The sequence below is a fragment of the Nonomuraea montanisoli genome (assembly GCF_013363975.1).
In the GTDB taxonomy this organism is placed as follows: domain Bacteria; phylum Actinomycetota; class Actinomycetes; order Streptosporangiales; family Streptosporangiaceae; genus Nonomuraea; species Nonomuraea montanisoli.
In genome coordinates this window covers 1-112,715 of sequence record NZ_JABWGN010000018.1, presented here as the reverse complement: position 1 = coordinate 112,715, position 112,715 = coordinate 1, and the positions used below count along the sequence as shown (strand labels likewise).

The 112,715-nt window shown below is 71.0% G+C and carries 106 protein-coding genes, 1 tRNA gene and 2 pseudogenes (1 of these 109 running past the window's edge); 44 read left to right on the top strand and 65 right to left on the bottom strand.

Going from position 1 to position 112,715, the window contains the following annotated elements:
- The 5 genes in view from HTZ77_RS37460 to HTZ77_RS37440 are tightly spaced (at most 54 nt apart) and all read right to left on the bottom strand, a layout consistent with a single transcriptional unit that may run on beyond the window.
- Positions 1–71, bottom strand: partial view of an RNA polymerase sigma factor gene (locus HTZ77_RS37460; RefSeq protein ID WP_175594500.1) — the 5' end (the start) only. The gene continues 490 nt to the left of window position 1, outside the view; the window shows 71 of its 561 coding nt (coding positions 1–71); the start codon lies at positions 69–71; its stop codon lies beyond the left edge, outside the window.
- 54 nt (positions 72–125) lie between these two features.
- Positions 126–1,349 (bottom strand): cytochrome P450, encoded by a 1,224-nt coding sequence (locus HTZ77_RS37455; protein WP_328808999.1) that lies wholly within the window; start codon positions 1,347–1,349, stop codon positions 126–128.
- 31 nt (positions 1,350–1,380) lie between these two features.
- The gene (locus tag HTZ77_RS37450) at positions 1,381–2,256 is read right to left on the bottom strand and encodes a DUF72 domain-containing protein (RefSeq protein WP_175594499.1); all 876 of its coding nucleotides are present in this window, start codon (positions 2,254–2,256) and stop codon (positions 1,381–1,383) included.
- A 10-nt stretch (positions 2,257–2,266) separates the two neighbouring features.
- Positions 2,267–2,956, bottom strand: coding sequence for a DUF4291 domain-containing protein (locus tag HTZ77_RS37445; RefSeq protein ID WP_175594498.1), 690 nt, complete (start codon positions 2,954–2,956; stop codon positions 2,267–2,269).
- A gap of 54 nt (positions 2,957–3,010) precedes the next feature.
- Complete coding sequence (locus HTZ77_RS37440; RefSeq protein WP_205304456.1) at positions 3,011–4,156, bottom strand: FAD-dependent oxidoreductase; 1,146 nt, start codon at positions 4,154–4,156, stop codon at positions 3,011–3,013.
- A gap of 113 nt (positions 4,157–4,269) precedes the next feature.
- Here HTZ77_RS37440 and HTZ77_RS37435 point away from each other — a divergent pair, with 113 nt between their 5' ends.
- On the top strand, positions 4,270–5,010 hold the full coding sequence (locus HTZ77_RS37435) for a TetR/AcrR family transcriptional regulator (protein WP_175594497.1): 741 nt from the start codon (positions 4,270–4,272) through the stop codon (positions 5,008–5,010).
- A 9-nt stretch (positions 5,011–5,019) separates the two neighbouring features.
- Here HTZ77_RS37435 and HTZ77_RS46975 read toward each other — a convergent pair whose 3' ends face one another.
- From HTZ77_RS46975 to HTZ77_RS37425, 3 genes and pseudogenes are all read right to left on the bottom strand, one after another.
- Positions 5,020–7,356, bottom strand: a complete 2,337-nt coding sequence (locus HTZ77_RS46975) for an AAA domain-containing protein (RefSeq protein WP_175594496.1) — start codon at positions 7,354–7,356, stop codon at positions 5,020–5,022.
- A 124-nt stretch (positions 7,357–7,480) separates the two neighbouring features.
- Positions 7,481–7,681 (bottom strand): annotated as a pseudogene (locus HTZ77_RS48530) (AAA domain-containing protein); the annotation flags it as partial.
- A gap of 455 nt (positions 7,682–8,136) precedes the next feature.
- Positions 8,137–9,051 (bottom strand): hypothetical protein, encoded by a 915-nt coding sequence (locus HTZ77_RS37425; RefSeq protein ID WP_175594495.1) that lies wholly within the window; start codon positions 9,049–9,051, stop codon positions 8,137–8,139.
- Between the two features lie 90 nt (positions 9,052–9,141).
- On the opposite strand from HTZ77_RS37425, the gene HTZ77_RS37420 reads away from it, so the two are divergent.
- Positions 9,142–9,459, top strand: a complete 318-nt coding sequence (locus HTZ77_RS37420) for a hypothetical protein (protein WP_175594494.1) — start codon at positions 9,142–9,144, stop codon at positions 9,457–9,459.
- 4 nt (positions 9,460–9,463) lie between these two features.
- On the opposite strand, the gene HTZ77_RS37415 is transcribed toward HTZ77_RS37420, so the two are convergent.
- Positions 9,464–9,808 carry a hypothetical protein gene (locus HTZ77_RS37415; protein ID WP_175594493.1) on the bottom strand — a complete coding sequence of 115 codons (345 nt, stop codon included), beginning with the start codon at positions 9,806–9,808 and terminating at the stop codon, positions 9,464–9,466.
- A gap of 404 nt (positions 9,809–10,212) precedes the next feature.
- On the opposite strand from HTZ77_RS37415, the gene HTZ77_RS46960 reads away from it, so the two are divergent.
- Positions 10,213–11,079 carry a helix-turn-helix domain-containing protein gene (locus HTZ77_RS46960; protein WP_175594492.1) on the top strand — a complete coding sequence of 289 codons (867 nt, stop codon included), beginning with the start codon at positions 10,213–10,215 and terminating at the stop codon, positions 11,077–11,079.
- A gap of 97 nt (positions 11,080–11,176) precedes the next feature.
- Positions 11,177–11,413, top strand: coding sequence for a DUF397 domain-containing protein (locus HTZ77_RS37405; RefSeq protein ID WP_175594491.1), 237 nt, complete (start codon positions 11,177–11,179; stop codon positions 11,411–11,413).
- 114 nt (positions 11,414–11,527) lie between these two features.
- On the opposite strand, the gene HTZ77_RS37400 is transcribed toward HTZ77_RS37405, so the two are convergent.
- Both HTZ77_RS37400 and HTZ77_RS37395 read right to left on the bottom strand, forming a co-directional pair.
- Positions 11,528–11,947: a hypothetical protein gene (locus HTZ77_RS37400; RefSeq protein WP_175594490.1), complete on the bottom strand. Its 420-nt coding sequence runs from the start codon at positions 11,945–11,947 to the stop codon at positions 11,528–11,530.
- Between the two features lie 34 nt (positions 11,948–11,981).
- Complete coding sequence (locus HTZ77_RS37395; protein WP_175594489.1) at positions 11,982–12,647, bottom strand: HNH endonuclease family protein; 666 nt, start codon at positions 12,645–12,647, stop codon at positions 11,982–11,984.
- 467 nt (positions 12,648–13,114) lie between these two features.
- On the opposite strand from HTZ77_RS37395, the gene HTZ77_RS37390 reads away from it, so the two are divergent.
- The 4 genes from HTZ77_RS37390 (at position 13,115) to HTZ77_RS37375 (ending at position 16,747) form a co-directional block, all read left to right on the top strand.
- Positions 13,115–13,963 carry a M23 family metallopeptidase gene (locus tag HTZ77_RS37390; protein ID WP_205304455.1) on the top strand — a complete coding sequence of 283 codons (849 nt, stop codon included), beginning with the start codon at positions 13,115–13,117 and terminating at the stop codon, positions 13,961–13,963.
- A 179-nt stretch (positions 13,964–14,142) separates the two neighbouring features.
- Positions 14,143–14,652, top strand: a complete 510-nt coding sequence (locus tag HTZ77_RS37385; protein ID WP_175594487.1) for an RNA polymerase sigma factor — start codon at positions 14,143–14,145, stop codon at positions 14,650–14,652.
- Positions 14,645–15,784, top strand: a complete 1,140-nt coding sequence (locus tag HTZ77_RS37380) for a CU044_5270 family protein (protein WP_175594486.1) — start codon at positions 14,645–14,647, stop codon at positions 15,782–15,784. Before HTZ77_RS37385 ends, HTZ77_RS37380 begins: the two co-directional genes overlap by 8 nt.
- Before the next feature lie 123 nt (positions 15,785–15,907).
- On the top strand, positions 15,908–16,747 hold the full coding sequence (locus HTZ77_RS37375) for a hypothetical protein (RefSeq protein WP_175594485.1): 840 nt from the start codon (positions 15,908–15,910) through the stop codon (positions 16,745–16,747).
- 7 nt (positions 16,748–16,754) lie between these two features.
- On the opposite strand, the gene HTZ77_RS37370 is transcribed toward HTZ77_RS37375, so the two are convergent.
- Together HTZ77_RS37370 and HTZ77_RS37365 are read right to left on the bottom strand one after the other, a co-directional pair.
- Positions 16,755–17,786, bottom strand: a complete 1,032-nt coding sequence (locus HTZ77_RS37370; RefSeq protein ID WP_175594484.1) for a hypothetical protein — start codon at positions 17,784–17,786, stop codon at positions 16,755–16,757.
- Positions 17,787–17,863: 77 nt separating this feature from the next.
- Positions 17,864–19,078, bottom strand: a complete 1,215-nt coding sequence (locus HTZ77_RS37365; RefSeq protein ID WP_175594483.1) for a cytochrome P450 — start codon at positions 19,076–19,078, stop codon at positions 17,864–17,866.
- Positions 19,079–19,304: 226 nt separating this feature from the next.
- Here HTZ77_RS37365 and HTZ77_RS37360 point away from each other — a divergent pair, with 226 nt between their 5' ends.
- A complete protein-coding gene (locus HTZ77_RS37360) occupies positions 19,305–20,543 on the top strand; it encodes a sensor histidine kinase (RefSeq protein ID WP_175594482.1) in 1,239 nt (412 codons plus the stop codon).
- Positions 20,528–21,193, top strand: a complete 666-nt coding sequence (locus tag HTZ77_RS37355) for a response regulator transcription factor (RefSeq protein WP_175594481.1) — start codon at positions 20,528–20,530, stop codon at positions 21,191–21,193. The genes HTZ77_RS37360 and HTZ77_RS37355 overlap by 16 nt, the downstream gene beginning before the upstream one ends.
- 17 nt (positions 21,194–21,210) lie before the next feature.
- On the opposite strand, the gene HTZ77_RS37350 is transcribed toward HTZ77_RS37355, so the two are convergent.
- The 4 genes from HTZ77_RS37350 to HTZ77_RS37335 are packed head-to-tail and all read right to left on the bottom strand — an operon-like array spanning position 21,211 to position 25,172.
- Positions 21,211–21,810, bottom strand: a complete 600-nt coding sequence (locus tag HTZ77_RS37350) for a GTP-binding protein (protein WP_175594480.1) — start codon at positions 21,808–21,810, stop codon at positions 21,211–21,213.
- Complete coding sequence (locus tag HTZ77_RS37345) at positions 21,791–22,189, bottom strand: DUF742 domain-containing protein (protein WP_175594479.1); 399 nt, start codon at positions 22,187–22,189, stop codon at positions 21,791–21,793. The genes HTZ77_RS37350 and HTZ77_RS37345 overlap by 20 nt, the downstream gene beginning before the upstream one ends.
- Complete coding sequence (locus tag HTZ77_RS37340) at positions 22,186–22,620, bottom strand: roadblock/LC7 domain-containing protein (RefSeq protein WP_376768125.1); 435 nt, start codon at positions 22,618–22,620, stop codon at positions 22,186–22,188. Before HTZ77_RS37340 ends, HTZ77_RS37345 begins: the two co-directional genes overlap by 4 nt.
- The gene (locus HTZ77_RS37335) at positions 22,617–25,172 is read right to left on the bottom strand and encodes a sensor histidine kinase (RefSeq protein WP_328808998.1); all 2,556 of its coding nucleotides are present in this window, start codon (positions 25,170–25,172) and stop codon (positions 22,617–22,619) included. Before HTZ77_RS37335 ends, HTZ77_RS37340 begins: the two co-directional genes overlap by 4 nt.
- A gap of 154 nt (positions 25,173–25,326) precedes the next feature.
- Between HTZ77_RS37335 and HTZ77_RS37330 the strand changes: the two genes are divergently transcribed.
- Positions 25,327–26,319, top strand: a complete 993-nt coding sequence (locus HTZ77_RS37330; RefSeq protein ID WP_205304454.1) for a S66 family peptidase — start codon at positions 25,327–25,329, stop codon at positions 26,317–26,319.
- Positions 26,320–26,337: 18 nt separating this feature from the next.
- On the opposite strand, the gene HTZ77_RS37325 is transcribed toward HTZ77_RS37330, so the two are convergent.
- Positions 26,338–28,383: a hypothetical protein gene (locus HTZ77_RS37325; RefSeq protein ID WP_175594478.1), complete on the bottom strand. Its 2,046-nt coding sequence runs from the start codon at positions 28,381–28,383 to the stop codon at positions 26,338–26,340.
- Between the two features lie 879 nt (positions 28,384–29,262).
- Here HTZ77_RS37325 and HTZ77_RS37320 point away from each other — a divergent pair.
- The 4 genes from HTZ77_RS37320 to HTZ77_RS37305 all read left to right on the top strand — a co-directional run bounded on the left by HTZ77_RS37320 (position 29,263) and on the right by HTZ77_RS37305 (position 33,116).
- Positions 29,263–29,829 (top strand): RNA polymerase sigma factor, encoded by a 567-nt coding sequence (locus tag HTZ77_RS37320; RefSeq protein ID WP_175594477.1) that lies wholly within the window; start codon positions 29,263–29,265, stop codon positions 29,827–29,829.
- Positions 29,822–30,901 carry a CU044_5270 family protein gene (locus tag HTZ77_RS37315; protein WP_175594476.1) on the top strand — a complete coding sequence of 360 codons (1,080 nt, stop codon included), beginning with the start codon at positions 29,822–29,824 and terminating at the stop codon, positions 30,899–30,901. The genes HTZ77_RS37320 and HTZ77_RS37315 overlap by 8 nt, the downstream gene beginning before the upstream one ends.
- Positions 30,902–30,975: 74 nt before the next feature.
- Positions 30,976–31,818: a hypothetical protein gene (locus HTZ77_RS37310; protein ID WP_175594475.1), complete on the top strand. Its 843-nt coding sequence runs from the start codon at positions 30,976–30,978 to the stop codon at positions 31,816–31,818.
- Between the two features lie 95 nt (positions 31,819–31,913).
- Positions 31,914–33,116 (top strand): erythromycin esterase family protein, encoded by a 1,203-nt coding sequence (locus HTZ77_RS37305; RefSeq protein WP_175594474.1) that lies wholly within the window; start codon positions 31,914–31,916, stop codon positions 33,114–33,116.
- Here HTZ77_RS37305 and HTZ77_RS37300 read toward each other — a convergent pair.
- Entirely contained in the window at positions 33,094–33,399 is a 306-nt protein-coding gene (locus HTZ77_RS37300) for a hypothetical protein (RefSeq protein ID WP_175594473.1), read from the bottom strand. The two genes, HTZ77_RS37305 and HTZ77_RS37300, sit on opposite strands and share 23 nt — an antisense overlap.
- Before the next feature lie 113 nt (positions 33,400–33,512).
- Between HTZ77_RS37300 and HTZ77_RS37295 the strand changes: the two genes are divergently transcribed.
- The gene (locus tag HTZ77_RS37295; protein ID WP_175594472.1) at positions 33,513–34,097 is read left to right on the top strand and encodes a TetR family transcriptional regulator; all 585 of its coding nucleotides are present in this window, start codon (positions 33,513–33,515) and stop codon (positions 34,095–34,097) included.
- A 52-nt stretch (positions 34,098–34,149) separates the two neighbouring features.
- Here HTZ77_RS37295 and lanL read toward each other — a convergent pair whose 3' ends face one another.
- The 3 genes from lanL to HTZ77_RS37285 form a co-directional block, all read right to left on the bottom strand.
- Positions 34,150–36,693: a class IV lanthionine synthetase LanL gene (gene lanL / locus HTZ77_RS37290; RefSeq protein WP_205304453.1), complete on the bottom strand. Its 2,544-nt coding sequence runs from the start codon at positions 36,691–36,693 to the stop codon at positions 34,150–34,152.
- 60 nt (positions 36,694–36,753) lie between these two features.
- Complete coding sequence (locus tag HTZ77_RS47830; RefSeq protein ID WP_268960220.1) at positions 36,754–36,879, bottom strand: hypothetical protein; 126 nt, start codon at positions 36,877–36,879, stop codon at positions 36,754–36,756.
- Between the two features lie 213 nt (positions 36,880–37,092).
- Positions 37,093–37,986 carry a LysR family transcriptional regulator gene (locus tag HTZ77_RS37285; protein WP_175594470.1) on the bottom strand — a complete coding sequence of 298 codons (894 nt, stop codon included), beginning with the start codon at positions 37,984–37,986 and terminating at the stop codon, positions 37,093–37,095.
- 72 nt (positions 37,987–38,058) lie between these two features.
- Between HTZ77_RS37285 and HTZ77_RS37280 the strand changes: the two genes are divergently transcribed.
- A complete protein-coding gene (locus HTZ77_RS37280; protein ID WP_175594469.1) occupies positions 38,059–39,336 on the top strand; it encodes an MFS transporter in 1,278 nt (425 codons plus the stop codon).
- A gap of 32 nt (positions 39,337–39,368) precedes the next feature.
- The gene (locus HTZ77_RS37275) at positions 39,369–40,097 is read left to right on the top strand and encodes a DUF6348 family protein (RefSeq protein WP_175594468.1); all 729 of its coding nucleotides are present in this window, start codon (positions 39,369–39,371) and stop codon (positions 40,095–40,097) included.
- 10 nt (positions 40,098–40,107) lie between these two features.
- Here HTZ77_RS37275 and HTZ77_RS37270 read toward each other — a convergent pair whose 3' ends face one another.
- The 6 genes from HTZ77_RS37270 to HTZ77_RS37245 form a co-directional block, all read right to left on the bottom strand.
- Entirely contained in the window at positions 40,108–41,109 is a 1,002-nt protein-coding gene (locus HTZ77_RS37270) for an ABC transporter permease (protein WP_175594467.1), read from the bottom strand.
- Positions 41,106–42,593: a sugar ABC transporter ATP-binding protein gene (locus HTZ77_RS37265; protein ID WP_175594466.1), complete on the bottom strand. Its 1,488-nt coding sequence runs from the start codon at positions 42,591–42,593 to the stop codon at positions 41,106–41,108. Before HTZ77_RS37265 ends, HTZ77_RS37270 begins: the two co-directional genes overlap by 4 nt.
- The gene (locus tag HTZ77_RS37260; protein ID WP_175594465.1) at positions 42,590–43,558 is read right to left on the bottom strand and encodes a sugar ABC transporter substrate-binding protein; all 969 of its coding nucleotides are present in this window, start codon (positions 43,556–43,558) and stop codon (positions 42,590–42,592) included. Before HTZ77_RS37260 ends, HTZ77_RS37265 begins: the two co-directional genes overlap by 4 nt.
- Positions 43,559–43,570: 12 nt before the next feature.
- Entirely contained in the window at positions 43,571–43,951 is a 381-nt protein-coding gene (gene rbsD / locus HTZ77_RS37255) for a D-ribose pyranase (protein ID WP_175594464.1), read from the bottom strand.
- A complete protein-coding gene (locus HTZ77_RS37250) occupies positions 43,941–44,867 on the bottom strand; it encodes a ribokinase (RefSeq protein WP_175594463.1) in 927 nt (308 codons plus the stop codon). Before HTZ77_RS37250 ends, rbsD begins: the two co-directional genes overlap by 11 nt.
- 97 nt (positions 44,868–44,964) lie before the next feature.
- Positions 44,965–45,990, bottom strand: a complete 1,026-nt coding sequence (locus HTZ77_RS37245) for a LacI family DNA-binding transcriptional regulator (protein WP_205304452.1) — start codon at positions 45,988–45,990, stop codon at positions 44,965–44,967.
- Between the two features lie 537 nt (positions 45,991–46,527).
- Between HTZ77_RS37245 and HTZ77_RS37240 the strand changes: the two genes are divergently transcribed.
- The 3 genes from HTZ77_RS37240 to HTZ77_RS37230 all read left to right on the top strand — a co-directional run bounded on the left by HTZ77_RS37240 (position 46,528) and on the right by HTZ77_RS37230 (position 49,360).
- Positions 46,528–48,015, top strand: coding sequence for a chymotrypsin family serine protease (locus HTZ77_RS37240; RefSeq protein WP_175594461.1), 1,488 nt, complete (start codon positions 46,528–46,530; stop codon positions 48,013–48,015).
- A gap of 77 nt (positions 48,016–48,092) precedes the next feature.
- Positions 48,093–48,587 carry a hypothetical protein gene (locus HTZ77_RS37235; protein WP_175594460.1) on the top strand — a complete coding sequence of 165 codons (495 nt, stop codon included), beginning with the start codon at positions 48,093–48,095 and terminating at the stop codon, positions 48,585–48,587.
- A gap of 98 nt (positions 48,588–48,685) precedes the next feature.
- Positions 48,686–49,360 carry a class I SAM-dependent DNA methyltransferase gene (locus tag HTZ77_RS37230; RefSeq protein WP_175594459.1) on the top strand — a complete coding sequence of 225 codons (675 nt, stop codon included), beginning with the start codon at positions 48,686–48,688 and terminating at the stop codon, positions 49,358–49,360.
- On the opposite strand, the gene HTZ77_RS37225 is transcribed toward HTZ77_RS37230, so the two are convergent.
- Entirely contained in the window at positions 49,331–49,849 is a 519-nt protein-coding gene (locus tag HTZ77_RS37225; RefSeq protein WP_175594458.1) for a flavoprotein, read from the bottom strand. The genes HTZ77_RS37230 and HTZ77_RS37225 overlap by 30 nt on opposite strands.
- Before the next feature lie 18 nt (positions 49,850–49,867).
- Entirely contained in the window at positions 49,868–50,671 is an 804-nt protein-coding gene (locus tag HTZ77_RS37220) for a L,D-transpeptidase (protein WP_328808997.1), read from the bottom strand.
- 228 nt (positions 50,672–50,899) lie between these two features.
- On the opposite strand from HTZ77_RS37220, the gene HTZ77_RS37215 reads away from it, so the two are divergent.
- Complete coding sequence (locus tag HTZ77_RS37215) at positions 50,900–51,697, top strand: hypothetical protein (RefSeq protein WP_175594456.1); 798 nt, start codon at positions 50,900–50,902, stop codon at positions 51,695–51,697.
- Positions 51,698–51,805: 108 nt separating this feature from the next.
- Here HTZ77_RS37215 and HTZ77_RS37210 read toward each other — a convergent pair whose 3' ends face one another.
- Together HTZ77_RS37210 and HTZ77_RS37205 are read right to left on the bottom strand one after the other, a co-directional pair.
- Entirely contained in the window at positions 51,806–52,423 is a 618-nt protein-coding gene (locus HTZ77_RS37210) for a GNAT family N-acetyltransferase (protein ID WP_328808996.1), read from the bottom strand.
- Positions 52,424–52,496: 73 nt separating this feature from the next.
- Positions 52,497–53,042 (bottom strand): suppressor of fused domain protein, encoded by a 546-nt coding sequence (locus tag HTZ77_RS37205; protein ID WP_175594455.1) that lies wholly within the window; start codon positions 53,040–53,042, stop codon positions 52,497–52,499.
- A 78-nt stretch (positions 53,043–53,120) separates the two neighbouring features.
- Between HTZ77_RS37205 and HTZ77_RS37200 the strand changes: the two genes are divergently transcribed.
- Positions 53,121–54,071 (top strand): ADP-ribosylglycohydrolase family protein, encoded by a 951-nt coding sequence (locus tag HTZ77_RS37200; RefSeq protein WP_175594454.1) that lies wholly within the window; start codon positions 53,121–53,123, stop codon positions 54,069–54,071.
- A gap of 574 nt (positions 54,072–54,645) precedes the next feature.
- On the opposite strand, the gene HTZ77_RS37190 is transcribed toward HTZ77_RS37200, so the two are convergent.
- Positions 54,646–55,638 carry a PhzF family phenazine biosynthesis protein gene (locus tag HTZ77_RS37190; protein ID WP_175594453.1) on the bottom strand — a complete coding sequence of 331 codons (993 nt, stop codon included), beginning with the start codon at positions 55,636–55,638 and terminating at the stop codon, positions 54,646–54,648.
- Between the two features lie 71 nt (positions 55,639–55,709).
- Between HTZ77_RS37190 and HTZ77_RS37185 the strand changes: the two genes are divergently transcribed.
- Positions 55,710–56,696 carry a LysR family transcriptional regulator gene (locus HTZ77_RS37185; protein ID WP_175594452.1) on the top strand — a complete coding sequence of 329 codons (987 nt, stop codon included), beginning with the start codon at positions 55,710–55,712 and terminating at the stop codon, positions 56,694–56,696.
- Positions 56,697–56,878: 182 nt separating this feature from the next.
- On the top strand, positions 56,879–57,463 hold the full coding sequence (locus tag HTZ77_RS37180) for a hypothetical protein (RefSeq protein ID WP_175594451.1): 585 nt from the start codon (positions 56,879–56,881) through the stop codon (positions 57,461–57,463).
- A gap of 153 nt (positions 57,464–57,616) precedes the next feature.
- On the opposite strand, the gene HTZ77_RS37175 is transcribed toward HTZ77_RS37180, so the two are convergent.
- Complete coding sequence (locus HTZ77_RS37175; protein ID WP_175594450.1) at positions 57,617–57,946, bottom strand: hypothetical protein; 330 nt, start codon at positions 57,944–57,946, stop codon at positions 57,617–57,619.
- A gap of 573 nt (positions 57,947–58,519) precedes the next feature.
- Positions 58,520–58,969 (bottom strand): NUDIX domain-containing protein, encoded by a 450-nt coding sequence (locus HTZ77_RS37170; protein WP_175594449.1) that lies wholly within the window; start codon positions 58,967–58,969, stop codon positions 58,520–58,522.
- A 290-nt stretch (positions 58,970–59,259) separates the two neighbouring features.
- Here HTZ77_RS37170 and HTZ77_RS37165 point away from each other — a divergent pair, with 290 nt between their 5' ends.
- The gene (locus HTZ77_RS37165; protein WP_175594448.1) at positions 59,260–60,765 is read left to right on the top strand and encodes a hypothetical protein; all 1,506 of its coding nucleotides are present in this window, start codon (positions 59,260–59,262) and stop codon (positions 60,763–60,765) included.
- Between the two features lies 1 nt (position 60,766).
- Complete coding sequence (locus tag HTZ77_RS37160; protein WP_175594447.1) at positions 60,767–61,033, top strand: hypothetical protein; 267 nt, start codon at positions 60,767–60,769, stop codon at positions 61,031–61,033.
- A 301-nt stretch (positions 61,034–61,334) separates the two neighbouring features.
- Here the strand turns inward: HTZ77_RS37160 and HTZ77_RS37155 are convergent, their stop codons facing one another.
- From HTZ77_RS37155 to HTZ77_RS45595, 5 genes are all read right to left on the bottom strand, one after another.
- Entirely contained in the window at positions 61,335–61,691 is a 357-nt protein-coding gene (locus HTZ77_RS37155; protein ID WP_175594446.1) for a hypothetical protein, read from the bottom strand.
- Positions 61,692–62,414: 723 nt separating this feature from the next.
- A complete protein-coding gene (locus HTZ77_RS37150) occupies positions 62,415–62,732 on the bottom strand; it encodes a helix-turn-helix domain-containing protein (protein WP_175594445.1) in 318 nt (105 codons plus the stop codon).
- Positions 62,729–62,893: a type II toxin-antitoxin system RelE/ParE family toxin gene (locus HTZ77_RS48525; RefSeq protein ID WP_328808995.1), complete on the bottom strand. Its 165-nt coding sequence runs from the start codon at positions 62,891–62,893 to the stop codon at positions 62,729–62,731. The genes HTZ77_RS37150 and HTZ77_RS48525 overlap by 4 nt, the downstream gene beginning before the upstream one ends.
- A 982-nt stretch (positions 62,894–63,875) precedes the next feature.
- Complete coding sequence (locus HTZ77_RS37140) at positions 63,876–64,064, bottom strand: hypothetical protein (RefSeq protein ID WP_175594444.1); 189 nt, start codon at positions 64,062–64,064, stop codon at positions 63,876–63,878.
- A gap of 16 nt (positions 64,065–64,080) precedes the next feature.
- Positions 64,081–67,266, bottom strand: coding sequence for an RHS repeat-associated core domain-containing protein (locus HTZ77_RS45595; RefSeq protein ID WP_205304450.1), 3,186 nt, complete (start codon positions 67,264–67,266; stop codon positions 64,081–64,083).
- A gap of 22 nt (positions 67,267–67,288) precedes the next feature.
- Between HTZ77_RS45595 and HTZ77_RS37130 the strand changes: the two genes are divergently transcribed.
- From HTZ77_RS37130 to HTZ77_RS37120, 3 genes are read left to right on the top strand one after another with little or no spacing between them, the layout of a single operon-like run.
- On the top strand, positions 67,289–67,804 hold the full coding sequence (locus HTZ77_RS37130) for a replication initiator (RefSeq protein WP_175594443.1): 516 nt from the start codon (positions 67,289–67,291) through the stop codon (positions 67,802–67,804).
- Entirely contained in the window at positions 67,794–67,976 is a 183-nt protein-coding gene (locus tag HTZ77_RS37125) for a helix-turn-helix domain-containing protein (RefSeq protein WP_175594442.1), read from the top strand. Before HTZ77_RS37130 ends, HTZ77_RS37125 begins: the two co-directional genes overlap by 11 nt.
- Positions 67,976–69,256, top strand: a complete 1,281-nt coding sequence (locus HTZ77_RS37120) for a site-specific integrase (protein ID WP_175594441.1) — start codon at positions 67,976–67,978, stop codon at positions 69,254–69,256. The genes HTZ77_RS37125 and HTZ77_RS37120 overlap by 1 nt, the downstream gene beginning before the upstream one ends.
- Positions 69,257–69,353: 97 nt before the next feature.
- Here HTZ77_RS37120 and HTZ77_RS45590 read toward each other — a convergent pair whose 3' ends face one another.
- The 6 genes from HTZ77_RS45590 to HTZ77_RS37095 all read right to left on the bottom strand — a co-directional run bounded on the left by HTZ77_RS45590 (position 69,354) and on the right by HTZ77_RS37095 (position 73,442).
- Entirely contained in the window at positions 69,354–70,136 is a 783-nt protein-coding gene (locus HTZ77_RS45590) for a phospholipase D-like domain-containing protein (protein ID WP_205304449.1), read from the bottom strand.
- A gap of 285 nt (positions 70,137–70,421) precedes the next feature.
- Positions 70,422–70,494: transfer RNA gene (locus tag HTZ77_RS37110), tRNA-Ala, on the bottom strand.
- 14 nt (positions 70,495–70,508) lie between these two features.
- Positions 70,509–71,237 carry an HAD-IA family hydrolase gene (locus HTZ77_RS37105; protein ID WP_175594440.1) on the bottom strand — a complete coding sequence of 243 codons (729 nt, stop codon included), beginning with the start codon at positions 71,235–71,237 and terminating at the stop codon, positions 70,509–70,511.
- Between the two features lie 16 nt (positions 71,238–71,253).
- On the bottom strand, positions 71,254–71,373 hold the full coding sequence (locus tag HTZ77_RS46950; protein ID WP_013130296.1) for a DLW-39 family protein: 120 nt from the start codon (positions 71,371–71,373) through the stop codon (positions 71,254–71,256).
- A gap of 275 nt (positions 71,374–71,648) precedes the next feature.
- A complete protein-coding gene (locus HTZ77_RS37100; RefSeq protein ID WP_175594439.1) occupies positions 71,649–72,866 on the bottom strand; it encodes an MFS transporter in 1,218 nt (405 codons plus the stop codon).
- Between the two features lie 126 nt (positions 72,867–72,992).
- Positions 72,993–73,442 carry a carboxymuconolactone decarboxylase family protein gene (locus HTZ77_RS37095; protein WP_175594438.1) on the bottom strand — a complete coding sequence of 150 codons (450 nt, stop codon included), beginning with the start codon at positions 73,440–73,442 and terminating at the stop codon, positions 72,993–72,995.
- 92 nt (positions 73,443–73,534) lie between these two features.
- Between HTZ77_RS37095 and pdxR the strand changes: the two genes are divergently transcribed.
- Positions 73,535–74,938: a MocR-like pyridoxine biosynthesis transcription factor PdxR gene (pdxR, locus tag HTZ77_RS37090; RefSeq protein WP_175594437.1), complete on the top strand. Its 1,404-nt coding sequence runs from the start codon at positions 73,535–73,537 to the stop codon at positions 74,936–74,938.
- On the opposite strand, the gene HTZ77_RS37085 is transcribed toward pdxR, so the two are convergent.
- Positions 74,935–75,483, bottom strand: a complete 549-nt coding sequence (locus HTZ77_RS37085) for a universal stress protein (RefSeq protein ID WP_175594436.1) — start codon at positions 75,481–75,483, stop codon at positions 74,935–74,937. The two genes, pdxR and HTZ77_RS37085, sit on opposite strands and share 4 nt — an antisense overlap.
- Positions 75,484–75,566: 83 nt before the next feature.
- Between HTZ77_RS37085 and HTZ77_RS48520 the strand changes: the two genes are divergently transcribed.
- From HTZ77_RS48520 to HTZ77_RS37070, 3 genes are read left to right on the top strand one after another with little or no spacing between them, the layout of a single operon-like run.
- Positions 75,567–78,809 (top strand): BTAD domain-containing putative transcriptional regulator, encoded by a 3,243-nt coding sequence (locus tag HTZ77_RS48520; protein WP_175594435.1) that lies wholly within the window; start codon positions 75,567–75,569, stop codon positions 78,807–78,809.
- A gap of 55 nt (positions 78,810–78,864) precedes the next feature.
- Positions 78,865–79,026: a hypothetical protein gene (locus tag HTZ77_RS37075; RefSeq protein ID WP_175594434.1), complete on the top strand. Its 162-nt coding sequence runs from the start codon at positions 78,865–78,867 to the stop codon at positions 79,024–79,026.
- Between the two features lie 48 nt (positions 79,027–79,074).
- Positions 79,075–81,717, top strand: a complete 2,643-nt coding sequence (locus HTZ77_RS37070) for a LuxR C-terminal-related transcriptional regulator (protein ID WP_175594433.1) — start codon at positions 79,075–79,077, stop codon at positions 81,715–81,717.
- An 18-nt stretch (positions 81,718–81,735) separates the two neighbouring features.
- On the opposite strand, the gene HTZ77_RS37065 is transcribed toward HTZ77_RS37070, so the two are convergent.
- Positions 81,736–82,437 carry a hypothetical protein gene (locus tag HTZ77_RS37065; RefSeq protein WP_175594432.1) on the bottom strand — a complete coding sequence of 234 codons (702 nt, stop codon included), beginning with the start codon at positions 82,435–82,437 and terminating at the stop codon, positions 81,736–81,738.
- A gap of 149 nt (positions 82,438–82,586) precedes the next feature.
- Between HTZ77_RS37065 and HTZ77_RS37060 the strand changes: the two genes are divergently transcribed.
- Together HTZ77_RS37060 and HTZ77_RS37055 are read left to right on the top strand one after the other, a co-directional pair.
- Positions 82,587–83,147: an MFS transporter gene (locus tag HTZ77_RS37060; protein ID WP_175594431.1), complete on the top strand. Its 561-nt coding sequence runs from the start codon at positions 82,587–82,589 to the stop codon at positions 83,145–83,147.
- An 82-nt stretch (positions 83,148–83,229) separates the two neighbouring features.
- On the top strand, positions 83,230–83,775 hold the full coding sequence (locus tag HTZ77_RS37055) for a copper chaperone PCu(A)C (RefSeq protein WP_175594430.1): 546 nt from the start codon (positions 83,230–83,232) through the stop codon (positions 83,773–83,775).
- 35 nt (positions 83,776–83,810) lie between these two features.
- Here HTZ77_RS37055 and HTZ77_RS37050 read toward each other — a convergent pair whose 3' ends face one another.
- Entirely contained in the window at positions 83,811–84,602 is a 792-nt protein-coding gene (locus HTZ77_RS37050; RefSeq protein ID WP_328808994.1) for an RNA-guided endonuclease InsQ/TnpB family protein, read from the bottom strand.
- 176 nt (positions 84,603–84,778) lie between these two features.
- On the opposite strand from HTZ77_RS37050, the gene HTZ77_RS37045 reads away from it, so the two are divergent.
- The gene (locus HTZ77_RS37045) at positions 84,779–85,957 is read left to right on the top strand and encodes a Dyp-type peroxidase (protein WP_175594429.1); all 1,179 of its coding nucleotides are present in this window, start codon (positions 84,779–84,781) and stop codon (positions 85,955–85,957) included.
- A gap of 49 nt (positions 85,958–86,006) precedes the next feature.
- Entirely contained in the window at positions 86,007–86,756 is a 750-nt protein-coding gene (locus HTZ77_RS37040) for a phosphodiesterase (RefSeq protein ID WP_175594428.1), read from the top strand.
- A gap of 15 nt (positions 86,757–86,771) precedes the next feature.
- Here the strand turns inward: HTZ77_RS37040 and HTZ77_RS37035 are convergent, their stop codons facing one another.
- On the bottom strand, positions 86,772–87,245 hold the full coding sequence (locus HTZ77_RS37035) for a VOC family protein (protein WP_175594427.1): 474 nt from the start codon (positions 87,243–87,245) through the stop codon (positions 86,772–86,774).
- Between the two features lie 50 nt (positions 87,246–87,295).
- On the opposite strand from HTZ77_RS37035, the gene HTZ77_RS37030 reads away from it, so the two are divergent.
- On the top strand, positions 87,296–87,994 hold the full coding sequence (locus tag HTZ77_RS37030; protein ID WP_175594426.1) for a TetR/AcrR family transcriptional regulator: 699 nt from the start codon (positions 87,296–87,298) through the stop codon (positions 87,992–87,994).
- Here HTZ77_RS37030 and HTZ77_RS37025 read toward each other — a convergent pair.
- The 7 genes from HTZ77_RS37025 to HTZ77_RS36995 form a co-directional block, all read right to left on the bottom strand.
- On the bottom strand, positions 87,934–88,428 hold the full coding sequence (locus tag HTZ77_RS37025) for an MSMEG_6728 family protein (protein ID WP_175594425.1): 495 nt from the start codon (positions 88,426–88,428) through the stop codon (positions 87,934–87,936). The two genes, HTZ77_RS37030 and HTZ77_RS37025, sit on opposite strands and share 61 nt — an antisense overlap.
- A gap of 25 nt (positions 88,429–88,453) precedes the next feature.
- The gene (locus tag HTZ77_RS37020) at positions 88,454–91,276 is read right to left on the bottom strand and encodes a DUF5682 family protein (RefSeq protein WP_175594424.1); all 2,823 of its coding nucleotides are present in this window, start codon (positions 91,274–91,276) and stop codon (positions 88,454–88,456) included.
- The gene (locus tag HTZ77_RS37015; RefSeq protein WP_175594423.1) at positions 91,273–92,388 is read right to left on the bottom strand and encodes an ATP-binding protein; all 1,116 of its coding nucleotides are present in this window, start codon (positions 92,386–92,388) and stop codon (positions 91,273–91,275) included. The genes HTZ77_RS37020 and HTZ77_RS37015 overlap by 4 nt, the downstream gene beginning before the upstream one ends.
- Positions 92,389–92,402: 14 nt before the next feature.
- Positions 92,403–93,836: a VWA domain-containing protein gene (locus HTZ77_RS37010; RefSeq protein WP_175594422.1), complete on the bottom strand. Its 1,434-nt coding sequence runs from the start codon at positions 93,834–93,836 to the stop codon at positions 92,403–92,405.
- Positions 93,833–95,242: a hypothetical protein gene (locus tag HTZ77_RS37005; protein ID WP_175594421.1), complete on the bottom strand. Its 1,410-nt coding sequence runs from the start codon at positions 95,240–95,242 to the stop codon at positions 93,833–93,835. The genes HTZ77_RS37010 and HTZ77_RS37005 overlap by 4 nt, the downstream gene beginning before the upstream one ends.
- Positions 95,242–95,733, bottom strand: coding sequence for a hypothetical protein (locus HTZ77_RS37000; protein WP_328808993.1), 492 nt, complete (start codon positions 95,731–95,733; stop codon positions 95,242–95,244). Before HTZ77_RS37000 ends, HTZ77_RS37005 begins: the two co-directional genes overlap by 1 nt.
- A 176-nt stretch (positions 95,734–95,909) precedes the next feature.
- On the bottom strand, positions 95,910–98,072 hold the full coding sequence (locus tag HTZ77_RS36995) for a S9 family peptidase (protein ID WP_175594420.1): 2,163 nt from the start codon (positions 98,070–98,072) through the stop codon (positions 95,910–95,912).
- A gap of 322 nt (positions 98,073–98,394) precedes the next feature.
- On the opposite strand from HTZ77_RS36995, the gene HTZ77_RS36990 reads away from it, so the two are divergent.
- From HTZ77_RS36990 to HTZ77_RS36980, 3 genes are read left to right on the top strand one after another with little or no spacing between them, the layout of a single operon-like run.
- The gene (locus HTZ77_RS36990; RefSeq protein WP_175594419.1) at positions 98,395–98,694 is read left to right on the top strand and encodes a hypothetical protein; all 300 of its coding nucleotides are present in this window, start codon (positions 98,395–98,397) and stop codon (positions 98,692–98,694) included.
- Positions 98,694–99,809: a bifunctional WXG100 family type VII secretion target/C40 family peptidase gene (locus HTZ77_RS36985; protein WP_175594418.1), complete on the top strand. Its 1,116-nt coding sequence runs from the start codon at positions 98,694–98,696 to the stop codon at positions 99,807–99,809. The genes HTZ77_RS36990 and HTZ77_RS36985 overlap by 1 nt, the downstream gene beginning before the upstream one ends.
- A 40-nt stretch (positions 99,810–99,849) precedes the next feature.
- Entirely contained in the window at positions 99,850–101,520 is a 1,671-nt protein-coding gene (locus HTZ77_RS36980; RefSeq protein ID WP_175594417.1) for a RecQ family ATP-dependent DNA helicase, read from the top strand.
- Here the strand turns inward: HTZ77_RS36980 and HTZ77_RS36975 are convergent.
- From HTZ77_RS36975 to HTZ77_RS36960, 4 genes are all read right to left on the bottom strand, one after another.
- A complete protein-coding gene (locus HTZ77_RS36975) occupies positions 101,517–103,550 on the bottom strand; it encodes a S9 family peptidase (RefSeq protein ID WP_175594416.1) in 2,034 nt (677 codons plus the stop codon). The two genes, HTZ77_RS36980 and HTZ77_RS36975, sit on opposite strands and share 4 nt — an antisense overlap.
- The gene (locus HTZ77_RS36970) at positions 103,550–105,349 is read right to left on the bottom strand and encodes an N-acetylglutaminylglutamine amidotransferase (protein ID WP_328808992.1); all 1,800 of its coding nucleotides are present in this window, start codon (positions 105,347–105,349) and stop codon (positions 103,550–103,552) included. The genes HTZ77_RS36975 and HTZ77_RS36970 overlap by 1 nt, the downstream gene beginning before the upstream one ends.
- Before the next feature lie 35 nt (positions 105,350–105,384).
- Entirely contained in the window at positions 105,385–106,524 is a 1,140-nt protein-coding gene (locus HTZ77_RS36965; RefSeq protein WP_328808991.1) for a carboxylate-amine ligase, read from the bottom strand.
- A gap of 113 nt (positions 106,525–106,637) precedes the next feature.
- Entirely contained in the window at positions 106,638–107,393 is a 756-nt protein-coding gene (locus HTZ77_RS36960) for a ZIP family metal transporter (protein ID WP_175594415.1), read from the bottom strand.
- A 92-nt stretch (positions 107,394–107,485) separates the two neighbouring features.
- Here HTZ77_RS36960 and HTZ77_RS36955 point away from each other — a divergent pair, with 92 nt between their 5' ends.
- The gene (locus HTZ77_RS36955) at positions 107,486–108,229 is read left to right on the top strand and encodes a methyltransferase domain-containing protein (RefSeq protein ID WP_235995697.1); all 744 of its coding nucleotides are present in this window, start codon (positions 107,486–107,488) and stop codon (positions 108,227–108,229) included.
- 47 nt (positions 108,230–108,276) lie between these two features.
- Here the strand turns inward: HTZ77_RS36955 and HTZ77_RS36950 are convergent, their stop codons facing one another.
- The 3 genes from HTZ77_RS36950 to HTZ77_RS36940 all read right to left on the bottom strand — a co-directional run bounded on the left by HTZ77_RS36950 (position 108,277) and on the right by HTZ77_RS36940 (position 111,887).
- Entirely contained in the window at positions 108,277–108,627 is a 351-nt protein-coding gene (locus HTZ77_RS36950) for an Imm8 family immunity protein (protein WP_175594413.1), read from the bottom strand.
- Positions 108,628–108,732: 105 nt separating this feature from the next.
- Positions 108,733–111,156, bottom strand: coding sequence for an FtsX-like permease family protein (locus tag HTZ77_RS36945; RefSeq protein WP_175594590.1), 2,424 nt, complete (start codon positions 111,154–111,156; stop codon positions 108,733–108,735).
- On the bottom strand, positions 111,156–111,887 hold the full coding sequence (locus tag HTZ77_RS36940) for an ABC transporter ATP-binding protein (protein ID WP_175594412.1): 732 nt from the start codon (positions 111,885–111,887) through the stop codon (positions 111,156–111,158). Before HTZ77_RS36940 ends, HTZ77_RS36945 begins: the two co-directional genes overlap by 1 nt.
- Positions 111,888–111,978: 91 nt before the next feature.
- Here HTZ77_RS36940 and HTZ77_RS36935 point away from each other — a divergent pair, with 91 nt between their 5' ends.
- Positions 111,979–112,587: a response regulator transcription factor gene (locus HTZ77_RS36935; RefSeq protein WP_328808990.1), complete on the top strand. Its 609-nt coding sequence runs from the start codon at positions 111,979–111,981 to the stop codon at positions 112,585–112,587.
- Here HTZ77_RS36935 and HTZ77_RS36930 read toward each other — a convergent pair.
- Positions 112,584–112,715: pseudogene (locus HTZ77_RS36930) on the bottom strand (integrase core domain-containing protein); the annotation flags it as partial. The gene HTZ77_RS36935 and the pseudogene HTZ77_RS36930 overlap by 4 nt on opposite strands.

Below are 112,715 nucleotides of genomic sequence, written 5' to 3'. Positions count from 1 at the left end.
AACGCGTAGCCGAGCACGCTCCGGTGATGGCGGTCGTAGAGGCCGGTGAATCGTTCTTGGGGATCGTCCACACCCAGTAGTCCCTCGGCGGCGCGCCCGATTACCGCCCGGCCCCGGAATTCATGTCACCAGGCGAGGTGCAGCTCCTCCGGGGAGCGGTGGATCAGGGTGGGGGCCATGGCGACGTCCTGGCGCTCCAGGCGCAGGCCCGGCAGCTCGCGGATGAGGATCTCCAGCGTGATCCGCACCTGCTCCTTGGCGAGCTGCGAGCCCGGGCAGCCGTGCGGGCCGTGGCCGAAGGACAGGTGGCGCGCGGCGGGCCGGGTGATGTCGAAGGCGTCCGGGCGGGTGGTCGGGTCGGCGTCGCGGCCGGCCGAGGCGTACGAGACGAACACCACGTCGTCCCGGCGCAGCCGCGTGCCGCCGAGTGTCACGTCCTCGGTGACCGTGCGGCGGAAGCCCTGGATCGGGGCGTCGAACCTGACCGCCTCCTCGACGGCCGCCGGGACGAGCTCCGGCCGCGCGCACAGCAGCTCCCACTGGCTCCGGTCGCGCAGCAGGTTGAGCACGACCGAGCCGAGCAGGGCGGTGGCGGTGAGGTGGCCGGCCAGCAGCAGGTTCTGGACGTTGGAGACGATCTCCCTGCGCTGGTCGTGCGTGAGCTCGCCGGAGCCGGGGGCGAGGCCGCGGACCATCTCCGTGATCAGGTCGTCGCGGGGCTCGGCCCTGCGCGCGCGGGCGTACCGGTCGAGGAGGTGGTGCAGGGCCACGATCTCCTGGGCGGCCTCGACCTGCTCGTCCTCCGTCAGCGGGGCGAACAGCAGCGCCTCGGCCTGGTGCCCGCCGTGGATCGCGCCGGGGGTGTCGGCCGGGTCCAGGCCCAGGAGGTGGCCGATCACCTCCGCGGGCAGCGGCCTGGCGTAGGCGTCCATCCACTCGACCCGTCCGTCGCCGGCGAACCCGCCGACGAGCGCCTCGGCCCGTTCGGTGACGAACGGCAGGGCGGCGGCCACCCGCATCGGGGACAGCCCCCGGGTGAGCGGCCTGCGCAGGCGCCGGTGCGCCTCACCGTCGGCCGAGAGCACGGCCTGCGCCCCGCCGTACCCCTTGACCAGCTCGGACAGGGCGCGCCTGCCGGGCAGGACGTCCGGCCGCAGCGCGCCCGCCGACGAGAACCGGTCGGGGTGGCTCAGCACCTCGCGGACGTCCTCACGGCGGCTGACCAGCCAGGCGTCGAGCTCCGGCACGAACGTCAGGCCGCGCGTGTGACGGGCCTCGGCGTACACCGGGTACGGATCGCGGTAGAACCGGTGCAGCCGCTGCAAGCGCTCTAAGGCGTCAGAGGTCACCCGCCCATCGTGACAGAGGGCGCGCGGTATGTCAGAAAAGCGTCAGCGGCTCGTCGTCGGAAACCTGGCCGTCGGACGGCGACACGGGCTCCGGCAGCGGCTCCAGCCCGGGCAGCAGGGCGCGCACGTCCTCGTGGAAGCGCCGGGCCAGCGGCAGGGCCTCGGCGTTGTCCGGGGTGTGGATGAACACCGTCGGCGAGCGGCCCTCACGCAGCCACCCGGCGACCGTGGCGACCCACGGCCGCCAGCCCTCGACCGTGCGGGTGACGTCGTCCCGGCCGAGGTAGCGGACGATCGGGCGGTCGGTGAGCGCGGTGGCGCGGCGGGGCACGCGCGGCTTCTTCATCCACGCGTCGCGCTCGGCGTCGCTGGTGGGCGGGGTGTCGAAGAACGCGGTGGTGTCGAACGGGATCCACTCGGCTCCGGCCCGGCCGAGGACCCGCTCCAGCAGGCCCGTGGCGCGCGCGTCGGCGAAGAAGGCGCGGTGGCGCACCTCGACGGCGTACCGGTGGTGCGGGGGCAGCCGGTGGAGGAACGCGGCGAGCGCGCCGACGTCGTTCGGCCCGAACGAGCCCGGAAGCTGGATCCACAGGGCGTGGGCGCGCGGCCCGAGCGGCTCGACCGCGTCGAGGAACGCGCGCAGTTCCTCGTCGGCGCCGGTGAGGCGGCGCTCGTGCGTGATCGGCTTGGGCAGCTTGACCACGAACCGGAAGCCGGGGCCGGTCTGCTCCGCCCACGTCTCCACCGTGCTCCGCGACGGGGTCGCGTAGAACGTGGTGTTGCCCTCGACCGCGTCGCACCAGGTGGCGTAGGCCCGCAGGCGCTCGGACGGGGGAAGGGGATGCGGCAGGAAGCGCCCCTGCCACGGGGTGTGGGTCCACATGGCGCATCCGACGTGAAGCCGCATGCCGACGACGCTACACGCCCTCTTCTGCCGGGCCTTCTGACGGGTCTTCTGCCGGGCCTCCTGCCGGGCCTCCTGCCGGGCCTCCTGCCGGGCCTCCTGCTGGGCGCGGAGCGTCCGGGGTGGCGCCGACGGTCCGGGCCAGGTCGGCGGGCAGCGGGTACGGGCGCTCGCGGGGCAGCAGGTCCGTGACGTCCCGGCCGGCGCGCAGGGCCCGGTGGACGTCGTGGACCATGCCGGTCACGTCGGTGATCCCCGTGATCCACTCGTCGAGGTAGCGGGTCACGGCCTCGCCGGACAGGCCCACCTGGATCGACCGGTACGGCAGGGCGTGGTGGCGCGGGTCGCGCTCGGGATCCCACTGGACGCGCACCGGGCTGGCCCGCAGCCGCCGCTTCCACTCGGCCGCGTCGGCCCCGGGCTCGGGATGGCTCAGGCAGGCGTGCTCCAGCGCCCACGAGAACCCGGCGCGCGTGATGTCGACGGCCAGGACCCTCGTCTGCCCGGGCTTCGTGGCCCAGCCGCAGCGGTACATCATCCACAGGAACGACGGCTTGATCCAGGTCATCCGCTCGCGCTTGAACGGCGGCACGAAGCGCCGCGCGGCGACGGCCGGCTCCGCGATGGCGGGGTCGTACGCCTGGTAGACGGTGATGGTGGTGTCGGTGTAGACGGCACGGATCTGCCGATAGGGGACGTTCATCCTGGTGAGGATGCGGAACCCGCGCCCCCTCCCGCAACCGGATTACCGCGGCGGTCAGTCCCCCAGCCCGTGTCCCTGGAAGAAGCGGAGAATGCGCTGGGCGCCGTCCGGGGCCATCATGACCTCCGTGACCCGGACGCACCGCGCGGCGACGGGGGCGGTGCGCTCGAACATCTCCTTCTCGTAGCGCGCGACGGCCGCCGCCGGGTCGCCGGGGTCGGCGACGAGGGCCAGGGCGAGTTCGAGGGCGTCGAGCATGGCCATGTTGACGCCCTCGCCGGCCGGCGGCATCAGGTGGGCGGCGTCGCCGATCAGCGTGACACCGGGCGTGGTCGGCCAGGTCAGGCCGACCGGCAGCATGGTGAGCGGGCGCGTGATGACGGAGTCGTCGCAGGCCCGGATCAGGGCGGTCACGTCCGGCGCCCAGCCGGCGAACAGCTCCGCCAGCGCGGCCCGGGCGCGTGCCGGGTCGTCGAAGGGGACGCCGCAGGTGGCGAACCAGTCCTCCGGCGTGTAGAAGCCGAGGTAGACGCGGACGCGGCCGTCGCCGTTGCGCTGCGCGGACAGGGACTGGCCGGGGCCCATGACCCAGTAGTTGCCGCGTCCCAGGACGGCGGCCAGATCCGGGTGCGTGCGGTCGATGTCGGGGATGCCGATCTCGACGTAGTTGACGCCGAAGTGGAACGGCCGGACGTCGGTCACCAGCGGGCGTACCCGCGAGGAGGCGCCGTCCGCGCCGACCAGCAGGTCGCAGACGGCCGTGGAGCCGTCGGCGAAGTGCAGCGTGTGGCCGCCCTCCGGCCGGGGGACGGCGTGCCGGAACGCCCGCCCCCACACGACGGCGTCCTCCGGGAGCGAGCCGAGCAGGACGTCGCGCAGGTCGGCGCGGTCGACCTCGGGGCGGAGGAGCGGGGCGTCGTCGGGGGTGTCCTCCTGGAGCAGCAGGGCGCCGGTGTGGTCGAGCAGCCGCTGGTCCTGGCCCTCGCGGCGGGCGACGGCGAGGAACTCCGCCTCCAGCCCGGCCTCGCGCAGGGCGCGCTGGCCGCTGTCCACGTGCAAGTCCAGCATGCCGCCCTGGCCGCGCGCGGCGCGGGACGGTTCGCGCTCGTACACGACGGCGTCCATGCCGTGGAGGCGCAGGAGGCAGGCCAGGGTGAGGCCGCCGGGCCCGCCTCCGACGATGGCGATGCTCAGGTTCACGGGGTTCTCCTTCTCGCGGCTTCGATACGTCGTATCACGTCGATACACTGTATCGCTCGATGTGCCGTATTCTAAGCTCGTACGAACGGCACCGCGCAAGAGGAGGCGGCACGATGGCGGCGCGACGAGAAGCCGGGGAGGGCGAGCCCACGCTGATCTGGGAGCGCCCGGAGCCGCCGAGCAGGCCCGCCCCGAGCCCGCTGAGCAGGGACAGGATCGTGCGCGCCGCGATCGAGCTGGCCGACGCCGACGGGCTGGAGGCGGTGTCGCTGCGCAAGGTCGCCGCCGCGCTCGACGCCGGCCCGATGCGGCTGTACGGCTACCTGTCCACCAAGGAAGAGCTGCTGGACCTCATGGTCGACGCGGTGTACGGCGAGATCCCGCCACCGGTGCGCGCCGGCGACGACTGGCGCGGCGCCCTGCGCGCCCTCGCCCACGGCGTCAGAGACGCCGCCCTGCGGCACGAGTGGCTCACCGACCTGCTCAGCGGCCGGCCGAGCCTCGGCCCCCACGCCCTGGCCCACGGCGAGGCGTCACTGGCCGCGCTGGACGGCGCCCCGGGGTTCGAGCACATCGACACGATCGCGCTCGCCGTCGGCACGGTGAACGTCTACGTGATCGGGGCGCTCCAACGGCAGATCGCCGACCTGCGCGCCGCCCGGACCACCGGCATGGACGAGCGGCAGTGGCAGCACGCCTCCTACCCGTACCTCGCCCGGATGCTGGCCACGGGGCGCTACCCGACGGTGGCCAGGTTCGTCCGCGACGCCAGCCACATGGACGCGGCGGGCACGTTCGAGGCGGGCCTGGACTGCGTCCTCGACGGCATCGCCGCCCGCCTGCCCCGCCTGTGATCCACCGACTCATTCATCCCCTGGTGGGAGCCATTGCCGTACATGGTGTCGTGGAGTCTCGGCCGCGATGTGCCACAGCTTGCCCGCGCCGTACCACCTGTACTCCACACCGGCACTCCGCATCGCGCGTTTGAACTCGTCCTTGCGCTCGTAGGGCACGTAGAGGTACAGACGTCCATCCTTGACGCTGCCCGCCGCGACAGCCGCGCCTTCCGAAGAGGCTGCGGGCTGTCCTCCGCCCCACACGCGCACCGGCCGTTCCATGCGGGCACGCTCGACGATGTGCCGGACCCGGCGACACGACGTCGGGTCGGTGATGCGCATCATCAGGTCCGTGGGCCCGGTGTTCGCCAGGAGGTTGAGGGATCCGTGCCACAGGACCGTCTCGTCGATGATCAACAGCTTCTCGTGCATGCGCTCACGCACGGAGACCTGGCAGCCGGCGGCCTCCATCTCCCGGACGAGGTCCTTTCTTCGTGGATCATCACTCTGGTCGCGTGTGTGCACAGTGACCTGAACACCGTCTCCGATACGCGTAGCGAGGAGTCCCAGCCACTTACGGACAGGGACGGGGTCGAGGAAGGCGCAATGGATCTCGATGGTGCGACGCGCTCGGGCGATGTCCCAGGCGACCGCTCGTGGCACCTCATCGGCAGGGAAGAACGAGGGACGGGCCAACTCCTCCTCCGGCAGGCCCGCGAGGTCGGCCGCGCTGCGGAACGGCACCAGGTCGTCGACCGACAGTCTGCGGGCGCGCCGTTCCAGGAACGTCAACATGCGGGCCGCTTCACTGACGGGATTGAGCCTGCTGCGCAGGAACTCGATGTCGGCGACGACGACAAGATGATCCTGGGCCCGGCTCAGCGCCACGTTGAGCAGCCTGCAGGTGGACGACGACAGGCCCAGGTGGTCATAGAAATACCCGAGCTTCCGGCCCGCGCCGGCCACCGTATCGATGATCACGAGGGGACGCTGGCTTCCCTGGAAGCGATGAACGGTGTCGATCAGGCCCTCGTACGGCTCGCCGAACCGGTAGGCGAGACTTTCGCGCAGCGCCTTCACCTGAGCCTTGTACGGCGCGATCACTGCGAGACGATCGGTCGGCTTCTGCCCCGCCGGAAGGTCGGTCCACTTTCGCGCGGGCAGGACGTCGTCGAACTGCAAGCCTCGGATGAGCTCGTGGACCACGGCCTCGTGGACGGCGTTGGTGGTGTGCGAACTGGAACGTGACGTGGGGTCCGGCAGACGACGGGGCGTCGTGTCCACGAGGACCAGAGGGCTTTCGAGCAGGGCGGACACCGGAAGCCGGCTGAGATCATCGCGACCGGTCCGCAGGGGCGAGTCCGGATAGGCGACGGTGTTGACGATCTCGCAGATCGCGGGACGCATGCGGTATTGCGTGTCGAGGCATACCATGCGGCGATCGCCCCGGCGCGCCGTGCCGGTCGAGTCCACCAACCCCGCCGTGGCGAAGGGGTCGCTGTCCATCCATCGAGCGGCGTGCTGTCTGTCCCCGTCGGAAGCTCGCCGATCACCGCTCGCCTTCGTGACCGCGGGAAGCTGTCGGAAGTCGCCGGCGATGACCACCCTTCGAGCGGCCAGCCCTGCGGCGCACCAGGCCGAGGGCGTGTTGACCATCCCGGCCTCGTCGATGATCACTACGTCGATCGTGTCGAGCAGTTTGCGGGACTGCACTGCTCTGGCAACCGTCGTGCCCATCACCTGGCAGTTGCTCCGCACCACGTCGGCGACCTTCCGCAACTCCTGCTCCAGAGCCGTCGCCTCACGGCGCAACCCGTCGGCCTCCTCCCGCAGGTCCCCGAGGGCTGCGACTCCGCGTAGCCGTTGGCCCAGGACCGCCAGATACTGTTCGAGCGTGCTCACGTCGCCCGCGTGCCGGTGCTGCTCCGTCACGGCCAGGGCGAGACGCCGGTCGAGCAGGATGACCTCGTCACGGCGCTGCCACAGCATGCGATCGAGGGCGTCCAGCTTGGCCTGCTTCCTCTTCGCGAACAGGCCGGACGGGGTGCCGATGCCGCACATCTCCTGTTCGATGTCGCTGACCGCGCCATGCAGCTCTCCCATGTGCCGTTGGAGAACCTTGACCTGACGGACGGCCTCATCACGCCTTGCGCGGGCCTGCCGTAACCGGTCGCCGGCGCTCCTCGCCTCCTCGTGGAGATCGAGGTCTCGCTGCACCATGGCCAGTCGTTCCTGAACGGCGGCGAGCCGGCCGGTGAATGCAGCGGACACGCGCGCCACGATCCGCTCTGTGTCGATCTGCTCGCCGAAACGAGCGGCCAGCCGAGGGAGATCGATGTCGCCGGCACGCTGCACGAGGCCCACGTCGAATCGCTCCTCTTCCGCGAGGAGGGCACAGATGCGCTCCAGTGCCTGGTCGACCGCGACCCTTTGTGGGAGCCACGAAGAGCACCCGGAGCCCCTGGCGGTAGCACCCCTCGACGATGCAGCTGACCACGTCGGTCTTTCCCGTGCCAGGTGGCCCCCAGACGAAGGTGACCTCGCTGCCCAGGGCTTGCTCGATGGCGCGTCGTTGCGCGTCGTTCAGCGCGCGCTCTGCGTAGCCGCGGATGAACCGCTCAGGCGTGGCGCACCGCTCGACGCGTGGCGTCCCCCGGCCGACCGTCCACCCCGCAGCGGTGACATTCATCGGCCCGTCAGGCTCACCCGCCGACTCCAGGCGCTCGATGAGGGCTTCCAGCCCCGCGGTCTCGTCCTGCCGTAGCTGAACATTGCCGGGCCGGTCCCCGAGATCAGCGGACGTGCGTACCTTGACCTTGCCGTCCGGCATGCGGGTCACTTCGGCCCGCCCCCACTCCCCCCGCGATCGGGACGGCCGGATCAGCAGCCTGTCGCCGGCGAAGGCGTCCTTCCACGCCTTGCAGAAGAAGAGATACTCCCGCGCTGCATGGTTGCCGCCGATCCTGCGTCCCTCGGTGAGGGTGAGCTTCTCTCCGTCACCGTCCCCGCGCAGCTCCGCGGCGATCTCGAGGCGCACGGAGCGCACCAGTTCGTCGACGGGAAAAGGTGATCGCGGCGAACTTGTCATCCCACTCCCGGTGTCTTCGAAGGTAGGCGGGCCAGGCACAGCGCATACTCCGCCGGTCACTTCTCGGCGCGGGGTATGACGACGAACTTGTCGGTCTCGGTGAGTTTCCTGGCGGGACAGCCCCCCTGTGAGGGAAGCACCACGAGGGGGGCGTCCATGGTTCCTCCCACGGCCACACCGTCGAAGACCTTTCCACTGCAGGGGTCACCTCCGTTCCCCGGCGTGACGACCTGAACACTCGTTGGGCTTTTCACCTTCATAAGAGCAGGTGGGAGCGTCTGCAACCAGACGAGAGCCAGAAAGCTGACGACAAATGGTAGGCCCGCCAGTCTCATACCTCTCCGCAACCGGTCATATCGCCGCTGCGTTTCGAAGGACGCGGCGGCATCGACAACGGCTTGCACGCGCCTGTCCAGATCGACGATGAGATTGGCTAAAGCGGCGCTATCGTCACGATTGTCTGGATCATACTCTCGGTCACCTATTTGTAGATTTTTGCCGGTTCTAGGAAATGCAGATGCCTTGTAGGCCGCCACACGCTCCATGTTGAGCTGCCAGATCGCATCTCTCGACACCCCCAGCAACTCCGTCCGACGCTCTCGAACCAGGTGGGAGATGAGTGCCGACTTGGGAGGCCCCAGGCGAGGACCAGGAAAGTCACCGTTGTCCGCGCGATCGAGATCAGCCAGCTCACCAATACTGCGGCGTGGAACGGCCAGGACCGCGGCAGCCCCATAGAGCGTCCACACAACAGTGGCCAGAGCGATCAGGACCGCCAGCAACGCCACCGGAACTGCCCATACTCCTACAGCGTCGAGCTCCGCGAAGTCGCGTAGTTGGACGCCCGCCACTAATACGGCGACCACCGAAGCGCTGGCTCCCACGAGCCAGCGCGCGGCGGCCCGCAGATCGGCGGCGTGCGACACATCATTCGCCGTTGATGTGGACGGCTCGCCACCCTGGATGGTCATGACAGATCCTTGTCCGTATCGAGGCGTCGGCTCGCATGGGAAGGGGTACTTGTAGTACAAAGGTAGTACGCTGATTTGCGGGGAACATCCATGACTGTTGACAACTCACTACCAGGTCGAGGGGACGTGCTTATTTACAAGATGCGCGACCTCAACCAGAGAACCGCCGAGGTAATCCAGGAGATAAATGACTCCGGGAGGCCAGCCGTCATCACGCGGCACGGCACGTTCGTGGCCCTCATCACTCCTTTGCTCAACAAAGGGCTCGAGGGGGAGTTGATTGCTCGCTTTCTGGAGCGAGAGGCCGCCGAGAGCGGGCACAAGCCCGCACCGACCGACACGGAAACGGAGGCCGGCGGCCGGTCGACCGAAGAAGTCGCCAGGAGGCTCGGGCTCGAATGGCCCTGACCGGTCACATCCCGGGCCGCAGCAGTTTTTCGGCGGGAAGTACACGCTCGACATGAACGGCCACGTGCCCGCCCCTGGCCGCGCGATACTCGTGGTCCGTCGGCGCGCGGTACACCATGACGTAGTCAGCCGCCTCGTCGTCACAGGAATCCGCGTCCGCTGAGGCCCGAACCGGACGGCACCACGCCAACACGCCCTTCCTGCCGGGGATCCAGCCTTCGCCGGCCCGGCCTTCACGCGGAGGGAAGCAGAGGTTGTCCGCCGCGGCCAAAAGCCTGCGCACGACGTCCGGCTTCCCCGTCTCCTCAAGATCATCGACCGCCGACTCGCCCCATCTGACCCTGGACACGTTCCCTCCCGACTGGCACGACTTCTCCCCTGGCTGCCCAGAGCCGTGTCGGTGCCTAGCGCCGTCCGCCGCAGCGACCTCCTCAGATCTCTGGCTGCTCATCCCGCGACGCGGCCCTGCGCGCCACCGCGATCCCCCTCTGCTCGCACACCCCCACCCAGTGTCACCGCTCATTTGAGACCGCGTGCAACATAGCAAAATGCTATGTTGCACGCATATCCTAGCAGTGCACCCGAACTGCTGAGCGAACCACCAAGCCGCCGCCCCAGGGCGCGTCTACGCTGCCCCTTTGCCGCAGGAGGGGCATGAGGGGCCGTCACGCACATGGAGTACCGTGGGCTCCCCACCGCAGGCCGCCCCTGGACGTGGCGCACCGGCGACTACTAAGGGCGAGGTGAAGTGGAGTGGATCAGCGCGGCCCCGTCATCCAGGGGGCACTCCTCCGGAGGAGGCTCGCCGAGCTTCGCAGACAACGCGATCTCACGCAGGATGAGGTCGCCAAGGCCCTGGGCTGGCACACGTCGAAAGTGATCCGGATAGAAGGCGGCCGGACGGGAGTGACGAAAGTCGATCTCGATGCGCTGCTGCGCCTTTACCGGACAGCTGATTCAGCTGTCGCGGAGGAACTGCACCAGCTCAACAAAGGAGCGCGCACAAAAGCATGGTGGAATGATTTCAAGAATGACGTGAGCGACGCCTACCTGTCGTATGTGGGGTTCGAGGCCGGCGCCTCCGTCATCAGGCAATTCCAGCCTTTGGCCGTCCCTGGCCTGTTGCAGACACGTGCCTACGCGGAAACCATCGCCCACACCAGGACCGACAGAGCGACCCATGAGCGCGTCGTTCAGCTGCGCCTGCTGCGTCAAGAGATGTTGAGACAACGCGAGAACGCACCTCGCGAGATTTTCGTTCTCGACGAGGCGGTCATTCGTCGGCGCGTCGGCATCAGGGTCGACCGGTCCATCATGCCGGACCAGCTCCGCCACATGGTGGCCGTCGCCCAGGAAGGCGAGCACGTCAGCATCCGGGTGGTTCCGTTCGAGGCCGGCTCGCACGTCGGCATGATCCGCGGCTCGTTCACGCTGCTGGAGTTCGGCGACGGGCTCGGTGAGGTGCTGCATCGCGAGAACAGCGACCTTCATGAGACCCTGATCGGCGGCGATTCCCTCATCTCAGAGGTCCGTACCGATTTCGAGGCCATTCTGGAAGAGTCGCTGAGCCCATCGGATTCCCTTTCCCTGATTACCCGGGCCGCCGATGAGATGCGCTGATCCGACGCGTCCGGGAGCTCATCACCACGAGCGTTGACCCTCTGTACGATCTTGACCCGGCGGGCTATTCTCATACCGACACGGGGAGGATGGCTTCATGACTCAGCGGCCTGGCGATCCGCCTGAGCTGATCTGGCGTAAGAGCTCCGCCAGTGTGACCGGTGAGTGCGTCGAGGTTGCGTTCGGTCCGGAATCCGCTTACGTACGGGACTCAAATTCACCGGAAGGGACCGTGCTCGAGTTCAGCCGGTCCGACTGGGTCGCTTTTGTCATCGGTGTACGAAGAGGCGAGTTCGACTGGCCGCGACACCCGACCACAGAACCCTCCGCATGACCGGAATCGTGTGACACCTCCGAATATTTCCGATAATAGAGGCCCTACCTAGCACAAACGCTGGCACGTTGTCGTCCTTTTCCGGATGGACCGCGGAAGCGCGTTCCCGACCGGCTACGGTGCCGGCGTGCCGGCCCAACGGAACGCGGCCATCACCGTGCCGACGAGGGCCGTGACCGCGCCCGAGAGCACGGCCAGCATCCCGACGACCAGTTCGCCGTCCGGGTCCCCGATCCCGGGAGGACGGCTCTCGGCCCAGCTCATCGTGGGCCACCCCTGCGTCATGACGACCAGCCCGAACAGGGTCGTGACGGCCGCCAGGACGTACCCGGGCGGACGGGTCCACGTCCGGGTGGCGACGAGCACGATCCCCGCCACCAGCCCGACCGGGACCGTGATGATCTGCGCCAGCTCCAGGGACGTCAGGAAGTCGAGCCGCGCCCACGCGAGACCGTCGCGCTGATGGCCCATGAACGGGAGCGGCAGCAGACCGCCGCAGAGCAGACTGAACGCCAGAAGCCGGAGTAATGCCACGATCACCATGATCGCGGATGTGGATCTTCGCCGTTCACCCCCGGCAGGTGCGGAGCATGTTGAGCAGGGCCACCCTCTCCCGGCGGGTGACGGAGAGCCGGTAGTGGTGTTTCACGGTGATCCACGAGGTGGCGTAGCGGCACCAGTAGGCGCGGCGCGGCGGACGCCAGCTCTGCGGCCCCTGGCCGCCCTTGGCGATGTTGGCGGAGTGGCTGACCGTGATCAGCTCGGGCCGGGTGAGGTCGTTGGCGAAGGCCCGTCGCCGCGCCTGGCTCCACGTGCGGGCCCCGGAGCGCCAGGCGTACGCCAGCGGCACGACGTGGTCGACGTCCACCTGCTTCTCGCTCTTGAGCCATTTGCCGTCGTACGGGCTGTACCAGAGCCCTTTGACCGGATGGCAGGCGGCGTTCCTGCGCACGCGCCGCCCGTCGCGGGACAGCACCACCTCGCGCGCGTCGCAGGCGCCCTTGTGGTGCGCCCACCTGGGCTGGAACCGCCGGTGACTGTAGCCGCGGAGGGACAGGGGACGGGCGACCTTGAGCTGGACGAGCATGCGCCGGGCCAGCGCCCCGGCCCCCGCCTCGACCTGTGATCGCTTGCGCGGGGTGGCTCCCGCCGGAGGGGCCGCGACGACGGCGGCGATGGGGAGGGCCACGAGGGTGAGTACGGCGACCTGGACCGCCCGCCTCAAGAAGATCATGACTCCACCCTTACCAGGAAGTCAGGAGTGGCGGCAGCGATACTCCGCGCACGAAAGGGTGAGCCAAGGGTCTCCCGCCGTCGCCAGATCAGGACGCCAACCGGCCCTGAGCTGCCCCGAGCCGGGAGGCGGCGGCGCGGGGGAATCGGTCGACGACAAAAGCCGGAAATTTTCCTTCAAAAATTATTGATGAAGAGAACTTTCGGCGATACCTTCACGATCAACCCGTCGTTCCCCCCAGGCGGTGAGATGTCGAGACGTTCCCTGACAGCGGCCCTCCCTTCCCGTCGAGTCCATCATCAGATCATCATGGCCGTCGACGCGTACCCGTCGCCAGAGGGCTCATCGGCATCGAGGAACTGGGCGCCGTATCCCCCCATACGCACCTGTTCAGAGAGGCGAACATGCCCGCACCCAGCCGGCTGACCTGGCCGAAATCCCTCACATTAGCGATCCCCACTCTCCTCGTGACCCTCGCGGCGGCGGTGCTCTCCCAGCCCGCGCCCGCGTCCGCGCACAGCTCCGGTGTCCTCGCCGTGGCCCACAAGAGCCCGTTCAACTGCGGAAAGACCTTCTACGCCAACAACTGGACCGGCGGCCACAACCCCGAGGGCTCCATCGACTGGCAGGACTACGGAGGCGATGACGTCAACGGCGAGACCGTGCGCGCCACCGCCGCCGGCACCGCGTACTTCTACGACGCGGGCAGCACGAGCTACGGCAAGTGGGTGGAGATCCGTCACAGCGACGGCACCAGGACCCGCTACGCCCACATGTCCAGCATGGTGAAGGGGGCCGGCAGCACCCTGTCCGTCAGCCAGGGCACCGCGATCGGGACCGTCGGCTCGACGGGCAACTCCAGCGCGCCGCACCTGCACTACGAGCAGCGGACCTCCGGCGGCGGGATGGACACCAGCCCGACCGTCGAGGGCGTGACCGTGTCCCTGGGCCAGAAGAAGGCCATCACCAGCACCAACGGCTGTGGCGGCGGCGACAACCCGCACACCCCCGAGGGCGTCTGCGGCAGCGGGTACGCGGTCATCGACTCGGCCGCCCTGACCGGCGGTCGCACCTATCTGCTCTACAACTCCGGCAACGGCTACAACTGCGTCGTCACACTGAAGACGTCGAACCTCGGCTCGGCGTCGGCGATGTCTGCCTTCCTGGAGCCGCAGGGCGAGAGCAGGACGACCGACTCCGGCAGCTACGACTACTACGCGGGACCGGTCAGGCGTGACGCGGCCGGGCAGTGCGTCCGCTGGGGCGGCTCGATCGGTAGCAGCTCGTACACCAGCGGCTTCGAACACTGCGACTGAGGTCGTGCCTGACTGACCCCCCTCCTCGATCGCGAAGGCCACCACCCGGCTCCCGGGTGGTGGCCTTCTGACGTACGACGTACCGGCACGCACCGCCCCGGCGGCGTGAAAGCATTTCCGCCCAGCGGGAAAGAACGGGCGTGATAGGCCACAACACGCGCACCAGAGCCGGCTCAGGGATGCCCCCTGACCTCTTCGACGCGCATTTCGCCGAGATCCACCGCTACATCGCGCGGCGACTGTCCGAGGACGTGGCCGACGACCTGGCCGCCGAGGTCTTCGTGGCGGCCCTGCAGAGCGCCTACGACCCGGCGATCGGCGCGGTCCGGCCCTGGCTGTACGGCATCGCCACCCACCTCGTCGCACGGCACCGGCGGGCCGAGATCAGGCGCTGGAAGGCGATCAGCCGGGCGGCCGAGCGCGACAGCGCCGGCCACGAGGACGAGGTGCTCGACCGGGTGACGGCGGCCCGCTTCACCGGCCCGCTCGCGGGGGCGTTGGCCGGGCTGAAGCGGCGCGACCGCGACGTGGTGCTGCTGGTCGCGCTCGGCGGGCTCAGCCACGCCGAGGTGGGCCAGGCTCTCGGCATCCCGCCCGGCACCGTCGGGTCCCGGCTGAGCCGGGCACGCAAGCAGCTTCGCCGGGCGCTCGGCGACGTCAACCCGCTGAAGGAGGACTCCGATGGATGAGCTCGACCTGCTCGACCGCGCGCTGCCCGACGCCCGGCCCCCGTCGGCCGAGGTCGTCGCCCGGGCCCGGGCCCGCCTGACCGGTCCGTCGTATCTCCCGGCGAGGCGCCGCACCTGGATGTGGATGGTGACGGCCGCCGCGGCCACGGCGGCGATCGTGACGCTGGTCTTCTCCCTGGTCGCACACCTGACCACGGCCCCTCCGGCGGCGGTCGCGCCGAAGCCCGGCCAGGCGTTGTACGACCTGGCCGACCGGATCGAGAAGCTGCCGGCGACGAGCGGCGCCTACTGGCGGCAGGTGTGGGTCAACGGGAACTACATGAGGGCCGGCGGCCTCACCTATCTGGTGAGCTCCAGCCATGAGATGTGGCTGCCACGTGACCCCGCCGACCGGGTGCTCACGCTGTCGTGGTCCGAACCGATCGCCTCCCCGGCCACGCCCGCGGACGAGCGCGCCTGGCGGGCCGCCGGGAGCCCGAGCCGTGTCAAGTTCTCCTGCATGGACGGCAGGCGCTGCCCCTACATCTCGGTCACCCGGACGCCGAGGCAGTGCATGTACGCGTGGGACGCCTCCTCGGGAGGCGTCCTGCCCGATCACACCGTCGGCGACCTGACCATGGCCGACCTGGCGGCGTTCCCCACCGACCAGGACCGGCTGCGGGAGAAGCTCCGCGAGTTCCACGAGCTCTGGTACAAGCGCGGATTCAAGCAGTCCTTCGAGAAGTTCCTGCCCACCACCGCGAACCTCCTGAGCCAGCCGCTGCGCCCCGACCAGCGCGCCGCGCTCATCCGCCTGCTGGCCGGGCTGCCGAGCACCAAGGTCGTCGGCACAGTGACGGACCCCCTGGGCCGGTCGGCCCTCTCGGTGGACTTCGGCACGCCCGGAAGCACGCTCGTCTTCGACCGCAAGCCGAGCAGGGAACTGCCGGTCTACCCCAGGACGCTTCTCGACCCCGGCACGGGCGCGACGCTCGCCGACGTCTCCTACGCGACCCGTACGGCCTTCGGGGCGACCAAGGATCAGCCCATGACCTTCATGGCCGCGAGCCCGGGGACGGGCTGGACCGCGAAGCGTCCCGTCATCCCGGTGGGGTGCAAGGAGAACCCACTGTACAAGTCTGCAAAAGGATGAACAAAAAGATGAAATGGGGTGATCGGGCCGCCAATGATGCGGAATGACCCGGTTCGGCTTGACTAGCGATCTTAGATGCACAAGATTGTTCGCGTCTTTCCGACCCGTTCCCAGGGAAACCCCATGAATCGAGCCATCCTCGGCGCCGTCGCGATCGCAGGCGCGGTGCAGCTCACCGCCATGCCCGCGCAGGCCGCATCCACGATCGACCCGGTCAAGGCGCTCAAGGCCGAACTGACCCGCGGCAGGGCCGTCAACGTCCAGGCCACGGCGAAGATGACCTTCACCCCCACCCTGGTCACCACCTCCAGCCTGGAGGGCACCATCGGGTTCGACCAGCGCGGCGCGGCCGCGTCGGACGTGGCGCAGACCGTGCGCTACAGCAAGGACCTGCTGCGCAGCATGATGAGGCTGGACCGCGAGGAGACCGAGGCCCTGCAGGAGGGGCCGGTCCAGATGATCTCGTCGCGGACCGCGAGCTACGTCGCCGGCCCGGTGGTGGACCGGGCGCTGCAGATGCAGAAGGCCGGCTGGGTGCGGTACCGGAACACCGAGCTGCCGCCGAGCAACCTCATCCTCGAGGTCCTGGAGCCGAACACGCTCAAGACGCTCCTGGCCAAGCCCGCGACGGTGCGGGACGGCGTGGTGAAGGGGTCCGTCAAGACGAGCAAGCTGGCGGCGGTGTCCCCCGCCTTCGCCTCGCGCTTCGGGACGCACTCCAAGAAGGGCCGCGACGGCAAGGTCTCCTACACCCTCTGGCTCGGCCCGACCGGCCTGGTGGAAAGGGTGTCGGCCAAGGCCGTCATCCCGTTCTACAACGGCTCCGTCCAGGTCGAGTCGAGCACCCGATTCCAGGACTGGGGACGCCAGGCCACCGTCCTGCTGCCCCTGGAGGGCGACGTGATCGACCAGGGACAGGTCAAGGACTCCGTGCCGCAGGACGTCCCGGGGATCTGGAACTAGCCCCGTCTCACTTGCCGCCGCCCGCGACCAGGCCGGAGTAGGAAGCGATCACCTTGACCTGGTCCGGGTCGGCCTTCTTCGGGGGGATGCGGGCCACCACCTGGAACAGGTCGGTGATGGTCATGTACCTGTAGTACTTGCCGCGCAGGATGCCGCTGTCCTTCTGGAAGACGTAGTTGCGCTCCGGCCCCGGTCGCACGTCGTAGCGGATGGTGCGCTCGATCGTGGTGAAGGTCAGTGCTCCGCCGTCGGCGGTGCGCAGCGTGTACGACGGGTAGCGGGTGGCGGGGCGGGCGGTCACCGTGCTGCTCGCGTACTGGTTCATCCTGATGCGGGTGCTCGCGGCGTTCGTGGTGATCCGGTCGGCGGCGAACAGGCTCTTGTCGGCGGCGCCGCCCTTGCCGGCCAGGTGCGCGGCGTACTTCCCGGCGAAGTCGGCGGGCGACATCAGCAGCCCGGCCGAGTCCGTGGGAGCGACCTCGGTGGCCATGTCCGAGGCGTCCACGGCGATCTTGGGCAGGTCCGCGGCGGTGGTCCCGTCGAAGGTGTCGGGCGAGTACATCTGCCGCCAGCCGTCACCCTGCCGGGCGAAGAGCAGGTACGTCGGCTCCTTGTCGGTGGTCGTCTTGCGCTGCCAGTGCGCCGTGGCCAGGAACCAGGGCTTCTGCCCGGCGGCCGGCACATGGAAGGCGGGCTTGGTGTAGCCGAACGGCTGGTACGTGATGGTCCTGTTCAGGACCCGGCTCGACGCGTACGAGGCCTTGTCGATGGCGAAGCTGGAGCCGCCTTCGTAACCGGCCAGGAGCTCGGCGCTGCGGGCCTTGTTGGCCGCGTTGTTGCGCTTGACGTAGTCCGCGAGGATCGAGGTGGCGTCCTGGTCGGAGACGGCGCGGGCAGCCGCCGGCGCGTCGCTCCTGGCGGGCGTGGCCGTCGTGCTCGCCGGGGGGCTCGCCTTCCCGCCCAGGCCGGGCAGGGCCGAGCACCCCGCGAGCAGGCATCCCGCCATCACGCCGCCGATCGTCCAGCCGTACCGTCGCACTATTCGTACCTCTGACTACTGAGGGACTAAAGTGCCTAAACGTAGCAGCAGTGGCGATGTCGGGCGCCAGGGACGTCTCACCCTCCCTTGACCGGGAGCCGGAGGGGGCGATGAATCAGCCCGTCGCTGCTCCAGCGGAGCGTCGCCAGGTCCTCCTGGGGACGGAGCGTGGGCAGCCGGGTCACCAGGGCGCGGAAGGCCTCCTGCAGCTCCATCCGGGCCAGGTTCGCCCCGAGGCAGTAGTGCGGACCGTGGCCGAAGGCCAGGTGCGGGTTGGCGGCCTTCCCGGCGAACCTGTGGATGTCGAACCGCAGCGCGTCGTCGAAGACCGCCGGGTCGTGGTTGGCGCCCGAGGGGTTGGGCAGCACGACGCTGCCCTTCGGGATCACGCCGCTGGGCAGCTCGACGTCCTCGGTGATCAGCCGGAGCAGGCCGTTGCCGCCGGGACCCTCGCAGCGCAGGATCTCCTCCACCGCCGGCTCCAGGAGCTCCGGCCGGGCCGCCAGCTCCGCGTACTGCTCGGGGTGGCACAGCAGGCGGAACACGCCCCGGATGATGATCGACGCGGTGGTCTCGTGACCGGCCATGATCAGGGTGAAGACCATGTGGGTCAGCTCCGCCTCGCTCAGCCTGTCGCCCTCGTCGCGCGCCTCGATGAGCAGGTCGATGAGGTCGCCGCCGCGCCTGACCCGGTGCTCCGCGATCAGCTCGCCCGCGTACGCCATGAACGCGGCGAATCCCTCTCCCCTGGCCTCGGCGCTCGCCTCGGAGGTGGACAGGAACATCTCGGTCCACCCGCGGAACTGCTCGAAGCGGTCCATCGGGACGCCGAGCATCTCGCAGATCACCCGCGCGGGCAGCCGCAGGGCGAAGTCGGCGACCAGGTCGAACTCCTGGCCGGCCGCCTCGACCAGCTCGCCGGCGATCGCCGCCGCGCGCGGCCGCCACCGCTCGATGTGCCGGGGAGTGAACGTGCCCTGCATGATGCGGCGGTAGCGGGTGTGCTCGGGCGGGTCCTGGTTGATCAGCGCCGAGGGGTCGTCCTCCAGCGCGGTGCCGCTGACCATCCGGGGAAGGCCGGGCGCGCGCAGGTTGCGGCTGCTGGCCGGCGAGGTGAGAACGGCGCGGACGTCCTCGTACCTCACGATCATCGGCACCTGGTCGCCGCTCGGCATCACGGTCGGCTCCAGCGGCGCCTCGGCGAGCCTGCGGAGCAGGTCGGGAGAGGGGGTGCCGAGCGGACCGGGCGGGAGATCCGGCCAGGGTGATGTGGTGCTGGACCGTGCTGTCATGATCGCCTCCTGGCGACGCCGGCCAACGAGTCCCCTGGAACGTACGGAGCGGTCCGTAGCCGGTCAATGACTCACGGGCCACATCAACGGGCCCCGGCGAGCACGCGAAGATGGGGCTGCACGTCCGGGTGGGTGGGGCTGGACCCACTCCAGGGCCGATCCGGCGGGATTCGGGCTCCGAGGGCCGCACAGTGGAGACACCGAGCCGTACCGAAAGGGAAGAACGATGCGACAGTGGGGGGCGAGCGCCTGCGTGGGGTTCGCGCGCGCGTGCGCCGTGGTGGTCGTCGCCATGCTGGTGCCGGCGGTGTGGGCCGTCGCCGTGGCGCTGTGGATGTGGTGGGGTGGCGACCCGTGGACGTGGATCGCGCCGTTCGTGTGGGCGTGCATCGGCACGTTCGCCCTGTCGCGCCCGGTGTGCCGGATGACCCGCTCGCTCGTCGCGAAATGGACGGGGGTCGTCATCCCGCCCGGATACCGGCAGGCCGGGCCGGTGACGCGGATGTCCACCGGCTACTGGTGGAACGGCTTCAGCTACGAGCGCACCAGGCGCGACGCCCTCATGGACCAGCGGATGCGGCTCTGGTGGAAGGATCCCGCCGTCTGGCGCGACCTGCGGTTCACGGCGATCGTGCCGTTCACCGCGGGCGTGGTCGCCGCCGTGCCCCTGGCCGGGCTCGCGGCGGCGGTCCTCGGGTTCGGCACGTCCTCGCCCCTCGTGGGGGTGCTCGGCCTGGTCGTGGCCGTCGCCGCCGCCCGGTACGCCTGGCGGCCCGCCGTACCGGTGGCCGTCCGCCTCCTGCGCCCGTCGCCCGCCATGGCCCTGGCGGACCGGGTGGACGAGCTGACGAGCCAGCGCGCGGACACCACGGTCGCACAGGCCGCCGAGATCCGCCGCATCGAGCGGGACCTGCACGACGGGGCGCAGGCACGCCTGGTCGCGCTCGGGCTCTCCCTGGCGACCGCGGAGAAGCTGATGCGGACCGACCCCGACCGGGCCATGGCACTGCTGCGGGAGGCGCGGGCCGGCGCCGCCACGTCGCTGAACGAGCTGCGCGAGCTGGTCAGGGGCATCAACCCGCCGGTGCTGAACGAGCGCGGGCTCGTCGACGCCGTCCGCGCCTTCGCCCTGGACAGCCCGCTCGAAGCGACCGTCAGCGCCGACGTCCGGCTGCGCCTGGACCCGCCGATCGAGTCCGCCGTGTACTTCGGCGTCGCCGAGCTGATGACCAACGCGGTCAAGCACGCCCACGCGACCCGGGCGCGGATCTCCTTCGCCGGGGACGAGACCGGCATCGTCGTCGACGTCGAGGACGACGGCCGCGGCGGGGCCGGCGTGCGGGCCGGCGGCGGACTCGAAGGGCTGCGGCGCCGCCTCGCGGTCTTCGACGGGACGCTGGAGGTCACCAGTCCGGCGGGCGGTCCGACGCGTGTGAGGATGGTCGTACCATGCGAATCGTTGTAGCCGAAGACCTCTACCTCCTGCGCGACGGGCTGGTCCGCCTCGTCGAGGCGTACGGCCACGAGGTGGTGGCCACGGCGACCACCGGCCCCGAGACGGTCGAGGCGCTGCTGAAGTGGCGGCCCGACGTCGCCGTCATCGACGTCCGCATGCCGCCCACCCAGTCGGACGAGGGCCTGCGCGCGGCCCTGGCCGCCCGCGGCGAGGTGCCCGGTCTGCCGGTCCTGATCCTGTCGCAGCACGTCGAGCAGCTCTACGCCCGCGAGCTCCTGGCCGACGGCGCGGGCGGCGTCGGCTACCTCCTCAAGGAGAGCGTCTTCGACGCCGACCAGTTCATCGACGCCCTGGAACGCGTCGCCGGAGGCGGGACCGCCATGGACCCGGCCGTCATCGCGAAGCTGCTGTCCAGCGGCTCCTCGACCCGGCGGCTCGGTCAACTCACCGAACGCGAGCACTCCGTGCTCGGCCTCATGGCCGAGGGACTGTCCAACCAGGCCATCAGCCGGCGGCTGTTCCTCAGCGAGGGCGCCATCAGCAAGTACACGACCTCACTGTTCGGCAAGCTCGGCATCACCGACGACGACAACAGCAACCGCCGCGTCCTCGCCGTCCTGACCTACCTGAACGCGTCCTCCGCCCCTCAGGAGACCTAGGCGCTCCTCAGGGCGGCCTAGGAGACCGGGTGCGCCGCGGCGCGGGCGTGAGCGGCCATCAGGTGGTCGATGAGCGCCAGCAGGACGTCCCGCCCCGCCGCCCGGTCGCGGGCGTCGCAGAGCACCAGCGGCACCTGCGGGTCGAGGTCGAGCGCCCTGCGGATCTCCTCCTGCGTCCGGTCCCGGACGCCGTGGAAGCAGTTGACGCCGACGACGAAGGGGATGCCGCGGCTCTCGAAGAAGTCGATCGACGCGAAGCTCACCTCCAGCCGGCGGGTGTCGACCAGGACGACCGCGCCCATCGCCCCGTTGACGAGGTCGTTCCACATGAACCAGAAGCGTTCCTGCCCGGGGGTGCCGAACAGGTAGAGCACGAGCTCGCTGTTGATGGTGATGCGCCCGAAGTCCAGCGCCACGGTGGTGGTGGACTTGCCGCTCACGCCTTCGAGGTCGTCCACGCCGATGCTGGCGTGGGTCAGGTACTCCTCGGTGCGGAGCGGGGCGACCTCGCTCACCGAGCCGACCAGGGTGGTCTTCCCGACGCCGAAACCACCGGCGACCAGGATCTTCACTGCCAGGGGAGCGCGAACCCCGGGGTCAGAGCTTGCGAAGCCCATCCCTCACCGCCTCAAGGATTGACATGCCAGGTAATCCGCCCGCCTGCGCGAAGGCGAGCGGCGGCCGGGAGCGCACATGACCGGCCTCGATCAGATCACCGATGAGGATCTTGGTCACCGACACCGGGAGGTTCAGCGCGGAGGCGATCTCGGCGACCGCGAGGGGCTGCTTGCACAGAGCGAGGATGGTGCGGTGCTCCGGTTGCAGCCTTCGCAGGCCGGGCCCGTTGTCCGCGGGCGCCTCGGAGATCACCGTCACCAGGGTGATCAGCGTGAGGTCGTCCCGCTCCGGGGTGGTCCGCCCGCCGGTGATCGTGTAGGGACGGACAAGGGGCTCGTCAGCGTGGTCGTCGTCGAAGCCCTCCGTCCAGTGCTTCATCCGCGTCTCCCCGCCTCGTCGGCCGGCGGGGTACGCGCGTCGGTGCCCAGCTTCTGGCCGACCTGCTGGATCAGGGTGTGCATCGCGACGCTCATCAGCTCGGCGTCGACCTCCTGGGACGCGACCACCGCCAGGTGGGTGCCACGGCCCGCGGCCGTGATGAACAGCCACAGCTCGGCCATCTCGATGATGACCTGGTGAACCGGTCCGCCGCTGAACAACTGCCCGACGCCGCGGGCCAGGCTCTGCTGGCCGGTGGCGATCGCGGCGAGGCGTTCGGCGTCCGAGCGTTCGATGGTCCGGGAGCGGCTGATCACCAGGCCGTCGTCGGACAGCACGATGGCGTGCCTGGTGCCCGCGACCTGATCGACCAGGCCGTCCAGGAGCCAGTCCAGGTCTGTGTCGGTGGCGGTGGTTCGCTGCGTCATCATCGATCTTCCGTCGTAGGGGAAGGGGGCTCGGAGGGTCCGTCCGGCCCCGGCTGGAGGGCGTCGTCGTCACCGGTCCGGCGCCTGCGGGACTGCCTCTGGAAGGCGCCGATCGTGGCGCTGGACCGGGCGGGCTGGTCGCGTACGGACCAGATGTCCTGGTCGGTGCGCTCCGCCCGGTCCGCGGGGACCTTGAGCTCGGTGACCAGGTTGGCCTGGCGCACCCGCTGGGGCAGCGGCCGGCTGCCGGGCGGCGCGGGCGCGTCGCCGCGCTCGGGTGATCCGGCGCCGGGCGCCGTGATGTAGGCCATCGCGCGCCCCCGGGAGCGAGTCGGCAACTGCGTACTGTCGCGCGGCTTCTCGTAGGGCCCCTCGTCGGGCTCCTCGTCGGGCCTCTCGTGGCGGCCCTCGTGCGGCTTTTCGCGGGGCCTTTCGAAGAGGCTGTTGGAGGGCGGCCGCGGGTCGGCCGCGCCTTCCTGCGGGTACGGGTGCGCGTGCGGGCCCGTGGCGTCCTGGGGGACCGCCTCGGGGCGGGCGGCCGGGCCCGGCACCACGCGGGGACGGTCCACCACCAGCGAGTCCGGCAGCAGCACGATGACCCGGGTGCCGCCGAAGGCCGACTGCCGCAGCTCCACCTGCAGGCCCAGGCCCGCGGCGAGCCGGGCGACCACGTACAGGCCGAGCCGCACGTCGTCGGCCTGAGCCATCACGTCGAGCTGCGGCGGCGTCTGCATCAGGGCGTTGGCGGCGGCGTACTGCTCGGGCTCCATGCCGAGGCCACGGTCCTCGATCTCCACGGCGATGCCCCTGCTGACCATGGCGGCCCGCACCTCGACGGGGGTCGGCGGCCTGGAGAAGGCGGTCGCGTTCTCCATGAGCTCCGCCAGGACGTGGACCAGCGCTCCCACCGCGCGCTCGGCCACCCACGGCTCGCCTTCGACGTCGATCGTGATCCGCCGGTAGTCCTGGACCTCGCCCTGCGCGGCGCGCAGGACGTCGAGCAGGCGTACGGGCTTGCGCCAGCGGCGCTGCGGCTGGCCGCCGCCGAGGATCACCAGGTTCTCCTCGTAGCGACGCAGGCGAGCGGTGAGGTGGTCCAGGTCGAACAGCCCCTCCAGCACCTCGGGGTCCTCGTACCTGCGTTCCAGCTCGTCCAGCTTCTTCAACTGGAGGCCGATGAGGATCTGGGTGCGGCGGGCGATGCGCTGGAGCATGCGCTGGAAGCCGCGGTGCTGCTCGGCCTGCCGCACGGCGGTGGAGACGGCGCTGCGGCTCGCCATGTTCAGGGCCTGCCCGAGCTCGCCGAGCTCGTCGGGAGTGGGCTCGACCATGTGTACTTCCGCCTCCACCTCGACGTCCTCGCCGCGCTCCAGCCGGGCGACCACGTCGGGCAGCTGCTCCTGGAGTTCCAGGGCTTCCTGCCGGAGCTGGAGGATGCGCCGCCGGAGAACGGCGGTGAGGCGCCAGCTCGTGACGATCACCAGGACCACGGCGAGCACGCTGACGCCGGTGATGCTGAGGAAGATCACGAAGAGCTGTTTGGCGTGACTGTAGCCGATCTTGGCGACGTTGACGAGCCGGATACTGAGCAGGTCCAGCAGCTGCGGGCTGATCGCGTCGACCGAGGAGCGCCAGGTGGAGGCGACCGGGCGGAGCTTCACCTGGTTGTCGTCGGCGCCGCCTCCGGAGGCGATCAGCCGCTCCTCCAGGTCGACCATGGTCTTCCATGCCTTGCTGGTCGTCAGCGTCCGATAGCGGCTCTCGTTGCCGACGAGACTGGGCACCACCCGGGACCGCATGAGGTGATTGCGGGTGCCGGCGGCGTCGGTGACCAGGGCGTACTCGTCCCTCGTCAGGCGCCCCGCCTCCCAGCCACGGGCCAGGACGGCGTCCTCACGGCCGATCATGTCGACGACCCAGAAGAGGTCGACCAGCGTCTGCGCGCTGCTGCTGACCTCGCCGTGGTCGGTACGGCTGAGGGCGGTCAGCACGCCGAGGTCCGACTCGATGACGCTGTTGAAGTAGTCGTACACGTTCTGGGCGCTGGACCAGCCGGCGTCCACCGCCCGGCGCTGCTGCTCCAGCAGCCCGAGCGCGCGGTCGGTGCGCGCGACGGCGTCCGTGGTGCCCTCCGGCGCCTTGGACGTGTCCAGCTTCACCAGCGGGCGGAAGGCGACCACGGCCTTGTCGGTCTCCCTGCGCTGCTTGGCGAGCTTGTCGGCGGCGGCCTCTCCGGGGGCGGCCTGGACCTCCGCGGTGATCCGTCGTTCCCGGTCGAGGTTGAAGAACAGGTTGGCCGCGGGCCGGCCGACGGAGACGGCGGCCAGCTCAAGCTGGGCCACCTCCGCCTGCCACTGGCTGAAGAGCTGGAACATGCCCGAACCCAGCAGCGGCGCGAAGGCCGCGATCGGGACGACCACGACGATGATCAGCACGGTGCGCAGGCGCAGCCGGCGACGACCGGTCAGCCGCCGCGGCCCGGCTCCGGCGGACTCCGGTAAGCCGTCGCGGTCGGTTCCCGTTCGTCGTCGCCCGACCCTGCCCAAGCCAGCCACGTGCGGGACACTCTCCTCGGTGCGTTCATCACGAATATCGCCAAAGTAGGCGATTGGTGCCCGATAGTAGCCACACCACACATGACCCGAAAGCCCCAGGTTCACCGCCGGCACCGCCGAAGAGCACCGGCGTCGTTCGCGTTACGCTTCGACGGTGACGAACGTGGTCTTCCCTCCCAAGCTGAAGGCAGGCGACGTCGTACGGGTCGTGGCGCCGGCCAGGTCCCGCGCGATGGTCATGGAGCACGATCACACCGGCGTCATCGCGTCGCGGTTCGCCGAGCTCGGCCTGACGCTCACCTACGGCCGCCATGTCGACGAGCGGGACGCGTTCGACTCCTCCAGCGTCGCCTCGCGGGTCGCCGATCTGCACGAAGCCTTCGCCGACCCCTCGGTCGCGGCGATCCTGACCGTCATCGGCGGCTACAACGGCAACGAGCTCCTGCCGTACCTGGACTGGGAGCTGATCCGCGCCAACCCGAAGATCCTGTGCGGGTACTCCGACATCACCGCCCTGCAGAACGCCGTCCTCGCGCGAACCGGGCTGGTCACCTACTCCGGTCCGCACTGGTCGACGTTCGGGATGCGGGACCACTTCGAGCAGACCCTGCGCTGGTTCACGTCGGTCCTGTTCGACACCGCTCCGGTCGCGCTGGCCCCGGCCGCGCACTGGAGCGACGACCTCTGGTTCCTCGACCAGGACAAGCGCGAGCTGATCCCCAACGACGGGTGGTGGCTGATGCGGCCCGGCAGCGCCGAGGGCCGCATCGTCGGCGGCAACCTCTGCACGCTGAACCTGCTGCAGGGCACCCCGTACATGCCGTCGCTCGACGGCGCGCTGCTGATCATCGAGGACGACCTGGAGTCGCACCCGGAGACGTTCGCCCGCGACCTGACCTCGCTGCTGCAGGTTCCCGGCGCCGCGAACATCCGCGGGCTGGCGATCGGCCGGTTCCAGCAGGCCAGCCGCATGTCCCGGCCGCTGCTGGAACAGATCATCGGCAACCAGCCGATATCGGCCCGCATCCCGGTCCTGGCGAACATCGACGTCGGCCACACGTACCCCTTGGCGACCTTCCCGATCGGCGGCCAGGGCCGGCTCGTCGTCACCGACACCGAGACGAGTCTGACCCTGCTGCGCCACTGACCCGCCGGCGTTCGCACGTCAACCACGCGCAGGTGGTGAGGACGTGGCGGGAGGCGCGGTCTGACCGGAGGGCAGCGGGGCGATGACGTTGTTCACCAACGCGGTCGCCGTGGTGGCGGTGGCGGTGGCGATGACGACGGCGGCCAGGGGTGCGGCCAGGGCGCGCAGAGTGCGGACGTCCCTGAGGCGTCCCCATGGCTCAGCGGCCAGCCACATCAGCCGCCACTCCCACCACAGGCCCAGCCCGATGCTGACCACGGCGATGTTGCCGACGGCCACCAGTACGCCGATCCAGGCCTGCTGCGGGGTGGGAAGGTTCTGCTGGTCCAGATGGGGTGTGGTGACGGCGATGACCAGCGTCTGCATGTAGGCCGGCAGCTCGATCAGCAGCGCGGCGACCAGGAGTGCCATGGATTCGGTGACGGGGGTGAGGCCGCGTACCCGCGGATAGAAGTACCCGAAGACCATGCAGAGCACGGGCAGGGACAGCAGCGACAGGGCCGCCAGCAGCACCTGGTCGTCCTCGCTCTGCCCGCTGTCGATCGAGGCGATGATGCGCACGGTGGAGAACGGCAGACTGAGCAGCAGGCCGGCCGCCAGACCGGCCAGCGCGTTCTGCCAGGGCGTGCGTCCGGCGAGCGTGGTCAGCGCGTAGTCGGAGTCGATGGACCGGCTGTGGTCGTCGCCGGCGCGCTCCAGGGCAGCGCGGCGCTCCTCGATCCCGGCGGGCGAGGCGTCGTCCGGCTGGCGGCGGCGCAGCAGCTCCGTCAGGGCGGCGCGGGCATGGCGGCGTCTGATCAGGTCACGCACGAGCAGGCGATGCTCCTCGGCGGTGACCTGCTCGTCCAGGTAGGGGGTCGGTGCGGCCGATGGCCGCAGCAGCCACACCATCCCCGCCCATGCCAGGACGAACGTCACCCCGAAGTACTCCAGGGTCGTCCAGACCTGCACGTGCAGCAGCAGGACGTAGAGCATCGCGGTGTGGAAGGCGACCGGGGAAGTGAGCGCTGCGGGGTCCCGGCCGATGCGCCGCGTCCGGACGACGAGCACGGCCAGGGCCAGCGCGAGCGCGCCGAACGCCGCGAGGGCGGTCACCGTGGGCAGAAGTGGGAACTCGGGCTCGTCCCGTCCCCAGGAGAACAACGTCCTGGACAGCAACACGTAGCCGAGACCGCCGAACGCCACCCACACCCCGCACACCCAGGCGACCGCCACCCGCGGTGACCAGCCGCGGCCGGCCTCCGCGACCCAGCCCAACGCCAGGAGCGACAGTGACAGCAGCGGCAGCACGAGCGCCACGACCGGGTCGATGACGAACCCCAGCGAAACCGCCCGGACCAGGAGGATGAGTCCCGCGGTCAGGGACAGCAGCCCGACGGCGGGCAACGCCCGCCGCCAGCGGGGCACCGCCAGGACCACGCCGGCCACGGCCGGCGCGACGGCGGTCCACCCCAGCGCGGCCGGGTGTCCGGTCACCACCAGCAGCGCCCAGAGGGAAAGGATCATCCCCGCCAACGTCGCCATCACCGAGCCGGCCACGACCAGCAGACCGCCTCCGCCGGGCACGACCCGCATCGCGGAGCGCAACGACAGGAGCGGAACGCCGATCGTCGCCAGGGCGAGAGCGGCCCACGCCCACCAACCCCCTTCGCCGCCCAGCCAGGAGGGCGACGGCACCGTCAGGCAGGTGACCGCCAGCAGAACCGGCAGCACCTGGTTGCGGCGGCGGCGCCACCACGCTCGCCCCAAGGCCCGAAGGGCGGCGTTGAGCAGCAGCAGGATCGCGACGAGCCCGGACACCCACTGCACCACGGTCCAGATGCGCTTGAGCGGTCCGGTATCCGGTTCCAGGGTGTCCCCCTCCGAGGTGGCCTCCTCCTCTTGGCCCTGGTCGTCCTCCTCCTGGGAGTCGGCGCTCGCGACGAGCTGTCCGATGATCGGGTCACCCGTGAGGTACTCCGACACTGACGCGGTGCCGCCGTCGGGTACGAAGGCTGCTCTGATCTCGCGGTCGCCGTGCAGCCGTACCGAACGGCGGTCCTGCTCGACGATGGGGCCGTACACCCCGGCCAGTGTCGATCCCGTGGCCGAGATGCGATGGCTCCAGGTGTGCCGCCACCGCGGCCATGGCGATCACGCTGAGGACCAGCGCCGTCGCGCTCACCCATCGCAGCACGCGATCGCGGGGCCCGGGTCGCGCGCGAGGAGCCTTCGGGGAGGGCTGCTCCGGCAAAGGGGAATGGTCCGGCCTGGCCAGGCGGGGACGCAATCACTTCCGCACAACCCGATCCTTGCCAGGCCCTCCGCTCGGTGGACCAGTTGCCCTCATAGTCCGCGATGGCCTGTCCGGGGCAGGTCGAACGAGTAGTAGAGCACTTCGGGGGACCTTGACGGCGATGGCCACGGACCACTTCTCCGGCGACTGGGTGAATCGCTGGGCCGGTGGTAATAGACGCCGACCGGGACGATGCGCAATGGCTGCCCCTTCTCCCCCAGGATGCGGATCGGCGGGCCGAACTTCAGCGAGTGATCCGGCCACGGCGATACCCTCGACCTGGCCGTCGATGTCGGATTCGGCATCGGCATCGGCATCGGCACGAAGATCCGCGCTCGCCTGGGCCTTCGATCACGTGCCAGGGAGTGGCCGTTCACCTGCGGGGCTGGTGCTTCTCACGCTGTCGCCTCCGCTTCACGGACGGCTTGCGTCTCTGGAAGCCGTCCGAGCGGAGCGAGGCCCGCCAGGGGTCGGGCCTTTGGCCCGACTGGGAGCGACGCCTGAGCCCTTGGCGCGAAGCGCCCCCAGAACGAAGACCTTTGCGCGGGGCGCCCACAAGCGAGCAGCAATATCGGATGGGCGTGAACTCTTCGGCGGAGCAGCGGTAAGTACAGGCGAATCTGCCCGCTTGCCGCACCTCGGCACCGCGCGAAGGAGCTGACCAGTCCATGGCCCGACCGGCGACAGCCGAGGCCACCGACGCCGATCTGATCCGCCGGTCGTTCGAGGAGCCGGAGGCGTTCGCCGCGGTGTTCGACCGGCACGCGCCCGCCCTGCACCGCTACGCGGCCCGCCGGCTCGGGCACGACGCGGCCGAGGACGTGGTGTCCGAGACGTTCCTGGCGGCGTTCGAACACCGGCACCGCTACCAGTTCGGCTGGGACGAAGCCCGGCCCTGGTTGTACGGCATCGCCTCGAACGTGATCGGCAAACGGCGGCGGCGCGAGGTGGCCCGCTATCGCGCGTACGTGCGCGGCGGCGTGGACCCGGCGGAGATCACCGGCGGGCCGGTCGAGGACGGAGTGGGCACGCTCGCGGTCAACAGGCCGCTGGTGGCCGCGCTGGCCGGCTTACGCACCGGCGACCGGGACACGCTGCTGCTGGTGGCGTGGGCGGAGCTGACGTACGAGGAGGTGGCCGAGGCGCTGAACGTCCCGGTCGGGACCGTGCGGTCCCGGCTCAACCGGGCGCGCAAGAAGGTCCGCCAGGCGCTGGAAGGAGCGAACCATGGATGAGATGGCGCAGCTCGCCCGACTGTGGGCCGAGGTCCCCGAGGCGACCGAGGGCGACCTGGCCGGCTCCCGCGCCGCCCTGATGTCCCGGCTCGCCACTCCGCGCCGCACGCGGCGTGCCGCCCCGGCGTCCCCGTCCGGGCGTCCGCGCCGCGGGTGGCGTGCCGCACTGTCGGTCCGGCGCGTCGCCCTGGTCGGGGTGGTCGCGACGACGCTCACCGCCGGCATCCTCGTCGCCCAGGTGGGGCTGGGCGGTTCGGCCCCGCGCACCCCGGGATATCTGATCGGCGCGCCGCCGGCCGACGCCAAGGCGCTGCTCTCCCTGGCCGCTCGGGCCGCCGCCGACCAGCCCGACACGGTGCCGGCCCGCGGCCAGTACGTCCACACCAAGAGGCTGGTCCAGCGCAGCCTCTACGGCGAGGACGAGGCGGGCCGGACGCAGTACACCAAAGTGCTCGTCAACGAGGAGCGCTGGGAGGGCGCGGACGTGGGCAAGCCCTGGCTGAGCCGCGAGCAGCCCCTGTCGGCCGTGGGCCCGGCGCCCCGGACCGTCTGGGACCACGGTACCGAGGACACCGTGTACGAGCCGGCGACCTGTCCCGGCGAGCCCGCGTACACCCGGCTGGGCGCCTGGCCGACGGACCCCGCACAGGTGCGCGCCAAGCTCGTGGCCGAGACGGGCGAGGACCCGCTGCGCGTCTGGTCCTCACTCCAGGGTCTGGTCGCCGAGTCGGTGGTGCGTCCCAGGCTGAGCGCCGCGCTGTACCAGGTGGCCGCCGGGCTGGACGGCATCGTGCTCGTCCCCGACGCCGTGGACGCAGCCGGACGCCCCGGCCTGGCCGTCGCCATGGACGACCGCGACGGCCGCCGGTCCGAGCTGATCTTCGACCGGCAGACCTACCGCTACCTGGGCGAGCGCACGGTGAACCTCAGGGACCGGAAGGTGAAGCTGCCCGCCCGCGAGGTCATCGCCAAGAAGGGCACGGCGAACGGCACGGCCGTGCTCGTGGTCGATCTCGTCCCGGGGCTGCCCGAGGTGTCGCCGGACGCGTCCCGCATGAAGATCCCCTGCTGAGACTTCCCCGGATCCGGCCTTTTCGGCCGGGAGTTCTGTTTCGCATGTCCAGATTCGAACGAAGGAGTACACCCATGTTCATCGCAGCCAAGGCCGTCGCGGTCACCCTGCTCGTCGGCTCGTTCGGCGCCCTCACCTCGCCGGAGACGCAGGCCGCGTACGAGAAGAAGGCCGCCATCGAGGAGACGCGGGTCGCCTGCATGAAGGAGCAGGGCCTGACCTACCTGGCCCAGCCGGTGACCAAGCGCAAGTGGCAGCCCGGGGAGCGGGAACGGCTCACCGGTGGTTACGAGGCGCTGCGCGCGTACCGAGCCAAGTACGGCTTCGGTGTCTGGTCCCCGCTCGTCCATCCGCGCGACACGGTGGTCAACCCGGTGTCCGGGGAGAACCCGAACAACGACAACATGATGGCGATGTCGCAGGAGGAGCTGAAGAAGTGGCGCGCGGCCGACGACCGCTGCTTCGCCAAGGCCGCCGAGCAGCACCTGGGCAAGACCGTCACCTCGTACGACGGCTACCTCACCCAGCTCGACGCGGCGCTGGACGCGTCCCTGGCTCCGCTCGACAAGGACGAGCAGCTCACGCGGCTCGGCCGGCAGTTCGCCACGTGCCTGGGCGTCAGCGAGACCAAGCCCTCGGTCCTCGCCGAACTCGGCAGGACGCAGTACACCAAGCAGGCCTCGGAGGTCGCCAGGAAGACCTGGAAGGGCAAGCTGCCGAAGGCACCCGACGGCCGCACCGTGATCCTGAAGCCGCACCTGAAGCCCGCGGAGGCCAAGCCGTACCTCGACAAGGAGATCACGTCGGCCCTGAAGGACCTGGAGTGCGGGAAGTCCTTCTACGCCGCCTACTCGCCCAAGGCGTGGGCGGCCAAGGAGCGGGTGTACCAGGAGTTCGCCGTGGACTTCGCGCTCTGACCTGAGCACGGAAAGTCCGTTTGAAGGTTTTCCTTCGTGTCGCGGCCGGATCGCGGAAAAGCTTCCACAGACGGTTCAGAGATACCGTCGAAGGCATGGATATCAGCGTCAAGGACGCCGTTCATGCCGTCGACGCCGCCGCCGTCCTGAGGCTGTTCCCGGCCCGGCCGCGACTCCTCGCCCTGGGCGAGCCCACCCACGGCGAGGACGCCCTGCTGGACCTGCGGAACGAGCTCTTCCGGCAGCTCGTCGAGCAGGAGGGCTACCGGACGATCGGGATCGAGAGCGACTGCGTGCTGGGCCTGGTCGTGGACGACCACGTCACCTGGGGCACGGGCACCCTGGACGAGGTCATGGAGCGCGGCTTCAGCCATGGGTGGGGCGCGTCCGCGGCCAACCGGGAGCTCGTGCGCTGGATGCGCGCCTACAACGACGGCCGGCCCCCGTCCGAGCGGGTGCGCTTCGCCGGTTGCGACGGCCCGCTGGAGATCACCCACGCCGCGAGCCCCCGGCAGTCCCTCACCGCCCTCCACGGCTACCTCACGGCCCATCTGGACGCGGACCTGCTCCCCTGCACCGCGGAAACCCTCGACCGGCTGCTCGGCGCGGACGACCCATGGGCCGATCCCGCCGCGATGACGGACCCGTCCCGGTCCGTGGGGCGGTCTGCCGAGGCCAGGGAGCTGCTGCTGGTCGCCGGCGATCTCGTGGCGCTGCTGGACGCGGAGACGCCGCACCTGATCGCGGCGTCCTCGCAGGACGACTGGGACCGGGCACGCCTGTACGGGCGCGCCGCCACCGGCCTGCTGCGCTACCACTTCTGGCTGGCCGACACCTCACCGGGCCGCATGGCGCGGCTGCTGGGCCTGCGGAGCGCGATGATCGCCGCCAACCTCCTGGCCGTCGCCGAGCGGGGACCGGCGCTGGTCCACGCCCACAACCTCCATTTCCAGCGACACAGGAGCGCGATGCGGCTGGGCGACCTGCCGGTGGAGTGGTGGAGCGCCGGCGCGATCGTCCGCGCCCACCTGGGTGAGGAGTTCGCCTTCCTGGCCACGGCCCTCGGCACGATCCGGCACCAGGGAGTGGACGCCCCGCCCCCGGACACCGTCGAAGGGATCCTGTACGCGCTCCCGGGGGAGCGCTGCGTCGTCGACGGCCGCCGGCTGGCCGCCGCCCTGGGTGACGCGCCCCCCGCGCCCCGGGTGTCTTCCTGGTTCGGCTACTTCCCGCTCGACCCGGCCCACCTGGCGGGGAACGACGGAATCGTGTTCGTCAAGGACGTCCGGCGGAGCTAGGCCGCCGCCCCTTCCTCCACATCCTGGCGTGGGCCCGCAGCAGCACCGGCATCAGCAGGTACACCACCGTCGGCACGACGATGCCGGTCACGATCAGCGTCCGCAGCGGCATCGGCAGGGGCGCGAGCACCCCACCGAGCAGCGACTGGACCGCCATGATCATCGAGTAGACCGCCAGCCAGGTGAGCAGCGCCCGGTGGTGCACCGACGGCGGGGCGGGCGCGACGGCGGCGGGCCTCGCGCGGGTGGCGGAGGTGGCATGGGCAGCGTGTGCGACCGGCATGGCGGTCCCCTCTCTGGAACGGGCGAGAGCAACTCCAACTCGCTGGTTGGAGTTTGCCACACGTACGACCCAAACTCCAACCATCCAGTTGGAGAATGTCCTATGCTGAGGTCATGGCATGGGACACCGCCCGAACCAGGCAGCTCCTCCTCGACGCCGCCGTCGAGGAGTTCGCCGAGCACGGCCCGCAGGGCGCCCGCGTCGACCGCGTCGCGGCGAAGGCCGGGGTGAACAAGGAGCGCATCTACCAGTACTTCGGCAACAAGGATCAGCTCTTCGGCGCCGTGCTCACCCAGGAGCTCGAACGGCTGGCCGCCGCCGTCCCCCTGGACGCCGCGCAGGCCGCCGACCTGGGCCAGTACGCCGGCCGGGTCTTCGACTACCACGGCTCCCACCCGCACCTGGTGCGCCTGCTGCACTGGGAGGGCCTGCACGCCGGCGACGCCGAGGTCCCCGCCGAGGCGGCGCGGACCGCCCACTACGCCGGCAAGGTCGCCGCGCTGGCCGCCGCCCAGGAGGAGGGCACCCTCACCGGCGCGCTTCCCCCGGCCGACCTGGTGTACGCGGTGATCGCCCTGGCCGGCTGGTGGTTCTCCACCCCGCAACTCGCGCGCATGATCCGGGCCGGCGCCCCGGACGACAGCCCCGCCGCCCGCCGGGAAGCGCTGGTCCGCCTGGTCCGCGCCCTCGTCGCCTGACTCCCCGAAAGTTTCACCTCGTGGTGGCGATCACCGTCGTCCCCTCGAACGGTTACCTGACGACCGCCAGACAGTCGGGGCCGCCGTACGCCAGCCGGCGGAAGAACGACAGGACGCCGGTCAGTCCCTGCGCCCACGAGAGCGAGCGGGCGGGAGGGTCGTCGGACGCGAAGAAGGTGGGGTGCGTGGGCGAGCCGGCGCTCCGGAGCAGAAGATGGGCGGCCAGGTCGTACGCCGCCTCCCGATAGCGCTCGGACTGTTCCAGATCGGCCAGGTCCAACAGGTGGTTGCCGACGCCGGCCACGCCGCAGCACCGGCCGAGCGCGCTCAGGCGCGACATGCGGGCGACGCAGACGTCGGCTCCCTGACGGGCGAGGTCGGACAGGGACGGGTCGCCCAGCACCTTGCTCGCGTGCAGCAGGGTCGGCCCGATCCCGGGGAGGCCGCGGCACCAGGACATGGTCATCGGCTCCGCCGCCGGGTCCTGCGCCTCGCGGACGAGGACCCGGGTGCGCTCCGACAGGAGGCGCACGCGGTCCGCGGCGGCTTCGAGCACCCACGACTCGCCGGTCTCCTCGGCGAGGGCGAGCAGCAGTTCGGCGGTGCCGGCCAGGCCGTGCGCGCGTCCGGCCGCCAGGTCGGCCTCGCCCGGCCGGGAGGTGCGAGGCGGCGGTGGTTCGGCCGCGACGATCCGGGCGCAGCGCCGCGCCGCCTCCAGGTCGGCCGGGTCGCCGCTGACGCGGTGGAAGTACAGGTGTCCGAGGCCGACACCCGCCTCGCCGTCGGTCAGGTCAGCGGCCTCGGCTCTCCACTCGGGCGGCGGCAGACTCCGGCCCGGCCAGCCCGCCAGGCTGATGCCGCAGTTGCCCGCTTCCTGGAGGAACATGTCCGTCCCGGTCACGCCGGTGAACAGGCCCGGCTGCGGAGTCAGCGGGGCCGTGACGCGTACGGTGAAGGCCACCAGCTCACGCAGCCTCCGCTCCGCGGCCGGCCGATGCCGATGGTGCAGCAACTCCAGACCGATGCCCGCGCTGCCGCTGTAGACGCTCGCGTCGTTGGCGGCCTTCGTGCTGGCCGGAGCCTCAAGGACGCCGTCCACCAGATCGAGCAGGTCGCCCAGGAGGTTGTCGAGCACCTCGGCGGCCACGTCCGCGGTGACCACCGGCGCCGGCGGCGACGACGGGAAGACCGTCCGGCGGCCGTCGCCTGACGCGAGCCGCCGTAGCGCGGCGCGGGCACGCTCCTCGTCGCCGAGCAGGTCCACGACGGCGGACATCGTTCCCGACGGCGTCCGGCCGTGGTACCGCGAGATCGTCTGCAGCGCCCGCGTCCTCGGCAGCTCCGGATCGTCGCCCAGGGTCACCGGGTGGAGGCCCGTCGCCGCGTACACCAAGGTCATGCCGAGCGCGTGGAGGTCGTCGGCGTCGCGCGGCGGCTCGCCGCGCACCTGCCGGGCGGGCGCGTAGCCAGGGGTCATGCCGGACAGGTGCAGGCCGTCGTAGGAGGCGAGTCCGAAGTCGATGAGGCTGGCGCCGTCACCGATCACGACGTTGGCGGCGGACAGGTCCCGCATCATGACGCCGCGTTCGTGCACCGCGGTGAGGATCCGGGCCAGCTCGCCCGCCAGCCGATCGAGGCTCCGCGCGCCCGCGCCGGGCCCCGTCCGGTACGGACCGTTCCGCCGCACGTCCTCGGCCAGGCTCAGAGGGCCGCGGTCGGTCGTGACCAGGAACTCGTCCTCGCCGTACCGGAAGTGGTCGAGAAAGCGCGGCACACCGGCGACTCCGTCGAGAGCTTCCAGGACGCGACGCTCGTTGCGCAGCCGCAGCCGGCCGTCGTTGCCGTCGCCGTGTTCGGCGACGAAGGCGCGCGCCTGCTTGACGACCACCTGGTGGCCGGTCCGCTCGTCGACCGCGCGGTAGACGTTGCCCTGGGCGGCCTCCCGGATCCCGACGACGACGCGGTAGCGTCCGCTGAGCAGGAGGTCGTCGCGGGAGCGGCCCGGGGCGGGGTCGGGGTGAGCTCCGGCGAACGGGTCCTCGACCCACGACGGCTGCCGGTAGCTGAGCCCGGCGGCCTCGTCGAACTCCTCGCCGGCGGGCCCGCGCAGCCGCGTGATCGACTGTCCGCGCACGTCGGTGCTCCGCCGGGTGACGAATCCCCCGTACCGGTAGTACACCGGAGCGTCCGCGGACACTCTCCGGTCGCTGAGGACGCGCGGACCTTCGTGGCCGCGCAGGGTCCGGGCGAGCCGCAGCCCGACTTCACGGACGAGATCCTGGTCCGGATAGACGGTGAACGCCTTGCCGACGCTCTCCGGGACCGTCCGGCCGTCGTTCAGCTCGTGGAGCACCTGTCGCGAACGGGCCAGCTTGAACACACAACCCTCGGCCACCAGGAAGGGGACGAGTTTCTCCACCAGCGCGGGAAAGTTCGAGGCGCGAGAAGATATGTGTAACTTCCATCCGTGGTCCGGTAAAACGGCTCCATCTGGCCTGACAACCAGCCAGACAGAGCCGCCTGTCACCGTGTGGTCAGCGCCGACGCATTGCCTGACGACTTGTTCCACCCATTCCCGGGAACCGTTCTCGCTCATCTTCCGCCAGCCCCCGTCTGGGTGAATTCCGGTACGTCCGGACCGCGTCGACCCCGGTGATCAGCAGATCTTCGAGATACCGGGTCGCGTGACCGGGCAACGGTCCTGGTCGACCTGGCTTTCCCACCGCTGCTCGAACTCGACGACCGGCTCCATCACGTCGGTCCCGGCCACTCGGGGTTCCATCCTCAGAAGTGCCGACATTGTGTGTCCCTTCTGCCCATTACAGCCTGTCCGATATCAGCGCAATGCTAACAGTCGGGGATGTTGTGTCAAGATCTCTTTCTGTGCGTTCGGTCTGACATCAGCCGATGACCGGGCGTGTCGAGGGAACGTTCCAGGCGGCCCTGAATAGGCAATTCCCAAATGCACAAATAGGAGTTCCGTAACGGCGGAAAATCACATCTCCTCGCCGGGCCGGCTCGAATCCGATGCGGGCTCCAGGCCGAGTCGGGCAGCCAGGCCGGCGACGGCGGCCGACAGCTCGGGCGGCACGGGGCGGCGGGTCACCATGAACAGGGTGAGCCGGCCCGGAATCGTCATCGGCGAGATCTCCTCCCCCGGCTCGGCGTAGGAGACGCCCAGCCCGCGGGGCAGGACGATCGGGCAGCCGAGCAGCCGGCCCATCCGCACGGCCGTCTCCGCCGTGGCCGCCCTTCTCGGGCGTCCGCCCAGCTCAGAGATCCGCCGGTGCAGCGTGGCGGTGGAGGTGTCGTAGGTGTACGCGACCACGTCGAGCCCCGCGAACGGCTTGCGTCCCGAGCCGAGGCGCACGCCCTCCGGGAGGAGCACGGCCGGCCGGTCGCGGGCCACGGGCAGCGCCGTCACCGTGGCGGGCAACCGCATCTGGTTGGCGATCGCGACGAACGCCACGTCCAGCGAGCCCTCACCGACCCATTCGACCAGCCGGTCGCCGTGATCGGCGACCTGGTGCACCGTCACCTCGCCCAGCAGATCCCCCAACGCCGGGAACACCCACGAGGCGAGGCTGGCGAACGTGCCGGCGGTGATGCTGCCCCCGCGGGCAGCCGCCCGGGCGCGATCGAAGATCGCCTCCAGGTGCTCCAGCACGTGTGCCGCCTCCACGGCGAGCGCCCGGCCGGCCGGCGTCGGCCGCGCTCCGGTCGTGTCCCGGTCGAAGAGCCGTTCGCCGATCCGCCGCTCCAGCGCGGCCAGCCGGTTGCTCGCGGCGGGCTGGCTGATGAGCAGTTCCCGTCCGGCCGCGCCGAGCGAGCCGTGCCGGGCGAGCGCCTCGACGAGCCGCAGGTCCTCCACCGTGGGCAATGAGCTCATAAGCCAACGTTATGAGCTCACATGGCGATCCACGACCTACCTCGAAATTTCGCCAGATTTCAGGATTGCTTCGTGACTCCTCGCCGTGACATCGCCGCCATGCTCGCGACCACGTTCATCACCTGGATGGGCCAGCGCACCACCGCCGTGGCGCTCCCCCTCGTCGCGCTCGCCGAGACCGGATCCCCCTGGACCACCGGGCTCGTCGGCGGAGCCGTCGGGCTGCCCATGCTCACCTCGGCGTGGTGGGCCCGCGGACTGCGGCAACGGCTGACGACCGGCCGCGCCCTCGCCGGGGTGCTCGCCGTCCAGGTGGCCGGACTGCTCGTCGTCCCGATCGGCGCCGCCCTCGGCGCCGTCGGCCCGATCCACCTGGCCGTCACCGGCTTGATCACCGGCTGCGCGACCGCCGTGGGCGCGCCCGCCCAGCGGGCGCTGCTGGCCGACATCTGCGACCGGCTGGGCGCGGGGGTCGCCGCCCGGATGCTCGCCTGGCAGGACTTCGCCCACCGGAGCACGATGATCCTGGCGCCGCCCCTGGCCGGCTGGGCGGTCACCGCCGGCGGCCCGTTCCACCTGCTCTGGGCGGAGGCGGCGGGCGTCGCTCTCGGCGCGGCCGTCCTGCTGACGGTGAGAGGCGACGCGACGGCGGCGGCCATCCCCGGCGGCGGCGAGGCGTCGGGCGCCCCCGGCGCAGCGGAAACGTCCCCCGCCCCCGGCGGAAGGGAGGCGGACGCGCCGGCGCTGCGGCACGTCCTGGCCCGTCACCCGGAGATACGCCGCGCCGTGACCATGTCGGGCGTCGGCGGTCTCGTCTGGTTCGCCTTCACCCTCGGGCTGGCGATCCTCGGCGCCGAGACCGGCCGGCCCGGGCTGCTCATCTCGGCCGGCATGACCGGTTACGGCGCGGGCTCCCTCGTCGGCGCGCTCCTGGCGCCCGCGGTCGTCCCCCGGCTGCCGGCACTGGCCACCATGGCCACCGGATGGATCATCCTCGGGACGGCCTTCATCGCCCTCCCCGCGGTCACCTCGTCGCTTGCGCTGATCGCCTGCCTGGCCGCCGTCGGCGGCTTCGCCATGCCGCTCGGCATCGGGTCGATGAACCGGCTGATCACCGTCCGCACCGACGGCGCGGAACGGCGGGCCGCCTTCGCCGCCGAGAGCCTGGTGCACGACGGGGCGGTGTCACTCGGCCTGCTCGCCGGAGGGGCGGTCATCGGCCTGGCCGGGGCGGGGCCGACGCTGGTCGTCGCGGGCGCCGCGCAGGTCGCCGTCGCGCTGGTCGCCGGCCCCTGGCTGATCCCCGTACCGGCTCGTGAGCACCTCCATCCGGTACGGTCGGCTCTGTAACGATCATGATGGAACGCGAGAGAAGAGGCCCGATGGACGGGGACCGGCTACCGGACGAGGTCGTCCTGGGCATGATCGCCCGGCGGTTGACCGAAGCCATGAACCAGCCCTGGCAGGTGACGGGAGACTTGGCCAAGGGGCCCGGCAGCCTCGCCGTGGCGCTCGGCGAGGACCACACCGGTCATCCCGGTCATGTCGACATCGATTTCGTGCTCAACGTCGACCGGCCCGAGGACACCACGATCAGCGACTGCGCCACGGGATACGGCACGACTCCCGAGGAGACCGTGGACCGCGCGATCGAGATCTGGCTCGGCACCACCGGCAGCGCCCTGCTCGAACTCCTCGCCCAGGACGGCTCCTTCGCCGGGCACTACGCCGCCGACGACCCCGACGGGTTCCCCGGCTGGCACACCATCCACGGCGGCATCACCGGCTGGGGCATCGGCGACGACTTCCAGGCCGTCCAGCACTGGGCCGCGGACAACCCGCTCGCGCCGCACCTGGCCCCGGCGCTGGGAGGCTCGTTCGAGCGTGACCATCTGATCGGCGTCAAGGCGTTCTTCGGCAGCGGCGGGGACTCCGAGACCGCCGAGATCCGGGTCAACGGCGTCCACCACGAGGCGGCCTCGCAGGCCCTGGCCGGCCTGCCCTGGCCGCGGCCGGCCGACGGCATGTCGTACGCCCGGACGTTCCTCCTCCTCGTGCACGACGAGACGCGCGACGGGGTGGGCGACGAGGTGCGCGACGAGACGGCGTGACGTACGGCGGTCAGGAGGCGACCGTCGCCGGCACGGGCTCCTTCGTCGCGGGCTGGGTGACGGCCAGCTTGCGGGCCAGGCGCAGCCGGTACGCGTCCAGCACCACGGCGACCAGGATCACCAGACCGGTGATGATCTGCCGCTCGAAGTCGGAGACGCCCATGAGCAGCAGCCCGTTGGTGAGCACGCCGAGCAGGCACGCCCCGAGGAACGTGCCGGCCATCGAGCCGCGCCCGCCCATCAGGCTGGCCCCGCCGATGACCACGGCGGCGATCGCGTTGAGCTCGTAGCCCTGGCCCAGGATCGGGCTGGCGATGTTGAGCCGGGCCATGTACAGGACGGCCGCGATGCCCACGGTCAGTCCGGCGATCATGAACGCCGCGATCTTGATGCGGGACGTCTTGTGGCCGGACAGGCGGACCGCTTCCTCGTTGTTTCCGGTGGCGTAGATCAGCCGCCCGAAGACCGTGCGCGACAGCACGAACCAGCCGATGCCCGCCAGCAGCAGCGCGACCCAGAACACCGCGGGGACGCCGAGCAGCGTGATGGTGCCGAAGTCGTTGAGCGCGGCGGGCAGGTTGTAGATGGTGGCCGCGTCGGTGTACCGCTCGGCGGCGCCGCGGGCGACGTTGAGCATGGCCAGGGTGACGATGAACGACGGCACCCGCCATTGTTCCGACACGAACCCGTTGATCCAGCCGACCACGGCGCCGACCAGCACGCTCACCAGGATCGCGCCGACCAGCGTCACGACGGAGCCGGATCCGGCCATCATGGTGCCCGACACGACCGCGCACAGCGCCATCGCCGAGCCGACCGACAGGTCGATGCCGCCGACCAGGATCACGAACGTCATGCCCACGGCGAGCACGGTGTTCAGGGTGATCTGGGTCATGATGTTGCGCAGGTTCTGCTCGGTCGCGAAGTTCGGTGCCGCGATGACGAAGAAGCCCGCGAGCACAACCAGGGCGACGCCGATGCCGGCCTCGCCGAGCACGAGCCTTTTGATCATTGTGTTTCACCGTTCTTGAGGTAGCCCGAGTAGGCGAGCGTGAGGATGTGCTCGGCGTCGAAGTCCGGCCTGGCGACCTCGCCGGCGATCTTGCCGCGGGAGAAGACCAGGATGCGGTCACAGACGCCCATCAGCTCCGGCAGGTCCGAGGAGACGACGATCAGGGCCTTGCCCTGCGCCGCGAGGCCGAGCAGCAGCTCGTGGATCTCGTACTTGGCGCCGACGTCGATGCCGCGGGTGGGCTCGTCCACGATCAGGATGTCCGAGCCGGCGTTGAGCCACTTCGCCAGCACGACCTTCTGCTGGTTGCCGCCCGACAGGGTGCGCACGTGCTGGCCGACGCCCGCGGAGCGCAGGTGCAGGCGCCGCCCGAGGTCCTCGGAGAGGGAGCGTTCCTGGCCGAAGCGCAGCAGCAGCCCGCGCAGCTTGGCGAGGGTGACGTTGGCGCTGATCGGCAGGTCGAGGACCAGGCCCTGCGACTTGCGGTCCTCGGTGAGCAGGCTGATGCCGTGCCGCACCGCGTCCTTGGGGTGCCGGATGCGCACCTTCTCGCCGTAAAGCTCGATATTTCCGGACAAGGCGGGGTCGGCGCCGAAGATCGCGCGCATCGCCTCCGTACGGCCCGAGCCGACCAGCCCGGCCAGACCCACGACCTCGCCCCGCCGCACCGAGAAGGAGAGCGGCCCCTCGAAGCCCGCGACCTTGAGCCCGCGCACCGCGATCGCCACCTCACCCGGCTCGGTCGGCGGCTTGACCGGGTACTCCTGCGCCAGGTCCCGCCCCACCATCAGCCTGACCAGGTCGGGCGCGGTCACACCGGCCATCTCGCGGGTCTCGATGCTGCGCCCGTTGCGCAGCACGGTGACCCGGTCGGCCAGCTCCAGCACCTCCTGGAGGTGATGCGAGATGTACACGATGGCCACGCCGCGCTCGCGCAGCCCGCGCAGGATGCCGAACAGGCGTCCGGCCTCACGCGAGGTGAGCGTGGCGGTCGGCTCGTCCATGATGAGCAGCTTGCAGTCGGTGGAGATCGCCTTGGCGATCTCCACGAGCTGCATCTGCGCGATCCCGAGCCGCTCGACCGGCGTGTCCGGCGCGACGTCCAGACCGACCTCGGCCAGCAGCCGCGCGGCGTCCGCGCGCAGCCGCTTCCGGTCGACGACGCCCGCCGTGCGCGGCAGCCCGCGCAGGAACAGGTTCTCCGCCACGGTGAGGTACGGCAGCAGCGCCAGCTCCTGGTGGACCACCGAGATCCCGGCGGCCAGACCGTCGGCCGCGCCGGCCGGCGTGTACGGCACGCCGTCGAAGGTCATCGTGCCGGCGTCCGGCGCGTGAATCCCGGCCAGGGCCTTGACCAGCGTGGACTTGCCCGCGCCGTTCTCCCCCACCAGGGCGTGGATCTCGCCCGCGCGGATGTCGAGATCGACCCCGTCGAGCGCCACCACACCGGGGAAGCGCTTGACGAGGCCGGTGACCGTCATCATCCGAGGTTGTCCTTGGTGATGAGCTTGATCTCGGTCTTCTGCCAGCCGCCGAAGTTCTCGCCGCCGATCATCTTCATGGCGTAGTCGATGCCGTTGGCGGCCTGCTGCGCGCCGTACTGGTCGAGGGTCGCCACGACGGTGCCGTCCTTGACGTACTGCGCGATGGCCGGGATGTTGTCGAACGAGGCGACCTTGATCTGGCCCTTCTTGCCCTGCTCGTCGATCGCCTTCAGCGCGCCGAGCGCCATGTTGTCGTTGCCGGCGAGCACGCCCTTGATGTCCGGGTGGGCGGTGAGCATGTTGCTGAAGACGGTGTGCGCCTCGTTGGTCTCCCAGTGCGCCGTCTTGGAGTCGACGAGCTTGAGCCCGCCCTCCTTGATCGCGTCCTCGAAACCGGCCTTGCGCTGGGCGGCGTTGGCGGCGCCCGGGTTGCCCTCCAGGATGACCACCTCGGCGTCCTTGCCGACGGCCTTGACCAGCTCCATGCCGGACTGCTTGGCGCCCTCGCGGTTGTCGGGGCCGACGAAGGGCACCTTGTCGCCGATGCCGGCGGCCTTCATCGCGCCCTCTTCGAGCTGGACGTCGATGTTGACCACCTTCACGCCCGCGTCGACGGCCCGCTTGAGCGGCGCCACCAGCGCGCGCGAGTCGGCGGGGGCGATCACGATCGCCTTGGCCTGCTGGGTGACGCACTTCTCGACGGCCGCGACCTGGTTGTCGATGTCCGTCTCGTTCTGGATGCCGACGACGCTGAGCGTGAGGTCGCCGCGCTTGGTCGCGTGCTCCTCCGCGCCCTTCTGCATCTGCTGGAAGAACTCGTTGGCCAGCGACTTCATCACCAGGCAGACGCCCGGCTTCTCACCCGGCTTGGGGGCGGCGGCCGGCTCGGCGGTGGTGCCGCCCTCCTTGCCGCAGGCGGTCAGCGCGAGGGCCAGACCGGCCACGGCGACGATCTTCTTGTTCATCTGGTGTCTCCTTCAGAAGGGAACGCCCGCTTGGAGGACGACGTTCGCGTACGGCGTCGCCTCACCGGTTCGCACGACCGCGCGGGCCCGGCCGGTGAGCTCCTTGAGCCGGGTGTGAGGGATGCGTTGTGTTGTTGCCGGGTTCTTGAGCAGTTCGTCGAGGAAGCCGGGCGGCGACTCCTCGGCGACATAGGCGGTCTCGACGACGAGCTCGCCGAGCACCGCTTCCAGTACGGGGAGGAAGGCGGGCTCGCCCCTGCGCCAGACGAGGTCCACCGTCTCGACGCCGGGCGGTACGGGCAGGCCGGGGTCGGCCACCACGATCAGGTCGGTGTGTCCCGCCGCGGACAGGATCTGCAGCAGACGGGGATGCCAGAGGCCGTCATGACGCACGGGCGAGCAGCCTTTCCACCTGGCCGCCGGTCGGCATGGCGGTCTGGGCGCCGTGGGCGGTGGTCGCCAGCGCGCCGGCCGCGCAGGCCCGCCGTACCGCCTCGGCGAGAGGCAGACCGGCCGCGTGGGCGAGCGCGAGCTGCGCGCAGAACGTGTCACCCGCGCCGACCGCGTCGACCACGGGCACCTGGAACGACGGCGCCTCGCAGCCGCCGCCCGCGTCCCGGCCCCGCGCGCCGCGCCCGCCCAGCGTCACCACGGCGGCGCGCGGCCCGAGCGCGAGCAGCCCGGCGGGGTCGGTGCCGCCGCACAGGGCGTCCGCCTCGCTCTCGTTGACGATCAGCAGGTCCACCAGGGGGAGCAGGTCGTCCAGGCCCTGGGTGTACGGCGCGGCGTTGAGGACCACCGGCACGCCGTGGGCCCTGGCCTGCCGTGCGGCGGCCAGGCAGGCGGCGACCGGGATCTCCAGCTGGAGGAGGAGGGCGTCGGCGGTGGCGAGGTCGAGGCCGGTGGTCATGAGGGCGCTGGAACCCGGAGCGGTGAGGTGGAACAGTCTGTTGGCGCCAGAGGCGACGGTGATCATGTTCTCGCCGCCGTCCTCGACGACGATCATCGCCATGCCCGTGGCGGCGGGCACCTGCCGTACCCCGGAGACGTCCACGCCTTCACCCGCCACGGCGGCGAGCAGCTCGCGGCCCAGCGCGTCGTCGCCGACCTGTCCCACCAGGCGCACCCGCGCGCCCAGCCGGGCGGCGGCCACCGCCTGGTTGGCGCCCTTGCCCCCGGCGACCCGCACCACGGCGGCGCCCGCCACCGTCTCGCCCCTGCCCGGCAGGCGCGTCACGGGGACGGTGAGATCCATGTTGAGGCTGCCGACGACGACCAGCTCCAGCTCACGCGCCGTCCCAGGCGTCATCCGAGGCGTCGTCTCACGCGCCGTCCCAGGCGTCATACGAGACGTCGCCTCACGCACCGTCTCACGCACCGTCTCACGCACCGTCGCAGGCACGATCTCAGGCATCGTCCAGCCCGCCCGCGGGGTCGGGGCAGCCGCAGGAGCCGCGCCTGATCAGCGTCGCCGACAGGACCACGCGCTCGCCGCCCGGCGAGTCACCGATCTGCGCCGCCAGCAGCTCCACCGCGCGCCTGCCCAGCTCCTCGATCGGCTGACGCATGGTGGTGAGCGCGGGCACGGTGTAGGAGGAGGCGGCGATGCCGTCGATCGAGCACAGCGCGACGTCGCCGGGCACGCTCAGCCCCAGCTCGGCCGCGGCGCGCATGACGCCGATCGCCTGCTCGTCGCTGGTCACGAAGAGCGCGGTGGGCCGGTCCTCCTGCGACAGGAGCCGGCGGCCGCTGATGTATCCCTGCCGCCGCCCGTACGGGCCGTGGGCGAGCGGCATCGAGGCCGGGTCGAGACCGCCCTCGGTCAGCGCCCGCGACCAGCCCGCGACACGGTCGACGGTCGGGTGGATGTCCTTCGGCCCCGCCACGCAACCGATGCGCCGCTGCCCGTGCTCCAGCAGGTGGGTGGTCGCCTCGTACGCGCCGCCCTCGTTGTCGAGCAGCAGGTGGCTGGCCGGGGTGTCGTCGAGCTCGCGGTCGAGCACGATGCACGGCACGCCGGAGGCGGCGAGCTGGGACCGCCAGGCGCGCGGGCCGTGGGCGGGAATCAGGATCAGCCCGTCCACCTGGCGGTCGATCAGGGTCCGCACGTAGGCGGCCTCGCGCTCGTCGTCGTCCATCGCGTTGCCGAGCAGCACCGTCAGGCCGTGCTGGAAGGCGACATCCTCGATCTCGCGGGCCAGCTCGGCGAAGAAGGGGTTGGCGTTGTCGGGGACGACGAGCCCGATCGTGTGCGTGCGGCTGGTGCGCAGCGAGCGCGCCACGGCGTTCGGCCGGTAGCCGAGCTCGTCGATCGCGCGCAGCACCCGTTCGCGGGTGTGCGGGGCGACGTTCCTCGGCCCGTTGTTGAGCACGTAGCTGACGACGGCCTCTGAGGTGCCGGCCAGCCGCGCCACATCGCGGCGTGTGACCACTACGCAAGTCCCATCTACTCGTGTTGACGCAGTATTCGGTCCGGCTTCCGCGAGAAGCAACACGTGTAGATGTGACGTTATGAAGGCGTTACGCATCGTTTCGAAGTGATCACGGATGGCGGCGGAGGTGGTGCGCCGGCCCGCCGTCGCAGGCGAGCTTCGACCGCGGCGACCTCAAGCCGGCTTTGTCCACAGCCTGTGGACAAAGCCGGCGTCGAGCCCGTACGCACGCCGCACACGTTGCGGTCGGCAGACTCATCATGGCGGATCAGCGACGGACACATCGCTGTCCAGGAAAACTCCTTCCCTCGTGCACGGCGAACGGTGTGAGCGGTCACCCATAATCCTGGAAGACTCAAGACTTCTTGACGACCATCGATATGCCCGGCAGCCTCGGAAAGGCGAATTCCCAGCGGAGGGCGACTGTCCGGATGCGCGCTCCACCGCACCGAAAGACGGTGCGATCAAGTCTTACACACCGTGAAATACCGTGTTAGCGTTCGCCCGCTGAGTACCCTTCCATAACATGGAGGTGCAATGGCGGGCATTTCTTCATGGTTGGCGGCCGGAAAGACCGGGCGGTTGAAACTGCTGACCATCGTGGCCCTGCTGCCGTTGACGGCGTTCAACCTGGCGAGCGCCCCCGCCGCGGCGTCCCCCGCCCCGACCGGAACCGTGGTCCTGGCCGCGGAGCAGCAGCCGAGGACCCACCGCCCCACCCTGGACCGGCTGAAACGAGAAGCGGCACGCAAGGGGATCTCCCTGGAGAAGGCGGTGGACGCCTACCTGGCCAAGCAGGCGAAGACCGACCCGGCGGCCACCGCGAACTGGCCGGACGGCCCGGTGAGCATCCCCGACGTCGCCGTCGACGACCTGTCCGCCGCCCACATCGAGGTCCTGAAGGGCATGGCGAAGGCCCAGGGCGTCAGCTTCAGCGAGGCGATCGACCGCCACGGGGCCTGGCCCGCGGCGAAACAGACGCTGGTGCGACTCCAGCGAGCGCTCGGCGGCGAGTTCGCCGGAGGTGAGCGCGCGGAGGACGGTTCGAATGTCTGGCTCGGCTTCAAGGGGCAGATTCCGGCGCAGGCCGTCGAAACGGCGAGATCCCTCCCGCTCCGGGTCGAGCTTCAGGGAAACCTCGGCTACACCGAGACCGAACTGAACGAGACGAAGAACCGCATCCATCGCGCCTTACTGAAGGATCCTCGATTCTCGAGCGTGGCCAGTTACTACGACTCCAGGTCGGGCACCGTCCACAGCCTCGTGGTCCCCGCGCCCGCGGCCCGAGCGTCCGTCAACGACGAGAGCGCCAGGTCAGCGGTGTCATCCCTGGCGACCAATCCGTCCATCACCGTGGACGTCAGGGTGACCGAAGGCCCGGTCTCGTCCGACTTCGCCGACCCGTACATCCGGGGCGGAGGCGATCTGCAGAACTGCACGTCCAACTTCAACGTGGTGGCGATCTCGAACTACGACACACGGCGCCACACCACGGCCGGGCACTGCGCCAACGGCGCGCAGACGAGGACGTACTGCAATTATCCGGTCGACGGCGGCAACTGCACGTCGATCAGCCTGACGAACGAATGCTGGCTGGGCTGCGCATCCGGTGAAGCCGCACTGTACACGCGGGGAAGCCTGACGCTCACCCGGACCTTCTACTACAACGCCCAGAACAAGGCGTATGTGGACGGCGAGGATCCGGTCCAGTGGGTCGGTGACGCCATCTGCAAGTGGGGGCGATTCTCCGGATCCTCCTGCGGCACCGTGAAGAGGACCAACTGGTCCAACGACAAGTCCGATAATCTCTTCGTCACCAGTATTCCCGTCGGAAACTCCACGTGCAGGCCCGGCGACAGCGGCGGTCCGGCTTTCACGGGAGGCCCGGCGACCGGCAGCTTCACCGCATACGGCCTCCTTGTCGGAGAGGGCGCGCTGGCCGGACAGTCTGGCCTGTACTGCGCATTCAGCCACGTTTCCGTCTACCGTGACGCCTTCGGCTATCGGGTTTGGATCCGGGAATAGGGCACAAGGCGTAACGTTGAGGACCGGGCCGCGACCTTCTGGGCGGCCCGGCTCTTCTCGCCCGAAAGGCGATCTTCGTGAGACGACTATGGAGCATCGTCACCGCATTGAGCACGGCATTGAGCACGGCATTGAGTACGGTCGCCTGCACCGCCGACACCGACCGGCCTGCTCCGCCTCGTGAAGCCTGCGCCTCCGACAAGGTCTGCTATGCCGCTGTCGGCACGGACCCGGCCATAGTCGTTTACCAGGGAGAGTTCTTCTCCACGTTGATGCCGTTGACGGCGCGACTCGAGTGGGACGACTCATGCCTGCTCGTCAAGCGGCACGGCACTACGGAGCACCTGTTCACGACCTTCGTTCCTGTCTGGCCCGAGGGCACGAAGCCCGTCCGGGCAGCCGACGGCAGACGCGGCATCGAGATTCCCAAGGTCGGGCAGCTCTTCGAAGGTGCCCTGTTCGAGATGGTCGGTACGGAGATGCCCGCGATCCGCGACGCGCCTGCGACGTGCGCCGCCCATGACGGGTTCTTCGTCGTCGAGCCTTGGGGGATGCGGCGTTTGCAGACCTGATGGCCTCTGCCGCTCACCTCGTCCCAGGCCGCGAGCGCGTGTCCCCCGCTGGGCGCATGCGAGCAGATGGCGAGGGCAGCGGACCTAAGGTGGTCCCCGTGACCGAGCCGGACTTCCTCCACACCACCCAGGCGTCCTACGACGCGATCGCCGCGCAGTACGAGGAACGCTTCCATGACGAGCTGGCGGCCATGCCGCTGGAGAGGGCGATGCTCGCCGCCTTCGCGGAGCTCGTGGCGGCCTCCGGTGGCGGGCCGGTCGCTGACGTCGGTTGCGGTGCGGGCCATGTGACGGCGCACCTGCACGGCCTGGGGTTGTCCGCGGTCGGGATGGACCTGTCGCCGCGGATGGTCGCGCTGGCTCGGCGGGAACATTTTGAGCTGCGGTTCGAAGAGGGTTCGATGACCGCGCTCGACCTGCCGGACGGGACCCTCGGTGGCGTGGTCGCCATGTATTCGATCATCCACGTCCCCGACGAGCGGCTGCCGGACGTGTTCGCCGAGTTCCACCGGGTGCTGGCGCCTGGTGGCCAGGTGCTGCTGGCGTTCCAGGTGGGCGACGACCATGTACGGCAGACCGAGGCGTTCGGACAGCAGATCGCTCTCGACTGCTACTGGCGCCCGCTGGAGCACGTCGCCGACCTGCTGGGCCGGGCCGGTTTCGTGGAGAACGCCCGGCTGGTGCGCGAGCCCGACGGGACCGCGAAGCTGCAGCGGGCTTGCCTCCTGGCCCGGAGACCGGCATCAACCAGGCACGTTCTCCAGGGCCAGTGACCAGGGGAAGCCGTCGACGCGTTCGGCTCCCGAGCTGGGCGGGGGCGGCTCGAACCCGCCGGGGCCGAGCAGGACCCGCACGCCTTCGGCCCGAAGCGCGGCGACGCTCTGCCGGAACGGCGCACGGGACGCGAGCGCGGTGTTGACGAAGGGCAGGACGACGACGGGGATGCCGAGTCCGGGTGCTTCGGAGAGCAGGCCGAGGGCGTAGGTGTCGGCGATGCCCTGGGCGAACTTGTTGACGGTGTTGTAGGTCGCCGGCGCCACGATGATGGCGTCGGCGCGGGGCGACTTGGGCTCGTGCGGCTTGCGGTACTGGCTGCGGACGGGACGGCCGGTCTGCCTCTCCAGCTCGGCGGCGTCGATGAAGTCCAGTGCCGACGGGGTGGCGATGATCTGCACGGTCCAGCCGGCGTCCTGGGCGAGGGTGACGAGGCGGCCGACGCCGGGAGCGGGGGCGGCGGCGCAGACGATGATGTAGAGGACCATGCCAGGTCGGGTCACGCCTCAGGGAGCGATCAGAACCGGAGTGCCCAGCGGCAGCCCTGCCAGCACCTTGAGCGCGCGAGCGGGCACCCTGACGCAGCCGTGCGTGACCGCCTGGCCGAACACCTTCCGATCCGGCCAGCCGTGGAAGGCGACCGTGCCGGGGCCGCCGCCGAAGGTGTCCAGCGTCTGGGAGTGCGTGCCGAGCGGCAGGATCAGCGGGCTGTAGGTCTTCTTCTTCGGCGACATCAGGGCCAGCAGGAAGGTCCTGCCCACCGGGGTGGGCGTCTGGGGGCCGCCGACAGCCACCGTCCAGGTGCCGAGCTTCTTGCTCGCGTTCATCACGGTCAACTGCCTGGCGCCCAGCTTCACGATCGCGCGATAGCGGCTGCGCGCCTTCTTCAGGCCCTTGGCGTTGATCCAGCCGGTCACATGGTTGGGCTTGCTGGGCAGCAGCACGCGGTACCAGCCCTTGCGCGCCTCCACCACCGGGACCCAGGTCAGGCTGCCGAGCTGCTTCGCCGGGAGGGTGGCCACCGGCGTGCCGCCGGGCTGGGCGTGGACGGCGACCGTACGCACGGGGTGGACCACGACACCGCTCAGCTCGCCGAACGTGTCCGTGTCCTGCGGGAGGCCGTTCAGCTGCGTCAGCGTGGTGGCCTGGGGAAGCGCGGTCGCCGTGACCGAGGCGCCGGCGGCGGGAGTGACCGGCGAGGCGGCGACGTCGGCGGGGGTCGAGGCGACGACCTCGGCGGGGGTCGAGGCGACGAGGCTCACGGCGACGAGCGCCGTGCCGATCAGTCGGCGGGGGGCATCGAGCGGCACGATCGGCTCCTGAGGTTCTCTGGCACACACGACATGAACGTCACACCTCCTGGCCCGGTTAGATAACGGTTTGGAACGTTTGAAGATCCCGGGCCAGGAGTGTGACATTTTTACACATATGAGCCTTGTGAGGCTGTAGCTCTCTTCATACGCCAGAGGTGCGGTTTCGTGACACCCCCCAGACTCTCTCCTGTGCGGCGCTGGTTGTCAGCGGCGCTCATGCTCGCAGTGGCCGCACTCGCTGTGCTCGCCATCTCCAACACCGCCTCGGCTGGAGCGGTCCAGGCGAAGCCGCCCGGCGACAACGGCGACGTCAAGGTCCACCAGTGGACGACGCCAGAGGACGACCAGCGCGACGAGCCGCATGTCTGCGTGTTCTACCTGGTCGGGTTCAATTTCGACGCCGCCGAGAAGGTGAGCTGGGAGATCAAGTCCTGGCCGCCCACGGGTGACCGGACCACGGTGGAGAGCGGCACCCTGGTGCTGGACAAGAGGGGGCATGGCCGTACCGCCGACATGACCCTGCCGAACGGGCACTACAAGCTGTTCTGGACCTTCGAGGGGAAGAAGGGGGCTCCCAAGCAGAAGGTGTTCTGGGTCGAGTGTGAGCCCACGCCCACCCCGACGGTGACGCCCTCGCAGACGCCGACTCCGACGGTGACGCCCTCGCAGACGCCGACTCCGACGGTGACGCCCTCGCAGACGCCCACCCCGACGGTGACGCCTTCACAGACGCCGACTCCGACGGTGACGCCCTCGCAGACGCCCACCACGACGGTGACGCCGACCCCGCCTTCCACGCCCACCGCGACGCCCACCGTGACCTCCACTCCCACGCGGACGCCCCCCTCGACGCCGAGGCCGAGCCACACGCCGACCCGCACCCACCCCGGTGACGGCGACCACGGGACGGTGACCACCCAGGACTGGTTCACGTGGGACGAGCCCGTCACGCACACGCAGGACGAGCCCAAGCCCGCGCCCACCCCGACGCCGGTGAAGACCGACATCCCCGTCACGGGCTGAGAAACGCGACACCTGGCGACAGGGCCCGGATCAACGCGATCCGGGCCCTTCGTCGTCTCTTCGCCGGACATCGTCATCCGCGAGCTCACGGTCGGTCGCGAGCGGGTCTCAATGGGCGGGCAGTGTCGGATGCGGAGCGTCGGGAACGAGGCCGGCCATGTCGTTGGTGACGGCCCATCGTTCGTGCCCTCGCCAGGCGCCGTCGATGAACAGCAGATCCGGCGAGTACCCCTCGTTGCGGAAGCCGAGGCGTTGGACCAGCTTGATGGACGCCTGGTTGTCAGGCTGGATCTGCGCTTCCAGCCGGTGCAGACGCAGCTCCTCGAACGCATGGCGCAGCACCAGGCCAAGACCTTCCGACATGTACCCCCGACCGGCGTAGGGCTCGAAGGCCGCGTAGCCGAGCGAGGCGCTTTGGAAGCGTCCGCGAATGATGCTGTTGATGTTGACGTTGCCCACGATGACATCCGTGTCGCGCAGACAGATCAGCAAGCCGTCGGCGGACTGCCCCTCGTCGAATCGGCCGAGGAACGCCTGGAACGCCTCCGGCGTCGCCGGCAAGGGCATCCGCGGGCCGAACAGGTCGGTGCTGGCATGGACCCGCTCGAGGAACTCATCCTGATCGAGGCTGGTGATCCGGCGCAGAGTGACGCGCTGGGGGCGCCCCAGGTCCTGCGCTGGTCCTGCTGTTTGCTCGGCTTCTTCGATCCGGCTGTTCTGATCCACGGACAGGAACGCTATCGCGCCATCGCCATCGCGACAGCCCCTTTTCCGGGCGCGATGACCTCGCTTCGCCCGCTCACACGGTCGGCTCCCGGCCCGGATCCGTCGGGTCCATTCCTCGATTGACGAGAGCGCGAAAACCCCTGTGCCGGTCCGCGAAAGACTCCACGTACTCCGCCTCTGTCGAGAACAGCGGAACCACACGCAGAAAACCGATCTCGCCGGCCGGCTCGGGGAAGCGAAATCCATAGACGGAGTCCCAGTCGACGAGCATGGCCATGGTGAATCGAGGAAAGACCGGGAGCGAGACGTTCGTCAAGATCTGTCCGTAGCGGAAAAGTCGCCCGTTCTCCAGCGGCGCCGACGCCAGGCCGGCCAGTAACGTCACGTCGCCGTCCGGATCCTGCTGCTCGGCCTCGTCCGGCAGATGAACCATCACGGCGAGCTCGACGGGGAACGGCTCCGCGCGAGAGGGCCGAATCGTATGAGTCGGAGGGTCGAGCAGCTCCGTGTACGCGGCGATGATCGACGCGATGCATTCTTCACTCATATCAAGAGTTCTCCCACCACGATTCGCGACTTCCGCATCCTTCGCTGTTCCACGACGCGGTGCGTCCTTCACGTTGTTCCTTCGAACAGCCCGACCACCTCGCGCGAGATGCTCGATGGCCAACGTTCCAAGGTCGATTAGCCTGTTGATGTGAATCGTGTGCAACGCGCCGTTGGCGCTGTCGTCGGCTCGGCCGTGGGTGACGCGCTGGGCGCTCCGTTCGAGTTCGGCCCGGCGGGCGCGTTCTCCGCCCGCCATCCGGTACCGGGCGTCGGCGGCGAGATGAGCGGTGGCGGCGGCTGGGACGCCGGGGAGGCCACCGACGACACGCAGATGGCCGTTCATGTGGCCGAGTCGCTGCTGGAGCGCGGCGGTTTGGACTTACCGGACATCTTCGCTCGCTTCCAGCGGTGGGCGGCCGACCAGCCCAAGGACATCGGACTGCAGACCCGAGACGTCCTGACCCGTGGCCTGCCCTGGGATCAGGCCGCCGCCGCCCATTACCGGAGCAGCAACCGCGCCGCGGGCAACGGCGCCCTGATGCGCGCCACTCCCTCAGCGGTGTACTTCGCCCGCGACGGGCGCCAGGCCACCATGACCGCGGCTCGGCGCCTCGCCGCCCTCACCCACGGCGACCCGGCGGCCTGGGAAGGCTCCGCGATCTTTCACGACCTGATCCGCGTCGCGCTTGACGGTGAGAGCCCCTTGGACGAGCTCTCCCAGACCCTCACCGCTGTGCACCCCGGCCATCGCGACCGCTACGCCACCGTCCTCGCCCCCGGCTGGCATCCCGACCAGGCCACCGAGGTCAACGGCGCCGTCTGGCCCTGCCTCGGCTCAGCCGTGTGGGCACTGCGCACCACCCGCAGCTACGAGGACGCCATCCGCGCCGCGATCGACCTGGGTGGCGACACCGACACCGTCGCCGCTGTCACCGGCGGCCTCGCCGGAGCCGTGTACGGACCTGCGGCGATTCCCACCGCCTGGACCGAGCCCTTGCATGTTCCGCTGCCTGGGAGCGGCGGCCGAACCCTGCGCCTGCAGCACCTGCTCGACCTGACCCGCCACCTCGTGGAACGTCCAGAACACCGGCCGATCTGAGAACACGGATCACTGAAATGGGCGGATCCGAACCGCGGGGCGGCGCCGACGGGCCTGCGCCGACAATTCAATGCGTCGTAGAGGGGGCGCTCCCGAGCAGGAGAACGGTCGTACGCACCGCACGCCATTGCTGGTGCCGATATCGAACCGGGAATGGTAGACGCCGTCGTACGGGTGGAAGTTCAGCGTCACACGCGCCTGACCGTCAAGCGGCCCTGCTGACGACAAGGCTGCCGCGTGACGAAGAGCTCGGCTCTGCGGCGACTCATAGGAGTGACTCCCCCGCCCTGCCCTGATGGCGTGACCACGTCATCAGCTCGTCCAGAGCACGAGTTTCCCCAGCAGGATCGCACCGAACCAGAAAATGAACAGCATGGCTATTGCGGTGCGAGCCTTAGCGGGCGCCTGGGAAGGAGAAAGGTTCCCGAGATCTCGACAGTGGTCATGGCGTGAAGGCTACAGCGGCCGGAATTCCCCATCCAGCCCGATTTTCCCGGGCACCTCGTCCAACAAACCAGTTGCCCATAGAAGTGATGGCGCTTCGGCGCAACCGAAATTCTTGGGCACCGGGCACTCAATCGGTCGGCAGGACGGCCCCCGCCTCCGAGGCCGGACGGGTGCCGCCATCCCCGATGAGGGCCGCCGTGCCGCTCACCTTGACGCCGGTCGTCGCTCCTGGCAGAAGGTCGACCAGCAAACGGCTGGCGCGTCCCATGTCCTCTCCCTGGCGGATCGTGACCCGTACCGGCGGATCGACCAGACCGAGCTCGCGCAGGTACGCGCCGAAGGCGGCGGCCGCCGCACCCGTGGCGGGATCCTCGTAGATCCCGCCCGGCGGGAACGGGTCGCGCGCGTGGAACAGGGTGGGCGTCTCACGCCACACCAGATGGACGGTCGTCCAGCCACGCCGCGCCATGAGCTCGCCGAGCGCCTCCTGGTCGTAGTCCAGGTCCGCGAGCCTCTCCTGGGAGGCTGCGGCGAGGACGAGATGGTCGTTGCCGGCGTTCGCGACGCGTGGCGGCAGCGCCGGGTCCAGCTCGGCCGCGTCCCACCGCAGGGCCCGCAGAGCGCGGGCGAGGTCGTCATCGTCCACCGGGCCCACCACCGGCGCCACGCTGGTCAGGGTGGCGACGACCCGGCCGTCCTCGTGCCGGGTCTCGACGGCCACCTCACCGGCGGACGTGGTGAGGAGCAGGTCGCCCACCCCGTCCCGCTCGGCCAGCGCGACCGCGGTCGCGATCGTCGCGTGCCCGCAGAAGGCGACCTCGTTCAGCGGGCTGAAATAGCGGACCGTGAAGCGCCGCACCCCGGCGGCCTCCCCTACGAACTCCCCCTCGAACTCATCCTCGAACTCATCCTCGAAGAGGAACGCCGTCTCGGAGAAGCCGACCTCGGCGGCGATCTCCTGCATCCGCGCATCGTCGAGGTGGCGCGCGTCGAGCACCACCCCGGCCGGGTTGCCGCCCTCGCCGTTCACGTCGAAGGCGGTGTAACGCAGAACGCGAGATCGTTCGCTGGAGTTCAGCTGGGCGGTGCCGGAAGCAAGGTGGCGAGGGTCGTTCGTCATGTCGCCCAGTCTGCCCGCAACACTAGAATCGGGTCCAACGATGCCTTTCGATGAACGGATCGCGATTCTCGATGGACACTCGCCTCCTCCGCAGCTTCCTCGCCGTCGTCCGCACGGGAGGAATGACCTCAGCGGCGGCGGAGCAAGGGTTCGTCCAGTCGACGATCACCGCCCATGTGCAGGCGCTCGAACGGCTGACCGGCGCGCGGCTGTTGGAGCGGCGTTCCGGCGGAGTCGTCCCGACTCTCGCCGGATCGCTGCTCGCCGAACGCGCCCGGCAGCTCCTCGACCTCGAGGAACGCATGCTGGCCGAGCTCACCGCCGAAGCCGGCCGCCTCGCCGGCCCCGTACGCCTGTGCGCACCGGATTCCGTGTGCGCCTACCAGCTGGCCCCTCTCCTTCCCGAGCTGAGAACCCGCTTTCCTGACGTGCAGCTCTCGCTGTCCCCTGCCACCACCCGGGCGGCGCTGGCCGCGCTCGCGGACCACAGCACCGACCTCGCCCTCGTCCTCGAACCCTCAGCCGATCCGCCCGACGCCCACGTCACCGGCCTCGCAGTACAGGAGCTCGTCCTCGTCGGCGCCGCCGTCACCGACCTGCCCCGGAACCGTCCCCTCGCTCCAGCCGAGCTGGCGGCGGCCGGCGTGCTGTTGCTGGAGGAGGGATGCAGTTACAGCGACGAGCTCGCCGGCCTGATCGCCGACGTCGCCCCACAGACCATCCCATCCCGCTTCGGCAGCATCGAGACCGTGAAGCGATGCGTCGAAGCCGGGCTCGGCCTGGCCCTGCTCCCGGCTGTCACGGTCGCCGGCGAACTCGCCGAAGGCCGGCTCGCCGCACTCCAACCTCCGCCCATCGCTCCGCAACGCCTGTGGCTCGCCCGCCACCGATCACGATGGCTGCCTCCCGCCGCCGAGGCCGTCCACGCGACGCTCGCAGACCTCCTACAGGATTCCCATGATTCCTCCACGCGGGCGGTCATCCCGGAACTCCAGGTTTCCGCCGGAGGTGGCGGAATGCTCCGCAGCCGTACTCGGCCAGGATCAGGGCGCGGGTGATCCAGCGACCTTCTCAGCAGTCCCCGAACTGTACTCCCCCGCCTGTTCTGGTGCGGATCTGAGACTTGATCAAGGCTGGGCGTGTTCTGGGTGGCGTGTCCGCGCGGGAACCGCACACCGGTGGCACGAGGGACGAAGGCAGCCCTGGTTGGGAAGCCGATGTAGTTCCTAGTCTTTCCTGTGTGAACAAGACGGGATGGTTCGAGAGTGATGAGCTCCTCAACGCTGACGATGAAGCCTTCATCGAGGTGCTGCGAGCAAACGCTACAAACTGGCCTGTCACGCCGCAAGACACTTGCCTCATTCCCCCAGAGGCCGGAGAACCGCTCATCGCCATACTGGACGTCACTCCACCACGAAAGAATCTCCTCCTCTTCACCGTGGGCGTCCACGTCAAGGATGGCCGGCTGCGTGCGGACAGACTCCTCAACCAGGAGTACTGTCTCCCCGAGCCGCCGACAAGCTTCGCGATGAGCGTGTCTGGCACCCCGAGCGGACTCGCGAACCAGGCCGCCCACTGGTTCCTGTCGGCAATGAATCGTCCTGTGGTCCGTCATGAGTGGACGCGATGGGGCGCGGTCTATGCCTACCGGTACCTTTTCCCCGACACGGGCGAGGGGTTGTTCCAGTCGTACCGCTCATTGTTGGCTCCCCGAGGCCAGAAGGACCGCTTGATCGCAGCCGGTCATGTTCGAGGCGGAGGCTGGATTCAGGTCGAAGGCATAGGGGAGCCCGACCGCATAGTCAAGATTCTCGGCCATTTCTGAAGGCCAAAAGGAATCACACCCCCACCCCCATTACCCCCCAGACAGCCCTGGTGATCGCCTTCTGCGTAACCCTTGAACAGTTCGCAAAGCGAGTGGGCGCAATTGCCTCAAGGATAAGGCGAAAGAGGTGGTGGACGATGGCGCTGCAGGGGCCTATCCCTGTGAGTTCGAGATGACCTTCCCGCACGGGTGCCACATCGTCGAGGAGGTCGAGCCGGTCAAGGACTTCGAAGCCTCGACCAACGGATGACTCGTGCAGCCGGAACGGCCGGTGCCCATGCCGTGGCTGCCGCTCGCGCCGGCGGACTTCGACCAGATGACGGCCATGCCGCACATGAACGGCACCGGGCAGGCCGGAACCCCGGCGACAGACAGGGCCTCGATGCCGGTGGCGTCGATGCCGACGGTCGGTGGCGTTCGGCCCTGGCCTGGCGGGCTGATCACGTGTTCCGTGACTCCTCGCTGTTGCCCCTCGATTCCCATCCGATCGGGACCGTTGTGATCCGTCCTGAAGAGACCCCTGGAACTGCATCGAGGAAAGCAACGAGCGGGATCCTGCTGCTTGGCGTCAGCGTTGCCGTATGGCTCCTTCGATGCGCAAGCCCAAGCCAACCATGGCCACGAGCGTGAAGATGCCGAGAACTTGCCAAGAGGGCTTTCCGCCTGCCCAGAAAACTGCACCAACACAGAGCGTGAGGCCGACAGCGATGAGCACGCTGCCCCAGGTACGAAGGGTGTCAAGCTTTTCCCGCTCCGTCGGTGGCGTTGTATGAAGCACGGTTCACTTCCTCCTCGACGTAGTCATGAGGAGAGCATGCCATTTCCATCATCGGTCGGGAAAGCCTTGCGTTTCCTCACGCGTTCCCTGCCTGATCGTCCCGTCGCCGTCGTTCCGCCCAGCAGGGAAGCAAGTCAAAGGTTGAAGGTGAAGGTGGAACTCCCCGCTGGAGAACGACCCTCACCTCCAGCCCTTAGTCTGCTCGTCGGCGCACACATTGCAACCCGAACTGCAACCCGGCTGGTCCAGGTAGCTGACCATGGACGCTCGAGACGCCGTTACGCGGTGACATCGATGCGGCCCTCTGGAGGGGAACACCGGAACAGGTCAAGGCCAACATCGAGAAGTTCCGTATGGCGTCGCTCCGGCAGCTCTGCCAACGAGACCCACGCCGCCTGGTCGGAGCTGCCACCGGTTTCGTTCTGGAGGCATCCTCCGACCACGGCCACTTCGTACAACAGATTCGTCGCGTGAACCTCGGCATCCGGGCTGTGCCATACGTTGGAGTGAACTCCGAGCAACCGGACGACTTTCACCCGGTATCCAGTCTCCTCATGCACTTCGCGGACAACCCCGTCAGCAGGATGTTCGCCGTGCTCCACGCCGCCACCCGGTGGGCCCCAGCGACAGTCCGGCTCTGCGAACCGGGACAGAAGTATGGCGGCTTCTTCGTTGATGCATATCGCATAGGCCCCGACCCGCTGAACCGAATCACGATGGTTCGCCATCTGGAGATGGTGACACATCACGCTTCGTCGGCGGCAGTCCATCCTGTCGATATGGGTGCGTGGCGCAGGCCTTCGTATGGCGTCGCTTGCCTAATAGGAGGTCAGCCACGTTGCTCGCGAGCCAGCCATCCGGCAACCACAGGAGAGCCACCCATTGCCCGAGCGACGGTAATTTGCCCCGTTCACCAGATCTGCCCATACACATCAGGAATGTCACCGTTCGCGATCACGTCGCTCTTCTTACGCTGGTGGGCGCGTGAGCCGTACCCCCGAGCAGGCGAGGGACGCCGGTGGTCACATCGGAAGAGGCACGAACGGCGCTACGAACTATTGCACGGCTGGCCGAGGAGCAGGGAAATGCGCTCGACAAGGCCTTCCGGCTGTTCGGTGACGGGGCCCTGATCGGACCGGGCGCCGAACGGCTGCACGACGGGATGCTTGAACGCCACCACACGGTACAACGCGCGTTCATGGACGCCTTCCACGAGACAGAACGCGTCGCCAGGGCCGGGGGCGAGCCGCCCAGCTTCGCCGCACCGTACCCTCGTCCGACTCCCGCTCCCCTCTCCCCACCCCGCGGCGGATACGTGGGCGGCGATCCCGCACTCATACAGGCTCTGCACGACGAACTGGGCCATACCGGAAGCATCTGGCAGGAGACGGGCCGCGACCTGTCTGGAGTTCTATCAAGGCTCGGACTGGACTCCCGCCCCGGTCAGCACATCGCCCAAGCCGGAACATGGCTGGTCGACCAGCGAACCGACCTGCGACGACGCCGCACCGAACTCCTCAAGACCCCACCGACCCCCTCTCCAGCCCCACCCGCAGACGAGGACGCCTTCGCCAGCGTCACCAACGCACTCACCGAGGCCGTGGACTGGGCAGGCGACCGCTGGGCCGACACCGTACAGTCCGCCGCCAACCTCGCCGGACTGCCACAAGTAGGAAAGCTCGCCCACACCTACGTCGACCGATTGGCCAAGCCGATGTGGCAGGGCGCCGCCGAAGGCGGCGTCAGCCTGATCAAGCAGGGCTGGCAGGCGTCTCTCGGCGGGATGGTCACCGACTGGGACGGCTACCTGAACAGGCTGGAGGGGGCGAGCAAGGCCGGCACCTTCGCCGCACAGCACCCCCTCGAGTTCCTCAAACAGGCCTCCGACTGGAAGACCCTCACCCAGAACCCCGCCCGTTGGTTCGGCAGGCTGGTCCCCGACATAACGCTCGCAGCCGCCACTGCAGGTGCCGGCACAGCCTCTACCGCAGCCGCCAGAATGGGCACCGGCGTGGTCAAGGCTGCCGAAGACGCCGGCGCTGCTGCCAAAGCCGCGGAAAACCTGGCTGATGGTCTTACGCCCGGGACCGCGAGCCGAGGAGCGGCCGGCGACCCTGGCACAACAGGCCCCTCAGAAATCCGACACGGCCCCCTGAACCCTGGCCCTCTTGCCGACCGAGACGCCATTGCCACATTCAGGAGCAACACCTATTCGACAGTCACGACAACCAGTCCGACCACGCTCTACCGAGTCTACGGTGGCACCGCTGGCGAACTCGGAGCATACTGGACGAGGGTGAAACCTACTGGCCCAGTCCAAGCAATTCTCGACAGCGCCTTGTTCGCCAAGTGGGGAAATACGGCAACCAAATGGGTGGAGATCCGCGTGCCCCCTGGAGTCACCTTTTATGAAGGCGTGGCAGCCGAGCAGGGCGGGCTGACTGGAGGGGGCAGCCAGGTAGTGATAACGCAGCACGTTGATCCGGACTGGATCACCGATCGTGGCGAGTTCCCGGCGAGGTGAGATGACCGAGCACTACGACGAGATCCATGGATTTGACAGCCCAGGAGAATTCTCTCGCTTCAAAGAGTGGCTGAGCGCCGCGATAAAGGACGGAGACTTCGAAGAGGTGCCCGTGGAGTCACGGTACTGGAACGTGGAGAACTTCGATGAGAAGTGGTTCCGCGACTTCACCGGAGTAATATGGCGGCTCGTTGCACCTGACCCACCCTTCACGGGAGTCTTCATGGTCGTCTCACACCCGGGAGAACCATCTAGACAGAGCCCATGAACCGGAATACTGACGCATGAGCCAGAAGCACTAATCGGCGTCCACCTTGCACAGGGGCTACGGTCCTTCACGCAGTCGCATCCCAACAATCGCACACAGCATGATTGCCCCCGACTGATTCGGCAGCACTTTCAGTCGTGCAGGGGGTGCGTTTCGATCACATCGTGGAGCAGGTCACCAGGCTTATGCCGACCGTTCAGGAGGTCAAGCAGCTCGGCATGGCGAAGAACGCGCCGCTACTGGCCGTCTTCGGGGCCGTTCGGGATGCCTCTGGCGGCCGTTGGTGCGCCACGTGCTCGTTTTACATACAGCGCCAGTTCCAGTTCCAGCCATGGGAGTCGTAGGCCTCCACGGCGCCCCGGCGTCCTCCTGCGTCGTCCGAATCCTCGAAATACAAGGAGATCATGGCCTTGGTCTCGGCTCCCATGATGATGGCTTTGCTGTAGTAGGTCTGAATCTCCTCCTGGGTGAGCGCAGTGTGAAGCGTGAGCCTGATCCGGTAGTCGCAGTAGCGGCCGCTTCCCATGACCAGGTTCTTGCCGAAGGTGACGTCCCGGTCCATGGGAAAGTAGTCCCGCGTCCTGGGGGGAAGCGGGTAGTCGAGCACTCGCTGGTACAGGGTTTCGAGGCGCGGGTTGTCGCGCCAGATAGGTGCCATGACCAGGCCGGATGCTATGGCGAGCGGCAGAAGGATAGCTGCTAGACATCCCCATTGATGGCGCTTCACAAAGCGCAACCATAGGGCAAAGTCGATCTTTCCCTCAGTCGGCTCACAGCGACCGATGCGCCTACCTCGCGACGAATCAGGGATGTGTCGACCTTATTGGGGTCACACGGATCTATCTCGGTCATCGCGAGACGACTCATAGTTCCGCTCGACGTGGCCGCAGTGGGCTCTGGTGTGCTTGTCGCGGCAGTTCACGTCGATGTCGCCCGCCTCTCTTCCTGAGCCCACCGGCGCGAAGCGCCCGAACGCGAAGCCCCGGGCGCGAAGCGCCCCAAAGGAAGGACAGCCCGAGCGAAGCGAGGCCCTTTGACCAGGCACCCGCCGAATCAGGTGATGGATGGGTGCATGCGAACCTATGTGGAGCCTAGGAGATTCGAACTCCTGACATCCTGCTTGCAAACGGGAGCTGGTCACCACGCAGGGAGGTCCCTGACCGGATCAGGCAGCAGGTGCGGGCTGGCTATGTGTGATCAGGTAAGCCACCGTTGCTGTAGCCGCTGCTGTACGCGGCGCCCCGGACCGGCGCTCCTATCACCCGATGTCCACACCAAGAGGGGACTCCTGGGTAGACGTACGTTTGGTGACCTGCTCACCCTTCTAGATGGCACTGCTGTATCGGAGATACCAGACGATATGAACCTCTTCGCCACCGCCTCAGGCGATGGCAGCGATGTCACCGTCATCGAAGTAGATCGACTGATGGAGCCGACCGCCCAGAGCGGTGGCGTACCGGGCGAGCACGTCCTGCCCGGAGATCTTGCCTTGCTCGATCTGCGAAATACGACCCTTGGTGACTCCCATGCGCTGCGCAATGGCCTGTTGGGTCAACCCGCGGCTACGGCGAATCTCAGCAAGCCGGTGTCCTTGCACCTTGGCGAGGAGTTCCTGCTTGCCCGCCTCAACGACGTCTTCGCCGCCGGCACGTTCGACATGCTCAGCACGAATATCCTTCCAGCGCGCATACCCCGTCATGATCTGCCCTCCTCCGCCTGCCGTTCCTTCATGTAGATCTCGTAGCGCTGCTCAGCGAGCGGGATGGCCTGCTTGTACCAGGCATTCCACTGTCCGGCCTTGTCACCCGCGACCAGCAGGATGCTGGACCGCCATGGATCGAAGGCGAACAAGATCCGCACGGTCCCCGGCCGTAGCTCCTTCAACATTCTGCAGACGCGAAGCGGTGATCGTATCGACAAGCGGCCGCCCCAGACCTGGTCCGCCTTCGGCAAGCGCGTCGATCGCTTGCACAACACGCCTATGTGTCGCGTCGTCGAGTTGCTCGATCCACTCGCGGACCTCGTCGACGATGTAGACGTCCCACTCGCCTGCCACATGCAGCAGTATAGCGACCGGTATACCTCCGCGAGGCGGATGTCAGCGTAAGCCAGATGCAGCAAGAGGTGTGAACCTGCCAGCCTCAAGGCGCGCATGGGGACTCAGCGCGTGGCTGATCCGTTGGTCGGCGTCGCGGGTGGCATGTTGGCAGATATGTTGCACAGCTCACCAAGACGTAGGGGCGCACGAGACCTCCGAAGAATTATTCGTGCTGCACCACGATGGTCCTCAGGGCCGTGGTGCACCTCCGCGCCTGCGTATATCCCTATCGACATGATTGACGCCTTGTTCTCGACTCATTGAGCGGCTTGCGTGTTTTGGGAGGCGTCCGAGCGGAGCGAGGTCCTCCAGGGGTCGGGCCCTCGGCCCGACTGGAAGCGACGCCTGAGCCCACCGGCGCGAAGCGCCCCACGGCGAAGCCCTTCGCGCGAAGCGCCCCCACGGCGAAGCCTCTCGGCGCGACAGCGTCCGAACGCGAAGCCCCGGGCGCGAAGCGCCCCAAAGGAAGGACAGCCCGAGCGAAGCGAGGCCCTTTGTTCAGGGGCGGGAAGCAGACGGGCACCCACCGAATCGGGTGACGGGTGGGTGCCCCTGCGAACCTACGTGGAGCCTAGGAGATGCGAACTCCTGACATCCTGCTTGCAAACGGGAGCCAGTCACGGCGTAGAGGGCTCCTGACCCTGGTCACGTGCTGGCTCCAGTCTGGTGGCGTCTGATCGTGTAAGACGGCGTTGCTGTATCGCGCTGCTGTACGCAGCAACCAGCCGAACGCCGGTCCAGCGGCTACCGCCGGCGCACACACAACAGGATGAGGGTGGTCGTCCCGGCGATGATCGCTTGGAGCGCCGCCAGAAGCAGCACGAGCCGTAGCCCGCGGAGACCGGGCACGTCCAGCATTCCCATGATCCACCACATCACAATGGCCAGGCCCCCGGAGCCGATGAGCAGGAGTCCGACCGTTCGCTTCTGCATGCGCGCTCCATTCCCACTAGCGAGGGGTCACGTATCCAAAGGGTGTCCCTGAGACGTTGAACCGGCCTATCACGATCTTGAAGCCTCTGCCATTCGTGTTCAGCAGGTCCACGGCCGCCGCGACGGCCGCCGACCCAGCCGCGTGAAGGCCGCAGGCCGCGGCCACCACGCCTGCGATCACTGCGCCGACCCCGGCCGTGGGCCCGGCGCTCGCGACGGCGACCCCCGTGGCTACCCCGGCGCAGACGCCGGCCAGCGCTCCCACCATCCCGAAGATGTTCTTGATGAGGGTGGCGGTTGCCGCGTCAATGTAGATGTTGCAGTACTCCTTGAGGTCGGTCTTGCCACACTTCTTGCGAACGCCCTTGGGTACGCAGTTCTTGACCCCCTTGTCGTCCACACACTGCGCCTGCGCGTCGCCGAACAGGTCGCACACGTCCTGCTCCTGCTTGGCCGTCCGGCATTTGACGTAGGAGTTGCTGGAAAGGCGGCATGCGTCGAGGCCGTGGTCGTCCTTGGTCCTGCACTCCTCGAAGTAGTCGGTGCCCTCAGAGCAGGCATGCGCCGGATTGTTCTTGTCCCGACAGTTGAGGTAGAACCCCCACGCTTGACGACAGGTCGTCTTCTGCGTGCCGGAGTCCCGGCATTCCAGGTACTCGGTGTCGGCCTCCTGGCAGGTACCAACATTCTTCCGGCTGTACAGACAGGTCGAGAAGGCGCCGCTGGCGTCCCGGCACACGGATCTACCCCGGTCATCGCGACACGACTCATAGTTCCGCTCGACCTGGCCGCAGTGGGTCCTGGTGTGCTTGTCGCGGCAGTCCACGTAGATGTCGCCCGCCTCGCCGCACACCTTCTTGGTGGAGGAGTACGTGCGGCAGGTCATGTATACACTCTGAGCCTCGCGGCACACGGTCTTCGACGCCTGGCCCCTGCACTGCCGGTACTCCTTCTCCGCCTCCTTGCACTGCTTGCCGTAGTTCTTGACGCAGGACTTGTGCCCCTTGTCGATCTCCTTGTCGACCTTGCACTTCGTCTGGTTGGGCTTCTTCGCGCAAGATGCATGCCCGTCGGGGTCGACGTTGGTGAGCGGGTTGGCATTGGCGTAGGCGTAGCGGTTGAGCTGAACCGACGGGTCCGCTGGCAAGGACACAGAATCTCGTGAGACGAAACTGCCGGTGGCCGGCTGGTACCATCGGGCGGCCATGTTGACCTTCTTGGTGGTGGGGTCGGTGTAGGCACCCTGGTAACCGAGGTCGTGCTTGGCGCCGCTCGAGGTCACCACCTCTCCGAAGGGGTCGTACTGAATCGAATCGACCAGGCTCGTCCCGTCGGCCTTGAAGGTGCCGACGAGGTCACCACGCAGATCGCTGAACGCCAATTGGGCGCCGGCTCCGTCGGAAAGGCTGACGGTATGTCCCGCAGCATCCCGGCCGTAGACGGCCTTCTTGACGTCGTTGGCGTCGATGACGGCGACGATGTTGTTGGTTGTGCCGTCATAGACGTGGAAGGTCGTCTCCTCGCCCTGGGTGCGGGTGGTGACGCGATCGAGGGCATCGTAGGCGTACCGGACTCCATCGTCGTCGACGAGCCGGTCGAAGGCGTCGAACTTCATAATGCGTACCCTGCCGTCGGACTGCTCGGCCAGGGTGCCTCGCGGTGTGTAGGTGAACGTGGCACCGCCGCCCTCGGTGAGGCGGTTGCGTTCGTCGTAGGTATAGGTCTTGTCGCCAGCCCGGACGCGGTTGCCCGCGGCGTCCCACTCGTAGGCGGTCTTCTTGCCGTCGGGGGCAGTCCAGGAGGTGAGCCGGTCGGACTGGTCGTAGGTGTAGGCATTGGTGCTGGTCCCCGCGGTGCCCGTGGTGGACTTGGAGATCAGATTGTCGTTCAGGTCGTAGCCGTACTCGATTGAGGCGATCGGGCTGTTCGACGACGTGGTGAGCTGATCCTTGGTCAAGCGGTTCAAGGAGTCGTAGGTGTAGCTGCGGCGGGCTCCGCTGGCGCCGTACGCCATGCTGGTGAGGCGTGATGCCTTGTCGTAGGTGTAGTCGATCGCGGTGGCGCTGACCGGGTCGACCGACTGGGTGAGCCTGTCGGCGTCGTCCCAGGTGAAGGTGGACGTGCCGGTGACATCGACCCGCTGGACAAGTCGGTTGTTGGGGTCGTAGGCATAAGCGTTGATGTCTCCGCCCGGGCCTGTGCTCTTCAGCAGTAGGCCGCGATCATTGAGGGCGAAACTGAGGCCATTCGCGGTGATGAGCCTGCCAGCTTGATCGTAGCCGAAGGTCTTGTCCTCGGTCGCGACCTCCGCGCCAGTGCCCCTCTGCTTGACCAGCCGGCTCAACTCGTCGAAGGTGCGGTCGACGCGGACGCCACCAGGTATGAGACTGGTAACGGGGTTGCCGCCCGCGTCGTAAACGGTGGTCCAGGTCCGGGCGGCCAGGTCGGGATGGGCCGTGGTGCTGGGTTCGATCATCGACTCGACCAGGCCGAGGCTGTTGTACGTGGTGTAGGTCGCGTTCCCGCGGCCGTCGGTCGACCGAGTCAGGGCTCCGGTGGCGTCATACCCGAAAGAGGTGATGATCTTCTCGGCCGCTGACACTGGCTCATGCTGCTCGATCAACCTGTTGGCGGCGTCGAACCTGCGAGTAGTGGTGTGGCCCTCGGCCGAGGTTTGGCTGATCGCGTTGCCGGCCGCGTCGTAGCTGAACCTTCTGGTGCGCAGAACCGATTCGTTCGCGCCCAGATCCTGTATCTGTGTCTTTCGGCCAGCCAAGTCGAAACTGGCGGTGCTGACCAGTCCCAGCGGATTGGTCGTCTTGATGGGACGTCCCGCCACGTCGTAGTCGAAGGTCGTGGTATTACCGAGCGCGTCGGTCTGTCCGGTGAGCGCACCCGTGGCGTCGTACATACGACTGGTCGTGTCCCCGGTCGGCCGCGTCGTTTTGGTTACCCTGTCGGCGTCGTCATATTCCATTCTGGTGACGAACGCCGCCTGGCTCGGCTTGCGTTCGATGGTGGTCAGAGTGATCTGGCGCCCGAGATCGTCATAGGTGGATTCCGTGCGGGCCCCGGTTGGGTCGGTCTGGAACAGTACTTCGCCGAGCAGGTCGTAGCCGTAGGTCCACACACCGGCTGGGGCCGTGCCCGTCCTGGGCGCGGTGACCTGGACCTTGCGGCCGAGCCCGTCATAAACAGCCATGGTCGTCTGTCCGCGCCGATCGGTGGAGCTGATCAGGTCACCCGCCGCGTTGTACCCGGCCGTCGCCTTAGGCGAGATTGGCTGCCCACCCGGCGGCGTCGCCGGCTACATCGCCAATTACGCCACCAAAGCCGCCGAATGCGTCGGCACCCTAGACCGCCGCATCAACCCCCTCGACAACCTCGACGCCTACAACCTCCGCGACCACGCCAAACGCCTCATCACCGAATGCCTACGCCTGGGCGCCATCGCGGACCTGGCCGACCTTCGCCTCACCCACTGGGCCCACATGCTCGGCTTCCGCGGCCACTTCTCCACCCGCTCCCGCCACTACGGCCCCACCCTCTGCGACCTGCGAGCAGCGCGCGAGCACTTCGTTCACACCAAAGAGGTCACTCGCGGCCGACTGCCCTTCGATGACGACACCGTCCTCGTCATCACTGAATGGCAGTACGCGGGCAAGGGCCACTCCGCCGGCGACCTCCTCCTCATCGCCGCGCTCACCAGCAACCGGCCTGGAGCTGCGCATGAGCGCTGAACTCCTCACCGTGCCCGAAGCGATGGCGCTGCTCAAGGTCAGCCGGTGGACGGTCTACAACCTCATCCGCTCCGGCGAACTCGCCTCGATCCTCGTCGGCGAACGCTGTCGACGCATCCCCGCCACCGCCCTCGACGCCTACGTCACCCGACTCTGCGAGGAAGCTGCCTGATGCCGACCAAGATCGCTCCCGAAGAGCCCAAGCGCCCCCGCAAAAGCCGCCGGACCCGTGCCAACAACGAGGGCTCGATCTTCCCTCACAAGAACGGCTGGGCCGGCTACGTCTGGGTCACCACCCCCGAGGGCAAGAGGACGCGCAAGTGGGCCTACGGCAAGACGCGCGAGGAGACCCACGAGAAGTGGCTCAAGCTCCACGAGCAGGCCCGCAAGGGGCCGGTCGTCACCAAGTCGCCGAAGCTTTCGGACTACCTGGCCTACTGGCTCAAGAACGTCGTGGAACCCAACCTCGCCCCCAAGACCGCCGCGAACTACGAGATGTTCGCCCGCCTCTACATCATCCCCGCGCTCGGCGCCAAGCGGCTCGACAAGCTGACCGTCCGGGACGTGCAGACGTGGGTGAACAAGATCCGCCAGTCCTGCCAGTGCTGCGATCAGGGCAAGGACGCCGCCCGGCCGGAGCACCACAGCAACCCCAAACGCCGTCGGCACTGCTGCGCCATTGGCAAGTGCTGCAAGTCAGCTCCCTCGGAGTGGACCGTCCACGACGCCTATATGACGCTACGTGCCGCGCTCAGCAACGCCGTACGCGAGGAGACCCTGACCCGCAACGTCGCCGCCAACATCAAGATGCCGGTCCCCCGCAAGCGCAAGGTCAAGCCCTGGACGGTGGACGACGCCCGGACCTTCCTGGAGTGTGCGCGCAGCCGGGAAGACCCGATGTACCCGGCGTACGTCCTGGTCCTCGTCCTCGGCCTCCGCCTCGGCGAGGCGCTCGGGCTGCGCTGGGAGGACGTCGACCTCGACCAGGCCGAGATGACGATCGGCTGGCAGCTCCAGCGGGTAGCCGGCAAGCTGCTGCACCGCCGCACCAAGACCGACGCCTCCGACGCGACGCTCCCCTTCCCGGAGATCGTCACGACCGCGCTCCGTGCCCGTCAACGGGCACGTGACACCGCCCGCGATGCAGCGGGCGAGAACTGGCACGAGACCGGCCTCGTCTTCACCACCGCCAGCGGCCGGCCAATCGAGCCGTCCAACTTCCGGCGCAGCTTCGCGAACGCCTGCGACAAGGCCGGGGTGCGCAAGGTGCATGTCCACGCCACCCGCAAAACCTGCGCATCCTTGCTCGTCGCCCTCAACGTCCACCCGCGCGTGGCCATGCAGATCCTGCGCCACTCTCAAATCTCGGTCACGATGAACGTGTACGCCGAGGTCTCCTCAGAGGAGACACGACGAGCCCTTACGCAGCTCGGCAAGTGCTTGGACTCGTAGCCAATGACAATCACGGCCACTTCCTCGTTATGAAGTGGCCGTGTCATGGCGTGAGGCACATAGGCGCCATATCCTATGCGCGGACTCAAGAGTAAGGTTATATTTGCCGGCCATTGGATCTGTCTTCTTTCTCCTCATAAGCGCGGAGCCGACGCATGATGTCCGCCAGCTCTTCGTCCTCGTACTCGACCGGCGCTAGCTCTGGATTTGGCCTCACGGATGTCGATGTCAAGGGCTCACTGATCGCTATGACACGTGTGACGAATTCGTACGCGCTTCGAACAAGCTGTCGATCTTTTGAGACAAGACCAAATTCGAGATGCCCCCGCGCGGACGCCTCTGTCCAGTTGGCGCTTCCTAGCCATACGGATCTCGGCTGGAACTCCTCACCGGTGCACTCCTCGTAGTCCTCCACCAAGACCCCCAGGACAAGGATCTTGCAGTGAAGAGTGGGACTCGTGCCCCTGAAGCCTGCCATCCGGACGGGGCCGACGGTGACACCCAGTTCCTCGTACGGACTGACCGGCTCGTCCCCCCAGGAATCAAAGGGCATGAGGTCATAAAGGTGGCTGATGGCGTGGGTGTTGATGCCCCAACCTCGTGCAGCGAGTTCTTGTGCAGCCAACCCCAACCGTCGTTTAGGAGCAGGCTTGTCCACGACAATGCAGCACGGGTCTTTCTGAAGTCGCTGACTGATTGCTCGGTTATCAAACCATGGCACGCAGCCGATCACACCAGGGATGAGGTCTTCATGGGTTCCGTAGTGATGCTCGTCAAGAGTGGCCGCCAAGCCATCTAAGACGCCACGCCCGAACCATGCGCGCCCGGACGCTCCCTGCGCGCCCCACTCGACAAATTGGCGTATCTCCCAAGGGTTCACTGGTCTCCTCGGCGATGCTTGACGCTTACCGTCATTCTCGACGAGGGTGCCAGAACCCTCCGACAACTTCTAGATCGCCGCCTGTGAGCTGCGGGCATCTACCACTCTGACGGCGCCGATGGCGCGGTTCGTCCGCCAGCGACTGGTGCATGCTTGGCCGACCCAAACAGTCCACCGTCGACATCCGAGACTCACGCGCACATCGAGAGGCTTGGGCTGGGACTGTAGCTGTACAAGATCTAAAAGGCCACTCCCCGATCATGGGAAGTGGCCTTTGACCTGCGGTGGAGCCTAGGAGATTCGAACTCCTGACATCCTGCTTGCAAAGCAGGCGCTCTGCCAGCTGAGCTAAGGCCCCTTCGACGAGATAGCTTACCGGCCCGGCGTCCCTATGTGGTGCGTGGTCATGTCTGTGCTGAGTATGAGGCTGGGGAAGTCGGCGATCGTGTCGAGGATGTGGGTGGCGCCGCCCTTGAGGAGGCGTTCGCGGCTGTGGACGCCCGTCATGACGCCCGCCACGATCGAGGCGCCCGCACGGCGGCCGGAGAGCATGTCGCTCTCGGAGTCGCCGATGACGGCGACCTGGCGGACGTCCTCGATGCCGAGCCGGAGCACGGCGTGCAGGATCATGTCGGGCCAGGGGCGGCCGCGGCCGCCGGCGTCCTCGGGGGAGATGGCGAGGTCGATCTTGTCGTCCCAGCCGAGCACGCTGAGGATGCGGCTCAGGGTGGTCCGGCTGAAGCCCGTGACGAGCGCGAGGCGGAGACCGGAGCCGCGGAGCTTGTCGAGGACCTCGACGACTCCGGGCATGGGAACGAGGCCGGCCCGCTCCAGGGCGCCCTCGTAGGAGCGCTCGAAGGTCAGGTTGGCGGCCTGTGCCTGGGCTTCGTTGTCGGGGAAGATCCCTCGGAAGACATCGATCTTGGGGCAGCCCCGGGACCGGTGTACGTGCACCATGGCGCGCGCGTACGCACCGGTCCCGGGGACGATGCCCTGTGTGGCGATCGCCTCAGCGAAGGCGCGTTCCACCATGGCGATGTCACCTACTGTTGTGCCCGCCAGGTCGAGGCACGCCAGTCTGATGGGGACGACGTCACTCATCGCCTCGCCAGGTCGGTTAGTTCTCGCTGCCGGTGGCCTCGGTCCACAGATCGAGCTCGGCGCGGTCAGCCTGCACCTTGCGCCAGATCAGCAACCCCCCAAGGGCGACCAGCGCCAGAACAAGCAGCTTCTTCACGGTGTGACCCCACTTCTTCGACGGCCTCACCTGCCGGGGTGAGACCCAACGGTTGACATGCAGCCTAGCAAGGGATCGCAGCGGTCCCTGTGTCGCGCACGAACCAGATGTACGGAATGTGCAAAGCAAGGCCAGGCCGGCGCAGGTGAGACCTGCCTTACCCATCCCATCTTGGACAATGATCGGATCTGGCGGGGGCATGGCGCGCGGGTTTTTCCCATCTCACTCATGATTTCCGCAGGGCGTCGTCATCTCGTGATTTCCGCAGGGCCTCGTCATCTCGGCAGCGCGCCGGCGCCGTCCACCGTCGCTCGTCGCCGCGCCCACCGTACGGCCGGCGGCATCGCCGCCCCCGCTCCCACGAAGACCAGCCCCAAGGCCACCCACCCAAGAGTCCCCCACCCCATCACCAGCGTCGTCAGCAGCGCCGGACCGAGCATGCGGGCCACCGCCGTGCCGCTGCCGAAGAACCCCTGGTACTGCCCCTGCTTGTCGTCCGGGGCCAGCGTGAAGCTGATCTCCCAGGAGCCGGAGGCCAGCAGCAGCTCGGCCGCCACCTGGAGCCCCACCCCGGTCAGCAACACCGCCACGGCCGACCAGGGGGACGAGCCGAAGGACGACAGCGCGAACACCCCGCAGGCTCCCAGCATGACCAGTCCGGCCAGCCGTACCGCGGAGGAGGCGTCGGCCAGGCCGCGGATCCGCCGGGCGACCCGTACCTGGAACAGCACCACCCCGGCCGTGTTGACCAGCAGCAGCGCGGACACCGTCCAGGTGGGGGCGGCGGTGCGCTGCGCGATCCACAGCGGGACGATCAGGCTGAGCATCGGCATGTACAGCAGCATGACCGTGTTGATCAGCGTCACCAGCGCGTACGGCCGGTCGCGCAGCACCGCCATCCGGGGATCGCTCGACACCGGCGCCGCGGGCACGGACGGCAGCCGGAGCAGCACCAGGGCGGCGACCACGAAGCAGGCCGCGTCCGCCAGCAGCACCGTCAGATACGCCTCCCGGACGTTCAGGTGCAGGGCGAGCCCGCCCAGCGCGGCGCCGACCGCCAGCCCGGCGTTGTGCGAGGACTGGAGCGCCGCCCGCGCGCGGGTCCGGCTCGCGGTGTCGACGAGGCCGGCGAGCAAGGCCTGGCGGGCGGCCGACAGCCCGGTCTGCGCGGCACCGTACGCGCAGACGACCACCACGAACGGCGCGAACGACCGGACCAGGACGAACGAGGCGACCGCCACGGCGGTGGCGAGGGCCAGGACCACGGCGACGCCGCGCGGGCCGCGCCGGTCGGCCAGGTGGCCGAGCGGGACCCCGGCGACCGCGCCGACCGCCCAGCCGAGCGTGAGCCCAACGCCGACCTGCGCGGGCGACATGCCGACGACGCCGGTGAAGTACAGGGCCGAGGTGACGATGTACGCGCCGTCGCCGGTCGAGGCGACGAGCTGGGCGGCGGTCAGAACCCTGAGCTCGGGGCGTGCCGAGGTCCCCACTTCAAAGCGTGCCGAAAGGCGTGCCGAGGGGCGTGCCGAAGGGCGGGCGAAGGTCCGGAGGCTCAGGCAGCGGGCGAAGGTTCTGCGGTTCGGGGGGGCGGAGGTCCTGGGGTCCGGACGCACGGGTCAGCCCTTGTACGACTCGGGGGTCATGCGGGTGGCCACGCCCATGCGGTTCCAGGCGTTGATCGTGGCCACGGCGACCACCAGCGCGGCGAGCTGCTGCTCGTCGAAGTGCCGGGCGGCCTCGTCCCAGATCTCGTCGGTGACGTCGTGCGTGGACAGGCGGGTGGCGGCCTCGGTGAAGGCCAGCGCGGCGCGTTCCCGCTCGTCGAAGAAGGGCGCCTCGCGCCACACGGCGACGGCGTGCAGGCGGGCGTGGCTCTCGCCGGCCTGCAGGGCGTCGGAGCTGTGCATGTCCACGCAGTACACGCATCCGTTGATCTGGCTGGCGCGCAGCCGGACGAGCTCCAGCAGCGGCGCGGGCAGGGTGCTCTGCGCGACGAAGCGGTCGAGCCCGGCCATCGCGCGGTATGCCTCTCCGGCGAGGGCGCCGAGGTTCATGCGTTCGGTCATGACATCGACCCTAATGAGCACCTTGTCCCGATATAAGCTCCAATTTCTGTCAAACTGATTGGGCCAAGCGCGGTCCAGCAAGAGGGGGCGGCATGGAGGTTCATGTCACGCTGACCGGCCGGGGTGACCTGGCCGCACAGGTCTACCGGCAGCTCCTGGAGGCCGTGCTCGACGGCCGCCTGCGCTCCGGGGAGCGGCTGCCGCCGACGCGGGAGCTGGCGCGGCGCCTGGAGATCTCCCGCAACACCGTCGCCGTCGCCTACGACCGGCTCGTCGCCGACGGCTTCCTGGTGGGGCGGGCCGGCGCGGGCACGTTCGTGGCGGCGGAGCCCGTGCGCGGGCGTGCCGCGCCCCGGGGCGTGGTGCTGCCGCGCGCCCTGTGGCGCTCCATGCCGCCCGCCGCGACGCCCATGTCCCCCGCGCGGTACGACTTCCGGGCCGGGGTGCCGGATCCCCGGCTGTTCCCGATGGAGACCTGGCGCAGGCTGGTGGCCCGCGAGCTGCGCGTGAGCGCGATCACCCCGGGCTACGGCGACCCGGCGGGCCACGAGGGCCTGCGGGAGGCGATCTCGCGGCACATCGGCGTCAGCCGTTCCGTACGGGCGGGCGCGGAGGACGTGCTGATCACCAACGGCGCGCAGCAGGCGCTCGACCTCGTCGGACGCGTCCTGATCGAGCCGGGCGCGTGCGTGGCGGTCGAGGAGCCGGGCTACCCGCCGGCCCGGCTGCTGTTCCGCTCGCTCGGCGCCCGGGTCGTCGGCGTGCCGGTGGACGACGAGGGCATCGACGTCTCCGCCATCCCGAACGGGGTCCGGCTCGTGTACGTGACGCCGTCCCACCAGTTCCCGCTCGGTACGCCCATGTCGCTGGCGCGGCGCACGGCGCTGCTGGCGTGGGCCGAGCGGCGCCGCGCGGTGGTGGTCGAGGACGACTACGACAGCGAGTTCCGCTTCGGGGACCGCCCGCTGGAGCCGCTGCAGAGCCTCGACCGCGCGGGCCGGGTGGTGTACGTGGGCTCGTTCTCCAAGACGCTGCTGCCCGCGCTTCGGCTGGGCTTCCTGGTCGCGCCGGCCTCGCTGGCGGCGGCGCTGCGCGCCGCCAAGCAGCTCACCGACTGGCACGGGTCGCTGCCCACGCAGGCCGCGCTGGCCCGCTTCATCGACGAGGGGCTGCTGGCGCGCCACATCAGGAAGGCGACCCGTGAGTACGCCGCCCGCCACGCGCTGATCAGCGCCGCGCTGGAGCGCGACGAGCGGCTGCGCCCGGTGCCGTCGGTCGCGGGTCTGCACCTCTGTGCCCGGCTCTCCCCCGGCGTGTCGGTACGGCCGGCGCCCGGGCTGGCGGTGGAACGGCTCGACGCGTACTGCGCGGAGCCCCCCGCGCTGTCCGGACTGGTCCTGGGCTACGGCGCGATCCGGCAGCCGGACATCCCGACCGGCCTGCGCCTCCTCCGAACATCCCTGCAAGACCAAGCGCCCCTGCGGGACCAGGGCTAGAAGTGCTTGCGGGTCCAGAAGCGCCTGGCCCGCTCCCCCGACAGCTCCGGCTCGTCCGGCGGCGACGGCTGCTGCACGATGACGACCGTGGTCCTGGCGTGGCGCGCGCAGTACATGCTGGTGGACGGCAGGAGCATGCGGCTGAGCAGCCCGCGCCGGCTGCGCCCGAGGACCAGCAGGTCGCCTTCGCGGGCGATGTCCACCAGGTGGTAGCCGGGGTCGCCGACGCGGCCGACCACGACGGTGGCGAGGTCCTCCGGCATGCCGCCCGCCACGTCCTCGAACACCCCCGCGACGATCTCCGCGCAGCGCGCCTCCTCCCCCGCGCGCAGCGCCTGCTGCACCGGCAGCGCCTCGGGGAACGGGTGGACCGGCGCGCGGCTGACGTGCACCGCGACGAGCGCCATCCGGTGCAGCCGGGCGGCTCCGATGGCCCACGCCAGGGCCCAGCGCGAGGCCGGGGTCTCGTCGACCCCCACGATCAGCCTCGGCCCGCCGGGCAGGTCATGATCCACGGCACCCTCCTCGAAGGGGTACTCGACCATATTGCTCCTTGCCGCCGGTTACCTGAAGGTGGCACTTTGCGAACTCTGGAGTTGCCCGCTACCCCGGGGCGTAGCATGCGGGGGTGGAACGAGGCTGGGTGCAGCCCCGTCCCGCCCTCGACCGGCGGCTCGACGGGGCGCTGACGCACAGGCTCACCACTCTGGTGGCCGCCACGGGCTACGGCAAGTCCCTCGCCTTATCCGGTTGGAGCGAGGCCGTCGGCGGCGTGCTCCACCGGCTCGGCCCCGCGGACCGTGACCTGCCGGTTCTCGCCGGAGCGCTGGCCGGGGCCCTCGCGGCCGCCGTCCCCGGCCTGCCGGCCGAGCTGGCCGCCGCCGCGGGGGCGCCGCTCGGGCCCGACGCCGACGAGCTGTCGCGGGCCGCGGCGCTGGCGGGCGCGCTGGCCGAGGCGCTGTCGGCACGGCTGCGGCGCGGCCTGGCCCTGGTGCTCGACGGCCTGGACGTGATCGCGGGCTCCCCCGGCTCGATCAGGTACGTGGAGACGCTGGTGCGGGCCGCTCCGCGCCATCTGCACGTGGTGACGGCCTCGCGCTCTCCCCTGCCGTTCCCGACGGCGCGGCTGCGCCAGGACCACGAGGTGCTGGCCTTCGACGCCTCCGATCTGGCGCTCATGCCGGACGAGACCGCCGCATGGGCCCGTGCGCGGCTGGGCGAGCCGGGGGCCGCGCTCGCCGGGACGCTGCACGAGGCGTGCGGCGGCTGGCCGGCCGCGGTCCAGGCCGCCCTCGACGCGCTCGCCCGCACGGACCCGGCCGAGTGGCGGCGCACGGCCGCCGCTCTGGCGGCCACCTCGGCCACGCTCGAACGGCTGACGCTCGCGGCGTTCCGCGACCTGCCGTCCGCCATGCGCGAGCTGCTGCGGGCGGCGACGGTCCTGCCCGTGCTGGCCGACGGCCTGGCCACCGCGCTCGGCGCGCCGCCGGACACGCTCGCCGCGCTGGCCGGCCGCGGGCTGTTCCTCGACGTCGGGCCGGACGGCCACCGGCTGACCGCGACGAGCCGGCACGTGCTGGTACGGCACGCGCCGCTGGACCGGCACGAGGCCCACGACGTCGCCGCCGTGGCCGCCCGCTGGTACGCCGAGCACGACCGGCCCGAGGCCGCCCTGCGCGCCGCCGTGGACACCGGCCATGCCCCGCTCGTCCTCTCGCTGCTCGGCACGTACGGCCGGCGGCTGGCCGAGCGCGGCGACGATGTGATCGCGGCGCTCGCGCTGCTGCCCGAGGCGACCCGGCGCTCCCCCGAGATGCTGCGGCTGGCCGGGGTCGCCGAGCAGAACCGCGGCGACTGGACCCGGGCCCGCGAGCTGCTGTCGCAGGTGGCGGAGGGTCCGGCGTTCGACGCGTTCGTGGCCCGGCGGCTCGGGCTCGTCGATCACTTGCGCGGCGACCTGGACGCGGCCCTGGCGATGTACGGCCGGGGCGCCGCGTGGGGCACGCCGCCGGAGGACGCGGCCGCCTGCGCCGCGGCGTCGGCGTCGGTGCTGTGGCTGAAGGGCGACCGGGCGGGCTGCGCGGAGCTGGCGGACCGGGCGCTGGAGCAGGCCGGCGCGCTGGGCGACCCGGGGGCGCTGGCCGCCGCCAACACCGTGCTGGCCATGCTCGCCGCGCTCGACGGCGACCGGCGGGCCAACGACGCCCACTACCTCCGGGCTTTGGAGTACGCCGAACGGGCGGGCGACATCGCCCAGCTCATCCGGATCCGCGCCAACCGCGCCTCCCGCCACCTCGACGAGGGGGCCTACGCGGAGGCGCTGGAGGAGACGGAGATCGCCGGGCGGCTGTCGGATCTGGTGGCGTTCGCCCCGTATGCCGCCTTGAACGTGGCGAACCGGGCCAAGGCGCTCATCGCGCTCGGACGGCTGGAGGAGGCGGCCGTGGACGCCGCCGACGCGGTGGCCCGGTGGGAGGCGATGGGGTCGCGCTTCGTCGCGTACGGGCTGGTCCGGCTGGCCGACGTGCACGCGCTGCGCGGCGACCGGGCGTCGGCGATCACGCTCTACCGGCGGGTGGTGGCCGACGCCGCCGGCTCCGGCGAGGTGCAGGAGCTGTCGCACGCGCTGAACGAGCTGGCCGTGCTCCTCGCGGCGGACGATCCGGAGGAGGCGGCGCGGGTGGCCAAGGAGGCGCTGCGGCTCGCCGAGGGCATGGCCGGGGTGGAGGCCCGGCTGGCCGCGGCCCGGGTGGCGCTCGCGGGCGGGCGGCCGCAGGAGGCGCGGGGGCTGCTGGACGAGGCGGAGCGGGTGGCCGGGAGCCGCCGCGACCACGCGGCCCTGGCCGAGGCCGCGGAGCTGCGCGCCGAGCTGGACGGCGACCCCCTGCTCGCGGCCGAGGCGGTGCGCCGCTGGTCGGAGCTGCGCGACCCGGTCGGGCTGGCCAGGGCCGAGCTGGTACGGGCCGAGCTGACGGGGGCGGAGCCGGCCCAGGGCGCGGCCGGCGAGGCGGAGGCGGCCCGGGTGGCGGCGGCCCGGGTGGCGGCGGAGGTCAGGGAGCGCATGCACGCCATCGGCTGCCGCGCGCTCGACGACCGCGTCGACGCCCTGCTGGCCCGGCGCGTCCCCGCCCCGGCGGGCCGGCTGGTGGTGGAGACGATGGGCACGTTCCGGGTGCTGCGTGACTCCGTGCCCGTGCCGCGCTCGGCCTGGCAGTCACGCAAGGCCCGCGACCTGCTGAAGATCCTGGTCAGCCGGCGCGGCGGTCCGGTCGGCCGCGAACGGCTGGTCGAGGTCCTCTGGCCCGGCCAGGAGGACGACGCCGTCGGGCTGAAGCGGCTGAACGTCATGGTCTCCACGCTCCGCGCGGTCCTCGACCCGGCGCACGAGCGCCCGCCGGACGACGTCGTCGTCTCCGACGAGGGGGCGCTGCGGCTGGACCTGGCCCATGTCGAGGTGGACGTCGAACGCTTCCTCGGGCTGGTGGCCGCCGCCGCGCGGCTCGACCAGGCCGGCCGGGAGGCGGAGGCGCTGGAACGCTGGGCCGCCGCCGAGGCCGCGTACGGGGGCGACTTCTGCGAGGAGGACCCGTACGCCGACTGGGCCGTGGGGCTGCGCGAGCAGGCCCGGCACGCGTACGTGCAGGCCGCGGCCCGGCTCGCCGACGAGCGCGCCCGCCGGGGCCGTCACGACGAGGCGGCCCGCTACTGGCTGCGGCTGCTCGAACGCGACCCCTACGACGAGCGCGCCCACCTCGGGCTGGTCCGCGTGCTCGACCGGGCCGGGCGGCGCGGCGACGCGCGCCGGCGCTACCACCTGTACGCCGAGCGGATGCGCGAGCTGGACGTGGAGCCGATGCCGTACCCGGCCTGACCCGCCCGGACCCCACCTGAACCTGACCTGAACCGGGCGGCGAGATGGTGCGCCCATGAGGACGGTCATCGTACGGCTGGTCGAGCCGGAGCAGTCCGGCGGCCAGCTCCGCGGGCTGCTCGAAGAGGTCGGGGGCGAGCCGGTGCCGTTCCACGGGACCGAGGCCGCCCTCGACCTGCTGTACGCGGCGGCCGGGCTGCGCCGCGATCCGCCCTGAACCTCCCGCGAACCTCCCTCGCGACCCTGGGTCGGGAGAGGAGGCACGATGAGCGAGCAACTGGGGAGCTGCTGGCCGTTCGTCGGGCGAGGGGGACAGCTGGCGCGCGTGCGGGAGGCGCTGCGGGCGCGGGCCGGCGTCATGATCGTGGGCGAGGCGGGGGTCGGCAAGAGCAGGCTGGCGGCGCAGGCGCTGTCCGGGCTCGGCGGGTACGGGGTGGTCCGGGCACTGGGCACGGCGACGGCGGCGACGATCCCGTTCGGCGCGTTCGCGCACGCGCTGACCGGCCCGCCGGGCGCGGGGGAGAACCTGCTGCGCTGGGCCGCCCGCCACCTGCGGGCCCGGGCCGGAGGCGGACGGCTGCTGGTGAGCGTGGACGACGCCCACCGGCTCGACCCGGCCTCGGCCGCGCTGGTGCACCACCTGGCGTCCAGCGGCGCGGCGGCGGTCCTCGTCACGGTGCGCAGCGGCGCGCGGCAGCCGGCGCCCATCACGGCGTTGTGGAAGGACGAGGTACTGGACCGCATCGAGCTGCGCCCGCTCGACCGGGACGGGGTCGAGGCGGTGCTGGCCGAGGCGCTGGGCGGGGAGGTGGCCGCGCCGACCGTGCGCCGCCTGGCCGAGGTCAGCGCGGGCAATCTGCTCTACCTGCGCGAGCTCGTCCACGCCGGGCGCGCGTCCGGCCGGCTGGCGGTGCGCGAGGGCGCTTGGCGGTGGTGCGGCGAGCTGTCCTTGACCGCCCGGCTGCGGGAGCTGGTCGAGGCCCGGATCGGGCGGCTGGGACCGGGCGAGCGGGAGGCGCTGGAGCTGGTGGCGTTCGGGGAGCCGCTGGGGGCCGCGCTGGTGGCGGGGCTGACGTCCGCCGAGGCCGTCGAGCGGCTGGAGGACAGGGGACTGGTGGCGGCCGTGGCCGACGGGCGGCGCGAGCACCTGCGGCTCGGCCACCCCCTCTACGGCCAGGTGGTCCGGGACGGCTGCGGCACGCTGCGGGCCCGCCGCCGGCTGCGGACGCTGGCCGCGGCGCTGGAGGCGGGCGGGCCGTCGGAAGCGGGCGGGACGTCGGAGCCGGGCGGGACGCGGCGGCGCGAGGACGTGCTGCGCGCCGCGGTGTGGCGGCTGGACGGCGGCTCGGCGGTCGAGCCGGCCACGCTCCTGGACGCGGCCGCCGTGGCCCTGGCACGGCAGCAGCCGCGGCTCGCGGCGCGGCTGGCGCGGGCGGCGCACGAGGCGGGGGCGGGCGTGTCGGCCGTGGCGCTGCTCGGGCAGGCGCTCGTGGTGCTGGGGGAGTCGGAGACGGCGGTGGCGGCGCTGCGTCGGGCGGCGGACGGGGCGGTCACGGAGGGCGAGCGGGCGCGGCACGCGGCCAGCCTGGGGATCAACCTGGCGTGGGCCGGGGCGGACGCAGAGGCGTGCGCGGTGCTGGACGCGGCGGGGGAGTCGGTGACGGATTCGGCCCTGCGGCGCGAGGTCCGCCTGCACCGGGGGATGGCCGACTTCCTCGCCGGACGCCTGACGTCGGCGTCCCGCTCGCCGGCACTGCCGCGCAGGCCGTCCGGGGCCGGGGCCCCGCTCGCCAGGTGGGAGGTGCAGGCGGCCGGGCTGGAGGCGTGGATCGACGCGTACGCGGGGCGGACCGAGCAGAGCCTCGCCGTCGTCCACCGGGTCCTGAGGGAACTGCCGGACGACAGGTGGCCGGTCGGGGCGCCGCACGCGCTGCCGGCCCTGCTCGACGCGGCGTGTGCGGCACGGGTGTTCTCCGGTCGGCTGGAGGAGGCGGCGCGGACCGCCGAAGGCGGCATGGCGCTCGGCGAGGGCGAGCCGCCGGTGACGGGGTTCGGCGCCCACCGGGCCGTGGTGGCCCGGCTCCGAGGCGACGTCGCGGGCGCGGCCCGCTGGGCCGGCGAGGACGCGGCGCGGCTGCCCGCCGGCACGCCGTACCTGGGGCGCTGCCTGGCCGAGGTGGCCCACGCGTCCGCGCTGCTCGGGCGGACCGTACGGGCCGGGGAGGCACTGGCGGAGGCCGACCGGCTCGCCGCGCGCTGGGCGTTCACCCGGCAGCCGGCGCTCCAGGCGGCCGTGTGGGTGGCGGCGGCGGACGGCGACCTCGACGGCGCGGTGGCCGCGTGCCGGGCGGCCGCCGGACACGCGGAGGAGCGGGAGCAGTCCGGCTATCTGATGTTCGCGCTGCACGACCTGGTACGGCTGGGCCGGCCCGGGGAGGCGGCCGGGCGGCTGACCGGCCTGGCGGAGCGGGTGGACGGGCCGCTGGTGCGGCTGTTCGCCCGCCACGCGCGGGCCGCCGGCGACCCGGGGGAGCTGCGGGCGGTGGCGGTGGAGTTCGAGCGGCTCGGCATGGTGCTGTACGCGGCGGAGGCCGCCGCCCACGAGGCCGCCGCGTACCTCCGCATGGGACGCGGCACGCAGGCCAGGGGAGCGCGGACCCGGGCGTGGGCGCTGGCCAGGCGCTGCCCCGGGGTGACCACTCCGGCGCTGGTCGAGCTGGCCACGCCCGAGCTCACCCCGCGCCAGCGGGAGATCGTCCGGCTGGCGGCGGCCGGGCTGACGAACCGGCAGATCGCCGCCCGGCTCGCCGTGTCCACGCGGACGGCCGCGAACCACCTGCAGGCGGTGTACGACAAGCTGGGCGTCAACGACCGGACGGAGGTGGGCCGCCTGTTCGGCACGCCATGACCATCCTCCGGTGCGCGGTCAGATGAGCGCGAGGAGCCCTTCGAACAGGGTCTCGCGCTCACCGCCGGTGAGCGTCGCGTACGGCTGGGCGGCGCGCCGGTTGGTGTCCTCCTCGATCCGGTCGCGCAGCGGGCCGCACCCCAGCTCGACCACGGCGTCCGCCGTCAGCCCGGCCTCGCGCCAGGCGGCGGCGTGCGCGTCGGCCCGGTGGTAGCGCAGCGCGGCGACCCGGTTGAACAGCAGCACGCCCGGCGGCGTTCCCTCCGGCTCGTACGGGGGCGCCATCACCTCGAACGCGCCGCCCGGCTCCGCCACGGCCCCCGCGAGGACCTCCGCGAGCAGTCCGGCCAGAGCCGGCACGTCGTACGCGGCCCACAGGCGGCCGACGGCCTTCGCGTGGACCTCGTACAGGCCGTGGACATAGGACAGCCCGGCGGCGGTGAGCCGCAGGACGCCGTCGCCGTCCTCGGCGAGCGTGCCCTGGCGGAAGTGGTGGCCGATCTCGGCGTCCAGGTCGGCGGCGCCGCCGTACCGGTAGACGACGGACAGGTCGTCGCGGGTGAGCGGGCGCGCGGGCAGCGCGTACCGCAGGTCGCCGAGGAAACCGGGCGTCACGCCGCAGGTCTCGGCGTGGTCGTCGCGTTCCTGACGGGCCGAGGCGTGGACGTTGACGTGGACCGCGTTGATGACGGGGGCGATGGTCGCGGCGTAGGACGCCAAGTCGTGAGTTACGGGCATTTGGGGCGTCGACTCAGGATTTATCGGCATCGGCCGCCATTATGCCTGCGAGGTCCCGCGCGTAGGAGGGTCTTCACCGCGCGATGTCCTGTCTTGACGGTTCGGATCGGTGGGCGTGGGGTGCTCGTGGGATGATCCAGGCTGTGTCCCTGCCCGCGTCGCTCCCGTTCCGGCTCGCGCGTGCCGCGGTGTTCGCCGTGGTGTGTGTCGGCCTGGGCTGGGGCGCGCACGCGTTCGGCGGGGGCAGCGTGGCGCCGGGCGTGCTGGCTTGGGCGCTGGGCGGGGCGTTCGCGGCGGCGTACGCGCTGTCCGGGCGCGAGCGGACCGCCCGCGTGATCCTGCCGCTGCTCGGCGGGGCGCAGGCCGTTCTGCACCTGGTGTTCTCGCTGGCCCATGAGGCGTCGCCGGTCGCCGCGCTGGCGCACGCCCACTCGGGGCTCGTGCCGGGGCTCGGCATGCTGGTCGCCCACGGGTGGGCGACGCTGCTGACCGGGCTGTGGCTGGCCAGGGGCGAGGCGCTGTTCTGGGCGCTGCTGCGCCGGCTGGCCGTGCGGCTGCTGCTCGTGCGGCTGCCCGCGTCCTGGACGTCGTTCCTTCCCGCCTGTACGGCTCAGCCGCCGGTGCTGCGTCCGGCCGTGCTGCGGTACGCGGTGACCCGGCGAGGGCCGCCGATGGTTGTCGATTCCTTCTGACATCTCCCCTTTTATCGACAACCACACCTGGGACGTGCCGCGTGTCCGGCGTGCCGTGCCCAGGTGGAGAAAGGCGTTACCCGTGTTCTCTCGTCATGTTCTGGTGCTGGCGGCCGCTCTCGTCACGGTCAGCGCGTGCGGCGGTCAGCAGGCCGAGCAGCCCGCGCGGACCGTCGCCTCCGCGTCCGCCGCCCCCGCCCAGGCGAACGCCCCCGCCTCCGGTCAGGCGGGCGCGCTGTCCATCACCGACCCGTGGGTCAAGACCACGAAGAAGGGGATGACCGCCGCGTTCGGCACCCTGGTCAACCCGACCGACTCCGACATCACGATCGTCGCCGGCAGCACGCCGCTGTCGTCGCGGGTGGAGCTGCACGAGGTCGTGGACTCCGGCGGCAAGATGATCATGCGGCCGAAGGAGGGCGGCATCGTGGTGCCCGCGCGCGGCACCCACGAGCTGCGGCCCGGCGGCGACCACATCATGCTCATGGGCGTCACCGAGGAGGTGAAGCCGGGGGTCCGGGTGCCGTTCACGCTGACGGTGAAGGGCGGCTCGCCGCTGGAGTTCACCGCGGTCGGCAAGGACTTCGCGGGCGGCCGGGAGGACTACCAGCCGGGGATGAAGCACTGATGACTCCTCCGCTCCCTGAAGGAAGCGGCTTCTCGCTAAGCCGCTTTTGCAGCCTCGCGAAGGGCAAGCCCTGCCCTCTTGGCGTGCAGGGCGGCGACACGGGCCACAGCCTTGCCTTGCCGCTTGCTGCCTCGCTTCGTGCGGGCGAGGTTTCGCTGCGCGTCCGCGAGGCGGTCGGCGGTCGCGGCCAGGTGCCGTTGATTGTCGATGTGGTCGCCGTCGCTGGTGGTGGCCAGCGAGACGACGCCCATGTCGATCCCGACCACCGCGCCTGTCGCCGGCAGCGGCTCGGCGGGCACGTCGTCGCAGCAGAGCACGACGAACCAGCGTGTGCCCTCCCGCTTGACGCTGATCGTCTTGACCGTGCCCACCACGCGGCGGTGCTGGTGGACCCGCACATGCCCGATGCCGAGCAGGTAGAGGCGCGTCACCGGATCATGCGGTTGGGAGTCCCACGCCGCCCCGTTCTTGAGGGCGGGCCACTGCACGGTGTCGAACCGGCCCCGGCCCTTGAAACGCGGGTACCCGGCCTTCCGCCCGGCCTTGACCCTGCGGAAGAACGCCGCGAACGCCCTGTCCAGACGGCGCAGGGTCTGCTGCTGGGAGCCCGCCGACCAGCGGCCCTGACCGTAGGGGTCGGCCTTGCGGATCTCCTTAAGCTCCGCCGACTGATCGCCGTAGCGGATGGTCACCCCGGCCTTGCGGTAGGCGGTGCGGCGATGCTCCAGCGCGGCGTTGTACAGCTCCCGGTGGTTCTCCAGGCACTGCGTGAGCGCGGCGGCCTGCTTGCTGGTGGGACGGAGCAGGAACCTGAACGACCTGCGCACACCCACCTCCCACGTTCCGTAATCAGACGGCCACGATATCGCCGGGCGCCGACAAAATCCGGAAGGACATCTGTGATGCACAGACCTGGCAGGTCAGGGCACGCTCGGGCCTCGGCGGCCCTCCCACGCCCGATTCTCTCGACGGCTGAAGCCGCCGACCCCCTCGGGAAGTTCTGATGGGCGCCACGATCAGCCGCCGCAGCCTGCTGGCGGGGGGCGCGGCACTGCCCGTGGCGGCCATCCCCGGGCAGGCCGCCGCCGGCGCCGTTCCCGGGCAGGTCGTCGCCGCGGCCGCGGGGACGGGTGACGCGGTCGAGCCGTTCCACGGCCCGCACCAGGCCGGCATCGCGACGGCGCCGCAGGCCCACGCCGTGTTCCTCGGCCTGGACCTGCTGCCGGGCACCGGCAAGGAGGCCGTCGTCCGGCTGATGCAGCTCCTCACCGACGACGCCCGGCGCCTCACCCAGGGGCGGCCCGCGCTCGCCGACACCGAGCCCGAGCTGGCCGTCTCGCCCGCCCGGCTGACGGTCACCTTCGGGTTCGGGCCGGGGCTGTTCGCGGCGGCGGGCGTGACCTCGCCGGTGAGGGCCCTGCCGGCGTTCGAGACGGACAAGCTGCAGGACCGGTGGAGCGGCGGCGACCTGCTCGTCCAGCTCTGCGCCGACGACCCGATGACCGTGGCGCACGCGCTGCGCATGATCGTCAAGGACGCGCGGGCGTTCGCCAAGGTGCGCTGGAGCCAGCGCGGCTTCCGGCGCGCCGCCGGCACGCAGGCGCCCGGGACGACGCAGCGCAACCTCATGGGTCAGCTCGACGGCACGGTCAACCCCTCGAATCTCGACCGTTCCGTGTGGCTGGGCGACGGGCCCGAGGGGATGCGGGGCGGCACGACGATGGTGCTGCGCCGGATCCGGATGAAGCTGGAGCAGTGGGACGCGGCGGACCGGTCGGCGCGGGAGTTCACGATCGGCCGGCGGCTGGACACGGGCGCCCCGCTCACGGGCCGCGAGGAGCGGGACGAGCCCGACTTCAACCGCCTCAACCAGCTCGGCTTCCCCGTCATCGCGGAGTTCGCGCACATCAGGCGAGCCCGGGCCGCCGACGTGGGGCAGCGCATCCTGCGGCGGCCGTACAACTACGACGAGCCGGTGGGGTCCGACGGGACCGCGGACTCGGGGCTGATCTTCGTGTCCTACCAGGCCGACATCGACCGGCAGTTCCTGCCGGTGCAGCGGCGGCTGGCGGAGGGCGACCTGCTGAACGAGTGGATCACGCCGATCGGCTCGGCGGTCTTCGCGATCCCGCCCGGGTGCACGCCGGAGGGCTGGATCGGCGACCGCCTCCTGACGGCCTGACCCCGGGACGACCCGGTGTGGGGGACGGGTGGCCGGGCAGGGGGGCGGCATGTCGTCCGGATCTCTGTCGGAACGTGCCGCCTCCGTCGTCGCCCGGCTGGTCGCCGCGCTGCGCCGGGGCCGGGCCCTGCATCGCGACGGGCTGACCGTCGCCGCGACGCTCGTGCTGGAGAGAGGCCCGGCTCCGGGGCTGCCGGCACTCGCGGAGCCAGGGTCGTACGAGGTGGTGGCCCGCCTGTCCAGGGGCGGATCGCTGCCCGGACCGCTGCCCGACGTGCTGGGACTGGCGCTGCGGCTGCCGGGCGGACGGCCGTCTCAGGGCGACGTGGACCTGCTGCTGTCCACGTGCGTCCCGGGCCTGCCATGGTTGCCGGGTCCCCGCGGGGACTTCACGGCCGGGCCGTACTCCAGCCTGGCCTCGTACCGGCACGGGTCGATGCCGGTCCGGCTCTTCGCGTACCCGGAGAAGTTCGCGGACCCGGGGAACGGCGAGGGGACCGGGGGCGTGCCCGCGCGGGTCGAGGCGCTGCGGCGGGCGCTGGAGCGGGGTCCGCTGGTGTTCCGCCTGCTCGCCGCGCCGGCGGGCCGGCGGCCGGTACGGGTGGCGACGCTCCGCGTGCACACCCCGCTGCCCGGCGCGGACGTCTCCTTCGACCCCGTGCTCAACAGCCACCCGGCCCTGCGCCCGGCGGGATGGCTGGCGCGCCTGCGCCGGGGCGCCTACCGGGGATCCCGGCAGGGCCGCGGCGAGACGGACGAGGCGGTCGAACCCCACCACACCGCCCGCGCCGCGGGCTGAGGACCGGGCACCCGGTCAGGTGAGTTCGCGCTCGCGGCGCTCGGCGCTCTCGCGGGCGTCGTCCACCGTGAGCACGTCCGGGCCCGGCTCCGTGTGGTGGCTCGTCGTGTAGAAGCGCACCTCGTGCCCGTCCGGGTCGTGCAGTTCGGGGAGGATCCAGCCGATCGTGGCGAAGTGGACGCCGGCGTGGGTCTCGCCCAGCGCCACGAGCCGCTGGGCGAGGTCGTCGATCTCCTCCTTGCCGGGCACGCCGATGGCGAAGTAGTCGAACCCCGCGGCGGCCTCGGCCCGCGCCGGGTCGAGGCGCAGGGCCAGCATGGGCCCGCCGTTGGGATGCCGGAGGGCGCAGCCCATGAGGACGCCCTTCTCCCGGAACTCGATCTCCACCTCGTAGCCGAGCCGGGTGTTGTACCACGCCAGGGAACGTTCCAGGTCCCTGACGGGAAGCTTGACGTGGTGGATGCCGTCGAGCCGTGGAGCGTCCGTCATGGCCAACCTCCTTGCAGTCGCACTGCATTCTTGCAGTTATACTGCAACGCATGTCGGACCCCGTCAAGCAGGATCTGCGCGCCGCCCGCGTCGCCGAGACCGAGACCAGGATCCTGCGCGCCGCCGTGGAGCTGTTCCTGGAGAACGGCTACGCCGGCACGACCCTCACCGCGGTCGCCGAGCGGGCCGGGGTGGGGCACCGCACCTTGTACGTCCGCTTCGGCACCAAGGCCGCGCTGCTCAAGCGCGCCGTGGACGTCGCCTTCGTGGGCGACACCGAGCCGGTCGACGTGCGCGGCAGGCCGTGGTTCGCGCTCGCGCTCACCGCGCCCACCGCCGCCGAGCGGATCGAGGCGCTGGCCGTGGGCGGCCGCCTGATGATGGAGCGGGCCGGTGACATCCTGGCCGTCGCCCTGGAGGCCGGGGCCGTCGAGCCGGACCTGGCCGCCGCCGCGCAGGCCGCCCGCGAGGCGACCCGCGAGAACATCAGCGCCTTCTGGTCGCGGATGGACGACGACGGCCTCGTGCCGCCCGGCAGCGATCTCGCCTGGCTGACCGACACCACCACGATCCTCGTCCACGCCGAGACGTACCTGCTGTCCAGGAAGATGATCGGCTGGGACGCGAACGGCTACGAGCGCTGGCTCGTCACCACGCTCACCCGCCTGCTCGCCGGCACGCGCCCCGATCAGGAGAACGCGTTGCCCGGCAGGCACGACGGCGGCCGGTCAGAGGGCGGCCAGACGTAGGGCAGGTCGTCCGGCTCGGCCCCGAAGAGGGGTTCGTAGAAGGCCGGGTCCTTGCGCAGCAGGGCCGAGCGGTGGCTGAGGTGCAGGGCGGCGTCGCCGAGCCACGGCGGCAGCTCGCCGTCCGCCGCCAGGTCCGGCTGGACGCGTACGGTGCGGTGACCGCAGTGCTCGGCCACCTCGCGGCTGATCGTGCCGGCGCAGGTGTCCTGGCGTCCGGCCGCGCACCACCGGCGGCACACCTCCAGGCCGTACCGGGCCAGGGCCTCCTCGTAGCCGGCCCACATGCGCACCGCCGGGTGGTGCCGCCAGCCGTACCCGGGGACGGTGAGGGCGCGCAGGATCTGCAGCGCCTCCACCCGCTGCTTGCCGAGGCGCCGGAGATCCAGCACCTCGGCGCAGTGCGCGAAGTCGGGATAGGGGAGAAAAGTCTGCACTGCTCCACCTCCCTTCCCCGGCCCCCTACCCCGTGGACGCCACCAGATGGGCGGCCGCGAGCGCCGTCTCCGGGTGACGGGCCAGGAGCGCGACGGCCTCCGCGTACGCGGGCGGCTCGTCCGCCAGCCAGCCGCCCTCGCAGCCGAGAAGCGCGCCCACGGCGTCGCAGGTGTCCGGGTGGGCGCGCAGCAGCTCCGCCACCGGCCCGCTCACCGCGGCCCCCGGACCGCCCGCCGCCGCGGGCGACGCGGCGCGCCGCTCCCAGGGCGGCACCCACGCGTCCAGCTCCGCCAGCCCGGCCGGGAACGTGCGGCCCGCCTCCCGGACCAGCACCGGGACGAGCTCACGCGCCTGGTCCCGCAGCGTCGTGATCAGCTTGGGCAGCCACGGCAGCAGCACCGCGTCCGGCAGCCGGCCGAACGCCTTGGAGATCACCTCCACCACGAACGGCGTGAGCGACGGCACCGACTCCAGCGCCTGCACGAACCCGCTGATGTAGAGCGGGAACGACGGCACCACGAGCGGGTTGGCCAGCAGCTCGTCGCACCGCTCCCGCAGCGCGGCGAGCGGCAGCAGCCCGAGCTGCGACTGCGCCGCCCACAGCAGCGCCACCTTGGCGGGCGCCTGCGGATGCGACTGCTGGACGGCCAGTTCGAGCTGGGCCCGGTCGCAGCCGAGCGACAGCGCCAGCCCCTCCATCGAGAACAGGAAGCCCAGCATGGCGCCCACCTGCCGGACCCCGGTGTCCTCGGCCACGAACGCGGTGGGCAGCAGCGTGCAGTAGTGCGCGTAGCCGGTGGTGACGAACGCCTCGCACCAGGCCGGCAGCTCCGGCTCGGCCGCCCGGAAGTGGGCCAGCAGGCGGCGCATGCGGCGCAGCACCTCGGGCGCGTCGTCCACGGTGCGCTCGGCCGACAGCAGCTCGACGGCCCGCCCGCCCAGCTCGTCGGTGAAGCGCCGGCTGCCGAGGAACACGATCGAGTCCTCGACCGCCTCCAGCGCGGTCGCGGCCGTGGCCTGCGGGTTCCAGACCGCCCGGCGCAGGCGCCGCTCCAGCACCTGCTCGACGGTGACGCCCTCGTAGCCGAGCTCGATGAGCGAGCGCTGGTGCTGCCCCAGGGACAGGTCCCAGCTCTCCTGGATCGACCGCTCGCCGAGCCGCCGCGTGCCCATGATGGGGCGCACCGCGCCGTCGGGCAGCAGGTAGCGCAGCATCCACAGCAGGTGCGAGCAGGGCGCGAGATCGGGGTCGGCGTCCAGGTTCATCAGCGCCCGCTGGACCGTGCGCTTGTGCAGGTCGAGCCCGAGAGGCTCCAGCCGGTCGTAGACGTCGCGGGCCAGCGGCGGCATCGACGCGTAGCCGACCTGGCCGATCCGGTCGCCGCCGAGCAGGATCTCGCACAGGTGCCGGACGTCGCGCCGGCCGGGCACCACGTCCTTCTCGATGCAGGTGACGGCCGCGTCCTGGAAGTCGTACGGCGTCGGCCGGGCGCGGTCGCGCATGCCCGCGAGCAGGATCGACGTCTCGTACACGGCGATGGCGTCGGCGGTGCTCGACAGGTAGCCGTTGCGGCGGGCCAGCCGGACGAGGTCGACGCACCAGCCGAGCAGCTCGTCCTCGTCGAGGCCGCCCAGCTCGGGCGGCCTGGACAGGAACCCGCTGAGCCGGTCCGGCACCGGGCCCGGCGCCGGGAGCCCCGGCTCCGCCTTCTTCGGCTTCGCCTTGGTCTGCTGCCCCTCCAGCCGGTACGGCTTGACGCCGCCGCGCGAGACGGCCTTGGCCCAGGTCGCCGCCGCGATCGACACCGAGCCGGAGGCCAGGCCGAACTGCGCCTCGATGGCCGAGTGGCTCGACGGGATGAGCCCGTACAGCCAGCGCGTGCCGGTGCGCGGCGTGACCTGGTAGGTGTCGGACCCGGCGAGCCCGAACTCCTCGACGCGGCTGGCCGCGTGGAAGGCGCCGCACACGTACATGCTGCGCGCCGGGTCGGCCCCGGAGGTGGACAGGTGCTCGCGGATGCGCGTCCACATGTGGCGCTCGCGCTCCTCGTCGCGCGCCAGCCGGTCGCCCCGCTCCGGGGCCAGGCGCCGGAACAGGCTGCCGATCAGCACCATCACCTGCCGGTAGGTGTCGTGGTCGGCGTCGAGGAGGGGCCGTTCGACGTACTGGTCCCACCACTCGGACCAGTGGCGCACCTTGCCGTGGTGCAGCAGGTGGGCCTCCAGCTCGGCGAAGCGGGGGCGCAGGTCGCCGATCTCGATGCCCACGGCGTCGCCGTGCAGCGCCGCGTCCTCGGCGTGCTCCGGATCGGGCTGGGTGACGGGCTGCTCGCCCTCGTCCTTGTCCTTGTCCTTGTCTTTGTCCAGCCACTGGAAGACGTGGTCGGCCGAGCGGTCCACGAGGACCAGCTCGACGCCGGGCGTCTCCAGCGCGTACGCGATGACCTGGTACTCGGCCGACACCTCCGTGATGGGCGCGACCACGCTGAGCGGCCCGGAGCCGGCGGGGAAGCCGTCGAGCTCCGTCGCGAACGCCTGCAACGCCACCGGCAGGCGGCAGTTGCGCAGCTCGTCCAGCAGCGGGCGCAGGTCCTCGCACAGCTCCAGGTAGACGACCTCGGGCCGCTTCTCCCGCAGCCGGCGCGCCATGGCCAGCGCGGAGGCGGGCGAGTGGTGGCACACCGGGAAGATCTCGAGCTGCTCGCGCAGCGCCCGGTCGACGTCGTCCACCAGGCCCGCGAGGATCTCCGACAGCGAGGCCGGGGCGCCGGCGAAGGCCGTCGCGGCCTCCAGCAACTGCTCGCGCAGGGCTGCGAACGGGCCCTCGACGGCCCCGGGCGAGCTCATGACAGGGTGGCGATCGCCTGGCGGCCGCCTTCGAGGAAGTCCGGCCACTGCCCGCCGTCCTTCTTGCTGCGGGGCTCGACGACGCCGTGCCAGTACTTGTTGAGGATGGCCAGGTCCTCCGGGCTGCGGCGGGCCAGCGAGCCGACCAGCGAGCCGGCGAGGGTCTGCGCGCGCAGCGTCTGGTCGCCGAAGAAGTGGCTGTGCAGGATCGCGTCCTCCAGCACGCCGATCTGCTCGGCCGTGGACAGCGACGACTCCAGCCGCTCGTCGTCGCTGGAGGCCGACTCGGAGGCGGCCCGCAGGTCGGCGAAGCTCTGCAGCAGGATGTCGAGCAGTGTGGGCGGCACGTCCAGCTCGATGCGGTGGCGGCGCAGCAGCTCGGTGGTGCGGAAGCGGACGATCTCCGCCTCGCTGCGCTTGTTCGTCACGACGGGGATGCGCACGAAGTTGAAGCGCCGCTTCAGGGCGGACGACAGGTCGTTGACGCCCCGGTCGCGGCTGTTGGCGGTCGCGATGACGGAGAAGCCGGGCTTGGCGAAGACCACGTTGTCGTCGTCGAGCTCGGGGATCGACACGTACTTCTCGGACAGGATCGAGATGAGCGCGTCCTGCACGTCGCTGGTGGAGCGGGTCAGCTCCTCGAAACGGCCGATCACGCCCTGCTCCATCGCCGTCATGATCGGCGAGGGGATCATCGACTCGCGGGACTGCCCCTTGTCGATGACCATGGAGACGTTCCAGGAGTACTTGATGTGGTCCTCGGTCGTGCCGGCCGTGCCCTGGACGACCAGCGTCGAGTTGCGGGAGATCGCGGCGGCCAGCAGCTCGGCCAGCCAGCTCTTGCCGGTGCCCGGGTCGCCGATCAGCAGCAGGCCCCGGTCGGAGGCCAGCGTCACGATGGCCCGCTCGACGAGGCTCCGGTCGCCGAACCACTTCTGCTTGACCTCGCGGTCGAGCCCGTCGGAGCGCTCGGAACCGAGCACGAACAGCCGCACCATGCGGGGGCTCAGCCGCCACGAGAACGGCTTGGGCCCGTCGTCCACGGACTCCAGCCAGTCCAGCTCGTCGGCGTACTTCACCTCGGCGGGGGCACGCAGCATCTCGTCGGTCATGGGCGGGGACTCTCCTAGGTGAGGAAGCTCTTGAGCTCGAACACGAGTTTGCGGATGTGGCCGGAGATCACCGGGGTGCCGAGGTCCTTGAACTTCTGGCGGAACCACGGGTTGACGCTCTGCTGGCCGGAGCTGTTCACGGACCCGACGGGGATGAAGCGCACCCCGGAGCGGTGGACGGCCTGGATCCCGTCGAGCAGCGGCTGCGACCGGTCGAACTCGTAGAAGTCGGAGATCCAGACCATCACGGTGTTGCGCGGCTCGGCGATCTTCGGCCGGGCCATCGCCATCGCGACGGGCCCGTCGTTGCCGCCGCCGAGGTTGGTGCGCAGCAGCACCTCGAACGGGTCGCTGACCCACGGCGTCAGGTCGATCGCCCGGGTGTCGTACGCGATGAGGTGGACGTCCACCTTCGGCAGCCCGGCGAAGATCGACGCGAGGATCGTGCAGTTGACCATCGAGTCGACCATGGAGCCCGACTGGTCGACCACCACGATCAGCCGCGAGGGCGTGTTCTTGCGGGCGGTGTGCCGGTAGAACAGGCGGTCGACGTAGAGCCGCTGGTCCTCGGGGCTCCAGTTGGTGAGGTTCTTCCAGATCGTCCGGTCGAGGTCGAGGTTGCGGAACACCCGCTTGGGCGGCACCGACCGGTCGATCTTGCCGACGCTGGTCTGCTCGACCTGGGTGCGCAGGACCTGGGCGACCTCGTCGACGAACCGGCGGATCAGCGCCTTGGCGTTGGCCAGCGCGATGCCCGACAGGTTGGCCTTGTCGCGCAGGAGCTGCTCGATGAGCGACATGCTCGGGGTGAGCTGCCGGGCCAGCGCGGGGTCGGCCAGCACCTCGCGCAGGCGCATCCGGTTGACCAGGTCGCCTTCGAGACCGCCCAGGACGCCGCCCAGCTCGTGGCCGGCGGGGTGGCCCCGCAGGCTGCCGGGCTCGTGGCCGAGGGCGCGCTCGAACCAGCCGGCGTCCTGCTGCCAGCGGGCCAGGTCGCCCGCGGAGACGGCGCCCGAGCCGGTGGCGAACACGTTGAGCAGCAGCTTCGACACCAGCGCGGCCCGGCGCACCTCGTCGGCGCCGATCTCCTCCGACTCGGGCAGGCCGGGCGCCATCAGGCCGTCGAACTCGGCGGCCAGGTCGGGGAAGCGCTGGACGACGTTGTCGACCGAGACGGACGGGTCGAGCAGGGCGGCGGGCAGGCCGAGGTCGCCGACGACGGCCATGCTGCCGTTCTCCAGGACGGGCTGCTCATCGGCCTCGAAGACGCGCGACAGCAGCCGCCAGTAGAGGAGCTGCCGCCGGTTGGCGTCGGCGGAGCTCGCGGGGGGCTCGGCGACGGACTCGGTGGCGGTGTCGGCGGCGAGGTGCGCGCCGGGCTCGGCTGCGGAGTGCGCGCCAGGCTCGGCCGGGGACTCCGCGGGGGGCTCGGTGGGGGCTTCGCTCATCGTCGCAGCAGCCGTCCCGCCCGCTCCTGGAGCACCGCCACGACGTCGCCGGCCTTCGCCTCGGCCTTGACCGCCTTGGGGTCGGTGGGGCCGAGCGCCCAGTCGCCGTTGCCGGCCTCGACCGGCTTGCGCTTGACCGTCGCCTGCACCGCCAGCGGCTGGAGGGCCCACCGGCCGCCGTCCCACCGGACCAGGCCGACGCAGGCGCTGGACGCCGCCACGAGCTGGGGCGTCAGCGGGCCGCAGGAGGGCAGCCGGTCCATGTCGAGGGCCAGCGTCCGGCCGTCGAGGGCGAGCGTGCCGTCGTCGCCGACCGTGTAGCCCTCCACCAGGACCGGCTCGGCGATCCGTACGGGATGCCGGTCGAGGGGCGGCGCCGGCGCGGCGAGCGCGCCGGCGAGCTGGACGCGGGCCACGGCGAACGGGTCGGCCGGCTCGCCCGCGCGGGCCCGGTCGTCGTGCCAGACGAGGTCGCCGGCGGGCAGCAGCGGCATGTCGGTCAGGTCGAGGGCGCGGTGCTCGGCCAGCGCGGCCAGGAGCACCGGATGGCCCTTCAGCAGCCGCCACACGGAGGGGCCGGTGATGGTGTCCACCTTCATGGCGCCGACGCTCGCGCGCACCAGCCGTTTCGGCTCGCCGCCCGCGGGCTCCAGCACGCCGTGGACCTGGACCTGGACGGCGGTGCCGTGCTCGTGGACGTCCACGCCGAGGACCATCAGCCGCCCGGACACGGGGACCGCCCCGTGACCCCCGGCCAGGCCGCCCGGCTGGGCCAGCAGCATGGCCCGCGTCCACAGGTCGCCCCAGCGGCGGGTGGGCAGGCTCGCCATCAGGCCGATCGGGCTGGAGGCGGCCAGCTCGGCCGCCAGCCCGTCGAGCAGCACCGCGAGCCGGCGCGCGGCCGGCTCGGCGAGCAGCGCCTCGATCGTCTGGCTCGAAGCGGAGACGAGGTCGTGGTCGACGCCGCGCCAGCCGGTGATGGCCACCTCGTGCAGCCAGGAGCGGGCGGCGGCGAGCAGGTTGGCGGGCACGCCCGGCTCGTCCGTCGCTCCCGTGGGAGGAGCGGCGGGCCAGGGCTCGCGGTCGCGGCCGAGCGCGGCGTCGAGCCGGTCGAGCAGGCCGTCGTGGACCGCGCCGAGCAGCGCGGTGCGGGCCCCGGCGAGCGCCGCCAGGTGCTCCTCGCCGACCGACCCCGCGGCGATCTTGGCCGCGGCCTCGGCCGCCCGGTCGCCCAGGGGAGTGCCGGCCATGGCCCCGGCCAGTGCCGTCAGCGCCCCGGCCCGCTCCTCGCCCAACCGGGCGAACCCGTTGGACAGCGCCTCGTCGAACCCCGCCACCAGCTCCAGGGCCTGCCCGGCCCCGGGGACGTCGCCGTCGAGCAGCGCGGCGATCTGCACTCCCAGCATCAGGCACCCGCTCCCGTCGCCGGGAACCAGTGCAGCTCCGCCACGGCCTGGCCCGTGCCCGGCAGCTCCAGGTAGGCCAGGTGGCGCAGGAACCGGCTGAACACCATGGACGCCTGCGTCCGCTCGACCTCGCCGTCCAGGGCGCGGATCAGACTGCCGTCCTCACCGACCTCGACGCGCAGGTAGCGGGCCACCCGGTCGAGACCGTACTGGATGACGGCCTCGGCGACGAGCGCCTCCAGGTGCTTGCACGGCCTGCCGTACAGGCCGCCGCAGGGGCGGTTGTTGTTGGTGCTGCAACTGAAGGCGTGGGTGCCGGCGGCGATCGACGAGACGTACACCCGCTCGATGTCGGAGCCGCTCGACACGACGCCCTGCAGGCGTCCGTCGGCCAGCTCGACGAACGGCACCTTGGCCAGCTTGCGCGGCCGGACGGGCGGCACCACCGGCACCACGCTGCGCTGCTCCCACGCGGTCATCTCCGCGCTCACGAACCCTCGACCTCCCAGCCCGTACGGCTCGCGGACGCCTGATCGTGCTGCGGCACTACGCGAACGGCCGATTGATGATCCGAGAATGTACCGGACCCCACCGACAATCCGGGCCGGAACAAGATCACACGGCCCGAACCGTCAGGAGGCTCCCGATGCGGGGAGGACAGAGGCTGTCAGGAGGGCAGGGCGCGGCGCAGGAATCCGAGCTGGTGCAGCAGCAGGTTCTCGGCCACGGACTCCTCGGCGGGCAGGTGGGTCGTGCCCGGCAGCGGCAGCACCTCGTGCGGCCTCCCGGCCGCGAGCAGGGCCGCCGACATCCGCAGCGTGTGAGCGGGCGCCACGTTGTCGTCGGCCAGGCCGTGGATGAGCAGCAGCGGCCGGGTGAGCGACGCGGCCTCCAGGACGGGGGAGCAGCGGTCGTACGCCTCGGGGTGCTCGTCCGGGTGGCCGAGGTGGCGCTCGCGCCAGTGGGTGTCGTACAGCCGCTGGTCGGTGACGGGCGCGCCCGCGATGGCGGCGTGGAAGACATCGGGCCGGCGCAGCACCGCGAGAGCGGCCAGGTAGCCGCCGAAGGACCAGCCCCGGATGGCCACCCGCGACAGGTCCAGCCCGGGCCGGCGGGCCGCCGCCTCGCGCAGCCCCTCCACCTGGTCGTCGAGCACCGGGCCGGCGAGGTCCAGGTGGATCTCCCGCTCCCAGGCCGGTCCGCGGCCGGGGGTGCCCCGGCCGTCGATCGCGAGCACCGCGAAGCCCTGCTCGGCGAACCACTGCGACACGTACGTCCACCACGCCCGCTCGGCGGTCACCTTGCGCAGGGCCGGGCCGCCGTACGGGTCCATGAGGACGGGCAGCGGCGCGTCGCCGGGCCGGTGCCAGGACGGCAGGAACAGGGCGGCGCGCAGCTCGCGGGGGCCGAGCGTGAGCAGCTCGGTCCGGGGCTCCAGCACGGGGCGCTGCGCGTACGAGACGATCTCCATCGGGCCGCTTCCGGACGCCGGCGAGGACACGGGATGGACGGTGACCCGGGTGCCGGGGCGGTCGAGGGTGCGGGAGAAGAGCACGGTGGTGCCGCCACTGAGCACCGCGCTGTGGACACCCGCCTCGGCGGTCAGCAGGCCGTCGCCGGTGACCGGGCCGGCGGTCAGGGGGTGGGCGCCGGTGTCCGGGTGGTACGACCAGACGTCGGTCCGGGTCGGCTCGTCCGTCGCCGCGAACAGCACGGTACGGCCGTCCACCGACAGCACGCCGAGGAGCTGGAGGCCGGGCGGGCTCACGGGCACGCCGTCGGCCAGCAGCCGGCGCGTGCCGCCGACGTCGCCGCCGGTGAACAGCACCCCGGCCGAGTCCCGGACGGGCAGGCCGGGCAGGAGCTCCACCCAGGCGTCGTCGCGCTGCTCGGCCAGCACCCGGGTGGCCCCGGTGTCCGGGTCCAGGCCGAGCACCTGGACGTGCCGCTGGTCGCGGGTCTGCACGGACGCGTACGGCCCGGCGTCGTCCCAGCCCGCCTCGGTCAGGTACTCGAACCCCTTGGCGTCCCAGGCGACCGGGGTGAGCGCGGCCTCGCCCACGGTGTCCGCGATCCACAGGCTGACCTCGGCGTTGGCCGTGCCCGCTGACGGGTAGGGGAAGCTGCCGGCCGGCCGGGAGGGCTCGGCGGGGTCGGCCAGGTGCCAGCGCCGCACCGGCGAGGTGTCCACCCGGGCGACGAGCAGCCGGGTGCCGTCGGGCGACCACCAGTAGCCGCGGTGACGGCCCATCGACTCGCTCGCGACGTGCTCGGGGAGCCCGAAGGTGACCTGCGGCCCGTCAGGGACGGCCACCGCCCGGTCCGCGCCGCCCGCGTCCTCCAAGATGCCGCCGTGTTCCAGGGTGACCACGCGGAGGGCGCCGCCGCTCACGTACGCGACGCGGCGCCCCGCCGGGTCCGGGCGCGGGTCGAGGACCGGCTCGGCCGCGGCGACCGGCCGTACCTCGCCGTTGCTCACCCGGACCGTCCACAACCGGCCGGACAGCGCGAAGGCCAGCAGCTCGCAGGCCGCGTCGGCGGCGTACACGACGATGCCCGAGGACAGCTCGCCGGCGCGCTGCCTGCGGGTGAGCTCCTCGGGCGAGAGCCGCTCGTCGGCGCCCACGAGCAGCGCGCGGGGGTCGGCGAGGAGGCGTTCGCGGCCGGTGGCGACGTCGAGCGCCCACAGGCAGCTCACCGGATCGTCGCCGGCGCGGCTGCGCAGGAAGACCACGGTGGCGCCGTCGGGGGAGAGGGTGACCTTGCCGGGCGCGCCGAGCGTGAACCGCCGGGTGCGGGCGAGCTGGCGGGGCAGGGAGGGGCCGGACATGCTGCTCCTTCGGGTAGCGCGTGGCGGCGGGGCGGGCCCCGGCGCACGCGACGGACATCCGAAAAGCAGCGTGGCCGCCCCGCTGGAAGCGGGAGCGGCCTTGTCAGTCCGGGTGACTCTAGCAGAAAGCGGCCGCGCCCCGGGCCGCCCACACCCGCCTGGCCGAGCCGACCGAAGCGACCGAGCCGGGCGAGCCTCCGAAGTCGTCGATCTTCTCGTGCGCGTCCAGGTCCTTCGAGTAAAGTGACAGACGCGCATATTGATCGCATCCGTGGCGGATGTGGTCACGACGGGCGTCATGGCGATCCGGTGGGCGGTGTAGATGGCGGGTCTCGATCTCCAGTACAAGGCGCTCGACGACGGTCAGGTCGTCGTGCGTGAGCTGGTCAAGGACTACAGCGCGACGGCGGGCGGCTATCCGGCCGCGGCGGCCGACTCCACGATGTTCGGCAAGCTCGACGGCGCCTCGGCCCTCGCGGGCCTGATCGACAACGTCGAGCGGATCGCCAGCGACGACCTCGAGTACGCCCACCGCCGGCTCTCCGGCGTCGAGTCGGGCCTCGAAGAGGTCGAGACCAACAGCCGCAAGGCCACCAAGGCCGGCACCGTGGCGGCCGTCTGATGGGCGCGACCGAGACCGTCGACGGGCTGCCCGGCGGCGGCACCACCCTGGCCGGCATGTTGGCGAAGGTCAACGGCAACCCGGCCGGCATCCGCGACGTCGCCAGGCGCTGGCGCGGCACGGCGGGCAAAGTCAGCACCGGCACCGGCAAGCTCGGCACCGCCGTCAAGAACATCGACGCCGGCTGGCAGGGCGGCTCCGCCGACGACTTCGTCAAGTACATGCGCAACTACCAGGTCGCGGGCGACGCCCTGCACGACACCCTCAGCGGCTGCGCGGGAAGCCTCGACACCGTGGCCGACGCGCTGGAGACGGCCCACTCGAAGGTCAACGGCATCTGCGCGAACGTGCTCGCCCAGGTCCGCTCGTTCAAGAAGTCGAACCCCGACGCGACCCAGGCGGAGTTCGACAAGGCCATCGCTCCGCTGGTCCGCCAGGCGATCGGCGACGCCGAGCCGCACGTCTCGACCGCCAACAAGGCCGTCGGCGACGCCGAGAAGGCCATCCGGGAGTCGATCAAGGCCAAGCAGGTGACGTTCAGGGGCATCAAGCAGGTGAGCGACGACCCGTTCGGGACGACCGGCTGGCAGCCGACCCCCGTGCCGAAGTTCGGCACCACCTCGCTGGCCGGCTACGACGGCGGGGCGAGCGGAGGCGCGGCGCCCGGCGTCTACCCGGGCTCGTCCTCCGGCGCGAGCGGCGGCGTCGGCACGTCCTTCGCGGGCGGCGGGACACCCGTGCCGATCGTGTCGGGCACCGGCACCGGGGCCGACATCGTCAACGCCGCGCGGCAGCACCTCGGCAAGCCGTACATCTGGGGGGCCAACGGTCCGTCGGCGTTCGACTGCAGCGGTCTGGTCTACTACGCGATGAACCAGGCGGGCATCAAGGTCGGCGACGCGACCGCCGAGTCCTACCGGCTCAGCGGCAACGCCGTCACGGGCCCGCCGCAGCCCGGCGACCTCGTCTTCTTCGGCCAGCCGGCCACCCACATCGGCATCTACATCGGCGACGGCCAGATGATCCACGCCCCCAAGCCCGGCGACGTGGTCAAGCAGTCGTCGGTCGCCAGCAACGCGGGCATCGGCGTCATCTCCTACCGCCGCTTCACCTGACGCCCGGCATACCCGCGCGCCCCTGGGTAGGGGCCCGGCCATGCCAACGCGTACCTCCGACGGCGGCGTCCGGGACAAGTGCGAGCACGCCGCCCGTCGCCTGCTCGGCCTGAGCGAGCTGCGGCCCGGCCAGCTCGACGCCATGACGTCGCTGGCCGAGGGCCGCGACACGCTCGTCGTGATGCCCACGGGCAGCGGCAAGTCGGCCGTCTACCAGGTGCCCGCGCTGCTGCTGCCCGGCCCGACCCTGATCGTGTCGCCGCTGATCGCCCTCCAGCGCGACCAGGTGGAGGCGTTGCGCCGGCAACGGCACGACGAGAAGGCGACCAGCGTGGACGCGAGCACGCCGGCGGGCAGGCGGGCGGCCACGTTCGAGGCGCTGCGCGCGGGCGAGACGGAGTTCCTGTTCTGCGCGCCCGAGCAGCTCGCCCGTCCCGACGTGGTACGCGAGCTGGCCGAGGCGCGTATCTCGCTCATGGTCGTCGACGAGGCCCACTGCGTGTCGTCCTGGGGGCACGACTTCCGTCCCGACTACCTGCGGCTCGGCTCGGCCGCCGAGGCGATCGGCCGGCCGGTGATCGCGGCGCTCACCGCCACGGCCGCCCCTCCGGTACGCGAGGAGATCGTCGAGCGGCTCGGCATGCGCGACCCGCTGCAGATCGTGCGCGGGTTCGACCGTCCCAACATCTCGCTGTCGGTGCGCCGGGAGCTGTCCGACCCCGCCGACGCGCTCGTCGCGGCGGTGCTGGAGCAGCCGTCGCCGGGCATCGTCTACACGGCTACGCGGCGGCGGACCGCCGAGCTGGCCGGGCGGCTGGCGGAGGCGGGGCTGCGCGCCGAGGCGTACCACGCGGGGCTGCGGCGGGGCGAGCGCGACGCGGCGCACGGCAGGTTCATGGCGGGCGAGCTGGACGTCGTGGTCGCGACGAGCGCGTTCGGGATGGGGATCGACAAGCCGGACGTCCGGTACGTCTTCCACAGCGAGATCCCTGGCTCGCTGGACGCCTACTACCAGGAGATCGGCCGCGCGGGCAGGGACGGCGACCCGGCCGAGGCGCTGCTGTTCTACCGGCCCGAGGACCTGGCGCTCCAGCGGTTCTTCACCGGCGCCCTCCCCGACACCGAGACCCTGGAACAGGTCGCCCGGGCGGTCGCGGACACCGGAGAGCGCAAGGCGGGCGCCGCGCGGGAGGCAGGCGTCGAGCGGAAGGTGCTGCGCGAGCGCGCCGGGTTGTCGGCGCGGCGCCTGACCATGCTGCTCGACCTGCTGCAACGCAGCGGAGCCGTGTGCCTGGAGACGCGCCGCGTCACGCCGGTCGACGGCGGCCCCGGCCCGGCCGAGGCCGCCGCGCGGGCCCGGGAACTGGCCGAGCGGCACCGCGAGATCGAACGCACCCGGCACGAGATGATGCGCCGCTACGCCGAGACCCGCGACTGCCGGCGGCGGTTCCTGCTCGCGTACTTCGGCGAGGACCTGGGGGAGCCGTGCGGCCACTGCGACACCTGCCGGGCCGGGACGGCGCGCGAGCCGGTCCGCGGGGAGGGGCCGTTCCCGGTGCACGCCCAGGTGGAGCACGAGACGTGGGGACCGGGTGAGGTCATCCGGCGCGACGAGGACCGGCTGACGGTGCTGTTCGAGGACGCGGGCTACCGGGAGCTGCTGCTGGAGACCGTCGTGGACCAGCACATCCTCCGCGAGCCCGGAAGCTAGCGATGGTGCGGCGCGAGGAGGTGGTGGGTGAGCCAGTCGACGACCCTGCCGACGAAGACCGCCCGGTTGGCCGGGCGCCGGATCTCGTGCCCCTCGTCGGGGAAGAGCAGCTCCTCGCACGCCACCCCGCGCGCCCGCGCCGCCCGGACCGCCTGCTCGGCCTCCTGCACGGGCACGTTGGTGTCGTGGACCCCGTGGACCACGAGGAGCGGGGCCTCCAGCCGGTCGAAGCGCCGCAGCGGTGACAGCGCGCGCAGCAGGTCACGATCGTGCTCCGGGTGCCCGTACTCGCCGACCGCCGCCGCGGCGATCCACGGCTCGGTACGGGCATAGAAGCTCTCGAAATCCGACATGCCGCACACGTCGATGCCTGTCCGGAAGAGCCGGGGATGGGTGACCAGGGCGGCCAGGGTCAGGTAGCCGCCGTACGACCAGCCCATGCACGCGAGCCGGCCCGGGTCGGCGAGGCCCAGCCGTACCAGCTCGGTGGCGCAGTCCGCGACGTCCTCGATGGCGTGGAAGCGCAGCTCGCGGTCGTCGGCCTCGCGAAAGGCCCGGCCGTGACCGGACGACCCGCGCACGTTGGGCGCGAGCACGCCGATGCCCGCGGCCAGGAGGTTGTGGTAGAGCGGGTTGAAGGTCGGCCGTTCCTGGTCCTCGGGGCCGCCGTGCAGGAACACCAGGTACGGCGCGGGCCCCTGGGCGGCCGGCGGCCGGTAGAGCCAGGCGGCCAGGTCGAGGCCGTCGTGCGCCTTGATCCCGATCAGCTCGGCCCGGGGCGCCCGGGCCAACCGTCCCAGGCCGGCCACCTCCTCGTAGCGCCCGGTGGCGAGGTCGCAGAGCAGCACGTGGGAGGGCTGGTCCGGGCTTTCGGCGGCCATGACCGCCGTGGCGCCGTCGAGGCTCATCCGGATCGAGGTCACGACGTCGGCGGGCAGGGGAGGGAGCGGGGTCACGGCTCCCGTGCCGGTGTCCAGGACCGCCAGGGCGGAGCGGCCGTGCTCGTTCCAGACGAGGACCGCCCGCCGCCCGTCGGGGGTCAGGGCGAACTGGTCGAGTTCGGTGTCGTCCCGCCCGGCCAGCACGGTGTACTCCCCGCCGGTCGGCACGGCGTGCCCGCGGCCGGTCGGCATGGCGTGCTCGTGCCCGGCCCGCACGGCGTGTGACCGTGACACGGTCAGGAGGGCCGGGCGGTCGCGGCCCGCGTCGGAGAGCAGGTAGGCCGTCTCCCCGTCCGGCGACAGGATGCCGTAGTCGGTCGAGCCGGGCAGATCGGCGAGCAGCGGCCGTTCGCCGTCCGAACCGGGCCCGCGTCCGGTCAGCGACATCCGCCGCGCGCCCCTCGGCCCCCGGCGCAGCAGCAGCGTGGCGTGGTCGCGGCTCACGGCCTCCGGCCGCAGCAGCGGCCCCGCCGCGACGACCTCGCGGCCTCCCGTCGCGGCGTCCACCAGGACGGCCTCGGTCACCCCCTCGGCCGACGTCTCCGCGACGAGCAGATCCTCACCGCGCCCCGTCCACCGGACGAACGACGCGGAGCCGCCGGGCGGCATGGCGAGCGGGCGCAGATCACCCCCGTCCGGCCGTACCGTCCACACCTGGGTGTGCTCGCCACCGCCGGGCGCGACGAGGACGGCCAGCCGCGCGCCGGTCGGCGCCCACGAGACGTCGCAGACCGGCTCAGGACCGGTCTCGACCGGCCACGCGGACACGCCACGCGCCAGACGGGGTTCCGCGGCCGCCCCCACCGGTTCGAAGCCCGCGCCCGTCGCCCCGGAGCCCGAGCCGGCCCCGGACACGCCGAGGTGGGCGCCGTCCCCGGCGCGTACGTCACCTCGCGCCGGAGCTTCCCCACGACCTGCCGACGCGTGGCCCGGGAGCGGCTGGATCCACACGCGGGGACGTCCGTCCCGGTCGCTGACGTACACCACGGAGCCCTGGTCGGGCGCCGGCGACGGGTTCCAGCACCCCCAGGCGTCCAGGCTCTCGGGGGAGGGCAGCGCGGGGGAGGGCGGCCCGGGGAACGGCGCCATCAGACTCCTTGGGCCTGCAACCACAGCTCCAGCAGCCCGAGCTGCCACAGGGTGTTGACGCCGGTGGTGGCGCGGTCGCGGCCGGGGTCGTCGAGCAGCGTCTTCACGTACTCCGGCCGGAACAGGCCGCGCGAGCGGGCCGCCTGAGCGGTGAGCGCGTCGCAGACCAGGTCGAGCACGGGCCCGTCGAGGTGGCGCACGGCGGGCACGGGGAAGTAGCCCTTCGGCCGGTCGATGATCTCGGCGGGCAGCAGCCGGCGGGCGGCGTCCTTGAGCACGCCCTTGCCGCCGTCGGCGAGCTTGAGCCGGTCGGGGCAGGCCGCGGCCAGTTCGACCAGCTCGTGGTCGAGGAACGGGGTGCGCGCCTCCAGGCCGTGGGCCATGGTCATGTTGTCCACGCGCTTGACGGGGTCGTCGATCAGCATGGCGGTGGTCTCCAGCCGCAGGACGGCGTCCAGCGCGGTCTCGGCGCCCGGCCGGTCCGTGTGGGCGCGCACGTACGCGCCGCTGACGTCGTCGTCGAGCAGGTACTCGGGGCTCACGATACCCGCCAGCTCCTCGTGCGGCCGGTCGGCGAACGCGGCCAGGTACGCATCGGCGGCCTGCTCGCGCGGCACCCCGGCCAGCGGCTGGAACCAGCTGTAGCCGCCGAACACCTCGTCGGCGCCCTGCCCGGACTGCACCACCTTGACGTGCCGGGCCACCTCCCGCGACAGCAGGTGGAAGGCGACGCAGTCGTGGCTGGCCATCGGCTCGCTCATGGACCGCACCGCCTCCTCCAGCCCGGTCACGAGCCGGCTGTCCGGAATACGGATGCGGTGGTGGTCCGTGCCGAAGCGCCGCGCCATCAGGTCGGAGTAGTGGAACTCGTCGCCGCGCTCGCCGCCCGCCGCCTCGAAGCCGATGCTGAACGTGGCGAGCCCCTCCTGCCCCTCCTCGGCCAGGAGCGCGAGGATCAGGCTGGAGTCCAGACCGCCCGACAGCAGCACGCCGACCGGCACGTCCGCCACCATCCGGCGGCGCACGGCCGCGCGCAGCGCGTCCAGCACGGCGTGCCGCCACTCGTCGTCGCCGAGGCCGGCGTGCTCGGGCAGGGCCGAGCGGGTGTACGCGGGGTCCCAGTAGCGACGGTCGGTGCTGGTGCCGTCGGGTTCGTAGGTCCGTACGGTGGCGGCGGGCAGCCTGGTGACGCCGTCGAGGATGGTCCGCTCGCCGGGCACCAGGGAGTGGAAGGTCATGTAGTGGTGCAGGGCGACCCGGTCGATCGTGGTGTCCACGTCACCGGCGGCCAGCAGCGCGGGCAGGGTGGAGGCGAAGCGCAGCCGGTCGCCGTTCCGGGCCAGGTACATCGGCTTGATGCCGAGCCGGTCGCGGCCCAGCGTCAGCCGGCCGGTGTCGCGCTCGGCCACCGCGAAGGCGAACATGCCCTTGAACCGGTCGACGCACGCGCCGCCCCACCGGTGGAACGCCTTCACCAGCACCTCGGTGTCGGAGGTGGAGAAGAACCGGTAGCCGGCGGAGCGCAGCTCCTGGCGCAGCTCGCGGTAGTTGTACAGGCAGCCGTTGAACACCGCGGCGAGGCCCAGCTCGCCGTCCACCATGGGCTGCGCGGCCTTGTCGGACAGGTCGATGATCTTCAGGCGGCGGTGTCCCAGGGCGACCGGCCCCATCGCCCACAGGCCGGAGCCGTCGGGTCCCCGTTCCCGCATCGACTCGGTCATCCGGTCCACAGCGCCCATGTCCGCCGGTTTCCCGTCGAAGCGCATCTCACCGGTCAGCCCGCACATCCGTCCGTCCACCTTCCGTCATCTCACATCAGTCCCCACGCACGACCTCAGGCGGCCGGCCGGTACGACGAGGTGTCGCCGCCCAGCGGCTCCCATCCGCCGGACCGCGTCTCCGCGAGGAGCATGTCCACCACGTCTCCCAGCAGCCCGCGCCGGGCGAACGCCGCGCGCTGGCGCGCCGCCGAGCTGCCCCTGGCCAGCGCCTCGCGGGCCAGCCCCGAGACCAGCTCCCAGTCGCCGGCCTCCTCCAGGTACGGCCGCAGGCCCTCCACCATCCCGGTGATCACCTCGGCCGCGGGCCTGGGCACGCCCTCCACCGGGTCGACCAGCTCGCCTTCGAGCCCGGAGCGCGCCGCCTGCCACGTCGCCGCCCGTACGCCCTCCAGCGGCACCTCCAGCCCGGGGGAGCGCCGCACGTCCTCCAGGCCGCGGGCCACCAGTGCCCGGAACAGCCCGGCGATCAGCACGATGTCCTCCACGCGCGGGCAGGAGTCGCAGATCCGCAGCTCCACGGTCGGCACGTGGGCCGACGGCCGGATGTCGAAGTAGATCATCCCGGGATCGGTGATCACACCCGACTGGATGAGGTCGCCGATCATGCGTTCGTAGTCGGCCGCGGAGTCGTAGCGGGCCATCGGCCCGGCCGTGGGCCAGCGCTGCCACACCATGGTCCGGTAGCTGCCGTACCCCGTGTCGGACCCGAGCCAGTACGGCGAGCTGGAGCTGAGCGCCAGCAGCGGCGGCGCCCATGGCGACAGCCGGTGCGCCAGGGCGAGCGCCAGCTCGCGGTCACGCACCTCGGCGTGGACCTGGGTGCCGCAGATGAGCTGCTCACGTGTGAGGAGCTGGTAGTCGTCGAGCATCTGCTCGTAGCGCGGGTCGGGTGACACCTTCATGCGGTCGATGTCGGCCAGCGGCACGCTGCCGGCCGCCACGATGCCGAGCCCCAGGCTCTCCGCCCTGCTCACCACCATGGCGCGCATGCCGCCGAGGTCACGGGCCAGGTCCTCCAGGTGGCGGAACGGCTTGCTGTTGGCCTCCAGCGTGGAGCACTGGAGCTCCTTGGTGAAGCAGTCCTCCGGCAGCATGTCCAGGAGGATCCCCGCCCGCGGGACCAGGTGCCGGGTCCGCGTGTCGACGACGTGGAACTCCTCCTCGACGCCCAGCGAGATCGTGGAGCCGCTCACCACGACCACCTCCGACCTTCATCAGTTGTCCGCATAGCGGTCACCTGCCCTAAAAAGGTGCTTTAGCACCTCATGGGGCGAATGTGATCATTACTACGGTTTTGGGGGCGGCCTCAGCCGCCGGCCTTCGACACGCCGAAGGCCAGCAGGAATCCGGCCAGCGTGATGAGCCCGGTCATCAGGTGGGCGTTCTCGAACGCCTCGGGAATCATGGTGTCGGCGACCATGGTCAGGATCGCGCCGCCCGCCAGCGCGATGATGCCCGCCAGCACGGCCGCCGGAGCCCCGCCGAGCAGCGTGTACCCCGCCAGCGACGACAGGCCGCTGATCACGGCGATCCCGCTCCACAGCCCGAACACGTACGCCTTCGACCGCCCGGCCCCGCGCATCCCGGCCGCGCTGGACAGCCCCTCGGGCACGTTGCTGATGAACACCGCCGCCACGGTCACCGCGCTCACCGCGCCCCCGCCGAGCAGGCTCGCGCCGATCACCACCGACTCGGGCACCCCGTCGAGCACCGCGCCGAGCGCGATCGCCGTGCCCGAGCCGCTCTGCTCCTGCTCGGACGGCTGCTGCGCGCCGGAGCGCTTGCGATGCCGCGCGCCGCGCCGGGCCAGCAGGATGTTGCAGACCGTGTAGAGGACCGCGCCGGTCACGGCACCGGCGACCGTGGGCGCCAGCCCCGCCCGCTCGTGCGCCTCGTCGATCAGCTCGAACGACACCGCGGACATGAGCACCCCGGCGCCGAACGCCATCACCGACGCGACGACCCGCTGCGGCAGCCGCACCGTGTACCCGATCAGCGCGCCGATCACCAGTGCTAACCCCGCCAGCAGCCCCCAGCCGCCCGCCTGCAACCACTCCGGCATGATCAAGCGGTTTCCCGCCCGGCGACCCCCGCAAACCCGGCGCCGGGGTCGGCCTTGACTTCATGTCGACATGAAGATCCATGCTGATCCGCATGCCGAACACCAGCGAACTCGTCACCCTCCTCGACGCCGCCGACACCCTTCCCGGCGCCACCGCCCTGCGCGGGCGCTCGTACGAACTGCTCCGTCTGGAGGCGGGGGCGCCGGCGGTGGACGTCGGCTGCGGCACGGGCCGCGCCGTCGCGGAGCTGCGCGAGCGCGGGGCCAGGCCGATCGGCGTGGACCTCAGCGCCGACATGATCGGCATCGCCCGCGACAGGTGGCCCGGAGCGGACTTCAGGATGGGCGACGCGTACGACCTGCCGCTCGGCGACGGCGAGGTCGCCGCGTACCGGGCGGACAAGGTGTTCCACGAACTGGGGGACGCCGAGCGGGCCCTGCGCGAGGCCGTCCGCGTGCTGTCGCCGGGCGGCCGCGTCGCGCTCGCCGGACAGGACTGGGACGCGATCGTCATCGACTCGGGCCACCCGCTGGTCACCCGCGCGATCGTGCACGCCCGCGCCGACCAGATCCCCGACCCGCGCGCCGCCCGCCGCTACCGCGACCTGCTCCTGACGGGCGGCTTCACGGACGTCCACGTCGAGGTCCACACGGCGGTCCTCACCGACGCGGCGCTGCTGCCCATGGCCACGAACCAGGCGCGCGCGGCCCTCGCCGCCGGGGCGATCACCCAGGACGAGCACGACGCCTGGCTCGCCGACCAGCACGACCGGGCGCGGCGTGGACGGCTGCTCCTGGCCGTCCCGATGTTCCTGGCCGCCGCGACCCGCCCCTGAAGGCCGACCGGGGTACGCGCCTCGTGCGGAGGCCGGGCCGGCGAAGATCAGCTGTCGTGGTCCTCGAACTCCCAGGCCCCGATGCGGCCGACCTTCTCGGCCAGCTCCCTCCACGTCGGCGCCTCCAGCGTGGCGACACGGTCGGCGATCCAGGCGGTCACCTTGTCGGGGTGGAGCTCCGGCACGAAAAGCAAGTGCCGCCCCAGCAGAAAGGGGTGGCTCCGAAGCCGCTCCGCCAGGGCCGACGGGGTGCAGACCACGAGCTGGAAGCTCTCCGAACCGGGCTCTCCCTGGGGGCCGACGAATATCTGCAGGAGCTCCCAGGCGTGGGCCGGGTCCCAGTCGCTTCCCCGTGTGTCGAGATCGACCCAGTGGAAGTCGTCCACTCGTGCGCGCATGACCCAATGATCCATGCATCGCCACACAAGGTCACTGTAGACACCGGAGCCTGCCCGCGCGTCCGTCCCGAGCCGAGCTCGGCGCGCCGGGCAGGCTTCCCCGGGTCACTCGCGGGCGCCGAGGGCGTCGGCCGGGCGGACGCGCAGGGCGAACCTGGCCGGGACAGTCGTGGCGGTCAGCGCCAGGGCGGCCACGGCGGCGACCACCCCCGCGTACGTCAGCGGCGGCACGTACGGCGACGCCGACCCCGTCATCCCCAGGCTGAACGCCGCCAGCGTGACCAGCGAGATGATCGTGCCGAGGGCCACGGCGACGAGCAGAGCCGTCAGCGTCTCCGTGCGCAGCATCCGGGCCGCCTGCCGGCGCGTCGTGCCGACCACGCGCAGCAGGGCGAGCTCGCGCGAGCGGGCGAGCGTGGACATCGCCAGGGTGTTGACCACGGCGATCGCGCAGAAGGCGATGACCAGCCCCATCGCGACGTAGGCCACCGCCGCGTCGGCGGAGCCCGCCGGTTCGTGGCCGGGGGCGGTCCCCGCGGGCAGCGCCTCGCGCGCGCCGCCGGCCACCAGGACGGTGCCGCGGGGGTCGTCCACGTGGCCCGCGACGAGCCCGTACGAGAGGGTCAGGTCGCCGAAGCCCAGGCCGCGGGAGTAGACGGCGGCGACCTTCACCGCGGCGGGCGTGCCGTCGCCGAGCACCAGGGAGAGCCGGTCGCCGACGCCGACCTCCAGCCTGGACGCGGCGGTGCTGCTGACCGCCGCCGACGTGTCGCCGAAACCGGCCAGCGACCCCGCCACCACGCCCAGGTCCAGCGTCCGGTCCAGGCCGTCGGGCGTGACGGCCTGGACGGCGTATTTCTCCAGGTCGATCCTGACCGAGGTGCGCAGCACCTCGGTGACCGCCCGCACGCCCGGCACCCGGCGCACGGCGGCCGGGGACGCGCCCGGGGCGAGCACGTGGTCGGCCTTGACGCCCGCGGCCACCTCGCCCTGCGCGGCGTGTCCGATCGTGGCCGGCACGAAGAGGATCGTGCAGGTCATCGCCGTCATCAGGGTCAGCGGCGCGATCACCGAGGCCAGCCGTACGGGCCCGGCGAGCAGGCTCTTGCGCGCCAGGTACCCGGCCACGCCGGGCGCCCGCAGCGGCAGCGCCGTCACCGCCCGCGCGACGACCGGCCCGAGCAGGGCGACCGCGACCGTCCACACCAGCGCGGTCAGCATGGTGACCGGGCTGGACGCCGCCTCGGTGTTCAGCCCGGACAGCACGATCGTCAGCACCACCCCGCCGGCGACGGCGAGCAGGCCCGCGACCAGCCGCACCACCGGCAGCCGCGCGGCGGGCATCGCCGTCTCGCCCAGCGCCTCCACCGGCCTGATCCGCGCGGTACGGCGGGCGGAGACCCGCGCCGCCACCCACGCGGCCGCCAGAGTGGTCAGCATCGCGACGATCGCGGGGAACGGGCTGACCACCAGCCGCAGGTTCGCGGGCATGGCGCCCAGTTCCACGAACTCGGACCGCAGCCAGAACCCGAGCAGGATCCCCGCGCCCGAGCCGAGCAGCCCGGCGGCCACGCTGACGAGCAGGGCCTCGCCGCCGACGAGCTTCCTGACCTGCCGCGGCAGCGCGCCGACGGCCCGCAGCAGGGCGATCTCGCGCCGGCGCTCCTGCATGGACAGGGCGAACGTGCCCACCACGACGAGGATCGCCACCAGCAGCGAGGTGCCGCCGAGGGCGCCGCCCAGGCTGACGAGCTTGACCCTGGAGCCTTCCGCCTCGGGGAACTCGACCGCGCCCCGCTCGTCGCCGGTGTAGGCCACGGCGCCCTCGCCGGCCAGGTCGTTCCCGGACCGGCCGTCGCCCCCGGACCGGCCGTCGCCCCCGGACCGGCCGTCGCCCCCGGACCGGCCGTCGCCCCCGTGCCGAGCGCCGATCGCGGACCGGACGTCGACCGCGGGCCACACGCCGATCGCCGTCACCAGCCCGTCGCGCCCGGCCAGCCGGCGGGCCTCGGCGGTGGCGAAGAAGATCGTGTCCTGGCCGGGCAGGGCCTGCGCGGTCACCCCCACCACGCGGTGGCCGGGGATCTTCGCGCCGGAGTGGCGCGCGTCCACGACGACCTCGTCCGCGGCCCTGGGCGCACGGCCCTCGGCGAGCGTGAACGGGGTCAGCGCGGCCGACTCCCAGCCGTGGGCGGTGTGTCCGGCGTACGGGAAGGTGACCTCGGTGACCACCTTCGTGACGCCGGGGACGCGCCGGATCTCCTCGGCGAGGGACGCCGGGATCCACCGGCGCTCGGACAGGAGCTTGGCCTTCTCCTTGCCGCTCTCCTTGGTCTGCCTGACGTACTGGTCGCCGGCCACGACGACCGGGGCCCCGGCGTACCGCTCGGGCGCCACCGAGCCGCGCAGCCCCGTCTCCAGCAGCATCCCGCAGGCGGTGACCAGCGCGGCGGCGCAGAGCAGCGCCACGAACGCGCCGGCGAACCCGGCCTTGCGCCGGCCGATCGTCTTCAACGCGAAGGAGATCATCACTTCCACGCCCCCAGCCGGGTCATGCGCTCGGCGACCTTCTCGGCGGCCGGAGCGGTCATCGCGTCCACGATCCGGCCGTCGGCCAGGAAGAGCACGGTGTCGGCGTACGCGGCGGCCACCGGGTCGTGCGTCACCATCACCACGGTCTGGCCGAGCGTCGAGACCACCTCACGCAGCAGGGTCAGGACGTCGCGGGCGGTCATGGTGTCCAGCGCGCCGGTCGGCTCGTCGCCGAACACCACCTCGGGCCTGGTCACCAGCGCCCTGGCGATCGCCACCCGCTGCTGCTGGCCGCCGGACAGCTCGGCGGGACGGTGCCCGGTACGCCCGCCGAGCCCCACCCTGTGCACGACCTCGTCCAGCCAGGCCCGGTCCACCCGGGCGCCGGCCAGCATCAGCGGCAACGTGATGTTCTCGGTCACGGTCAACGCGGAGACCAGGTTGAACGCCTGGAACACGAAGCCGATCCGGCGCCGCCGCAGCTCGGTCAGCGCGCTCTCGTCCATGCCGGTCAGGTCGGTGCCGCCCAGCCGTACCGATCCCGAGCTGGGGACGTCCAGGCCGGCCGCGCAATGCAGGAACGTGCTCTTGCCGGAGCCGGAGGGGCCCATGACGGCCGTGAAGGTGCCCCGCGGGATGCCGACCGACACCTCACGCAGGGCCGCGACGGCGCCCCGGCCCTTGCCGTACACCTTGCTCACCGTGTCCAACCGCACTGCTTCTGTCATGGCTCCTAGCCTGCTGATCTGCGGTTTCGGCCACCAGAGAGCCGCTCACGACCCCGCCATGACGTCATCATGATCCGGACATAATGGTCAGGTGATTCGTATGCTCCTGGCCGAGGACCAGCACATCATCAGGGAAGCGCTCGTGACCCTGCTCAGCCTCGAACCCGACATCGAGATCGTGCAGGCGGTCGAGTCGGGCGACGCGGCCGTGGCCGCCGCGATGGTGCACCGGCCGGACGTCGTCGTCCTGGACATCGACATGCCCGGCACGATCGACGGCCTCGACGCCGCCGCGCAGGTGCGCACCAGGCTGCCGGGCTGCCGCGCGCTCATGCTCACCGGCCACGGCAAGCCCGGCCACCTGCGGCGGGCGCTCAGCTCGCAGGTGGACGGCTTCATGCTGAAGACCGCCTCGCCGGAGGAGCTGGCGTCCGCGATCAGGAAGGTGGCACGGGGCGAACGGGTCCTCGACCCCTCGCTCGCCGTCACCGCGTGGAACCTGGCCGACAATCCGCTCACCCCGCGCGAGGCCGACGTCCTGCGGCTGGTCGCGGAGGGGTCCGAGCCGCCCGAGATCGCCGAGCGGCTCTTCCTCAGCGCCGGGACCGTGCGCAACTACATCACCGCGATCGTGACCAAGCTCAACGCCCGCAACCGCACCGACGCCGTGCGCATCGCCTCGGAGGCGGGCTGGATCTAGCTGTATTGACCCGCAGGGTTGTTGACGCGGGTGATCGGTGGTTGGCCTCCGAGCGCGGTGTGGCAGCGGTGGTGGTTGTAGGTGTGCAGGAAGTCTTGCAGAGCGGCGGTGCGTTCGTCGTTGCTGGC

Bases quoted from the DNA above. Each gene is read 5' to 3' on its own strand.
- HTZ77_RS36975 (WP_175594416.1), bottom strand. From the start codon at position 103,550: ATGGCGCCGTTCCCCGGGCCGCCCTCCCCCGCGCTGCCCTCCCCCGAG.
- HTZ77_RS37450 (WP_175594499.1), bottom strand. From the start codon at position 2,256: ATGCGGCTTCACGTCGGATGCGCCATGTGGACCCACACCCCGTGGCAG.
- HTZ77_RS37070 (WP_175594433.1), top strand. From the start codon at position 79,075: ATGAGCGAGCAACTGGGGAGCTGCTGGCCGTTCGTCGGGCGAGGGGGA.
- HTZ77_RS37435 (WP_175594497.1), top strand. From the start codon at position 4,270: ATGGCGGCGCGACGAGAAGCCGGGGAGGGCGAGCCCACGCTGATCTGG.
- HTZ77_RS37250 (WP_175594463.1), bottom strand. From the start codon at position 44,867: ATGACGCCTGGGACGGCGCGTGAGCTGGAGCTGGTCGTCGTCGGCAGC.
- HTZ77_RS37040 (WP_175594428.1), top strand. From the start codon at position 86,007: ATGTCGTCCGGATCTCTGTCGGAACGTGCCGCCTCCGTCGTCGCCCGG.
- HTZ77_RS37265 (WP_175594466.1), bottom strand. From the start codon at position 42,593: ATGATGACGGTCACCGGCCTCGTCAAGCGCTTCCCCGGTGTGGTGGCG.
- pdxR (WP_175594437.1), top strand. From the start codon at position 73,535: ATGGAGGTTCATGTCACGCTGACCGGCCGGGGTGACCTGGCCGCACAG.
- HTZ77_RS37355 (WP_175594481.1), top strand. From the start codon at position 20,528: ATGCGAATCGTTGTAGCCGAAGACCTCTACCTCCTGCGCGACGGGCTG.
- HTZ77_RS37185 (WP_175594452.1), top strand. From the start codon at position 55,710: ATGGACACTCGCCTCCTCCGCAGCTTCCTCGCCGTCGTCCGCACGGGA.
- HTZ77_RS37380 (WP_175594486.1), top strand. From the start codon at position 14,645: ATGGATGAGCTCGACCTGCTCGACCGCGCGCTGCCCGACGCCCGGCCC.
- HTZ77_RS37010 (WP_175594422.1), bottom strand. From the start codon at position 93,836: ATGAGCGAAGCCCCCACCGAGCCCCCCGCGGAGTCCCCGGCCGAGCCT.
- HTZ77_RS45595 (WP_205304450.1), bottom strand. From the start codon at position 67,266: ATGGCTGTTTATGACGGGCTCGGCCGCAAGGTCCAGGTCACCGCGCCC.
- HTZ77_RS37150 (WP_175594445.1), bottom strand. From the start codon at position 62,732: ATGACGGGGTATGCGCGCTGGAAGGATATTCGTGCTGAGCATGTCGAA.
- HTZ77_RS37170 (WP_175594449.1), bottom strand. From the start codon at position 58,969: ATGGCGAACCATCGTGATTCGGTTCAGCGGGTCGGGGCCTATGCGATA.
- HTZ77_RS37190 (WP_175594453.1), bottom strand. From the start codon at position 55,638: ATGACGAACGACCCTCGCCACCTTGCTTCCGGCACCGCCCAGCTGAAC.
- lanL (WP_205304453.1), bottom strand. From the start codon at position 36,693: ATGAGCGAGAACGGTTCCCGGGAATGGGTGGAACAAGTCGTCAGGCAA.
- HTZ77_RS37310 (WP_175594475.1), top strand. From the start codon at position 30,976: ATGTTCATCGCAGCCAAGGCCGTCGCGGTCACCCTGCTCGTCGGCTCG.
- HTZ77_RS37305 (WP_175594474.1), top strand. From the start codon at position 31,914: ATGGATATCAGCGTCAAGGACGCCGTTCATGCCGTCGACGCCGCCGCC.
- HTZ77_RS37175 (WP_175594450.1), bottom strand. From the start codon at position 57,946: ATGGGAATCGAGGGGCAACAGCGAGGAGTCACGGAACACGTGATCAGC.
- HTZ77_RS37275 (WP_175594468.1), top strand. From the start codon at position 39,369: ATGGACGGGGACCGGCTACCGGACGAGGTCGTCCTGGGCATGATCGCC.
- HTZ77_RS36940 (WP_175594412.1), bottom strand. From the start codon at position 111,887: ATGACAGAAGCAGTGCGGTTGGACACGGTGAGCAAGGTGTACGGCAAG.
- HTZ77_RS37015 (WP_175594423.1), bottom strand. From the start codon at position 92,388: ATGACCGACGAGATGCTGCGTGCCCCCGCCGAGGTGAAGTACGCCGAC.
- HTZ77_RS37030 (WP_175594426.1), top strand. From the start codon at position 87,296: ATGTCGGACCCCGTCAAGCAGGATCTGCGCGCCGCCCGCGTCGCCGAG.
- HTZ77_RS37425 (WP_175594495.1), bottom strand. From the start codon at position 9,051: ATGACCATCCAGGGTGGCGAGCCGTCCACATCAACGGCGAATGATGTG.
- HTZ77_RS37240 (WP_175594461.1), top strand. From the start codon at position 46,528: ATGGCGGGCATTTCTTCATGGTTGGCGGCCGGAAAGACCGGGCGGTTG.
- HTZ77_RS37420 (WP_175594494.1), top strand. From the start codon at position 9,142: ATGACTGTTGACAACTCACTACCAGGTCGAGGGGACGTGCTTATTTAC.
- HTZ77_RS37160 (WP_175594447.1), top strand. From the start codon at position 60,767: ATGACCGAGCACTACGACGAGATCCATGGATTTGACAGCCCAGGAGAA.
- HTZ77_RS37270 (WP_175594467.1), bottom strand. From the start codon at position 41,109: ATGATCAAAAGGCTCGTGCTCGGCGAGGCCGGCATCGGCGTCGCCCTG.
- HTZ77_RS37045 (WP_175594429.1), top strand. From the start codon at position 84,779: ATGGGCGCCACGATCAGCCGCCGCAGCCTGCTGGCGGGGGGCGCGGCA.
- HTZ77_RS36945 (WP_175594590.1), bottom strand. From the start codon at position 111,156: ATGATCTCCTTCGCGTTGAAGACGATCGGCCGGCGCAAGGCCGGGTTC.
- HTZ77_RS37360 (WP_175594482.1), top strand. From the start codon at position 19,305: ATGCGACAGTGGGGGGCGAGCGCCTGCGTGGGGTTCGCGCGCGCGTGC.
- HTZ77_RS36995 (WP_175594420.1), bottom strand. From the start codon at position 98,072: ATGTCCGGCCCCTCCCTGCCCCGCCAGCTCGCCCGCACCCGGCGGTTC.
- HTZ77_RS37445 (WP_175594498.1), bottom strand. From the start codon at position 2,956: ATGAACGTCCCCTATCGGCAGATCCGTGCCGTCTACACCGACACCACC.
- HTZ77_RS37295 (WP_175594472.1), top strand. From the start codon at position 33,513: ATGGCATGGGACACCGCCCGAACCAGGCAGCTCCTCCTCGACGCCGCC.
- HTZ77_RS37105 (WP_175594440.1), bottom strand. From the start codon at position 71,237: ATGAGTGACGTCGTCCCCATCAGACTGGCGTGCCTCGACCTGGCGGGC.
- HTZ77_RS37385 (WP_175594487.1), top strand. From the start codon at position 14,143: ATGCCCCCTGACCTCTTCGACGCGCATTTCGCCGAGATCCACCGCTAC.
- HTZ77_RS37120 (WP_175594441.1), top strand. From the start codon at position 67,976: ATGCCGACCAAGATCGCTCCCGAAGAGCCCAAGCGCCCCCGCAAAAGC.
- HTZ77_RS36960 (WP_175594415.1), bottom strand. From the start codon at position 107,393: ATGCCGGAGTGGTTGCAGGCGGGCGGCTGGGGGCTGCTGGCGGGGTTA.
- HTZ77_RS37395 (WP_175594489.1), bottom strand. From the start codon at position 12,647: ATGATCTTCTTGAGGCGGGCGGTCCAGGTCGCCGTACTCACCCTCGTG.
- HTZ77_RS37320 (WP_175594477.1), top strand. From the start codon at position 29,263: ATGGCCCGACCGGCGACAGCCGAGGCCACCGACGCCGATCTGATCCGC.
- HTZ77_RS37225 (WP_175594458.1), bottom strand. From the start codon at position 49,849: ATGGTCCTCTACATCATCGTCTGCGCCGCCGCCCCCGCTCCCGGCGTC.
- HTZ77_RS37350 (WP_175594480.1), bottom strand. From the start codon at position 21,810: ATGGGCTTCGCAAGCTCTGACCCCGGGGTTCGCGCTCCCCTGGCAGTG.
- HTZ77_RS37095 (WP_175594438.1), bottom strand. From the start codon at position 73,442: ATGACCGAACGCATGAACCTCGGCGCCCTCGCCGGAGAGGCATACCGC.
- HTZ77_RS37285 (WP_175594470.1), bottom strand. From the start codon at position 37,986: ATGAGCTCATTGCCCACGGTGGAGGACCTGCGGCTCGTCGAGGCGCTC.
- HTZ77_RS37125 (WP_175594442.1), top strand. From the start codon at position 67,794: ATGAGCGCTGAACTCCTCACCGTGCCCGAAGCGATGGCGCTGCTCAAG.
- HTZ77_RS37155 (WP_175594446.1), bottom strand. From the start codon at position 61,691: ATGGCACCTATCTGGCGCGACAACCCGCGCCTCGAAACCCTGTACCAG.
- HTZ77_RS37020 (WP_175594424.1), bottom strand. From the start codon at position 91,276: ATGAGCTCGCCCGGGGCCGTCGAGGGCCCGTTCGCAGCCCTGCGCGAG.
- HTZ77_RS37085 (WP_175594436.1), bottom strand. From the start codon at position 75,483: ATGGTCGAGTACCCCTTCGAGGAGGGTGCCGTGGATCATGACCTGCCC.
- HTZ77_RS37260 (WP_175594465.1), bottom strand. From the start codon at position 43,558: ATGAACAAGAAGATCGTCGCCGTGGCCGGTCTGGCCCTCGCGCTGACC.
- HTZ77_RS37300 (WP_175594473.1), bottom strand. From the start codon at position 33,399: ATGCCGGTCGCACACGCTGCCCATGCCACCTCCGCCACCCGCGCGAGG.
- HTZ77_RS37345 (WP_175594479.1), bottom strand. From the start codon at position 22,189: ATGAAGCACTGGACGGAGGGCTTCGACGACGACCACGCTGACGAGCCC.
- HTZ77_RS47830 (WP_268960220.1), bottom strand. From the start codon at position 36,879: ATGGAACCCCGAGTGGCCGGGACCGACGTGATGGAGCCGGTCGTCGAG.
- HTZ77_RS37140 (WP_175594444.1), bottom strand. From the start codon at position 64,064: ATGCAGAAGCGAACGGTCGGACTCCTGCTCATCGGCTCCGGGGGCCTG.
- HTZ77_RS37060 (WP_175594431.1), top strand. From the start codon at position 82,587: ATGATCCAGGCTGTGTCCCTGCCCGCGTCGCTCCCGTTCCGGCTCGCG.
- HTZ77_RS36985 (WP_175594418.1), top strand. From the start codon at position 98,694: ATGGGCGCGACCGAGACCGTCGACGGGCTGCCCGGCGGCGGCACCACC.
- HTZ77_RS37365 (WP_175594483.1), bottom strand. From the start codon at position 19,078: ATGACAGCACGGTCCAGCACCACATCACCCTGGCCGGATCTCCCGCCC.
- HTZ77_RS36990 (WP_175594419.1), top strand. From the start codon at position 98,395: ATGGCGGGTCTCGATCTCCAGTACAAGGCGCTCGACGACGGTCAGGTC.
- HTZ77_RS37340 (WP_376768125.1), bottom strand. From the start codon at position 22,620: ATGATGACGCAGCGAACCACCGCCACCGACACAGACCTGGACTGGCTC.
- HTZ77_RS36955 (WP_235995697.1), top strand. From the start codon at position 107,486: ATGCCGAACACCAGCGAACTCGTCACCCTCCTCGACGCCGCCGACACC.
- HTZ77_RS37315 (WP_175594476.1), top strand. From the start codon at position 29,822: ATGGATGAGATGGCGCAGCTCGCCCGACTGTGGGCCGAGGTCCCCGAG.
- HTZ77_RS37405 (WP_175594491.1), top strand. From the start codon at position 11,177: ATGACTCAGCGGCCTGGCGATCCGCCTGAGCTGATCTGGCGTAAGAGC.
- HTZ77_RS37075 (WP_175594434.1), top strand. From the start codon at position 78,865: ATGAGGACGGTCATCGTACGGCTGGTCGAGCCGGAGCAGTCCGGCGGC.
- HTZ77_RS37375 (WP_175594485.1), top strand. From the start codon at position 15,908: ATGAATCGAGCCATCCTCGGCGCCGTCGCGATCGCAGGCGCGGTGCAG.
- HTZ77_RS37035 (WP_175594427.1), bottom strand. From the start codon at position 87,245: ATGACGGACGCTCCACGGCTCGACGGCATCCACCACGTCAAGCTTCCC.
- HTZ77_RS36950 (WP_175594413.1), bottom strand. From the start codon at position 108,627: ATGCGCGCACGAGTGGACGACTTCCACTGGGTCGATCTCGACACACGG.
- HTZ77_RS36980 (WP_175594417.1), top strand. From the start codon at position 99,850: ATGCCAACGCGTACCTCCGACGGCGGCGTCCGGGACAAGTGCGAGCAC.
- HTZ77_RS37005 (WP_175594421.1), bottom strand. From the start codon at position 95,242: ATGCTGGGAGTGCAGATCGCCGCGCTGCTCGACGGCGACGTCCCCGGG.